Below are 115,343 nucleotides of genomic sequence, written 5' to 3' on the forward strand. Positions count from 1 at the left end.
ATGGCTGCCGCACTTGGTCCGTTAACTGGGCGGCAGTTTCTGCTTGGGGCAGGATATTACTTTGCTGTTACAGTGCGGGCGCTGCTTTTGGCCGCCGCTGCCGGATATGCGCTTAGCGGTATGCTGCTGCGTGGAGACGCTGCACATGGCGCGGTGCGCCGTGAAGTTGAAACACTGAAAGTACAGTTTGGGAAACGCACGGCGCGTATTAGCGTATTGCGCGACAATGGAAACGATTTGGTAGAACCGCTTTCAGGAAGAGCGGCGGTCGTTCTTGGGCGTACTGCTGCCGCGCGGTTGCTTGACAGCCGGGTGCTCGAAGGGCTGACCGGCGAGAGCGCCGCCTCCTGTCTAGCACAACTGCCGCCCGAACAAGCGGCGAGATTTGGGCTTTTGCCATACCGCGCTGTCGGTACAGATGGTGGAATGCTGCTGTATTTCCGCCCTGACGAAGTGCGCAGGGAAGATGGAACGGCGGTCGACTGCGTGCTTGCGGTCAGTCCGGAAGAAGTAGGGCAGGGTGATTATGAGGGGCTTATTGGCGTGTGAAAAGGAGACATATTCATGCTGAAAGAATGGTTGAAACGTCTGCTATTATGGATTAAAAGGCGCAGAACGGTGTATTATATCGGCGGCAGCGAAGTGCTGCCGCCGCCGCTTTCGACGGAAGAGGAAGCCAAACAGGTGGCGGCCTGTCAGTCAGGAAATGAACATGCGAGAAACACGCTGATCGAGCATAACCTGCGTCTGGTCGTCTTTTTAGCAAGAAAATTTGAATCCAGCGGTGTTGGAACCGAGGACTTGATTTCCATTGGCACTATAGGGCTGATTAAAGCGGTAGGAACTTATAAAAGCGATAAAAACGTCAAGCTTGCGACATATGCCTCTCGTTGCATTGAAAATGAAATATTGATGTATCTTCGTAAGATTGGAAATCAACGGACAGAGATTTCTTTTGATGAACCGCTTTCGTCCGACTGGGATGGGAATGAACTTTTGCTTTCCGATATACTTGGAACGGAACCAGACAGCGTATTGCGGCCGCTTGAGGATGATGTGGATCGTGCATTGCTTTTGCGTGCGCTCGAACGCTTGCCTGAACGGGAAAAGCAAATTATCTCGCTGCGGTTTGGAATTGGGCGTGCTGAACCGCTGACGCAAAAAGAGGTTGCCGACTTGCTTGGGATCTCACAAAGCTATATTTCCAGATTGGAAAAACGGATCATCGCACGAATGCGAAAGGATATTTTAAAATGGGTTTGAAATGAAAGCGGCTGCCGAAAGTCAGCCGCTTTCGTTTTGCTTGCGCCTAGGCATAAAATGGAGTAAAATAAAGTTATCCGATCTGAAATTGCTTTTTTATACCGCCGCTCCCAGCTAAGCATATGAAACAGAAAAAGCCTGTCGGAATCGGGCGGCTGGCAAAATATTTTGGCAGTATATTCGATTGCCACGCGGGGGAAAATCCTCATAGTGAAGCACTTGCTTACAGAGAGACAGGAGGGTTTTTCCATGCAAACCAAGGTCGAGATTTGCGGCGTCAACACATCGGGCCTGACCGTGTTGACTGCCAAACAGACTGACGCATTGCTGCGCCGGGTCAAAGCTGGGGACAAGGCCGCGCGGGATGAACTGATACAAGGGAACCTACGGCTGGTGCTTTCGGTCATCCAGCGTTTTCACGGTCGCGGCGAATCTCCGGACGATCTGTTTCAGGTCGGTTGCATCGGATTGATGAAATCGATTGACAATTTTAATGTTGATTTAGGCGTGCGTTTTTCCACCTATGCCGTGCCGACGAACGGTCGTTGGGGAAATCCTCCGTCACATTGAAAGAAATCGCAGACCCAAATCTACATAAGGCCGTAAAAGAGGAGAAACGTATGCTTTTTTGCAATATTGACCTGCTGGATGAGCATTTGAACTGGAAACGCGGACAATATGTTGGCGTGCGGAATGACACCATTGAATATATCGGCAGCACAGAACCGTCAGCCGATTACGGTGAACGCTATGACGGCAGGCATCGTCTGTTGCTTCCCGGATTTTATAACGTCCATAGCCATGCACCGATGACGATGCTGCGCGGCTATGCAGAAAACCTGCCCCTTGACCGGTGGCTGAACGAGAAAGTGTTTCCCTTTGAAGATCAGCTGACTGCAAAGTACGTGTATTACGGCACGCAGCTGGCAATTGCCGAAATGCTGCAGTGCGGCACGGTTTCATTTACCGATATGTATTTTGAGTGCCAAGCGATGGCAAAGGCGGTTTTGGAAAGCGGCATCAAATGCAACTTAAGCCGCGGCTTGACGGTTTTTGACGATAGTGCCTATGATGAGCAGCTTCCGGCATACCGGGACAATATGGATTTGATCGGTAACTACCATAATGCTGGCGAGGGGAAATTGCAAGTCGATTTGTGCATTCATGGAGAATACACCTCAACCCCCAAGATTGTCGACGCGGTGGCTGCGCAGGCAAAGGAATACGGCCTGCGTATGCATATCCACCTGTCAGAAACACAGGCTGAGCACGAGGCATGCAAACAGCGCTACGGATTAACGCCGGCTGCGTATATGGAATCACATGGCGTGTTTGACGTGCCGACAACAGCGGCGCATTGCGTTTGGCTTGAGGATGGAGATTTCGATATTTTAAAGCGGCATGGTGTTACAGTTGCCTGCTGTCCTGCCAGCAATCTAAAACTGGCCTCAGGCTATGCAAATGTACCGGAGATGATGCGGCAGGGGATTGCTGTCGCACTGGGTACTGACGGCGCGGCCTCCAATAACAATTTGAATATTTTAAAAGACCTATATCTGTTTGCGATTGCTTATAAAGGGTATTATCATGATAGTACATTGATTACGCCGCAGGAGGCTTTGTACGCGGCGACGCGGGCTGGTGCGTGCAGTCAGGGACGTAAAGACAGTGGATTGCTTAAGGTGGGATGCCGCGCTGATCTTTGTGTGCTTGATGTGGATACGCCGCAGTTCACACCGATGACAGATGCGGCCTGCAATGTGGTATATGCCGCGCAGGGAACCGATATACGGCTGACAATGGTGGACGGCAAAGTGCTGTACCGTGACGGCGAATATTTAACATTGGATATTGAGCGCGTGAAATATGAAGCCCAGCAGGGGACACAAGAGATTCTGACATCGCTTTAAAGGAGCGTGAGAAAATGCGTCAACAGATCTTAGAATCCGCAACGTTTTTGCGTAAGCAGTTTTTGCGTCAGCCTGAAATTGGCTTGGTGCTTGGTTCAGGCCTCGGCCCACTGGCAGAGGAACTTCAAGATGCGGTATACATTCCTTATGGAATGATTCCGCATTTCAAACAATCGACTGCGCCCGATCATGCGGGCCAATTGGTTTGCGGGCAGCTTGCAGGTAAAACGGTATTGTGTATGCAGGGACGCCTGCATGGATATGAAGGGCATACGCCTGCAGAAATCGCTTATCCTGTGTATGTGCTGAAAGAACTGGGCGTCCGCGCACTGCTGCTGACTAATGCATCCGGCGGAATCAATACAGATTTTGCTGTCGGGGATTTGATGCTTATTGAGGATCATATTAACATGACGGGGCAAAGCCCACTGACCGGAATAAACGACGATGCTCTGGGTACACGTTTTCCGGATATGACGTTCGCGTATTGCCCCGAACTGCGCAAGACGGCACTTCAGGTGGCAGAGCAGAGCGGCGTGAAACTGCAGCGCGGCGTTTATTGTGGCGTCAATGGCCCACAGTTTGAAACACCAGCGGAAATTCGCGCGTTTCGTACCCTAGGAGCGGATGCAGTCGGCATGTCTACGGTCTTTGAAGTAATTGCAGCGGCGCACTGTGGACTCCCGCTCGCCGCGGTCGCAATGATTACAAATATGGCAGCGGGCGTGCTTATGAAACCGCTGTCCGGTGCAGAAGTCAATGAGATTGCTGAGCAGAAAGGAAAAGCGTTTCGCCAATTCATGACTGCTTGGATCAGTTCGATCGCGTTTTAAATTTTCATTGGAAAAAATAGTTGACAACACCTCAGATATTCGATATAATAATAAAGCTGTCACGGGTTATCGAGGTGTGGCTCAGCTTGGTAGAGCGCTTCGTTCGGGACGAAGAGGCCGCAGGTTCAAATCCTGTCACCTCGACCACTTAAAAGACCGTCAACCTTGTTGACGGTCTTTTGCTTTTTTGATTTATGAATGGGATAAGAGAAGGAGCAGTGTAGGCGTTATTTTTACCATAATGATGACTGCTTCTATGGTATGGGATTTAACGGCTGCTCCGGTGCGGCATTTATGCATTCAGACAGCCGTTCTATTTCTTATGGCTGCAGGCGTGCTTTGTGTATAACGCCCCACCATTATTGGCAGTTCCAGTAAACTTTGCGCTCCTTTATGCGATTACTAATGAATATGTCAGCCACTTATATTTTCCTTATATTCTGTCTTATCTATTTTTGATGCTCATTTCACCCGTCGCACTCACGTAATTGTCCAAACGCTTGTTGAGTGTGTTTGCCGGCGCGGTCAGCATCATTCTCTCACAATTGGTAAATGGCAGGTGCCGGGTGACAGAAACGGCACAGGATGTGCTTGTTGCTATGCTCGACCGTGCGGATGAATGTATCAGCTGCATGATTACGGCCAAAGGCGTGCCAGAAGACCCGGAACAACTTCGCGCAGATCTATGCAGGATTAGCAAATACCTGTCCCACAGTCGGCACACTTGCCGGCGCTGGCATCTTGAGCGCGTTTGGATGGGGCCGGTTGTATCTCAGTTGTAAGGTTGGGATATAGTAAAGAAAGCACGAATAGCTGATACTGAAAGGCTTTGCTATTAGCGTAAGGCCGCGCTGACTGCGGTGCAGAAATTGCGTGTGATCACTTGGGGTCGTGTGATCGCACTGCCAACGACAACGGCATGTGCACCGAGGTGTATTGCTTTGGCCGCTTGCTCCGGCGTGCTAAAGTTGCCTTCCGCTATAACCGGATGCTTACATTGATTGATCAACATCTGCAAGACCTGGAATTTATCTACTGTTTTAGATTGTTTTGTATAGCCGATTAAAGTAGTTCCGATATAATCAAAGCCCATCCGGTCTGCGCGAAGCCCTTCGTCCTTTGTGGAAATGTCCGCCATGAAAGCAGTATCAGGATACCTCGTTTTCAATGATGCCAGAAACTCCTCATCTTGGTCAATCGTTGCGTCAAGCGCAATAATGTCTGTTCCTGCATCAATCAGCGCCTGGATCTCCGTATGGGTCGGCGTGATATACGGGATCATGCCGGGATATTCTTTTTTTATGATGCCTATGATTGGTAGCGGCACAATACGACGGATCTCCGCAATATCCTCTGTGCTGTTGGCGCGGATACCTACTGCGCCGCCCTGCTGGGCAGCAAGCGCCATACGCCCCATGATAAAAGAGCTGTGCAAAGGCTCATTATCCAGAGCCTGGCAGGAAACGATCAAGCCACGAGGCAGAGAGCATGCCATATTATCCGACCTCCCCGAGAATTTCATGGATTTTTTGACGAATCAGATCTGCTTTGGCGCCCCATACAGCTTGTATACCACCCTTGACCTCAAGTACGGCCGCTGCCCCTAGGCCTTTGAGCGCATCCTTGTCAACTTGTCCGACATCCTTTACAGCAACACGAAGACGCGTGATACAAGCATCGACATCTTCAATGTTTTCGCGTCCGCCAAGCGCGTCCAGCACAGCGGCGGCAGTGTCGGCAAGAGAATCCTTGGCTGATATTTCAGGAACATCTTCTTCATTCTCTTCGCGGCCGGGCGTGGGAACATGAAATTTTGTAATCAACAGGCGGAACAGCAGATAATAAACAACTGCCCAAATAATGCCGATAGGAATGACAAGCAGCCAATTTGTCCGCGCATTGCCTTGAAGAATACCAAAAAGCGTAAAATCGATCAGGCCGCCAGAGAACGTGTTGCCAATGCGGATTGCGAGCAGATCTGCCACGAGGAAAGACAAGCCGTCAAGCAGGGCATGAACCACATAAAGCCACGGAGCAATAAACAAAAACATGAACTCGATCGGTTCGGTGATGCCTGTCAGGAAAGAGGTCAGCGCAGCACTGAGAAACAAGCCATAAACGAGTCTGCGTCGTTCTTTGGGCACACAGTGATACATGGCGAGGCAGGCAGCGGGTAGGCCGAACATCATCGTGGCAAACCGTCCGGCAAAAAAACGCGTGCCGTGTGTGAATAGTCCCACGTGTGCCGGATCGGCGAGTTCGGCAAAAAAGATATTTTGCGCGCCGACAATTGTCTGTCCCGCAACGGTTTCAACGCCGCCCAGTTCAGTATACCAAAACAGGGGATAGACCATATGGTGCAGCCCGACTGCGCCGGTTAAGCGAAGCAGGAACCCATAAAGAAACGTACCAACAACGCCAAGCTTGGAAATAACGCCGCCAAGCGCAATTAAGGCTGATTGGAACGGCGGCCAGATAAGGAAAAACAGCATTCCAACAAAGATAGCGGCGAACGAGGAAATGATGGGAATAAACCGTGAGCCGCCAAAGAAACCAAGAAACGCAGGCAGCTGGATATTATGGTAGCGCTTATGAAAAAATGTTACAATTAGTGCAATCACAATGGAACCAACAACACCAGTGTCGATTGCGTCCGCGCCGGGATGGAAAATATCCAGCATCATGGCGATGGTCGCATTCATGACCAGAAAAGAGACGGCTGCTGCAAGGCCAACCGTACCCTTATCGCGTGTCGCAAGGCCAACGCCAAGACCGATACAGATGATCAGCGCCAGATTACTGAAAACAGCGTTACCCGCAGCAGACATGATACGAAAAATTGCTTGCAGGGCAAAGTGATTAAGAAAGGGAAACGCGCCAATCGTATTTGGATTAGACAGCGCGCCGCCGATGCCAAGCAAGAGACCTGCTGCCGGCAATATGGCGATTGGCAGCATAAAGGCCTTTCCAAGCTTTTGTAGTTGCTTAAACATAGGGTTTCCTCCGTTTAACTTGATATTTGCAAGTTTGTCCAACGGAGCCAAAATTATTACATCAATTAGCGGCACGCATGTTTACGCAACATAGACCGATCGGTTTAAATGTGATATAATATAAAAAATATTAAATATAGCGGTTTTGGAAAGGGGAAACGTATGACGAATTACTGTATTACCTGTTGCACAACTGCCGATTTGCCCGAAGAAATTTTCCGTGCCAAAAATGTGCAGTTTGCGTGTTTTCATGTTCAGTTAGACGGCCGGGATTATCTTGATGATTTGGGCCAGTCCATTTCATTTCCAGAGTTTTATGCGAAGATAGCGGCAGGCGCTTCCCCAACGACTTCTCAGGTAAATGTTGAGGAATACGTCGCGCTGTTTGAACCGATTTTGCAGCAGGGAAAGGATATTCTGCACCTGACGCTATCGAGCGGTATTTCGGGCACTTATACGTCGGCTTGTATTGCACGGGACGATTTGTTGGAGCGTTATCCCGAACGCAAGCTGTATGTTGTGGATTCACTTGGTGCTTCCTCAGGATACGGGCTTTTGGTGGATGCCGCCTGCGACAAACGGGATAGTGGTATGCCGCTGGACGAGCTTTACCAGTGGCTTCAGCAAAACAAGCTTCGTCTGCACCATTGGTTTTTCTCAACCGATCTGACAAGCTATATTCGCGGAGGTCGTATATCAAAAACATCCGGCATGGTAGGGACGCTGCTGGGTATTTGTCCGTTGCTCAATATGAACAAAGAAGGCCGCCTGATTCCGCGGAAAAAGATTCGTGGAAAAAAACAGGTCATGCAGGAAATGGTCAAGATGATGGAACAGCACGCGGCGAACGGCTTGCAATACAGCGAAAAATGTTTTCTCTCAGAATCTGCCTGCATGGAGGATGCACGTGCGGTCGCGGATATGATTGAGGCGCATTTTCCAAAACTCAATGGCAAAGTGCAGATCAACAGCATCGGCACTGTAATTGGTGCACACACAGGCCCAGGCACGGTTGCCTTGTTCTTCTGGGGCGATCCAAGGACTGATTAAAAGAATAGAAAACGCCGTCTTTGAGAGACGGCGTTTTGTCATCGGTTTATCACATTCATTTGCAAACTTTGCAGGATGTCGAGCGCTTTTTCATGCAGCACAGGGTCAAAGGCGCGGCAGAGCGCTGCGTCAACGGTGATTTCCGCCTCGGGCCATTGTGCCTGCATCAGCACCGCGTTGGAAAGCACACACATATTCGTAACCACGCCAACAACCAGGATTTCTTTCAAATCCGGTAGAATTTGGCCCAAACGGTCGAGCTCGAAGGGAGGCATACCGAACGTATGCTTGGATACCGTATGGATTTGGTGGGTCGCGCAGGTTTCACAGCATAGCTCCTGCGTTTTTCCGTACAGCCGCCAGCCGTCGTTATTGGGATTGCAGTGGGGAATAGGCAGCGCGCGGCCCTCGCGCGTTTCCAGATAGGTATCATCATGCGTGTCATAAGTGAACAGTACATGATCTCCCTGCGCCAGATATCCTTGGGCGAGCCGCGCAATGCCGCCGTCAATTTCAGCGGCGCCTTTAAAGCCGAGCGAGCCGGTAACAAAGTCATTTTGATAGTCGATAACCGCAAGCAGTTTGGGCATGGTGATATGCTCCTTCCGTTTTTTTCAGTGTATCATGATTTTGCGCTGTAAACAATGAATTTATTGCATGGTACGGTAAACAAGGATATAATAAAGGCATGGCGCGCGCGCTCCAAGCATACGCTGAAAACGCAGGAGGTGCGCGCGATGGATAAGGAACTGGGCAAACGGCTGCTCTGCGGCCTGCTTTTAATAGCGGTGATATCACTGCTGGTGTGCCGCGGGGGACGCGCGGTGCGGACGCTTGCGTCTGCCGGTGCTGAACGCACGCTGGTCATCGATGCTGGACACGGCGGCTTTGACGGCGGCGCGATTGGCGCGACCGGGACGACCGAACAGGACATCAATTTATCCATTGCACAGCGCGTGCAGTCGTTGGCCGGATTTTTTGGTGTGCGCACGGTAATGACGCGCGAAAGCGGCGACGCGCTGGGCTATAACGAGGGAAAGTCGGTGCGGGATAATAAAATTACGGATATTAAAGCGCGCGAACAGATCGTACGGGATACGCCAAACCCGGTTTTTATCAGCATCCATTTGAACAAGTTTGGAGATCCGCAGTATCATGGAGCTCAGGTGTTTTATTCGCCCAACCACGCGGGCAGCCGGGCGCTTGCCGAGCTGCTGCAAAACGATTTGATTGCAGGGGCCGATCCGGATAATCACCGGCAGGCTAAACAGGCAGAATCCACAATATATCTAATGAAAAAGCTCGATTGCCCTGCAGTGATCGTGGAATGCGGCTTTTTGTCAAATCCGGCGGAAGAAGCGCGATTGGCAGATGCGGAGTATCATAAAAAACTCGCCGTGTGCATTACCAGCGGATATCTGCAATATGAAAGCGGCGTCTGACGGAGGAAGTATGAAACAAAAGACGGTCTATTTGTGCAGCGAGTGCGGCTATGAAAGCCCCAAATGGTATGGTAAGTGCCCAAGCTGCGGCGCATGGAATACCATGAGCGAATTTAAAGTGCAGCCAGAAACGACGACGCGGGGCGTGGCCAGCTTTTCTCGCGGGGATTCGCGGCCGACATTGCTGAGCGAGATACAGTCGAGCGACGAAAGCCGATTCTATTCAGGCATTGGCGAGTTAGATCGTGTGCTTGGCGGCGGCGCGGTGCATGGTTCGTTCGTGCTGGTGGGAGGCGAACCGGGTATTGGCAAAAGTACACTGCTGCTGCAAATGTGCCAGGAAATGTGTAAAGGCGCAAAGGTGCTTTATGTTTCTGGAGAGGAATCGCTGCGGCAGATCAAACTGCGCGCGGCGCGGCTTGAGATTTCCTCTCCCAGTCTGTTTGTTCTCGCGGAAACGGATATGGAGCAGATCATTGCGGAAACCGAGTTGCTGTCGCCTGACGTTTTGATCGTCGATTCTATTCAAACCGTTTATAAGCGCGACTTGACGACTGCACCCGGTGGGTCGACGCAGATCAAGGAATGTGCTATGAGCCTGATGCAGTATGCCAAAAATAAGAATGTGACGATTTTTATTGTGGGTCATGTCAACAAAGAAGGGACGTTGGCCGGCCCCAAGATTTTGGAGCATATGGTGGACTGTGTCTTGTATTTTGAGGGGGAGAAAACAGGCCCGTTCCGCTGCCTCCGCGCAGCTAAAAACCGGTATGGCTCGACTAACGAGATCGGCGTATTTGAAATGAGTGACCACGGCCTGCTGGAAGTGCAGAATCCGTCGGCGGCAATGCTCGCCGGCCATCCGACCGGCGCTTCTGGGAACTGCATCGCCTGTGTAATGGAGGGCAGCCGTCCCATATTAGCAGAGGTGCAGGCGCTGGTTGCAAAAACGCAGTTTGGCGTACCGCGCCGCACAGCCGCGGGTGTCGATTATAACCGAATGGTGCTGTTGCTTGCTATTCTGGAAAAACGTGCGGGGCTGTTTTTATCCTCTTCAGACGCATATGTGAATGTAGTCGGCGGCATGCGGTTGGACGAACCAGCGGTCGACCTGCCTATGGTGCTAGCGATCGCTTCCAGTTTTCGAGACAAGCCGCTTCCGGAAGGCGTGATGAGCTTTGGGGAAATCGGGCTGACAGGCGAGCTGCGCGCGGTTTCGAACGCGGCACAGCGCATCAATGAGGCATATCGGCTGGGATTCCATACATGCATCATGCCAAAGCAAGATGTGGGCGACGGTATTCCCAAACAAATGAATATCGTTCGTGTAAATTCTGTGGGGGAAGCGATCCAAGCGGTGCTATGACCCGAAATTTCCATGAGTATTTCCAACCTCTTGCTGCAAACTAATTTCAGTTTGCGGCAGGAGGTCGGTTTTTTATGGAAAAACAAGCGCGTATCGTATTGGCAGGAACGGCATTGGTATTATCTTGTATGCTGGCTTGGGCGTGGTCAGCACGTGCGCCAGAGCCGTTGACGGTAGAGACCGCACAGGCGGTTTCACAGGATATTTATAACAGCATCTCGGTGCCGGGCACGGTTGAAGCGGCGGAAAGCGTGGCCGTCAGCTCTGCACGGACGGCCGAGGTGACCGAGGTGTTTGCGCAGATCGGTGATGTCGTGCAGAGCGGTGAGCCGCTCTTCTCCTTGGCAGGCAGCGCCGAGACAGCGTCCAGCGTTGACCTGACCGGGCTGCAGCAGGCTTTCAGCGCCGTTACATCGGGAGATACCGAAAAACAAGCAGATGAAGACGAGCAGGGCGTTGTATACGCTGTGTCGGATGGGACAGCGCTCACTTTGCCGCAGGCAGGGCAGACTGTCTATGCCAATGTGCCGTGCGCCCGGATAGCGGATCTCAGCCACCTGCAGATCCGTGTCCGGGTGCCGGAGATGTATGCAGATACGATCAAGCAGGGCCAGCGCGCCAATGTGACAGCGTCCGCAGTGGGCGAACAGACCTATTCGGCTGCGGTACGTTCGGTTGCGCCGGTAGCGGTGCGATCGGTCAGCCTGACCGGGCAAAGCGGCTCCGCAGAGGTGGAGGCCGTGCTGCGGCTGCGCGGCACAACTGCGGGGCTGAAGCCAGGGTATTCAGTATCGGCCAAAATATTCACCGATTATCACCCGGATTCCGTTATCGTCCCATATACGGCCGTCTGCCAGCAGGGTGAGCAGGAATACGTTTACACGGTTGAAAATGGCGCGGCATGCAAACGAGCTGTGACGACTGGTTACCTGCTTGAAAAAGCTACCGAGATCGTGGATGGGTTGACACCGGGCAGTTTAGTAATATTGTCTCCACCGGCGGAATTGGACAATGGAGACCGGGTGGCGGCGGCATGAAAACATCGGATTGTTTTCGTCTCGCGTTGTCAAATTTGCGGGAAAACCCGCTTCGTACCGTGCTGTGCGCCTTGTCGGTCGCGGTGGGAGCCGGGGCGCTGATGCTTATCGCAGCATTGGGGCTATTTGGACAGACGCAGGTCGAGGTCAGCTTGCAAACGCTTGGAGTCAGCGGTCTGACCGTTTATTTGGACGGCTATAATGGCGGGAATCCGCTCTCTGTCCAGACGGTGAATGCACTGGAGAAAGACTTGCCTCAGGTATCACATGCCATGGCAATAAAGGCTAAGACGGGGAGCGTGCACGCGGGAAGCGGCAGCGTCAATGCCGTATTTCTCGGCGTAGATGAAAAGCTGGGCGAGGTGATGCATCTGAAACAGCTGGCCGGAACATTGCTGAGTGTCCAGCAAGCTGACTTCGGAACGCCGGTTGCGGTTGTGGATGATGTGTTGGCCAAAGAATTGTATGGACGAGAGAATATCGTCGGCCGTACTTTGCGCCTGCGTATGGATGGACAGGATCAATATTTTACGGTCGCTGGCGTCGTCCATGCGCAAACAGACGCGCTTGGCGGGACGCTCAGTGCGTTTGCCCCGCATTTGGTCTATATCCCATATGCATGTCTGGCAACACCTGAGGAGAATGCCGATCAAGTGTTTGTACAGTGTGCGCCGGATACGGCGTCAAGTGCTGTGGGTCAGCAGGTAGAACGGTATTTGACCGACCGCAAACAACTTGGCGGCACGGTGCGCGTCCAGAATATGAGTGGCATGATCGAGACCGTACGGGAGATGGCGCAGCTCTGCACATGGCTGTTTTTGGCAGTCGGCGCAGTAACGCTGTGCGTCGCGCTGATCGGCGTGCTTTGCAGTATGCTCGCCGCTACACATGAGAAAACGGGGGAGATCGGTGTGTTTTTGGCGCTTGGCGCAAAGCGTGGGGATATTCTGCGGCTGTTTTTAACGCAGTCAGTCCTTTTGTGCGGTTTAGGGGGGATTGCTGGTCTGATTCTTTCGGGAGCGATTTTGTGGTTTGGCGCGTCCGTCCTGCCGCCGGACGGACTGCTTACCGCAGCGCTGCTTACCATGTCCGTCGCATGCGGGGCGGTGGCTGGATTGTTGCCAGCGATACGCGCCGCCCGTTTGTCTCCGGTCGATGCCATGCGCAAATAAGACTTTTCATTCGCAGTGCTCTGTGCTAGAATATAAAGAAAAAGACAGAAAAAGGACGGATTTTGTCATGCGCCATATCATTGATCTCGCCGACCTGACCGACACAGAGTTTTCTGATTTATATAAGCTAACCACCAACATCATTGACCGACCGGAGGGATATACGGACGCCTGCCGCGGCAAGGTATTGGGCAGCTTGTTTTACGAGCCGTCTACCCGGACAAATCTATCCTTTTCTACCGCGATGATGCGGTTAGGCGGCAGTGTAGTCGGCTTTTCAGACCCGAATTCGTCTTCCACGGCCAAGGGGGAGACGTTAAAGGATACCATCAGCATGGTATCAAGCTATGCTGACCTAATTGTCATGCGTAATCCGCGCGAGGGGGCGGCCAAGGCGGCTTCGCTGTATTCTTCGGTTCCGGTCATCAATGCCGGCGACGGCGGCCATTTGCACCCGACGCAGACGCTGACCGATATGGTCACGATTCTGCGGCTGCGGGGAAGTGCAGACCATATGAAGATCGGCCTGTGCGGCGACCTAAAATATGGCCGCACGGTACATTCCTTGCTGCATTTTCTGGAGCGCTACCGGGACGTGCAGATTTACCTAATTGCACCGGATGCGCTCAAGCTTCCCTCGTATATGACCTCTTTTTTAAAGACGCATAATATGCCATACTGCGAGGTAAACAGCATTGATGAGGCGCTGCCTGAACTTGATGTTCTGTATATGACGCGGATCCAGCGGGAACGTTTTTCAACAGTCAAGGAGTATGAAAATCTAGAGGGAAACTACCAACTCACTGCTGAAAAAATGAAACGCGCCAAAAAGGATATGCTCGTGCTGCATCCGTTGCCGCGTGTGGACGAAATCTCGCAGGATGTGGACGACGACCCACGCGCCGTATATTTCCGGCAGGCGCGGTTTGGCATGTTTGGCCGGATGGCGTTGTTGCTCACGCTGTCCAAACTGCCGTTTGAACGAGCAGGCCATCAGCCGATTGGCTCGGCGGGCATTCAATGCTCGAATCATAAATGCATAACGAAAACCGAGCCATATTTGCCGTTGAGCGGCTCGGTAGGCAACTTGTGCCCGTATTGCGATGCACTGCTGGAATTGAAGTTATGATGCAGCTTTATTTTGCGCCTATGGAGGGTGTAACCGGATACATCTATCGGAACGCGCACTACCAGTTTTTTGGCGGGATCGATAAATATTATATGCCGTTCGTATCGCCCAGCCCGCATCGGCATTTCACGCCGCGCCAACTGCGGGATATCGCTCCGGCACAGAATGTGGCTGTGCCTGCGTTGCCGCAGCTAATGACCAAAAATGCAGAGGATTTTATCTGGGCGGCAAACGAACTGGAACAGATGGGATACCGGGAAGTCAATTTAAATTTGGGCTGTCCGTCCGGAACAGTGGTATCTAAAGGGAAAGGTGCCGGTTTTCTGGCTGATCCGGAAGGGCTGGATCGCTTCTTTGAGAAGGTGTTTTCTTCGGTCAGGGTTCCGATTTCGGTCAAAACGCGGGTGGGTATCCATAAGGTATCGGAGTTCTCACGGCTAATGCTGGTTTACAATCGGTATCCAATTGCAGAACTGACGATTCATCCCCGATTACAAAAGGACTTTTATAAAGGCGCTGTGCGAAAGCATGTGTTTGTGGATGCTTTTGCACAAAGTAAAAATCCTATATGTTACAATGGAGACTTGGTAACGGAAGCCGATATCACGCAATTAGCGAATGAGTTTCCCACTGTCGGATCGGTCATGCTTGGCCGCGGACTGATTGCCGACCCATCTCTGGCGGCACGGGCACAGGGAAAGCCGGCTGCGGACCGGAATACCCTATATGCATTTCACAAGAGCATATATGAGCAGTATACAGAAGCGTTTGGAAACAAACGAAATGCGATGCTGCGCATGAAAGAAATTTGGTTTTATCATATCAATTTGTTTGATAACAACGAAAAATACGGTAAAAATCTCAGGAAAACGTCCGATCCACGCGATTTTGAAGCTGCAATGGCAGCGATTTATCAGGATTTACCGCTGCGGGAAAACGCGGTTCCCGGTTGGTTCCGTCCCGCGGAGGATATATAAACAAGCCTTTCACATTTCGTGAAAGGCTTGTTCTTCAATCGGGATTTGATGACACAGCGGTCCGTTTCCATGACCAAGATTTAGCCCGGCGCGAAGCGCTGCAGTTAAATAAGATTTGGCGAGCGAGACAGCCTGCGGCAGTTCATACCCCTGTGCAAGACGGCAGGCGATCGCTGAAGATAAAGTACAGCCCGTACCGTGGGTATTAGGATTATCAATTCGTTCAGCGTGATACCAATATGCTTTTCCATGATACAGCAGCAGATCATCAGCGCAGTCGAACAGGTGCCCGCCTTTTAACAGAATACCGCTGCGAAACGTCTGGGCTAACTGATGGGCAGCACGTTCCATATCGCTTTTTGAGGAAATGGATTCTCTGCTCAGCGCAGAGGCTTCTGCAAGATTGGGAGTGATGACTGATGCGAGAGGGAAAAGCTGCTCTGTCAAAGCCTGCATGGCATCAGATGCAAGCAAGGGATGGCCACTAGTAGAAAGCATGACCGGGTCAAGCACGATATTTTTAGCGTGATAAAAACGCAGCCGTTCAGTTACTGCTTTAATCGTTTCACAGGAGACCAGCATCCCCAGCTTGACAGCATCGGGAACGATGTCCTCGAAAACGCAGTCAATCTGTCGGGCAACGAAAGCGGCAGGCGTCGGCTCAACGCCGAAAACACCGGTCGTATTCTGTGCGGTCAGCGCGGTGATAACACTCATGCCATATAGTTTGTGCGCTGCAATGGTTTTCAGGTCTGCTTGAATTCCTGCGCCGCCCGAGCAGTCAGAACCTGCAATGCTGAGTACGGTTTTCAAAAGACTCCCTCCAATCCAGTGCCGTCAAAAGCGGGAATAAAACTTTCGCTGATGGCTCCTCCATCCTGAAAAAAACCAGCCAAGCCGAACTGGGAAAATAAAGAACAGGCCTCTTGGTATTCTTCGGCGGTGATCGTCCGGTCCAATTCGGGAAATCGCTGCATGTCAAACGGCGTGTACTGCTGCATCAGGCTGACCAGTACGTTCTGACCAAAACGCAATGCGATATCACGGAGCACCTGAGCAGTATCGCCCGCGAGGCCGGGGAGCATCAGATGCCGCACGATCGTACCGCGCGTCAGCATACCGTCCGCACCGTATTGCGGAGCACCGCTCTGCCGAACCATTTCGGTGATCGCATTGACGGCGATCTCACGGTAATCCGGAGCATTGGAATAGCGCGCAGCGTAATAGCTACTATAATATTTGTAATCCGGCAGATAAATGTCCACATATGGTTCGAGCAACCGCAGGGTCTCCACACATTCGTAACCGCTCGAATTATACACAATGGGGATGGTCAGACCGAGCTGTTTGGCAAGATCGAGGGCTTCAATGATCTGCGGCACATAATGCGCTCCGGTCACAAGGTTGATGTTGTGCGCGCCTTGTTTTTGCAGCGATAAAAAGGTATCCGCCAGCGCATGACGTGAAAGCGGTTTTCCAGCGGCCTTCCGACGGCTGACCGCCCGGTTCTGGCAATAGACGCAGCCAAGAGAGCAATGAGAAAAAAAGACGGTGCCAGAACCCTTTTCTCCGGATAGCGGCGGTTCCTCCCACATGTGAAGCGCTGCACGCGCCGCATAAACATGATCGTCTGCACCGCAAAAGCCAAGAACGCCGTTTGTACGGTCCACTTCGCAGGCACGCGGACACAGGCGGCAGGCGCTTAGTAGATTTATCAAAAATCATCCCTCCGATATAAGTTAATTATATAGCTTCTTTGTCGGAAAAGGAAGTGATTTTCCTGCGCTGATATGCTATACTGATACCATTACGAATTTTCACCAAGGGGAGACCAATATGAAGATCATTGATATTTTGCGACAGGATAAAGTGACCCTGTCTTTTGAAGTGTTTCCGCCGAAGACAAGTGATAGTTATCAAGCGGTCGCCGCAGCGACACGTGAAATTGCGGCGCTTCGCCCGGATTTTATGAGCGTGACTTATGGCGCGGGCGGCGGAACCAGTGAGCACACAGTTGGTATTGCTGCTGGGCTGCATGAACAATATGGCGTGGAAACACTTGCACATTTGACCTGCGTATCCTCTACAAAAGAACACGTCCGCAATATGCTGGACAAGCTGCGCGCACACGGCGTGGAAAATGTGTTGGCGCTTCGCGGGGATATCCCTGCGGATGGCGAGGTGGCGCACGATTACCATTATGCCGCAGAGCTGGTACGCGACATCAAGGCGCAGGGGGACTTTTGCGTCGGCGGTGCGTGCTATCCCGAGGGACATGTGGAAGCGGCAAATAAAAGCGAGGATATCCGGCATTTAAAAACAAAGATCGATGCGGGCTGTGAATTTTTGACCACACAGATGTTTTTTGATAACAATATCCTCTATAATTTTTTATACCGTATTCGGGAACAAGGAATTACGGTGCCGGTCGTGGCCGGCATCATGCCGGTGACAAATGTTAAGCAAATTAAACGTATTCTGTCCATGTCGGGCACTTATCTGCCTGAGCGTTTTAAGGCAATCGTTGACCGTTTCGGCCAAAATCCTTCTGCTATGAAACAGGCGGGCGTTATTTATGCGACCGAACAAATCATTGACCTGATTGCAAATGGAGTTAACCATATCCATGTGTACTCCATGAATAAGCCTGAGATCGCGGCGGGAATTCAAGCCAGTTTATCGGAGATCTTGAGATAATGCAGGTCGATAAAAGCGAAATACTCCGTTATTTGGGATACCGGACGCAGACACCGGATGAAGTGGTAGAGCAGAAGATTGATGAGTGTATCCATACATTGGAGCAGCAAACAGAGCCAAAGTCTATTTATCGCGCGTTTGATTTGGAGTGCTTGGAGCCTGATAAATTATGGATTGCGGATGCGTCGATTGATAGCAGAGACCTATCGAAAAATCTTATAGGCTGTGAAAAGGTATATTTAATGGCAGCAACGCTGGGGCTTGGCGTAGATCGGCTGATCGCACGTGCTTCTGCCGTTCGGATAAGCGACGCGGTCATCTATCAAGCTGCTGCTGCGGCAATGATTGAGGCTTACTGCAATGAAGTGAATGAAGCGGTACGTAAAGAAGCAGAGCTGTTGGGACTATACTGCCGACCGCGGTTCAGCCCGGGATATGGGGATTTTTCCATTATGCATCAGCGGGATTTCAGCCGGCTGCTCGATACGCCGAGAAAAATTGGACTTACCGTGACGGAAAGTATGCTGCTTGTACCGATTAAATCTGTTACTGCGGTGATTGGTTTGTCTCAGAAACTAACGCACTGCCAGCAGAAAGACTGCGAAGCCTGTGGGAAAATGGACTGTATATATAGGAGATAAAATATGGAATTCCTAAAAAGACTGGGCAATGAATGGCTGTTCTGTGACGGTGGTATAGGTACGCTTCTTCAGGAGCAAGGGCTTCAGGCGGGCGAGCTGCCGGAAACTTGGAATTTGACACATCCGGCTCAAATCGTTGCGCTTCACCGAGCCTATCTGGAATCGGGCAGTGATATCATAGCGACCAATACGTTTGGAGCAAATGCGCTCAAATATCCTGATAATTTATATGAAATCGTCGGGCAGGCGGTAATGCATGGAAAAAAAGCGCGTGAGCTGGCTAATAGGCCGGATGCCTATATCGCGCTCGATATTGGCCCGACCGGCCGGCTCCTCCAGCCCATGGGGGATCTGGAGTTTGAACGCGCAGTCGAGATATTTGGGGAGGTAGTCCGCATTGGTGCTGCGGCAGGGGCCGATCTCGTGCTGATTGAAACTATGAGCGATAGCTACGAGGCCAAGGCAGCAGTGCTTGCCGCGAAAGAAAATTGTGACCTGCCAATATGCGTTACCGTGATTTTTGACGAAAAGGGGAAGCTGCTTACAGGCGGCACGATCTCCTCAACGGTCGCATTGCTGGAGGGGTTGCGGGTTGACGCTTTGGGTGTCAACTGTGGATTGGGACCTCGACAGATGTTGCCAATTGTCCGGGAACTTACCGAGGTTTGTTCTTTGCCGATCATTGTCAATCCCAATGCCGGTCTGCCGCGCAGCGAAAATGGAAAAACAGTTTTTGATGTGGATGCGGACATGTTTGCGGAACTGATGGGGGAAATAGCCGATATGGGCGTACATGTGCTGGGCGGATGCTGCGGCACAACGCCCACCCATATCAGCAAGATGATTGAAACATGCAAAGAGAAACCGTTTTCTGCCGTAAAACCTAAACACCGTACGGTTGTGTCATCATTTTCTCAAGCAGTTGAAATTGGAAAGGCTCCGATTATCATTGGAGAACGCATCAATCCGACTGGAAAAAGCAAATTTAAGCAAGCACTGCGTGAGGGAAATATTGAGTATATTCTGTCCGAAGGTCTGATGCAAGAAGATAAGGGCGCGCATATTCTGGATGTAAACGTCGGCTTGCCGGAGATCGATGAAGCAGCGATGATGGAGCGCGTAATAACACAACTGCAAAGTATTCTGCCTTTGCCGCTCCAGATTGATACTTCTGATACCGGGGCAATGGAACGTGGCATGCGCATTTATAACGGCAAACCGATGATTAACTCCGTCAGCGGTAAAAAAGAAAGTATGGAAGCCGTCTTTCCACTCGTTCAAAAATACGGCGGCGTTGTGGTCGGCCTGGCGCTGGACGAGAATGGCATTCCGGGCACTGCCGAAGGGCGAGTGCGAATTGCGAAAAAGATTTACGATACGGCGGCATCTTATGGGATATCGAGGAATGATATTGTCATTGATGCGTTGGCTATGACAATTTCCTCTGACCATGCCTCAGCGCAGGTGACGCTTGAAACCCTTCGCCGTATCCGCAACGAATTGCATGGACACACGATTTTGGGCGTATCCAATATATCCTTTGGCTTGCCGCAGCGTGAGATTATTAATGCAAACTTTTATACGCTTGCTTTGCAATGCGGGCTATCCTGCGGTATCATTAATCCGAATGCTGAGACAATGATGCGGTCGTATCATACGTTTTTGGCGTTATCAGGACAGGACGCGCAATGTGCGGGTTATATCGCGGCATATGGAGGGCAACAGGCGGCGGCTTCGGCAGGGGCTGACCAGCCAGCGTTGTCTTTGTCAGAAAGCGTTGAACGCGGCTTGAGAGAACGAGCCGCTGAGGCAGCATATAACGCGTTAAAAACAATTGCACCGCTTGAGCTTGTGAATTCTGAACTGATCCCAGCTCTCGACCGGGTCGGAAAAGGCTTTGAAGCAGGCACAGTTTTTCTTCCGCAGCTGCTGATGAGTGCCGAGGCAGCCAAAGCAGCCTTTGACGTGGTTAAGGATGCGATGAAAGGACAGCCGCAGGAGAAACGAGGAAAAGTCATTTTGGCAACCGTCAAAGGTGATATTCACGATATTGGGAAAAACATTGTAAAAGTGCTGCTCGAAAATTATGGCTATGAAGTCATCGATCTGGGCAAGGATGTTGCCCCCGAAGTGATTGTAGACGCGGCGCTTGTGCACGATGTCCGACTAATTGGTCTCAGTGCGTTGATGACCACCACGGTCGTCAGTATGGAAGCGACGATCCGGTTGCTGCACGAACGAAAGCCTGACGCAATAATCGTGGTTGGCGGCGCAGTTTTGACACAGGAATACGCCGATACCATCGGCGCGGACTACTATGCACGTGATGCAATGGCAACTGTGCATTGTGCGCAACAGGTTTTAGGATAAAGGCAAAGCCTCCTGCTCGGAGTCCCGATAGGAGGCTTTGCACTTATATGTTTGCTTCGCATGAAGATTATGCTGCGTTTTGCAGTTCATCCAGCGCCTCTTGCTTGTTGTCGGCGGAGAACAAAAAACGACCTTGCTCATCATAAACCTCGATATGACCATTTACGTACTCAATAGAATAGCTCATTTTTGAAGCTCCTTTCTTGATCTGTGCCCAGTATACCAAGAAAAGAGTCCGATAAACCGGACTTATTCTGTCATGTGCTGTAATTGTTTTTGGAAAGAAGAGCGAACGTCGTCAGGCTCCAGAATACGAACAGCGCCACCTAGTCCAAAAATCCACGAGAAGAATTGAGGGCTGACCGCAACGGTAACATTGACCGCAAAATGCTCTTCATCCAGTTTTTGCAGCATCAGATCGCTGCCGAAGCGGTCGCGAATCACGCCGATAAATCGATTTTCACAGCGCAGCCGTACAGTTCGTTCCTCGCCGGAAAACATGCCGAACATCTTTCGCGTGTAAGCCGCAACGTTAAACTGCTCCCGAAAATGTTTTTGCCCCTCGCGTTGTTGGGCGCTTAGCGCAATATGCTCCATTTTGTCCACCCGGTAGTGGCGGATCTGATCGGATTCCCCATTGTACGCAACCAGATAATAGTTTTCATCATCCCATGTTAAAGCCCATGGGCTAACGGTATATTTGCCGCCATCCCGGCGAAAGCGTTTGCAGATCCGCTCTGTTCCGGAAAAATCAACCGCCCATTCAAAGTAGCGAAAAGTGATCTTTTTGCCTGAGGAAATGGCGGTGTGCAGTTTGTCAATGTTATAATAAATACTTTCGTTCATGGTTTTGACACGCCCGGAAATATAAACCTGCCTTTGCAGCGCGCGTGCTTGCGGCTCGCTTGCAAGTGCTTCTACTTTTTTGATCAGTTCATTTGATTTTTTCTCCGTTATAAACCGTGAACACTGAACGGCATCTACCAAGAGCTTTAGCTCGGGCAGTTCAAAATCCCGTGAGGCGATGTAATAGCCGCCGTTCCGGCCGCGCTGCAGCGCGATATCGAGTCCGTAATCTTGTAATGCGGCAATGTCGTCATAAATGCTTTTCCGTTCTGCCTCAATGCCATAGTGCGATAAGGAGCTTAGTATTTGTGACATGGTGAGCTTATGCTCCTCATCGGTCTTTTCCAGAAAGATACGGTACAAATACAATAACTTCAGTTTTTGATTTGAATTCTTAGCCATTTATCTTTATCCTTTCTGCAAGAGCTTGTTCATATGCTGCTTTGGTCGCAGCATCAAAGCAAACCATTATCACTTGTAGCTGCGGCTGCTCTTGTAGGACATCCAAGATTACTTTCAACGCGATACGTGCTGCACGATCAACGGGGAACCGATAGACACCGGTGCTGATTGAGGGGAATGCGATAGTCTGGCAACCATTTTCTACTGCAAGTGCAAAACAGGAACGATAGCAGGAAGCAAGCAGTTCCTCCTCATTTGCGCTGCCGCCTTGCCAGATAGGGCCGGGCGTATGAATAACATAATTACAAGGAAGATGGTAAGCCTTGGTGATTTTAGCTTTTCCAGTTTCACAGCCTCCAAGCGTTCGGCATTCGACGAGAAGTTCGGGACCGGCCGAGCGGTGAATCGCACCATCGACACCACCGCCGCCAAGCAGACGGGTATTTGCTGCATTGACGATCGCATCTACATGGATTTTAGTAATATCACCGTGTATAATTTTTAGGCGTTCCATCCTTGTCGCCTCCTTAAAGAGATATTTATGGGATCAGTATAATCGTTATTGGTTAAAAAGGCAAGTTTGACGACAGCACTAACCCGCGTTATAATGGTAGAAACAGTAGGGACGAAAGGGAGCGACGAAATGGACAAGCCGATGTCTGTCTATGCGGCAGACGCGCCGAGACTGCTACGTGATTTTCTAACTTATATTTCAACAATCCGCGGCAAATCGGCAAAAACCGCACATGAATACTATCTAGATTTACGCTTGTTTTTTCGCGTACTAAAACATAATAAAGGAATGGTTCCTGCAGAGCTGCCGATTGAGCAAATCCCAATTGATGATATCGATTTGCCGTTTATCAGGGAGATTACGCTGTCCGATGCCTATGACTATCTGGAATATATGTCCGGAGAACGGCCGACACAGCAAAACAGCTTAACAACAGGCCATGGGCTGAGCAGCAACTCCCGTGCGCGCAAGGTATCGTCAATCCGAGCTTTCTTTCGCTATTTGACGGATAAGCAGCATTTGCTGGAGGTTAATCCAGTCAGTAATTTGGAGTCTCCAAAAGTAAGGCACGGCCTGCCGACTTATCTGACGACAGACGACAGCATCAGACTGCTCGAGGCCGTAGAAGGGGAAAATGCCGAGCGCGATTACTGCATCCTGACTTTCTTTCTTAACTGTGGTATGCGCGTTTCTGAATTGGTCGGCCTCAACTTGCCGGATTTTCAGGGAGATACTGTGCGCGTACTGGGAAAGGGCGGAAAGGAACGCACGATTTACTTAAACCAAGCTTGTATGGCAGCGCTAGAGGCATATCTTCCCAAGCGCATCATGCCCCATGAAAAGGATAAGCATGCGTTGTTTATCAGCCGTAATCGCAACCGAATCAATGTGCAGACAGTTAAGTGGTTGGTCAAAAAATATTTGGGACAGGCCGGATTGGACACGCAAAAGTATTCTGCGCATAAATTGCGTCATACAGCGGCGACGCTGATGTATCAAAACGGCGTCGATATCCGTACGCTGCAGAGCATCCTCGGGCATACCAGTGTGGATACGACGATGATCTACACGCATATCGAGGATCGAAGCATTCGCGAGGCCGCGGCAAAAAACCCACTAGCTATGGTGAAGCCGCACAAAAGCGGGGAAGAACAATAAAAAGGCCCTGTGCGTGATGTGCACAGGGCCTTTCCTATGTGAAATAGGCTTATTTACGCTTGAGGATATCCTTGGCAGCAGCCACAATGTGATCAACGTTCATGCCGAATGTATCCTTGAGGTAGTCGATGGAACCGACTTCACCGAAGACATCCGGTACGCCGATACGCTTAACCGGAACCGGGCAAGTCTCGCCGATAACTTCAGAGACAGCGGAACCCAAGCCATTGATGATATTGTGATTTTCAACGGTAACGATTGCGCCGGTCTGCTGTGCAGCCTTGGTAATGGCATCCGCGTCGATCGGTTTCCAAGTAAACATATTGAGTACCTTAGCTGAAATACCTTCCTTGGCAAGAATGTCGGCGGCTTTCAGCGTATCAGAGGTAGAGAAGCCGGAGGTGATCAAGGTCAGATCGCTGCCGTCGCGCAGCTCAACGGCCTTGCCGATTTCAAAGGTGGAGCCCTCTTCAAAGATCTGGTCGGTCACCTTACGGGTAATGCGGATATAGAAAACACCGTGCATATCCGCGGTCTGCCGCATCAGGTCGGCCAGCATGACAGAATCGGTAGGCTCGAGCAGCGTGACTTCCGGGATCGTGCGCAAAAGGCCCATATCCTCAATCGGCATGTGCGTGCCGCCGTTATAGGAGGCGGTTACGCCAGCGTCTGAACCGACCATGCGGATGTTGAGCTTGGCATAAGCGGCAGAAATGTACACCTGGTCAATGACACGGCGTGCCGCGAACGGACCGAACGTATGTGTGAACGGCTTGAGTCCGAGCGCTGACGCGCCAGAAGCCACGCCGATCATATTAGCTTCCTGAATGCCGCAGTCGATGCAGCGATCCGGATATTTTTTGCCGAAGTCGGTCATTCCAATGGAATTGATGACATCGCAGTCAAAGTATACGACGGCATCATCTTTCGCGGCAAGCTCATCCATAGTATCCGCAAAAGTCTTTCTCATTTCGACCGCTTCGGGACGAATCTCTTTTACAACTTTGTACATGCGATTAACCCTCACTTTCCAGCTTTGCGATCTTGGCATCCAACTCCTTGACAGCGGCGTCGTAATCCTCCTGGCTGAAGCGGATGAAGTGGTTGTAGTACATGTCGGCAAAGCAGCAATCCTTGCCCTTAATCGTGTTTAGCACGATCATCGAGGGCTTATCAGTAACCTTTTTGGCCACTGCCACAGCGTTGACGATAGCTTCGATATCATGGCCGTCGACCTCCTGCGCATGCCAGCCGAAGTCCTCAAACTTCTGGCGCATGTCGCCCAGGTCGCAGATATCCTTGGTGAAGCCGTCGAGCTGCTTCTTATTATAATCGACAAAGCCGATTAGATGTCCGAGTTTTTTGGTCGCGGCAAACAGCGCGGCTTCCCAGACCTGGCCCTCATCGCATTCGCCGTCACCTAGGATGGTGTAAACATAATTGGGCATTTTCTTATACTGCATCGCCCAAGCGGCGCCAACCGCGCACGAAACGCCCTGACCGAGCGAACCGGTCGTCATATCGATGCCGGGTGTGCGGTTGCGGTCACAGTGAGAGGGGAGGCGGGTGCCTTCCTTGTTGAGCGTTTCAAGCTCATCCTCAGGAAAATAGCCCATCAGGGCAAGTGTGCCGTAAACAGCGGGGCCGCAGTGGCCCTTGGATACGACCAGCCAATCGCGCTCCTCCCACTGTGGGTTCTTCGGGTCAATCTTCATGATTTCGCCATACAGCGCAGCCATCAGGTCGGACATCGACATTGAGCCGCCAACATGCCCGCCGTGGAACGAATTCATCGAACGCAGCGCTGCCTTACGGATCTTTGCGGCGAAGAGGTTCAGTTCCTTGACACTTTTATTCATTTTGGTTTCACTTCGCTTTCTTTAACGTAATTAATAAACCGACTTGTAGATTTCAACCATGTCCTCGACGGTAAGCGGCACATAATTGTTGTTCAGCAAACGGGTCTGGCCAGCCATAACACCCTCTGCAAAGCCTTGAAATTCGCTGTCAGAAATGCCAAATTCCTTTAACGGCTTGCGGGGCTGCACCTCGTCAAACAGCTTAAACGCAGCCTCAAGCGCTTGATCGGCCGATACGCCAAGCAGATCGCCCCAAAGCTTTTCCAAATCGTTGATTTTTCCAACCGGCTGTTTCTCCTTATATTTACGGAATGTCGCAGCAAAAACAAGCTGGTTTGCCTCGCCATGCGGGATATGATATCCACCGCCAAGCGGATAACTAAGAGCGTGTACTGCGGCACAGCCGGCAGAGCAGAACGCAAGACCGGCAAAGTTGGAAGCGTTGATAAATTCCTGCGCAAGGTCAGTCCACTTATCCAGACCGTTTTTGACAATGTACTGATACCCCTCCAGAATCAGACGAATTGCTTCTTTGGAAAACAACTCGGAAACTGGGCTGGCCTTGGGGGAGAGATAGGACTCTGTCGCATGGATCAGCGCATCAATCGAAGAAGTAGCAAAGAATTTATAGGGAAGGCCGGAAATGAGCTCGGGAATCAAAACCGACTTCGCGGGAAACATCAGCGGGCTATTCAGGCCGCGTTTGGTATGTAGGCTGGATAATTCAACCGCACAAGCGTTGGTAACTTCAGAGCCGGTACCGCAAGTAGTTGGCACAGCGTAGACATCATAAATGCGCGTGGGCTTTTCCGCCTCGGGGCTTAGGTCGAACAGATCCTCGGTTTTGTTCGAGGAAACGTGCAACGAGCACATTTTTGCAATATCGATGACCGAACCACCGCCAATAGCGATTAAGCGCTTCACGCCGGTAGGAATTTGAGCCTTGATTTCGTCAACCATCTCGGTAGTCGGCTCACCTTTGCCGTAAGCTTCGATGAAAAGCGAGCCGCAGGTCGGGTTCAATAGCTTAACATATTGGTTGTAGAGAAATTCATTGGTTAAAATGAAATCACTTGCACCAAGGTTTTCGCTTTCCATGAATGCCTTGAAAGAGTCTTCGTAGACAATGTCGGCATACATTTTGAATTCTTTCATGTTTGTGCTTCCCTCCTAAATTAAATTGCGATAACACGCAAAATTACATAAAAACGGTTGCGGGAACGGTACCGCGAGCGGCTAAAATAAAAGCTGCCATTCTGCAGTTGCAGCGACAGTCGCTCGTATTATGTTCCTACACTGAAACTATAACACACTTGTCAAAGTTGTCAATCCCTTGATTGAATCTGAAAATGAAATTTGGAATATTGGACAAGGAAGAGATTCAGAAACTGAGCATCATGCACAAATTAAAGCGTTTTTGATAAAATGAGAAGTATCACTTAGTAGTAAGCGCGGGAACGGTTTTATGCGTATTTCACGAAAGTAAAAATTTAAAATATACAGTTGTTACAAAAAAACTTAAATTCAGGATAATTGTCTTGACAATTGTCCGAAGAGCGCCTATAGTGTGACACGGAACGACAATTCCAAATGCCTCGGAATTGTAAGTGCTGGACGCGCCTCGTTCCGATTCACGCAACCTACCTCTTAATTCTCTCTCTTAATTAGCAGAAAGGGCCGGATACATGTGTATCCGGCCCTTTCTGCTAATGCATAGAGGCTTATCTCTGCGAATTGTTCCGGTTCGTAGGGTATTTATCATACTGGCGAACCAAGTTGCGAACGTACCCGTTGCGCTCCATGCTGCCTTCGCTCATTTTGCACAGAAGAGACATAAAGCTATTCATGATCATACACTCCTTTTCACGTTTGATTTATGCTCTTATTATACAGTGTGCTGCTAGGAAATGCAAGAAGAAAACTGTATGAATTGCATAATATATAACATTGAAAATTGTGCAATATAACAATGCTAAATGTCAGATTTTGACGCAATGACATCGCTCATATCATACATGCCTGGCTGGTTACAACCAGCCATATAAGCAGCCGCATCGACAGCACCAACAGCAAAAACCTCTCGAGACAGCGCGGTGTGCTTAATTTCAATAATTTCATCCCGCCCGCAGAACAGTACGCTGTGCTCGCCAACAATTGTCCCCCCGCGTACTGTATGGATACCGATTTCGTGAGCCGGCCGTTTTTCACGGCGCTCGTGGCGGTCATAAACGTAGTCTGGCTGGTAGGGAAGCGCCTCTGAAACGGCTTCGGCAAGCATTAGTGCAGTGCCGGAGGGGGCGTCGAGCTTTTGATTATGATGTTGTTCAATAATTTCAATATCAAATTTATCGCCCAAAATAGAAGCGCTTTTCTTCAGCAATTCCACCATAAGATTGATGCCAAGCGACATATTGCCGGATCGAAATACCGCTATATCCTGCGAAGCCGCACGAATATTTTGCAATTGTTCAGACGAATGTCCGGTTGTGCAGATCACGATTGGGATTTTATGCTGGCAGCAGTAGGCGAGCAAGTGCTCGGTTGAAGTCGCATTGGAAAAATCAATGATGACGTCACATGCGCCGATAAACTCAAAAGGATCGGAAAAGACCGGGAAATCGCTGTTTTTAGCAGTATTTACGTCGAATCCAGCTACGATCTGCATATTTTTATGCTTCGATACAATATCGGTGATAACATGACCCATGCGGCCGTTGCAACCAGAAAGCGCAATTTTCAACATCTTTTCAAAACTCCTTTAATAATTCGGAGGGTTAAATTTTGCAGCCTGATGCAACCAACTCCTGCTGAATGTAGGCAACATGCTCTGCGCTCGGCTGTACGAGCGGCATGCGCAGGTCGCCTACTGACCAACCCAAAAGCTCCATGGCCTTTTTGACGGGGATGGGGTTGACTTCGCAGAAAAGAGCATCGATCAGCTTGTGCAGGCCAAGCTGCATTTTAGCAGCCTCCGGATAGCGGCTTTCCAAACAAAGCGCTGTAAGGGCATGTGTTTCTCGCGGTGCGACGTTGGACAGCACCGAAATTACGCCCTTACCGCCCATAGCCATCAGCGGAACAATCTGGTCGTCATTGCCGGACCAGACATTCAACTCCTCGCCGCAGCGGCTCATGGTTTCAGCAATCAAGGAAAAGTTTCCGCTTGCTTCTTTCACGCCGTTAATATTCGGGTGCTTAGAAAGCTGCTCGTATGTGTCCGCCGTAAAGCAGACGCCTGTCCGGCTGGGTACATTGTACAGAATGATCGGCAGGTCAGAGCATTCGGCAATATCAGTAAAATGCTTGATAAGACCGCGCTGGGAGGTCTTGTTATAGTATGGCGTAACAGACAACCCGCCATCCGCGCCGCATTCGGCAGCAAATTTTGTCAGTTCGATGGCATAGTCAGTGTGGTTGGAGCCTACGCCTGCGACAACCGGAACACGGTGGTTTACGTATTCGCAGCACCAGGAAACGACCTCGCGGTGTTCCTTGTCGCGAAGCGCAGAGGCTTCACCAGTTGTACCGCAGACAATGATGGCATCTGTGCCGTTTTCAATTTGATGGTCAATGATCTTGCCAAACTCCTCATAGTTAACTTTGTCGTCCGAGGTGAATGGCGTAATGATGGCCACACCGGCACCTGTAAAAATAGGCTTTTTCATCAGTGTAATGACCTCCTTAACGGTCCATATAGCCCTCGGCGCACAGTAGCTCCGCCATCAGGACAGCGCCGCCGGCTGCGCCGCGCAGGGTATTGTGAGAAAGGCTTACAAATTTGTAATCATAAATACTATCTTCGCGCAGACGACCGATCGATACGCCCATGCCGCCTTCTAAATCGCGGTCCAGACGAGTCTGCGGACGGTTATCATCTTCAAAATAGGTCAGAAAATGCTTTGGTGCGGACGGAAGATCGAGTTCCTGCGCACGACCGGAAAACTTCGTCCAGCGATCAATCATGGTTTCTTTAGTTGGCTTCTTTTTAAACTTGACGAACGCGGCAGCCATATGTCCGTCTGACGCGGCAACGCGCAGGCACTGGGCTGTTATAACGGGGGAGGAGGCATGCTCAATATGGTCGCCCTCGACATGGCCCCAGACTTTCATTGGCTCCTGCTCGCTCTTCTCTTCCTCACCGCCGATAAAGGGGATGACGTTGTCAACCATTTCGGGCCAAGTGTCAAAGGTCTTGCCTGCGCCGGAAATTGCCTGATAAGTACAAACCGCGACTTCGGTCGGCTCAAAATCCATCAAAGCGGAAAGCGCGGGGACATAGCTTTGGATCGAACAATTGGACTTAACCGCGATAAAACCGCGTTTCGTGCCGAGGCGCTTGCGCTGCGCCGGAATGATCTTTGCATGCTCAGCATTGATTTCAGGAATGATCATGGGTACGTCGGGCGTCATTCTGTGTGCCGAATTGTTCGAGCATACCGGGCATTCGAGCTTGGCATAACGCTCCTCGAGCGCACGGATCTCGTCTTTCTTCATATCGACTGCGCAGAAGATGAAATCGACCCTGAAGGCGATTTCCTCCGCATCGGCCGTCGCGTCGTACATGACCATATCTTTATATTTTCCGGGGAGCGGCGTTTTCATTTTCCAGCGCCCCTCACAAGCCTCGGCGTAGGTTTTGCCACGGTTGCGGCCGGAGGCAGCGAGTGCGACGACCTCAAACCAAGGGTGGTTTTCCAGCAGCAGCGCAAAACGCTGTCCCACCATGCCGGTTGCACCGACGATACCGACTTTGTAGTGCTTCATTTGTTTCTATTCCTCCCAAAAGATTTGTTGACCGTAAAAATAAGAACAATTTGACGGCAAAGAAAAATACCGGTTGAAAAACCGGTATGATCTATACTATAATAGAAGAGGCGGACAAACCGAAATCTTCTAAAAAAGGATAGCTCTCCACCGGCAATGCTGCTGATGACAGACACGGAGATATTTTCCCGGGTGTCCAGCACAGGCCTGCCGTAACGAGACTGCACTTCGGCGGAAGTCCCTTTTTCGGCCTTTCACAGGGGTTTACGGACCCTCCCGGCCGATACTAATGAAAACCGCGCCTCTATCTTTGCAATTCACTTGTTTTTATATTGTAAAATAATGCTGGATATTTGTCAATAGAGCGCATGAAAAATCAACGGAGGAACAAAACATGAAACGCTTTTTCTCTCTGCTGCTGACAGCCGCGATGCTGGTCGGCGGCCTGAGTATCGTTCCCGCGTCGGCGGTGGATGTGAACAAGACGCTGCGTGTGCGGCTGACGATCGATTCGGCAAGTACATTTGCTGACCCGAAACTGGAAAACGTTAGCGGATATGATGGCGGCTATACATTTGGTGCGATGGACGGCACAACGTTCCAGGCCGACAAATCGGTATCAAACACTCAGCTTACTATTAAACTTGTTGGGAATGCGTTTCAGGTGAGTGATACCAGCTCTGGCTCGGTCTTATATACGACCAAAGCCGGTGCAGATCATTTGGCGATCCGTCCGAACAGCAAACTGACTTGGTTCAAAGGTTATAAATGGTATGGCGATTTTGTGTACAAGGCGTCCGGCAGCAATCTGACAGTTACAAATTATGTTGGACTGGAGGACTATGTGAAAGGCGTGCTGCCGTATGAGGTCAACGCAAGCTGGCCGATCGAGGCACTTAAGGCGCAGGCGGTTTGCGCGCGGTCGTTCGCGCTTGGCACAAACAAGCATGCAAACGAGGGATACGACCTTTGCAACACGACGAACTGCCAGGTCTATAAAGGTGCGAATAATGCTACAGATAACTCGGACAAGGCAGTGGACGAGACCAAGGGCGAATACTTAATGTATGACGGAAAACTCGCGATCGGATATTTCTTCTCTTCGGATGGCGGCGCGACGGAGGACGCTGCCAATGTCTGGGGCGGTGACTACGGATATCTCAAGGGAAAAGAAGACCCCTATGAGGATGTGGAGAACGCCTATAACGGGGTATGGTCGGTAACGTTGACGGCGGCTGAGGTTCGAAATAAATTGACGGCGGCAGGGTATTCCATCGGTGAGGTCGCAAGTGTTGAAGTGACCAAGCGTACGAAAACAGACAATGTCAATGAAGTGACGGTCACCGATACCGCAGGCAAAAAGGTCGCGATAACAAAAGATGCAGTGCGCACAGTGTTTGGGCTGAACAGTATCCGCTATAAAATTACGCCCAGCACCACCGGTAAGGCAGCTGATGAGAAAGCCGTCGTACCCAAGGCGGGCGGCGAAGCCAAGAAAATCAGCGTGTCTCCTCATAAAGTGACCGTGGACGGCAAGGCGGTCGCACCGCAGGGCTATAATATCAATGACAATAACTATTTTAAGCTCCGCGATATCGCGTACATATTGAATGGAACGGACGCACAGTTTAATGTCGCGTGGGATGGGAAAAACAATCAGATCCGGTTGACAGGCAGCACGGCTTATGAAGAAGTCGGCGGTGAAATGACTGCTGCTGCGTCCGCCAAGATTGAAAACTGTACGCCATCCGATTCGGAGATCCTGCTGGACGGCAAAAAGATTTCGCTGGTCGGCTATCGCGTAAATGGCAATAACTATTATATGGTGCGCGATGTTGGCACGGCGTTGGGCTTTGGCGTCGACTGGGAATCCGCCAGCCAAACGGTCAAAATCAGTAGCAAGGCGGAGACAACGCCGCCGGTGTCCAATGCCGCCAGCTATACCTTCAGCGGGACGGGCTGGGGTCACAGCGTCGGTATGAGTCAATACGGCGCGCTCGGCATGGCAAAAAAAGGCTTTGGGTATGATGAGATTTTAAAATTCTATTATACCGGTATCCAGATTCAAAAGTAAAGAGGGAGGAATAGCATGGGCGCTCCGCGCGGGCGCCCATGCGTTTTTATGAAGAAAAGTGATTTTTATTTCGACTTGCCCGAACGCCTGATCGCACAGCATCCTTTAGAGCAGCGCGACGCTTCGCGCTTGCTGGTGCTTGACCGAAAAGACGGCTCAGTCACACACCGCCATTTCCATGACGTGCTGGAATATGTCCAACCGGGGGACTGCATGGTGTTCAACAACTCGCGCGTAATCCCGGCTCGACTGATGGGTCATGCGGTTGGACGGACTACGCCCATTGAAGTCCTGCTGCTGCACGATCGGGGGAACGGCCTGTGGGAGTGTCTGACCCGTCCGGGAAAAAAAACGCGGGAAGGTGTTGAACTTACATTTGGAGACGGCCTGCTTACCGCAACGGTCGAGTCTGTTGACCCGGCTGATGGGAACCGGCTGATTCGGTTTCATTATGATGGGATTTTTCTGGAGATCCTCGATAACTTGGGTACAATGCCGCTGCCGCCCTATATTAAAGAGAAGCTAGAGGATCCAGAACGCTATCAGACAGTGTATTCCAAAACGCCCGGCTCGGCGGCCGCGCCGACGGCAGGTCTGCATTTTACGCAGGAACTCTTGGATAAAATTCGGCAGAAAGGCGTGCAGTTGGCGTTTGTCACGCTGCATGTGGGATTGGGGACGTTTCGCCCGGTCAAAGAGGACGAAATAACCGACCATATCATGCATTCCGAGTTTTATGTGATGGATGCGGAAACCGCACAGACAATCAACCAAGTCCGTGATGGCGGAGGCAAGATATGGGCGGTCGGTACGACGGCTTGCCGTACTATGGAAACAATTGCTGACGAAGCTGGACACGTCAGGGAACAATCTGGCTGGACGGATATTTTCATTTATCCGGGCTACCATTTCAAATCGATTGACCATTTAATTACAAATTTTCATTTACCAGAAAGCACACTCATGATGCTAATTTCTGCGTTTTCCGATCGTGAAACCATTTTGCATGCGTATCAACAGGCTGTCAATGAGGAATATCGTTTTTTCTCATTTGGGGATGCAATGCTCTTGATATGAGTGAAATTTAATGCTGAAGAGGATCCGCAAAGCTGTAATAGCAAACAAAATACGACAAATTGTTTCTTTAGGAGTCGTTTCATGAAATTCGCATTTTATACGCTCGGCTGTAAGGTCAACCTGTTTGAAACTCAGGCGCTGACGCAGCTAGCCGCCGAACGGGGGCATGAGATAGTGGAGCAGGGGGCCGATGCCGTTATCGTTAATACCTGCACGGTCACTTCGGCGTCCGACCATAAAAATATCCGCGCGTTCCACAAGCTTCGGCGCGATCATCCGGACGCCGTTATCGCCGCATGCGGATGCTTCGCGCAGACTGAACCAGAAAAGGTGCGTGCGACGGGCGAAATCGATCTGGTTTGCGGTACGCAAAACAGGGGGCAGGTTCTGAATCTATGCGAACAGGCTGTGGAAGGTAAAACCGCATCCGTTTCAAAGTGTCAGAATGGATTTGAATACCTGCCGGCCGGAGTGCCGCGCGGCCGGACGAGAGCTTTGCTGAAGATCGAAGACGGCTGTGACAACTATTGTGCGTACTGCATTATTCCATATGCGCGCGGACATGTGCGCTCAATGCCTGCCGCTGTGGTAAATAGGGAAGTGGCACGTTTGACAGAAAGCGGCGTGCGGGAGATCGTGCTGACCGGCATTGAGCTTTCATCTTATGGGAGAGATCTGATGTCTAACGTGACGCTCTCTACTCTGATGCAGGACTTACTCAGACGGTATCCTGATGTGCGGTTCCGCCTCGGATCACTGGACCCGCGTACAGCGGATGAAACCTTCTGTGAAATGCTGGAGCCCTATGGAAATCTGGCAAAGCACTTTCATCTTTCACTACAGAGTGGCTGCGACAGCGTTCTTGAGAGGATGGGACGGCGCTATTCCACAGAGGAGTTTTTTAATAATGTAAGCCGTCTGCGAAAAGCGTTTCCAGAATGCTCAATAACAACCGATTTGATTGTAGGTTTCCCGCAGGAGAGCGAGCAGGAGTTTCAGGAGACGCTGACTTTTTTGAAGCGTTGTTTCTTTGCTTCCGTGCATGTATTTCCTTATTCTAAGCGGGAGGGAACGCGGGCTGCTTCTATGGACGGGCAGATTGCACATACATTAAAGGCAGAACGTGCGGCGCAAGCAAAAGAAATAGCGAATAAGCTTAGCGTCTCCTACCGGCAATCATTTGTCGGCCGTACGCTCAACGCACTTCCTGAACACCGTACTGCAGGGGGCCTCTGGGCGGCGCATGGAGATTATGGATTTCCCATTTATGTGAAAGGGCAGGCGATCCAAAAGAACCACCCGGTCGTGATCCGCGTAGCTGGCCTACATCGGGACGGACTCCTTGCAGAAAAAATATAGCGCCCGTTGTAACCAATACCGTGCAGCCTCCATAGTATGAAGTGAAATCACTCATAGGAGGAAATGACTTATGTGTTCTAACAATGTATGGGGCGAAAACAGCTGGTGGTGGATCATTATCGTAATTATCCTGATTTGGGTCTGCTGCGGTAATAATGGTGTCGGCGGCGCAAATAATGGCTGTGGCTGCGATAACAACGGTTGCGGCTGTGGCTGCGGCTGCTGCTGATTTACCCCACATAGCGGACGGTTTTCCGTCCTAAAATGCGGCGCGGCGTTTGCCGCGCCGCCATGTTTTTACCGCCAAAAACTTTTTTCAAAGAAATTCAATTTTCCTCTTGCAAAAAAGAAAGATATGGAGTATTATAAATAAGCGCTGTTCGCTCGAACAGCTGAATGAGGCTTTTTCTTTGGAGGAATTTTGATATGATTTCCGCAGGTGAGTTTCGCAACGGCGTAACCTTTGAGATGGACGGTCAGGTGCAGCAGGTCGTTGAGTTCCAGCACGTCAAGCCAGGCAAGGGTGCAGCTTTTGTTCGCGTTAAGATGAAGAATGTCATCACCGGGGCAGTCACGGAACGTTCTTTCAACCCAACTGATAAATATGAGCCTGCTTATGTTGAGCGTCGCGATATGCAGTATCTCTACAATGAAGGAGATCTGTATTATTTCATGGACAACGAAAGCTATGAGCAGATTCCGATTAGCAAGGATACTCTTGGCAATGATTTTCGTTTTGTTAAGGAAAACGAAAATGTCAAGGTATGCTCTTACAAGGGTAGTGTTTTTGCCGTAGAAGCTCCGCTTTTTGTTGAACTGGAGATCACTGAGACCGATCCTGGCTTCAAGGGTAATACCGCCACCAACACGCTGAAACCCGCTGTTGTCGAGACAGGTGCTACTGTTCAGGTCCCGCTATTCATCGAGCAGGGCGAGCGTATCAAGATTGATACCCGCACAGGTGAGTATTTAGAGCGCTGCAAGGGTTAATCAAGTGAATACGGACGGCAATTTGCCGTCCCTCATATGGACATTTAGCTCAGCTGGAAGAGCATCCGCTTGACGTGCGGAAGGTCGGCGGTTCGAACCCGTCAATGTCCACCAAATAAAACCGCCTTTTGCAAGGCGGTTTTTCTTTTTGAAAACCATCCAGTACTGATCACTTCAAAATCTGTCAAATTCAGACGCTTCTTTTTGTGGATATTTTTTTGTCTCGGCTCCCTTTTCACACAACATATAGTGTGCTATAATAAAAGCCTACCACAAAATGAAAGAATTGAGGATGCTGTTATGGTTCGCGTGATTAAGAAAGATCATACAAAAGAAGCCTTTAACATTCAAAAGGTGATCGTTGCGGTGAACAAATCGGCAAATCGTGTGCTGTATACGTTCACGCAGGATGAATTACAGTCTATCTGCGAACATGTGGAAGGCTACATCGCCGAACATCAGATGCAGGAAGTGCAGATTTGGCAGATGCATAATATCGTGGAGTCTGCGCTGGAAACCGTGCGCCCCGAGGTTGCCAAGAGCTATCGGGATTATCGAAATTACAAGCAGGATTTTGTCGGCATGCTGGACAGCGTCTACCAGAAGAGCCAATCCATCATGTATATTGGTGATAAGGAAAACTCGAACACTGATTCGGCGCTGGTATCGACTAAGCGCAGCCTGATCTTCAACCAGCTCAACAAGGAGCTTTACCAAAAGTTTTTTATGAATACTGAAGAGCTTCAGGCCTGCCGGGACGGATATATTTACGTCCACGACATGTCTGCCCGCCGTGACACCATGAATTGCTGCCTGTTCAATGTCGGAAATGTTCTGAAAGACGGCTTTGAGATGGGTAACCTCTGGTATAACGAACCTAAAACGCTGAATGTGGCATTTGATGTGATCGGCGATATTGTGTTGTCGGCGGCCAGCCAGCAGTACGGCGGATTTACTGTGCCGTCTGTCGACACGTTGCTGGAACCGTACGCCGAGCGCAGCTACCGGATGCTGACGGAAAAATATCAGCGTCTTGGCTTGGATGCGGATACGGTCGAAAACGAGGTTATGGCCGACATCCTGAACGACTTTGAGCAGGGCTTCCAGGGCTGGGAATACAAGTTCAACACCGTCGCTTCCAGCCGCGGCGATTATCCATTCATCACCATGACAATGGGTACGGGCACAGGCCGCTTTGCCAAGCTGGCGTCAATCACGATGCTGAACGTGCGGCGTAAAGGGCAGGGGAAGAAGGGGCAGAAAAAGCCGGTACTCTTCCCGAAGATCGTCTTTCTGTATGATGAAAACCTGCATGGACCCGGAAGGCCCCTCGAGGATGTGTTTGAGGCGGGCATCCTGTGTTCCTCCAAGGCAATGTATCCGGACTGGCTCAGCCTGACAGGGGAGGGCTATGTGCCGTCCATGTACAAAAAATATAAGGAGATCATTAGCCCTATGGGATGTCGCGCCTTCCTGTCACCGTGGTATGAGCGCGGCGGCATGGCACCGGCCGATGACGCGGACAAGCCTGTCTTTGTTGGCCGCTGGAACATTGGCGCGGTGTCGCTTCATCTGCCGATGATCTATGCTAAAGCCCAGCAGGAAAGCTGCCCGTTTTACGAGGTACTTGATTATTATTTGGAATTGATCCGCAAGCTGCATATCCGTACCTATGCTTATCTTGGCGAGATGCGCGCCTCGACCAACCCGCTGGCCTATTGCGAAGGCGGCTTCTATGGCGGTCATTTGAAGCCGACGGATAAGATTAAGCCGATCCTCAAAACCGCGACCGCTTCTTTCGGTATCACGGCGCTCAACGAGTTGCAGGAGCTGTATAACGGCAAGTCGATTGCGGAGGACGGTGCATTCGCTCTAGAAACACTCGAATATATCAATCAAAAGGTGCATCAGTTCAAGCAGGAGGATGGCAACTTATATGCGATCTACGGAACGCCTGCCGAGAGTTTGTGCGGTTTACAAGTCGAGCAGTTCCGCAAGAAATACGGGATTATCGAGGGCGTTTCCGATCGCCCATATGTATCGAACAGCTTCCACTGCCACGTGACCGAGGACATCTCTCCAATTGAAAAACAGGATTTGGAGGGGCGGTTCTGGGATCTTTGCAACGGCGGTAAGATCCAATATGTCAAATACCCGATTGACTATAATCTGGATGCGATCCGCGTGTTGGTGCGCCGCGCGATGGCGAAGGGCTTCTATGAGGGCGTCAACCTGTCGCTCGCGTATTGCGACGACTGTGGGCACGAGGAGCTTTCCATGGAGGTCTGCCCCAAGTGTGGCAGCCACAACCTGACAAAAATCGAACGGATGAACGGCTACCTGTCGTATTCCCGGGTCAAGGGCGACACGCGCCTCAACGACGCAAAAATGGCTGAAATTGCAGAAAGAAAGAGTATGTGACATGCGGTACCATAACATAACCAAAAACGATATGCTCAATGGCGAGGGGCTACGCGCCGTGCTTTGGGTGTCGGGCTGCAGTCACGCCTGCCCGGGATGCCATAATCCGATCACTTGGGACGAGCAGGGCGGTATCCCATTTGATCAAGCCGCAAAGGACGAGTTGTTTGCCGAACTGAACAAGGATTATTTATCCGGTGTGACCTTTTCGGGCGGTGACCCGCTTTATCCAGCCAACCGGGACGAAATCACCGCACTATGCCGGGAAATAAAAAACAGCTATCCCGATAAAACAATTTGGCTGTATACCGGCTACACATGGAACGAGGTGTGCGGTCTGCCTGTTGTCGAGTGGCTTGACGTACTGGTGGATGGGCGCTTCGTCCAGGCGATCGCCGACCCACAGCTCCATTGGCGCGGCAGCGAAAACCAGCGCGTGATTGATGTGCGACGGACCAGAGAGTTAGGGCAAATCGTGCTGCTTGATGGCGTACAATAAAAAGGAGAAAGAAAATCCATGCAGAAGATCGCTAAATTTGATAAGATCAGCGAACATCAGTTTATTGCAGACTGGTGTGGCGCAACAGGGCGCGAAACCAGTGAAGCGCAAATGGTTTATGAGTCCATCCGATTACCGCGCCGCGCAACGATCGGCTCAGCCGGATACGATTTTTATGCTCCCGAAGCTTTTTCATTAAAGCCCAACGAGACGATCCGTATCCCGACCGGCATCCGCGCTGAAATTGCGGAGGGCTGGGTATTGCAGCTTTATCCGCGTTCGGGGCTCGGATTTAAATACCGCTTACAGATGAACAACACGGTTGGCATTATTGACAGCGATTATTTCCATGCGGATAACGAAGGGCATATCTTTATCAAGCTGACTAACGCGAGCAACGAAAACAAAACCGTGCATGTGGAAGCGGGCGAAGGGTTTGCGCAAGGCATCTTCCTGCCGTTCGGCATCACCGAGGACGACGACGCGGACGGACAGCGGCACGGCGGCTTTGGCAGCACGACTAACAAGTAAACAAAAAGCGGAGCTTTGAAAAGAAGCTCCGCTTTTTTATCACCAAAAGCTGTGACGCTGTCTATACTGTGATAGGAGCGTGATGCGCAATGTTTTGCCGGGGTCAGGCGTTCGGCCTAGCACTTATCTGCCTGGGCGTCGGCGTACTGGTCGGCAGTATCCTGCCGTCCATATGGTTTAAATGGCTGCTCTCGTTCGCGCTGATCGCAGCCGGCGTGTTTTTAGCAAGCGTACGTTGGTAGGGAGGTGGCAGAATGAAAGTTGTCATTTGGAAAAGCCCAAAGTATCTGCGCGGCATCCTGTGCAGGCTGTTCCATATTACCTAAGAAAAAAGCAGAGGCAAGTTTGCCTCTGCTTTTTTCATATTCTGCAAAAGGTGGACATATCGTGTAACAGGAGCAGCAGTGAAAAGGAGGAGCAGCACAATGGAACTGAATCAAACAAGCATCGGCTATTACGACAGGCGCCTGCAGCGCACCGCGACCTGCACCGAATCGACCGACGCAATCGTCCCCGACACCTTCCCCGACATTGGGCGCATCGCCTGCGCATACGGTACGGCGGCCATCAAGGACCAGACGCCGCAAAACGACCGTTTACTGGTATCGGGCATGGTGCGCACAACAGTCGTTTACCAGCCTGAAAACGGCGATGGGTTACGTCAGTTGTCCATTCCGATCAGTTTTGCCCATATCGAGGAGTGCGAGGGGCTGGATAATGAAGCGGCATGTTTGGTAGCCTGCCATGTCGCGAGTGTGGAGGCCGTACCGGTCAATTCCCGCAAGCTGACAGTCAGCGCGCAGCTTTGCTTTGAGGCAGAGGGTTTTCAAAAAACAGAATGCGCGGTTACGGAAAGTGTGGAATTAGAAAGCGTGGAGCTGCTGCGCACGCCGCGGACAGTCACTCTGGTTGAACAGGCGCAGGTCTGTCCGATCACTATTTTGGAGGACGCGACACTGCCGGACGCGGCTGATTTAACGCTGCTGCACGCCGCCTGCACGCTGCGCGTCACCGAATGCCGAGCAATGCACGGCAAAGTCGTGCTCAAAGGCGAAGCAGCGGTAAATTGTCTGGCTATGCAGCCGGACGACAGCGTTCGGACGCTGTCGAACAGCACGCCGTTTACACAGATTCTGGAAATGCCGGAAGTCGGCGAGGGTGACCCGGTCAGCGCGCGGCTTGCCGCACGTGAAGTGGATTGCCGCCTGGAACCAGATGGTCTGCTGTCCTATACCGTGAATGCCTCAGCGCTGATTACCATGCGGCAGGTACAGACATTAAGCGAGATCAATGATCTGTATTTGCCCGGCAAAGAGCTGCATTTGCAGCAGGAAAAGGTCATGCTGCATAATATGCCGCCTGCGTCTCCATTTGTCGGGGAAGCGTCTGAAACATTGCAGACCGCACATCGCGTTTCGCATATCATATCGGCAAACGCCCGATGCTGCGGCGCCAAAAGGATAGACGGTGATACGCTACAGTTGACAGCCGCAGCACAGGTACTGTATTTGGATGAGGACCAACGGCTTTGCTCGCTGCAGCGCACGCTGCCGCTCAGCGTTCCCTGCGCCATGCAGGGCGAGTTGTCACAAATTGAGTTGACTGCCCGCGGCACCTCAACTGGGGAACAGGGTATTTTACTCGCAGTCGGCGTATCCGGTATGCTGGCGGCGGAAGAACACTGCGCGTTCCGCAGCATCACCGACATCGAAGTGGGTGAGGCGCAGCAGGACTTGGGCGGAGTGACGCTTGTTATGCGCTACATCGACAGCGAGCAGCCGTTGTGGGACATTGCGAAATCGTGCGGCACGACTATGGATGCGATCCGCAGTGCAAATGATTTGCCGGCAGATGCGGCGGCAGTGGCCGAAACCATGCTGCTTATTCCGATTCAGGGCTGAAAGGCGGGGGACTAGATGGAAAACAATGCGATCTATGAACAGATCAGCGCGCGGACGGGCGGCGATATTTATATCGGCGTAGTCGGTCCTGTGCGCACGGGCAAATCAACCTTTATCAAACGCTTTATGGAAACCATGGTGCTGCCCGACATGGAAAACATGTATAAGCGGGAACGCGCACGCGACGAGCTTCCGCAGTCGGGCACCGGACGTACCATTATGACAGCCGAGCCTAAATTCGTGCCGGAAGACGCGGCCGAGATCGCGCTGCCGGATGGCGGCTCGTGCCGTGTACGCCTGGTCGACTGCGTCGGTTATCTGGTGGATGGCGCACTGGGAAGCATGGAGGACGATGCGCCACGTATGGTGTCGACGCCGTGGCGCGAAGCCCCGATGACGCTGGCCGAAGCTGCGGAGCTGGGCACACATAAGGTCATCGGGGAGCATTCGACGATCGGCTTGGTCGTCACAACGGACGGTACATTCAGCGAGCTGCCGCGCGAGAGCTACGAGCCTGTGGAACGGCGGGTCATCGAAGAATTGACAGGCATCGGCAAGCCGTTTGTTGTGCTGGTGAACTCTGCTGAACCGCAGGGAGAGGCGGCGCAGAAGGTCTGTGCCGCGCTGCATGAACAGCACGGGATCGACCCGGTAGCAGTTAACTGTCTGGAACTCGACCAGGGCGGGATCGCGGAGGTGCTGCAGCGCGTTCTATACGAATTCCCGGTTCGTGAGGTCGGCTTTGTGCTGCCGCGCTATGTTGGCTCGCTGCCGTCCAGCCATCCGGTTCAAAACAGCATTTATAAGACGATTCGTGCTGCGGCGCAGCCGGGCCAGCGTATGCGTGATGTTAGAGCAATGTGCGCGGCACTCGCAGAAAACGATTATATCGGCCGCGCCGATATCGACAGCTTGGCATTGGGCAGCGGCGAAGCACGTCTGCGTGTCGAGATCCCGGAAAGCGTATTTTACGGGATTGTCGGCGAGCAGACCGGCGTTCAAGTGCGAGATGCCGCTGACCTGATCCGTGTGCTGGACGATTTCGCTAAGACAAAGCAGCAGTATGAACGAATTCGCGGCGCGCTAGATCAGGTCTATCAGACTGGCTACGGTATCGTGATGCCTTCGATAGAAGACCTGTCTCTGGAGCCGCCCGAGATCGTGCGGCAGGGAGGACGTTACGGCGTACGTCTGCGCGCGTCCGCGACTTCGGTGCACATGATGCGCGCCAATATCAAGGCGGAGGTCAATCCGATCGTCGGCACAGAGAAGCAATCGGAAGAACTGGTGCACTATTTGCTCAGCGAATTTGAAGAGCAGCCGGAAAAAATCTGGGACACCAATATTTTTGGCAAGTCGCTTAACGATCTGGTGCGCGAGGAATTGTCACATAAGCTCAGCCGTATGCCCGAGGATGCGCGGAGCAAGATCCGTGAAACGTTGGAAAAAATCATCAACGAGAGCGCGGGCGGCCTGATCTGCATTATCTTATAGGATTTTAAGTCTGGCGCTGCAAAATTTGCGGCGCCGGGCTTTTTTATGGTTACAACTTGGAAGTAAACGGGATATTGCTTGCCAAACCCCATATATTGTGCTAAAATAAACGGGTATTCAGGTATATGTGGGGTGAATCTGTGACGAAACGCGTGTTTGTCATCAACGGCAGCGGAGGAGTCGGTAAGGACACGGTCTGCAGTTTGGCTGCCCGGCACTGGCGGGTATGCAATGTATCCTCCATCACGCCGATCCTGTCAGTCGCTCGTGCGGCTGGATGGGACGGGCAGAAATCCCCAGCAGCCCGGCGACTATTGTCTCGTCTGAAAGAGGTATGCACAGAGTATAACGACCTGCCGTTTCAATACTGCTGGGAACGATATCAGCAGTTTTTGAGTAGCGGGGATGAACTGCTGTTCGTTCATATCCGCGAACCTGAAGAAATTTCGCGTTTTTGCAAGGCGGTTGGTCCTGCATGTGCCGCTTTGCTCGTGCGCCGTCCCGCTATGGAGCAGGCGCGCGGACCGCTTGGAAACCGTTCGGACGATGGCGTTAGCCAGTATGCCTATGATTACATCTTTGAAAACGACGGACCGATGGAAGAATTGCCGCAAAAAGTGGAACGTTTTTTCAGCAGCTTGATGCGGGAATAGGAGTCTAAGCGCGGACAAGCTGTTCGCGCTCTATTTCGGTTTTGCAGGAACTGTTTTCGCCGTAATCCGTCAAAAAAATAGGGATATGTCAATCAAAGCTTGACAGAAATATGCTGGCAGAGTATGATGATGAGTGTATGAACCAAGTTAGTACACTCCGAGAGCACATAAAAGGAAGGAAATCGAGCATGAGCGAAGAGAACAAGCAGAATACCCCGGAAGAAGCCAAAGGCGGTGCGCATGTAGCCCAGCCAGGCACAAACGTCGCGCAGGCTGCCCAGACACCGGACGTTCCCGATGCGCCGAAACGCAACAAATATGCCGATAAAATGAATAAGAATAAAAAGCGGCTGAGCAAGGGGGTTCGGATCGGGATTGCCGTTGCTGTCGTGGCGGCCTTGGTGGCGCTTGGCATCTTTTTGGTGATGCGCACCAAGGACTCGGGTACGGATGATGCACAGCAGACGACTGCCGTTGCATCCCGCGGCATGCTCGAAACCTATATCGAGGGCGATGGCACGACCGCAGCAAAAAAGCGCGTGGAATTGGGCAAAGACCTCAAAGGCAAAGTCAGTCAGGTGCTGGTCGCCGTAGGCGACGAGGTTAAGAAAAACGATAAGTTGCTTGTTGTGGATCCGACCGAGACCCGCAAAGAGCTAGATACTGCGCAGGAAGAGTTGTCGGACGCGCAGCGCAGCGTTTCCGAGGCGCAGTCCAATGTGACCAAAATGCAAAATCAGGTATCCTCTGTGCAAAAAAAGCTGGGTAAGCTTGCGGTGACCGCGCCGTTTACCGGCAAGATCGTCCCGGCGGACGACGACCCGGAAAGCAAGGCCAAGACCTATAAAGTCGGCGAGCAGATCGGCGAGGGTACGGTTATCGGCAATATGGTGGACGACAGCTCGATGAAACTTTCGCTCTATTTCAGCTATGCTTATATCAACGATATTAAGCCTGGGCAGGCAGCGACGGTTTCTATTCCGTCCGCTATGAGTTCGGTGACTGGCAAGGTTTCTTCGGTGGAACAAGCGCAGAAGATTTCGGATGAGGGCGTGAAAATGTTCCGCGTGGTGATTTCGATGTCCAATCCCGGAACGCTCACCAAAGGTATGACGGCGACCGCCATGATCAGCACCAATGCGGGTGATGTCGCACCTGCGGACGCGGGTTCGCTGGAATATAACCGTGAAGAGGCGATCACCGCGCAGGTGTCTGGTGAGATCACCTCTGTCGGCGGCCTCGATTATTATAAATATAACAGCGGCGCAACCATCATGCGCCTGAAAAGCGATTCCCTGCAGGACGAGCTGAAAAATGCGCAGAGCGATGTCGTTTCTGCACGAAATGCTGTAACGACGGCGCAGAAGCTGGTCAAGACTAAGCAGGAGCGTATCGCGGAGCTGAAAAAGCTGATTGAAAGCGCAACGATCAAGTCTCCGATGGACGGCGTGGTCGTCAGCCTGCCAGTCAATGTTGAGGAAGAGGTTGGCGGGACCAATGCCCTATGTGTCGTTGCTAATCTTGAGGATATCATTGTCAACGCCAATATCCCGGCAACCGATGTATCGGCCGTACAGCCGGGACAGATGGCTATGATGACCATGTATACGGCGGAAGGCGAAATCACGTTGACCGGTACGGTTGATTCGGTCTCAATGGAGGCTTCCAAGGATTCGAGCGGCGGGCAGGGCAGCATGCCGACTTTCCCAGCTGTTATCACGATCGATCCAGTCGAAGGGCAGACGCTGCGTCCGGACTATTCGGTCAATTACAAGATTACCACCGCGCAGTCGATGGATTGCATCATGGTGCCTTCTTCGGCGGTCGTCAACACGGAGGAGGGAACCGCGGTATTTGCCAAGCAAGTTGAGGGCCAAGAGTTTGAAAACGCCATGCCTTTGCCTGAGGGTACTGAGGGCGTGCCGGATGATTTTGTGCTTGTTCCGGTCGAGGTAGGTATTGCTGATGCCGCGAACACCGAAATTCTGTGGGGTATCGACGAGGGCACCGAAGTCTATCTTGCCGGCCCTGAGGATCTGTATGCAGATATGGGCGACATGGGCGGAATGACCGTTGCAGTTGGCTAAGGAGGCTCGCATGACTGAAAACCAAGCGCCTGAGCTGCAGGAGGATGAGCGCACCGGCCTGCTGATCGACGTGCAGCACCTGAGCAAGATATATAACGAGGGAAAAGAAAATGAGGTCCGTGCACTCGATGATATTTCGTTGCAAGTGCCGTGGGGCGAGTTTCTTTGTATCTTGGGGCAATCGGGTTCAGGCAAATCAACACTGATGAATATTCTCGGCTGTCTGGATATCCCGACTTATGGCACCTACCATTTGAATGGCCAAGCGGTGAGTGATATGAAGCCCTCGGTGCTATCGGGAATCCGTAACCGGGAAATTGGCTTTATCTTTCAGGGATTCAACCTGATTCCGGCTCTAACGGCGGAAGAAAATGTAGAATTGCCGCTGATCTACCGCGGAATGGGACGCGCAGAACGGCATGAGCTTGCAGTGGAAGCGTTGGAACGGGTTGGCCTTGGCAAACGCATGGACCACCGTCCGGGCGAAATGTCTGGCGGCCAGCAGCAGCGTGTTGCAATTGCCCGCGCAGTCGCGGCCAAGCCGCCGATCATTATGGCGGACGAGCCGACCGGTAATTTGGATTCTGCTTCCGGCCGGGAAATCATGGACTATCTGGTTGAACTGAACCGGCTGGGGACTTCGGTCATCCTGATCACGCATGATAACCATCTTGCAGAATCGGCCAGCCGCATCGTCACCATTCAGGACGGCCATATCATATCCGACCGTCAAGGGAGAGGGGGCATGCACACATGAACTGGATACAGACCATCCGTATGGCGGTCAAATCCATCGGCAACAACAAAGTGCGCTCGATCCTGACGATGCTCGGCATCATCATCGGCGTGGCCTCGGTCATTGCGATCGTCGCCTCGATCCAGGGCACTAGTAAGCTGCAGCGCCTCCAATTTGAGGCGATGGGAACGAACCAGATCCAGATTTCCGGATACGGGCCTAAAAGCGCGGACTGGAAAGCGCTTGAAGAATATATGGATACTGAGCTTAAGGACCAGATTAAAGCATGGTCGCCGCAAAGCTACTATTGGGATTGGCAGAACAAGGGCATTAAATACCGCACTAAAAGCCTGAAAACCGATAACACACAAATTTATTTTGGCAACCAGAATTACGGCATATGCACGAACAACGTGATTTCGACGGGACGTGACTTGTCCGAGGCCGACTGCCGCAACGCAGCCAAAGTCTGTGTGATCGGCGAAACGGTGCGCAAGGCTTTTTTCGGCGCCATGAGCCCGCTGGATCAGACAATCCGCATTGGTGGCACCAGCTTCAAGGTCGTCGGCGTGTACAAAGGGAAATACGGTGGAAAGCTCAACTCGCAGGATCAGATGATCTTACTGCCCTATACGCTGGAACAGCGCATGATGAGTTCGTCCGGCGGCAGCAAGCAATATTATGCGCAGGCCGTGGACAAGGAAGCCATTCAGCCCGCTATCGATAAGCTGAAAGCGTTTATGGCAACCCGCTTTGACTCCACCAGCGGCTATGGATATTTCGACGCATACTCCAACAGCCAGTGGCAGGAGCAGTCCGAAGCCTCCAACAACCTGCTCGCCCTTTTGGGTGGCGGCATTGCCAGCATTTCGCTGCTGGTAGGTGGTATTGGCATTATGAATATTATGCTGGTGTCCGTCACCGAACGCACGCGCGAGATCGGCATCCGCATGGCGATCGGCGCGCGGAAACGCGATATTATCGGCCAGTTTTTGATCGAAGCCGCGGTCGTTTCGTGCTGCGGCGGCATTATCGGAATTATCGTTGGTTGTTTCGCCTCGGCGATTCTCGGCAATCTATTGCTGGCGCAGCAGTTACAAGGCGGTTGGATGCCGCAAGTGGAGCAGTTTACGGTTTTGCCGTCGCTCGGGCTGATGCTCGGCGCGTTCCTGTTTTCCGCGTTGCTCGGCATCATCTTTGGACTATACCCGGCGAACAAGGCGTCAAACCTGCAGCCGGTCGACGCGCTGCGCACGCAGTAAGGAGGAACTGGATAGATGAAGAAAAAAATTATCAGTGTGGGGCTGGCGCTGCTGCTGGCGCTTTCATCTGCCTCGGCTTTTTCGGATATTTCCGACGCAAAGCTCGCGCAGACGGCCAACGTTCTAGATGCGCTCGGCATCATGCAGGGTGTAGGCGGCGATCGCTTTGACCCGTCCAGTTCGTTGACGCGCGCGCAGTTTTGCAAGCTTGCGGTCACGGCGATGGGCTGTTCAGACGTCAGCCCATACGGTAGCTATACGATTTTCCCGGATGTGCGGCAGTCGCATTGGGCGGCTCCGTATATCAACGCTGCGGTGCGAGACAGTGAACTAAAAAAATACAATATCATCCGCGGCTATGCGGATGGTACGTTTGGCCCCGACAAGACAGTCAACTTTGGGGAAGCCTGCACGATGCTACTGCGTATGTTGGGCTATAAAGAAGAAGACGTCGGGCCGTTTTGGCCGGCGGATTATATCGCGCGCGCCAAGTCGCTCGGCTTGACGACCGGCGTTTCCACGACCGACGCGCAAAGCACCGTCAAGCGTTCGGATGCAGCGATTATGCTGCTGAACACGCTGGGGGCAAAGACGAAAGACAGTGAAACACTGCTTCTCAGCAAGGTAGCCTCGGGAACGGTTGAGGACTGTATTTTGCTTGCAACCAGTGCGACCGATCCAAACCTTGCGCCGAACGAAGCGGTGTTTTATGAGGCCGGCGTAGTCGATCACGCAAAGCCGCGCAAAACATTGGGGACATTGGATAAGAGCATGCTTGGCGCGTACGGCACGCTTGTGATCGGTAAGGACGACAACAAGGTGGCGCTGGGTATCGTGCCAAATAACAACAAGGTGGAAACTCTGTCTGTTACCAGCGTCAGTGCTGAAGCGATTCATACGGATGCGCAGACCATCAAGCCCGACCGATCGGCTGATCTATACTTAGCGAATGAAAAGAAGATGAGCACGTTTGGGGAGCTCTGGTCCAGTATTCTGCCGGGCGATACACTGACGATGTACTACGACGAATATGGTACACTGAAGCTGATGGCTGTGCTGCCCAAGGCAGCGGGAACTGGAAACAGCACGTCGTTTGTTTATGGCTTAGCCACCTCCGCTAATATTCCGAGCAATTATACGGTTGTGAAGAACGGTGTGGTTGTTGAGCGCTCCAAAATCCAGAAATACGATGTTGTGACGTTGGATGCCGCCAATAAGCAGGCTGTGGTTTCGGATACTCGTATAAGTGGAGTTTATGCGGAAGGTTCACCGACGGTAAGCTATCCGCAGACTGTAAAAATGTATGATACGCCGTACACGATTTCTGATTCCGCTGCAAAAACCTTTGAAAACTTGAAGATAAAAGATCATATCACGCTATTGTTTGACGCGGCCGGCAATGTTGTGGCGGCGTATCCGAAATCAACAGTCAGCGCCGATATGCAGGGCATTGTAATCAATATTAAAGATTCGGTGGCCACGGTTGCGCTGACCAACGGTTTGACGCTTCAGCCCAAATGCAAAGGAGAATCGATTGATGATTTGCTGGGGCGGCTGGTCACGGTAGGGCAGTCCTCAAATGGAAATTGCTATTTGACCAAGCGTTCTTTAAGCGGCAAGGCTTCGGGCAACTGGACTATCAAGGATAACACCTTGGGAACGAATAAGGTTTCCCCGAAAGTGCGCGTATATGAAGAAGTGTTGAGCGGTGCGCCCTTGAACCAGATCGCGTTAGGCGATATTAAAGAAGCGACGGTTACTTCTAGCCAGATCCGCTACACCGTATCGGACAATGCCGGCACAATTACTAATATTGTGCTGGGTGATGTGACGGGGAATAGCTGGATTTATGGCATCGGCTATGGCAGCAAAGGTGACCCGGATAAAGACAAGAGAAGTGAAGTAACGGTCACATATTGGAACGGTAGTGATTCAACAAAAGAAACCTTCCCTGTGATTTCGCTTCCAAACGGCTTAGGAGGGAACCCTGTGGGCATTCCCAAGGGCTACAGCAAGGTAACTCCTAGCAGTTCTTTCGATATTCTCCCACTGTCTTTGGTGGATACCGTTGAACTTTCCGCCTTTGACGGTGTATCCGGTGTCCGTACTAAAAACGGCTACTATAACTTGGCCGACGATATTGGCGTTTATGTTTCCGCGCAGCAGAAAATGATTTCCCTGCAAACGGCAAAGAACAATTATACCAAGTTCCGTGTCTACGCCAATAAAACCGCAGAGAACGGCGGTAAGATTCGTGTGATTATCGCTTCGTAAATACACATAAAAAAGAGCCTCCGACTTTTGTCGGAGGCTCTTTTAGAGAGAGCATTACTGATAATCTGCTACATTGTCCTTGGTTACCCAGATGCACTCGGTGTAGTTGAGCGGCTCGATAGACTCGCCGTTCAGCAGTTTGACCATGGTTTCAACACCCAGCGCGCCCTGCCCGGAAGCGTCCTGAGAGACTGTGCCATCCATTTTGCCTTCAGCGATCGAAGCGATGCCTTCGGGCACAGCGTCTACGCCGAATACGAGAATGCTGTCCTGCTTGCCAGCATCTTCAATGGCTTTTTGAGCACCCAATGCCATGGAATCGTTCTGTGCCACAACCGCGTTAATCTCGGTGCCGGTCTGCAGCCAAGTTTCCATCTTCGCCAGCGCTTCATCGGTTTTCCAGTTGGCCGTATCTTCGAATACGATCTTAACGTCCGGATTGTCAGCCAGGATCTTGTCATAGCCTTCCTTGCGGATTAGCTGGCCATCGGAGCCCATAGGTCCGTACAGTACGACAATGTTGCCCTTGCCGCCGAGCGCCTCTACTGCTTTCTGCATCTGCAGTTCGCCCGCAGCAGCGTCGTTGCCGCCGCAGTAAGATTTCGCCAGATCCTGCTGGGTCATTTTCTGGGTCTGAGTGATGACAGGGATGCCCGCCTCGTTCGCGGCCTTAACGGAAGGCGCGATGCCGTCAACAGAGATTGGTTCGACCAGTATACCGTCGTATCCCTGGGTGATGCACTGCTCCATCTGCGAAGCCTGCTTGGCCTGATCCTGACCACCGTCGAACACCTCGACTGTAACGCCCAGCTCCGCGCCCTTGTCCTTTGCGCCCTGCGAAACAGCCGTGGTAAACGCGTTGGTCTGGTGACTCATTAAAAGCGCGATCTTATACTCTTTACTTCCGGAATCGTTGTTGCCACTGTCTTCGTTTGGGGTAGCCGCATTGTTGTCGTTGCCGCAAGCCGCCAGCGACAGGCACATTGCACCCGTCAACAGCATTGCTAAAACTCTTTTCTTCATTGTTTTTTCTCTCCTCTCAGTTCTGAAAAACTATATATCAATAAGCGTCAGGCCTTTTTGCCCTTGCTTCTGATATCCATCAATACCGCAAAGATAATAATGAATCCTTTAATTACTGGCTGGAAATTGGAATCCACGCGCATGATATCCAGACCATTGGCAATGACGGCAATCATCAGCGCGCCGATGACGACACCATGCCATTTACCAGCGCCGCCAGACATTGAGACACCACCAATAACGACAGCGGCGATTGCGTCCATTTCATAGCTTTGCCCGGCAGTGGGCGCACCGGTGATGGTGCGCGAGGCAGTCAACAGGCCGCAAAGGCCCGCCAACAGTCCTGCGATCGTATATACGGCAACACGAATGCGCTTAACATTGATGCCGGAAACCGCAGCAGCCGTTTCATTGCCGCCAATAGCATACACCCGGCGTCCAAATACTGTTTTCTGCAGGATAAACGCACAAATTGCTACGATTAAAATTAAGTAGATGGCGAGGACCGGGATACCGGCTGGCTTTAGTGAAGCAATATCCTCGAAGCCCTTGGTGACATCAAAAACCGGGGATCCGCCCGAAATAATGAGCGCCAAACCGCGGACAATGGTCATCGAACCCAGCGTGACGATAAAGGGCGGAATATTGCCATAGGCAATCCCGATGCCGTTCAGTGAGCCGATCAAGGCACCAACAGCCAGTGCCGCCAAAATTGGGATAATGAGCGGGAACTGCCCAGGGCCGCTGGTTGCACCTGCCGTGACCGGATGCGCCAGCATACATGCGACTACGCCAGTCAGCCCGACGGTCGAACCGACAGAAAGATCGATGCCATCGGAAATGATAACAAAGGTCATACCCATGGCCAGAATACCGTTGACAGCGGTCTGCTTCAATACACTAATCAGATTTCCCGGCTTTACGAATGCGCCGCCTGAAATCACTGCCAGCACGGCTACCAAAAGTAAAAAGATTAAAATAAGTCCAAAATCCTTTAAAAAAGTTTTCAACTTATTATTGGATGCAGTTGTATTCATATCTCAATCACTCCCCAAACTGTGCAGCAAATGTCATAATGCGTTCCTGTGAAAAATTCTTGCGGTCTATTTCGCCAGTCAGGCGGCCTTCCGCCATGACAATAATACGGTCGGACAGCCCCATAACCTCTGGAATTTCGGATGAAATAACGATAACAGCCTTCCCGTTTTTGACGAGCTCGCCGATCAGCAGATATATATCTCGCTTGGCGCCGACATCAATACCGCGGGTAGGTTCATCCAAAATTATGATATCGGGATCGCTTAGAAGCCATTTAGCAATAACTACTTTTTGCTGGTTTCCACCAGAGAGGTTGCCTACCAGCTGCTGTGCAGATGGAGTTTTGATGGATAGCTCCTGAATATAGTGATCCGAAACTTTGTTTTCTTTTTTGCGGTCAATCAATCCGGCAGGGAAGAGATGGGCAAGATCAACTAGTGTAATATTCTCTGCTACTGTGCCGACCAGATTCAGCCCAGTAAATTTTCTATCCTCGGTGATCAACGCAATCTTGTGCGCGATCGCATGCCGGGGATGCGTGATATTGACCGGCTGGCCGTTGACAAAGATTTCACCTTCGGTCTTATGCCGCATACCGAAAATGGTTTCCACTAATTCCGAGCGCCCCGCGCCGACCAACCCGGCGATGCCAAGCACTTCGCCGCGCCGCAAGGAAAAATTGACATGTCTGACATGCCGCCCTAATGATAAATCCTTAACTTCCAACACAATCTCTCCGATTTGCGCTTCGGTCTTAGGGAAGACATCGGTAATATCGCGGCCAACCATCATGCGGATAAGCTGGTCGTTCGTCATGTTGGCGGCAGCGTCCGTGCCGATGAATTTCCCGTCCCGCAGTACGGTGATCGTGTCGCAGATCTGGAAAATTTCATCCATTTTATGTGAGATATAGATCACAGCCACATTTTCACTTTTCAGCCGGCGGATCTGCTGAAACAGCGTTTCGACCTCACGGTCGGTAATGGCAGAGGTCGGTTCATCCATGACAACGACCTTGGACGACAGTGAAATTGCTTTGACGATCTCAATCAGCTGGCATTGCGCGACGCTGAGTTCGCGCATATATGCGGTGGCAGAGATATCGATGCCGAGGTCACGTAACAGTTTGGTCGTTTCTTCCACCATGCGCTTTTTGTCGACAAGCAGCCCCTTCTTACATTCACGGCCAATGTAGATATTTTCAAATACCTGCATGTCCAGAATGGGATTGAGTTCCTGATGAATCATGGAAACGCCTTTATCCATCGCGTCGCGCGGATTGCGCGCGACCAGCGGCTGGCCGTCCAGAACGACTTCGCCCGCATCCGCCGTATAGATGCCCATTAGGATCTTCATTAGTGTCGATTTGCCGGCGCCATTTTCGCCCATCAGCGCATGGACTTCACCGGGACGTACCTGAAAGGTGACATCATCCAGCACCTTGACACCAGGGAAGCTTTTCGCAATGTGGTTCATTTCCAAAATGAATTCCGACATCCAGATTTCCCCTCCTTTTATTTCTCCTATGATAAGTAATTAACAAACTTTGTTGTATCTTTATCATAGCTAGAATGGGGAGGGGTTGCAATGGGACGCACTTTATATTGGAGGGGACAAATTTAAGATTTGTTAAACTTTGTTGAAATTGCAGCAAAAAGAATAGCGCCTTTTATGATATTTTGATAATAATAAGCGACACGTAACGCTAAAAACGCGGAAGTAAGCGCAGAAAGTAGCAGAGCAGCGCATACGACAGGGAGGACTTTCCCGCGGCCGCCGGAAAATCCTACGCCGCCCAAAGCAGTAATTGTTAACACGTCTAGCACATCACTGTTGCCCGCAGTAGGTGAAGCTAGGCCGATTCGGCCGATAAAAACGATGGCGGCAACTGCGCAGAACAGACTGCACAGTGCATAAGCCAGCATACGTGTTCGCCGTACCGGCACACCAGCACGATGAGCGGCAGGCTCATTCCAACCAATCGCATACAAGAACTTTCCCCAGTAAGTGTCATATAAAAGGACAGCGGTGGCAATCCCCATCAGGCCAAATAGGATGGCGGAGAATGATAGACCAAAGATACGGAGCGCTGCGATCTTTTCGAGCAGCGCGGGCACAGTAAAGATGGGCATACCCTGACCCAAGGTAAACGTGACGCCGGATAGTGTAACGCCGGTCGCGATTGTTGCGATCATGGGGTTCAGACTGCGTTTGTCAATCAGCCAGCCATTAAAAATCCCAATCAAAACGGCTGCCGCAAATGTGGCGATAATTGCGCCGCTAGTATGTAAGGGCAGAATCTTTGTCAGGTATGCGCACAGCATCCCATAAAACGCCGATTGTGCGCCGATGGATAAGTCGATGTCGCCGCAGATTAAAACATATAGCATACCGAGCGCGGGTATTCCAGTTGTCGCTGCCTGTGTCAGGATGCTGGAATACATGCCTAATTGGTCAAAGCCCGGAATAAACCAGATGCCGATCAGGATGGTTAGAGCGGTTAAAGCTATAGGAAGATAGTCGCTTGGAAACTGGCGTTTCATTTTCATCTGGTATCCTCCTTCAGAGAACTATTTTTCCAGAAAAGCGTCCGGCCAGCATGCTCGGTCGGCTCATCCGCGCCATTTGTGATATAAAAAACCACACAGCCAGAAGAAAGCAGCTTTTCCGCCGCGCGTTCCAGTCCGGCGCGATCAGTTCGTGTAGCGCCCGGACGGTCGATAATATATATTTTTGCACCTAAAAGGGAATAGCGGTATAGTAAGAGGCAAAGCCTTTCGGCGCGTGACAGGCCAAGAGGCGTGCATAGCAGCTGCGCATCACTCAATCCGGTGTGTGTTGCACATTCCTGCCGGATAACGCGCTGCATACGCCTGCTTACGTGTAAATGCTTTCCGGCAACTTTGCGAGAGGCTGTCAATAATATGTTGTCTAATACTGTCATTTGGTTAATGAAACTGGCATCCAATACATCATCGTTCAAAATCCCCACGGGCAGTTTGGCGTGCAAGCAGCTTGCTTTGATAATGGACACCAGTTCATCAGCTGTTCCGTCCCGATCACTAACCGATAGAAATGTACCGGGATAAATTGCAATACCGGACAAGGACAAAAGGGAGGGACGCTGATCCACCATCGGCGGAGACAGCGATGAGACAACAGCGTGTGACTGGTCAAAGCCATATAGATGTGCGCGAAAGGCGGCAGGGGAATATTGCTGGGGTTGGATCAGCTTAACGATTCGCCCAGAAGCCAGAATCGCACAGCGGTGTAAGCCGTTTTGCACAAGATCCATACGCCGGGACGTATAGATAACTGCGATGCCTCTGCGGCATACCGCTTGGATAACATGCAGGAGCAAAAGCTGTTCCTCGGCACTATAGCGTTCAGTTGCATTTTCCACGATTGCAAACCGCTTTCTCTGCATAACGGCCCGCACGAGCAACAGACAGTGGTGCACAGCGGTAGTCAGTTCGCTGGGGGGCGTGTCCACATAAGCGGACAGCTTGAAATCGTCAAGTACTTCCCGGCACAGTGCACGCATCCTGTGTTTACGCCAAAAAATCTGCGAACGCTCCGCCTGCATACCGAAAAGGTTTTCGGAAATTGTCAAATTCTCTAACAGGTGTTCGCTGCGCGCGATATAAACACCAGCCTGGCGCAACATCTGCGCGTTTGCTGGCATCTCGTTCAACAGCACCACTCCACTGTCCGCTTTCTGCATACCGGACAGGACGGCCGCCAACTGCGATTTGCCTGCGCCGTTTGAGCCGACCACTCCCAACGCTTCTCCCTGCGTGACCAATAAGCTTACATGATCCAACCGTAGCCGTCCAGCGCTGTGTGAAACGATCTCGGAAATACGTAAGACTTCACGTTTCATTCTGTTCCTCCGCTGTCTCCATATCCCGCGGAAGCGTTAGCACCACGTCAGTGCCGATTCCCGGAGTGCTCATGACCTGCATCCCATAGGTTTCCCCAAAGAGCAGCCGGATGCGGCGAGCCACATTAGGCAGTGCGAGCCCGCCGCGGCCTTGCCGTCCGGCTTCAACGGTTTCGCCGCGCACACGTGCCTGTACGCGTTGCAGGGTCTCATTATTCATCCCCATGCCGTCATCCGATACGGTGACGGATATAAGCCGGGCGGTCCCCTCAATGCGAATGGTGATTGTTCCTTCTCCCAATTTCCCTTCCATGCCGTGTAGGATCGCATTTTCTACGATCGGCTGCAGCGATAGTTTCGGCAGGCGGCACTGGGTCACGTCTTCACGCGCGGCTGGAAGAATGCGCAAGCGGAATCGGTTATTAAAACGAAATTGCTGAATTTCAAAATAATCGCGTACATTCTCCAGTTCTTCCTCCAACGTCACAATACTGTTGCGGTTGGAGATCGAGTATCGGAAAAACGCCGACAACGCCCCTGTCATATCCGCAATATCGGGCACGCCCTCATAAAGGGCTTGTCCGCGGATGGAATCCAAAGTGTTATACAGAAAATGAGGGTTGATCTGGCTTTGCAGCGCGTCGAGTTCAGCTTGTGTATCAATCAATGCCGCAGTATATTGCGCGTGAATTTCTTTTTCAAAATCCAACAGGGAACGTCCCAGCGTGTGGGAATGCATTTCGGGCAGGTCTGCGATACGCGACAAACGGGTTTCCAAAGTGTCGCCCTCCTGCATTTTCAATGCCTGTTCCATTTGACTGAGCGGGCGTCCGATCAGAACGACCAGTGCTATGGCGCACAAGACAGCATCCGCCATCATCAGCAGCCCGGCAGGCAGGGGAGATATTTTCCCCATCGCTAAACCAGCGCAAAAAGCCGCTGCCGGCAGGCCGAAGCCGGTTAGCAGTAGCAAAAGCAGGCGGGATAGCGCAATGGAGTGAAGTTTCATATGCACGGACCTCCGTCAATTATACAGCTTTTTATATTGTGTGGGATTAACGCCAACGATCCGTGTAAACAGCTTACTGAAATATTTTGCATCCTTGTAGCCGACCTTTTCCGAAACCGTCAGCAGTGATTCGCCATCCCGCAGCAGGCTTTTCGCAATATCCATTCTAACATTGATCACATAATCCTTAAAATTGGTGCCGGTTTCCTTTTTAAACAGCACAGATAAGTAAACAGGATTCAAATCGACCTCGGCAGCCACCTCGTTGAGACTGATCGGTTCCATATAACGCCGAGCAACGATTTCTTTTGTCTGTCGGATCGGGCGGTTTTCAGCCAAGCGAACCGCATCGCGCACAGCGTGGATCCGTTCTGTGAGTACCGAGGTTAATCGGCGTCCCAAACGCCCGGCCGGTGCTATATGGTGCAGCTCATGTTCAAGAGCGGCGCGGTCCAAATAGCGGCTTGCCGCTTCGCTGCCGGTATCAAAAGCGCTCAGTGCATGGTTCATTTCACCAATTACCCAGCTGCAATAGCCATAAACCGCACTGGCTGTCAATGCAGGATGCGCTATTAGCGCGGCGAACGCGGCTGTTAAATCGATTCGCACCGCATCTGCGTCTAAGATCTGCATGGCAGAGACCAGATGGCTGCATGCATCATAGCCGACTGCCTCGTGGAAATCATCCACATTGCGTTCAGCCGGTGATTCAGTGTGCACGGCTTTTTCGCTGTCGAACAAATGAACGTCAGCCGCGTTGGCAGCAGCAGATATGGGCATGGAGAGCGCCTGTCCCGCTTGTAGCTGTGCAGCGCCAAGAACAGCTTCCCAATTGCTGAAAATAGAGATGACTGACTGACATCCATCCCGAATCAGGTCGAATCCCGGCATATCTTCCAAACGCGGCACAGTGCAGACAAAGAATAGCCGCCCCTCATGCCGCAGCAGAACCGACTGTGCAAACCATTCACTGCTTTGATTTTCCAGCCAAGAGGAGACTTTCCCCTCCAAAAGCCTTAGAGTCTCATCCGAATATTCACTGTGACACACGAAATGCCAGCACAAAACAAAGCATACTTCCGATAGGTCGATGCCATATACCTCACGCAGACACTCTGCGGTTGCTTGGGACAAGGGAAGCGCACCGCTCTGGAGATCGGCTGTCAGACGCTCCTTATCATGGCGTGGAGCGGGCGACAGGACTTCTGTCGGCATGGTTCCGGCATTGGCGTTTTGTCCACGGAGCTGTTCTAAATCGGCAACCGCCTTGCGCAGCGAAGCCTCCAGTTCACTCTTTTTAATAGGCTTAACAATATAGTCGGTCACGCCATATTGTATGGCTTTCTGCGCATACTCGAACTGCCGGTAGCCGCTGATCAGGATAAAACGGCAGTCAAGACCAAGCGTCCGAACCTTTTCCAACAGATCAATACCACTAAAACCCGACATCCGAATGTCCGAAATAATAATATCCGGGCGTTTGGCAAATGCCTGCTCAAACGCGTCTACACCGCTGGAAGCAGTTCCAATCAGTTCGAGATCAAGCGCTTCCCAATCGACGAGATATTGGATGAGCTGGCAGATATGGATCTCATCATCGGCCAATAGAACACGGTACATGACGCACCTCCTTTAAATGACAAATAATTAACAAATGTTATTATATCAGATTCGCGTATTTCAGTAAATGGCGAGCTAATTCTCATAAGGGATTTTTGCGAAACGTCGCGGGTGAAACCCCGGCCTTATCAGTGAAAGAAGCAATAAAATTCACCTCGCTGCGATATCCTACCCGATACGCAATCTCTTTGACAGACAAGGCTGTTGAGTGGAGCAGGGCTTTTGCTTCGTCAATTCGGTGCAATACGATATATTCATGGGGAGAAAAACCGGTACTGCTGCGAAAAAGCCGGGAAAAATGCGATGGACTCAAATTAACTGCAGCGGCAACGCGCTCAACCGGCAGTTCTTCAAACAAATGTGCAGCAATGTATTCCCGAGCTTGTGCGACGGGATGTTCGGCTGTCTTATCAAGAGAAGCATACTGCGGGAACAGCAGGCCACAAAGCAAGCGGTAAACGCGCTGCGAGCATTCGATCTCCGTAATTGTCTCATCGCGCAAGCCCGAAATGATCTGCGCAAACTCCTGCTCTGCGTGGCATTCTCCTGACGGTGTCATCACTTGCCTGCCGCCGCGAAACGCAAGAATCTGATCAAAAAAGGCGCGTGCGTTGCTGCCGTCAAAATGGAGCCACATAGCTTCTGCATTCCCGGCAGCGTAAAATCTATGCGGTCTGCGGCAGTCGACCAGACCGATCTGTCCCTGCTCTACGGAATAGGTGCTATCCGTTTCAAAATGTACAGTCCCTGAGCGCACATAGATCAAAAAAAAGTTTTTATGGCTCCCAAGTTTGCTGATCTCACAGTTATCACGGAAATCGTAGTTTTTATCATAATAGTAGTGTCCGCAGCGCGTTACATAAAAGAACAGGCTGCGCGCCATAGCAGACGGCGTGGAAAAAAAGCGTTCGGAACGCCATAGCACACCTGGCTCATTTAACACTTTCATACTGCTCCCACCTCGATATAATGATAGCACAAAATATAAATAGATTGCACTGTTTTCTTATTGTCAGCCCTTGTTTTTTTCGTTATGCTAACAGTAGAGGCGCAAGAATCCGAAAACGCAGCAGATCTACTGCAAATGGAAAAAAGGTTAGGAGGGCAGCCGAATGATCAAGGAAAAATCTTTTTATAAAACGTTTTTTATATTAACGTTTTCTTTGGCGCTGCAAAACCTGCTGACCTACGGCGTCAACTTGGCTGATAATTTGATGCTTGGCGCGTATAGTGAGAACGCTTTAAATGGTGCATCCCTTTGTAATCAAGTGCAGTTCTTGCTTCAAATGCTGGTCGTTGGAGCGGGCGAGGGGGCAGTTGTGCTGGGATCTCAGTATTGGGGGAAAGACCAATTGGAGCCGATCCCGCATATCATTGGCTGCGCGTTGCGGTTCGGCGTCGGCATGGCTGCGGCTTTGTTTGCAGCCGTCTTGTTTTTCCCGGCACAGATTTTGGGGCTGCTAACCAATGATGCTGCAGTCATCGCAGAGGGTGTCAAATATTTTCGAATCATCTGCTTTACCTATATCATTTTTACAGCCACCAATATACTGGTCGCTTCGCTGCGTTCTATTGGTATCGTGAAAATTGGCTATATCATTTCGGCATCCACACTCATTATTAATATTTGTCTCAATTCACTGCTAATTTATGGAAAATTAGGTTTCCCAGAATTGGGGATTCAAGGTGCTGCTTTAGCAACGCTGGTTTCGCGATGCGTAGAACTGTTAATCGTGATCCTATACTTGAAATTCCGTGAACAGAGGCTAAAGCTTACGCTGCGCAAACTGGTACACATTGATACCAGCTTTCTCAAAGATTATCAAAAGGTGTCTTTGCCGGTTCTTCTCAACCAGGCGCAGTGGGGCATAGCGCAGATGGTTCAGACTGGCATTTTAGGACACCTCGGCGCGGCGGCTATTGCAGCGAACTCCATTGCAACAATCATTTATCAGGTCTTATCTGTGGTAGCCTATGGCGCAGCTTCGGCCTCCAGTATATGGGTTGGACGAACGATCGGAGAGGGGCGGGAAAGCTTTCTGCGTCCGTTGGTTAAAACACTTCAAATTTTATTTATCGCGATTGGCGTTCTGTCCGGGCTTGCAATCTATTTTGCCCGCAACCCGATTTTAACGTTTTACAATATTTCTCCGGAAGCGCACCGCTTAGCACTGCAATTTATTGTTGTAATGGCAGTCACAACGGTAGGCACCTCGTATCAAATGGCCTGTGACAACGGGATTATCCGCGGCGGCGGCGATACTTCGTTCAGCATGAAAATGAATCTGTTCAGCATGTGGCTGATTATTGTGCCGCTTTCGTGGCTTGCCGCCTTTGTATGGAAATTCCCGCCGGTCGTGGTGTTCTTTTTGCTCAAATGGGATCAGCTTTATAAGGCTGTACCAGTTGCTATCCGTCTGCATAGCTGGAAATGGGTCAAACGAGTCACACGGCCCGACCCTACATAAGTCCACAAAACGCTCTCTCCTTTTTGAAAACCAGCCGATAGGCTGGTTTTCTTGTTGACAAACGGGTAAAAAAGTGGGATAATAATTAAGCTATCATGTGAATGTGATGAAGAAACGAGTTTTTTGATACCGGAACACAGCGAGAGGGGATAGTGCAAGCCCTCATCACGGACAAAAAGCAGCCATTTCTGAGCAGCCTGTGAAAACAGGCCGGCGGGACCTCCGATACCGGGTCGCTAAGATGCTTCTATTTAAAATGAGGGGCAGATTAGGGTGGTACCGTGGAAGCTTGGCTTTCGCCCCTAACGTTGGGCGGAGGCTTTTTTTATTTTGCAGATTTAAAAGCATGGAGGATAAATATGAAGTACAGAAGTCTGAATGAACTGCGCGAGATGTATCTTAGTTTTTTTGAATCAAAGGGGCATCTCCGCCTGCCGAGCTTTTCACTTATTCCGCAGAACGATCCGTCGCTGTTGCTGATTAACTCCGGCATGGCGCCTATGAAACCGTTTTTTACTGGCGAACAGGAGCCGCCGCGCAACCGTGTGACGACTTGCCAGAAATGTATCCGCACAGGCGATATCGAGAATGTCGGTAAAACGGCGCGGCACGGCACGTTTTTTGAAATGCTGGGCAACTTTTCTTTTGGAGATTATTTTAAGAAAGAAGCCATTGCCTGGAGCTGGGAATTCCTGACCAGCCCGGAGTGGGTTGGCATTGATCCCGATCTGCTTTACCCCTCCATTTATGTGGATGACGACGAGGCGTTTGAGATTTGGAACAAGGATATCGGCATTCCAGCAGAGCGTATTTTTCGCTTTGGCAAAGAGGATAACTTTTGGGAGCACGGCTCTGGCCCGTGCGGTCCTTGCTCAGAAATTTATTACGACCGTGGCCCTGCGTTTGGCTGCGGCAAGCCGGACTGTACGGTTGGCTGTGACTGTGACCGCTATATGGAGGTCTGGAACAACGTTTTTTCCCAGTTTGATAACGATGGTGCGGGACATTACACCGAACTTCAGCAGAAGAACATTGACACCGGCATGGGGCTGGAGCGTCTGGCCTGTGTGGTGCAGGGTGTAGGCTCGCTGTTTGATGTGGATACTGTGCGAAACATTACTGACCATGTATCTAAAATCGCCGGCAAGCATTATGGCGAGAGCGACAAGACGGACGTTTCGCTCCGCGTCATCACCGACCATATTCGTTCTACGGTCATGATGGTCTGCGACGGTGTTATCCCGTCCAACGAAGGCCGCGGTTACGTGCTGCGCCGCCTGCTGCGCCGTGCGGCGCGCCATGGCAAGCTGCTCGGCATCAACCGCCCATTCCTTTCAGAGATCGCAGAAACCGTAATCAAGGAATCTGGCGGCGCTTATCCGGAGCTTTGTGAAAAAAGCGTTTATATCCACAAGGTTATTGAGAATGAAGAGGCCAGCTTCAATAAGACGATTGACAGCGGACTTTCCATTCTGAATGATAAGATCGCGGCCTGCGGCGGCAAGGAACTGCCTGCGGCAGATGCGTTCCAGCTTTACGACACTTATGGCTTCCCGATCGATCTGACGCTCGAAATCTTGGAAGAGCAGGGCATGACGACCGATCGCGCGGCATTCGACCAGCTGATGAATGAACAGCGTGAGCGTGCGCGCGAGGATCGTAAGAAAATGGGCGATCTTGGCTGGCAGAGCGAGGAGCTTGGGCTGGACAAGTCTATCAAGACCCGATTTGACGGCTATCAGACGCTGGAGGAGCCGGCGAAGGTGCTGGCTATCGTTTGCGAGGGGGAGCCCTCCGGCAATGCGGCGGCCGGTGAAAAAGTGACTATCGTACTTGACCATACCCCATTTTACGCGGAAATGGGCGGACAAATTGGAGACCATGGCGTGTTATCCGCTAAGAGCGGAAAGGTAACTGTGACCGACGTGCAAAAAACCAAGGATGGCAAATTCATGCACATCGGCACCGTGGCCGAGGGAGAAATTTGTGTGGATGACGAGGTGACCGCCACGGTCGATCCGGCCTATCGTCAAGCGATCTGCCGTGCGCATACGGCCACGCATCTGCTGCAGCGCGCGCTTCGCATTGTGTTGGGTGAACATGTAGAGCAGGCGGGTTCCTATACTGCTGCAGACCATATCCGCTTTGACTTTACCCATTTTGCCGCGCTGACTGACGAGGAAATCGCCCAAGTGGAAGCGTTGGTCAACGATGCGATACTTGAAGGGCATCCGGTCATCACCGAGGAAATGGCAATTGACGAGGCGAAAAAACGCGGTGCCATGGCGCTTTTCGGTGAAAAATATGGCGAAACTGTTCGTGTTGTTCAGGCCGGCGATTCTGTTGAGCTGTGCGGCGGCACGCATCTGGATAATACCGCCAAGGCTGGCGTTTTCAAGATCACGGGCGAAGCATCTGTCGCGGCCGGGGTGCGGCGTATCGAGGCGGTCACAGGCAAGGGCGTGCTATCGCTGATGAGTGAGCATCAGACGTTGCTGACCGAAACCGCCAAGACGCTTAAAACCTCGCCGAGTGAATTGATACAGAAACTAGGACAGACTCTGAACGATTTGCGTGATCTTTCCAAGAATGTAGAAAAGCTAAACGCTAAGATTGCCAATATGCAGATGGTCGATTTGTTCAATGTATCGCGCGATGTCAAGGGCGTTAATGTGGTAGCAGCAAAGTTTGACGACGCAACCCCCGATATGCTACGATCCATGGGTGATAGTATCAAGGAGAAAGCGCCCAATATGGTAGCAGTTCTGTCGTGTGTCATGGGCGAAAAGGTCAATCTGCTCTGCGTATGCGGAGCGGAAGCTGTTAAAAAGGGCGCCCATGCAGGGAAAATTATTAAGGAGGTCGCTAAGATCGTGGGCGGCGGCGGCGGCGGCAAGCCGGACAGTGCGACCGCGGGCGGCAAGGATGCCTCGAAATTGGAAGAGGCCTTAGAAGCTGTCAATAATCTAGTAGACTCCATATTGTAAATCACTGTGAAGGGAGCGGATACCATGGATTGTCTGTTCTGCAAAATCGCTGCAGGTGAGATTCCCTCAAAAAAGGTGTATGAGGACGAGCAATGCTATGCTTTTTATGACATTGACCCACAGGCGCCGACGCATTTTCTAGTCATTCCCAAACAGCACATTGATTCGGCTGCGGCGGTGGACGCGTCTAACAGCGCGGTTGTCGCACGCTGCTTCGAGGTAATCGCCAAGGTTGCTAAGGATTTGGGGTTAGACAGTTTCCGTATCGTATCCAATATTGGCGAGCAGGCGGGGCAAAGCGTGTTTCACCTGCATTTTCACGTGCTTGCTGGACGTGATATGATCTGGCCTCCGGGCTGATAAAAGAAAAAAGAAGTGGCGTAAAAACGCCACTTCTTTTGCTGTGCACTGAAAGGAGGGGAGCGATTGTCCAGACGACCATTGGTGTTCTGTGTGCCCATGTTTGCCGCGGCGTTATATGTAGCGGTCATGCTGCAAAAAAGTATTGCGCTTTCCGCTTCGCTTCTGTTCTGTGCACTATGTTTAATTTCTCTTGCCGTTTTCTTTGAGAAGAGATATCTCCGGACTATTCTGCTGCTTACGCTGTCGGCCAGTATGGCTCTGACCTTTTTGTCGGCCTATGATGCAGTTTTCGTTTCTCCAATTCGGGCGCTTCATAGTCAGACTCTGAACATAACCGGAACGCTGTGCCAAGACCCGACTATCTATGATGACTGCCAACGCGCAGAATTGCAAATAGAACCCAGCGATAATGTGCCGCGCGCGTTTCGCACGCTTTGTTATCTGCCATTAACGGAAGAGTCGCTTTTGATAGGCGATCAAGTAGAACTCCAAGCGAAATTTTATCTGTCAGGTGATGCCGAGGGTTTTGACCGTGCAACTTTTCAGGCATCCAGTGGTTGCTTTATTTCTTCAGAGTTTGTAAAGGACGACAATGGCCGCGCTGTCCGGTTTTCGGTTATAAAAAGTAGCGGCAAAGCAGTTTGGCAGTATCCCCAACGCATAGCTCGCTATTGCAAGCAGATTATTTCTGAGAGCCTTCCTGAGCGGGAAGGCAGTTTGCTGAACGCCTTGCTTTTAGGCGATAAATCCGGTCTTAGCCGCACAGATTCCAGCGCCCTTCGAAAATCTGGACTGAGCCATTTGGTAGCGGTCTCTGGGTTGCATGTGGGATTTTTGGTCGCGTTTTGTTATCTGCTGTTTGGGCGAAGGTGGGGGACGGTTCTTTCTGTCTTGGTCATCTTGCTTTTCATTCCAATGGCGGGTGCAACCCCCTCGGTCATCCGCGCTGGCATCATGTATCTGGTCGCAGCAGGGGGATTCCTGCTGCGTAAAGAGGCTGATAGCCTCAACTCCTTGTTTCTCGCGCTGTTGATCTTACTTTTGTCCAACCCCTACGCAATCGCAAGCCTCAGCCTGCAGTTATCTTTTGCCGCTACGTTAGGACTCATTTTGTTTTCGGGAAAACTGCAATGCAGTATAATGCGGTTGTTTTCCGGCGCTTCCAGGCCGATGCGGAGCACAATGCGTTTTCTGGCAGGTGCTGTTTCGTGTACGATCTGCGCGTCGCTATTCACTATGCCTATTTTATTTTCAACCTTCGGTTACGTGTCTGTTTTATCTTTGCTCAGTAATCTACTGGTGGTCGGCGTGACAGCGGTGTGCTTTATCGGCGGTCTGCTGCTGTGCGTCTTTGGATCGCTCCATGCGAGCTTTGCCATAGGGATTGCATTCGTGCTACGGCCTTTTTTATCTTATATTCTCCGCGTGGCGGAACTAGTATCTTCCATCCCGTTCGGACTCATTTATTGGGAAGATGCTTTTGGCATTGCGGCCTTGTTTCTCTTTTTTGCTACGGTGTGGATTTGGATGTATGCCGCCACAAAAGTCAGGTGGCGCGTTGTCTTGCCGTGTGTTATTCTAATGTTGATTTCGCTGACTGCTGTGGGTACGTTTGTACAGTACTCACAATACCAAGTAACCTATCTCCCATGTGGTTCTGGCCAATCAATCCTCATTTCAAGAGCACCGGAAAAACTGACCGTCATTGACTGCAGCAGCACGCGGCAGGATGCTGCAGAGTTGTTGGAGGAATGGATGCTTTGGCATAATTTTGATCATATCGATACACTGATATTAACTGCTGTTGACAAAGGGCATGCCCGTAGCCTGCCAGATGTGATTGACCGGATACCTATAGAGAAAATCATCATCCCTGAAGGTTGTAAGCGTACCAAGCACAATGGCGCATATCTGGATAAGCTGGATCAAACGGCGGTTCCCGTGAACAAAGTGTCTGACACTCTGCAAATCAGCGATGCACCGAAGATCTCGCTTTTTTCGGTGACGGACGGCAAACTAGGCGTACAAATCGGTTCTCACACATTGGTGCTGCACAGTCCTACACAAAAGCAGCTGGCGGCCTACTTGGCCGATCATTCCCTCACGGCGCCCAATATCGTTTTAAACCAGGGGCAAACCTCGGAGATTGATCTGCTGCGTCAGGCATGTACTGATTTGCAGGCGGAGACGATTATTCTGCAAGCTGGATCACATACAATGCGGCAATTTAACGGGATTCCTATTTTAAGTCCTTATCAAACGGGAGAACTTATGTTAAACTACAAAAAAGATTAACTATTAGAAGTCAACCCCAAAAATGAAGGATGGTGGTAAAAAGTCAGATGGCTCGAAAAAGGTATAGCAAAGCAGAGGTCCGGCAGGACCTCAGATGGCTATTAAGGGGGATCAGGCTGCGGGGCAGTATGGCTGCCTGGATTTCTCCAGAGCGAAGATGAGCCGTACCAGTTTCTTGGCAGCATGGGATAAGGCGACGTTGTAATGCTTGCCCTCAGTACGCTTCTTGGCAAGGTAAGCAGCGAATGCGGGGTCCCAATGGCAGACGTACTTGGCAGCATTGTAGAGGGCATAGCGCAGATACCGTGAACCTCGTTTCTCCATGTGGGGATAGCAGTTTTTAAGCTGTCCGGATTGGTAGGTAGAGGGGGACATCCCAGCAAAGGCCAGCAGCTTGTCCGGGGAATCAAAGCGAGAGAAGTCACCAACCTCGGCCAGGATCATGGCACCCATGCGGTATCCAATCCCTGGAATGGTGGTGATGGGAGAATGCAGCTCATCCATGATGGACTGGATCGCGGTTTCAATTTCCTCAATCTCAGCGTCCAGTTCCCGGATGAGCCGGATGGTGTGCTGCAATTCCAGGGACTTGGCTGGCATCCTGGAGCCAACGGAGCATCTGGCGGCATCCCGGACCTCTACTGCCATATCCCTCCCATAGTGGCCTTTGGAGGCATCTGCCAACAGGGCCTTCAGTCTGGTCAAATGCACTTCAGCAACTTGTTTGGCCCCCGGAAATTCAGACAGCAGCGCATAAACCGACACCATGTGAAGTGTTGGCACCAGTTTTTCCAACTCAGGAAACAGGATGCACACCAGTCTGGAGATGGAAGTTTTCAATTTGGCCCGTTCTTTTACCTTGTCAAAACGGTATCTGGTGAGTGACTTTAATTCCTCGTTGTGGTATGCTGTATCCGTGTAGGGCTTGAGGCCCACATCGGACAAAAGCATAGCCGCAATCGTTCGTGCGTCAACCCGGTCTGTCTTCGTCTTCCTGAGACTGAGACTTTTCCGGTATAGATTGGTGCGCAGAGGGTTCAAGACATAGGTGGCCAGACCGTTGTCAAGAAGAAACCCAAGAATGTTGTAGCTGTAATGCCCGGTCGCCTCAAGCCCTACTTTTATGCTGCCTTGGGAGGTGGAACAGGCCCGGAGCTTGTCCAGCAGGGTGTTGAAGCCCTCCAGGTTATTAGGGATGGTGAATACATCCGCCAAGGTGACGCCCTCGGAGCTGAGAATGAAGCAGTCGTGCTTATCCTTGGCCACATCAATTCCAACGCAAATCATAGTAAAACCTCCAACGGCAAATTTGTGATGCTGTTTCCACAGAACACTTTGCTTTTGTAGCCTTGTTCCATATAAACCGTCTGGCGGTATTTAACTGATCAACAAAACTGCAAAGGGCTGTGGTTGGAACCTTTCTTGAACCATCTTGTGGTAGGAGGGTGCAACCAATCCACAGCATCCCTTACAGTGTAGCACAGCCCTTGGAGAGGGGCTTTAATAACTACTACTCTATAATACAAGGACGGTGCAAATGGAAAATGACCATAGTTCCGATTACATTTTCAAAGCGTATGTGGTGAACACCGCCGCCTATGACGCCGGAGACCGTGAGGCCTCCGGCGCATGGCTGTACTTTCCCACCTATGGCGAGGCAATCAATGAAGTCATGGAGCAGATCGGCCTTCCGGCGGGCGCGCCGCCGGGCAAGTATTTCATTGACGATTATGTTTGCAGGATCGACGGCATGAAGCCGGTCCTCCCCATGTACTGTGATTTTGGCGAGCTGGCTATGCTGGCACAAGGGCTTTCCGATCTCTCTTTGGAGGACCGGGATTTGCTGGCGGCAGTCCAGGAGTCGCCCTACCGCCTTACCACGCTGGAACAGTTCCGGGAGTTTCCACATAATACGGAGTTCTTCACCCTGGAGCCGAGCATCAAGCGGCTGGACGATCTGGGCTGGAGCTATGTAGCACAGCACATGGACATTCTTCTGACCCCGCCGCTTTTGGACGCCATCGACCCTGTGCCGTTTGGAAAGCACGCTATGGAGGAAGATAAGGGCTGCCTTACCAACTACGGCTATCTCGCCCCTCCCGGCGACGAATGGCAGCATGAGCAGGATGCCCGCCCTGCGAAAAAGCAGGCGGAAAAGAAGCCCTCCATCATGGAACGGCTTGAACAGAGCAAAAAGGAATGTGCAGGCCAGAACAAGGCGCAGCCCCACCGGGGAAAATCTGCGCCGGAACTTTAAGGAGGTGCGAGTATGCCGGATTACAGTTATGATAAAGATTATCCTTTCGCCGCCTTTATTACCAACCTTGGGAAGTACAACGAGGGTGAGCTTGTGGGCGAATGGGTGAAGTTTCCCACCACCTATGACGAACTGCAAAAAGTGTTTGAGCGCATAGGTATCGGCAAGACGGACGATTTCGGGCAGCCCTATGAGGAATGGTTCATCACCGATTACGATTGCTATGTGGGTAGCCTGTATGACAAGCTGGGCGAATACGAAAGCCTGGACGAGCTCAATTATCTGGCGTCGAAGATCGGCGAGATGGACCGCGGCGAATACAACCAGTTCCTTGCGGCTATGGAGATAGGCGAACATTCGGGCAGCTTGCGGGAGATCATTAACCTTACGGATAATCTGGATTGCTACGATATTGACCCGGATATTGAGGACCATGACGACCTGGGGCGGTATTACATCAACGAGCTGGACGCCATGCAGGTGCCGGAGCATTTGAAGAATTATATCGACTACGAGGCCTACGGCCGGGATGTTGCTCTGGAGGAAGGGGGCAGCTTCACCGAGTTTGGATATGTGCGGGATACGGGTTCTTCCTTCCATGAGTATTACAACGGCGACCGTGACAATATCCCGGAGGAATACCGCGTTATGAGCAAGCCGGAGGCGGAAGATGAATTGACCCAGGATGAAAAGCTGGATATGGCGACCGATCTTGCCTTTGACCTGGACGAGTTTTTCCGTGCCCATGACAAGGATTATGCCGGGGCGTATCCCGATCCCCATGAGGCAAAGGAGCGTCTTGCGGATTTGCTGGTAGCGGACAGGCTGCAAGAGATCGATGCCCGGCTTTCCGATTTGGGACAGACAGAACAGGACACCCTTCCGATTGAGGTTGCCGGGTACAAGGAGGCAACCGGCTATGAGGAATACCTTGACATTGACACGGCGGCGATCCGTGAGGCGCTTCAAGACCCGGATAAATCCCATGTGGATAAAATGCTGGCCTTTGCGGAAAAGGTGGAACGGGAGTACGCCGCCGAAGCCGCCGCTTTCGTGCAGACCCCGGAAAGTATCTTGGAGCAGGCGCGGGCGGTCTACGGCGACCAGACGCCAGAGGATACCTTTTCTATCTATCAGATCAAAGATGGCGCGGAGCTGCGGGATTATCGTTTTGAGTCGCTGGACAGCTTGCAGCGAGCCGGTCTTTCTGTAAGACCGGAGAATTACGAGCGGGTTTATACTGCGCCGCTGACCGGGAAAGATGATTTGGAAAGCATCTTCACGAAGTTCAACATCGACCGCCCCGATGATTTTCACGGTCATTCTCTGTCGGTGTCCGATGTGGTGGTATTCCATCAGGACGGCAAGGATACTGCCCACTTCTGCGATAGCGCAGGCTTTACGGAGGTGCCACAGTTTTTGGAACCGGCACCTGTGCCAGATAACTGCCTCACTGGAGAAACAATCCGCACGCCCAGGGGCAGCTTCCATTTGACCGATATGACGAAAGAGCAGATGGAGGCGGCCGGATACGGTTTTCATCACGCTTCGGACGATGGGCGCTATCAGATCATGGCAAACGGGACGCGGGCCTTCGCCATCCGAAGCGAAACCGCCCTCACGCGCTCCGAGCCGGACAATCCCCTTCGCACCGCTGAAATGACCCTGGAAGATGATTACGGCATGATCGACGGCATTGTAAACAACGGCAGACGCGACGAGGAATTGGAAAAGGCAAAGGAGGCAGCGGCAAAAACTGTCCCGGATAAAAAGCCCTCCATCATGGAGCGGCTGGAGGACGCCAAACGGGAGTGCGCCGGGCGCAAGTCACTCGATAAGGCAGCGCCGCAGAAAAAACCGCCGGAGCTGGGCGACCTATGAGCAAAAGCAAGAAATGGCGGCTGGAATGGTCCTTCTTCCTGGGCGAGAACGGCAGGCGGCAGTATAACAAGGTCTGTAAGGGCTGCGTTCACGGCTGCAAACAGAGTTTCCGGGCAACGCTGGTACAATGTCCGCATTACCTTTCCCTCCGTTCCAAAAAGTGCGGCGATAAAGGTTGAAAAGCGGCAAATAAATCCTCCGTGTCGGCTTTTCGGGAGGCGGGCAGTATGATTTCCCATGCAAGGCGCATGGGGCGAAAATGAAGGAAAAGGGCGTGAAAACACACCTTTTCAAAGCATGGCAAAGGAGCGTCATCATCGGCTTGTCCGATGGTGACACTCCTTATATTTATATGGCAGTAGTGATAAAAGTCTCTATTTTGGAAATAGTAGCGTCTACTTCGGAAATGTTTTTTCTCAAAAGTCGGTGCATATCTTGATTGATTTCAACATCATGCCCTTTAATATGTATTACCTTTTCGCCTAAAGCAATATGCCCCAATCGATTACGATACATATTGACTTTGTCTATATAATATTGTTTAAAATCACTTGGGCAGGTATCGCCTGGCATATGATATTCTGTCGATAAAATTGGCAAAATGACTTGAACAATATCTAGTCTATCAGCTATGCCCAATGTATAATCATCGTTATTCGCATGACTAAAACAACACTCGGCGGCCTTTGCAGTTTCAACCGTTTTCTTGACGTGAGATTTTTTGTTATCCAATAAAGCGGTGAGTTTTTGCGATAAACGTTCTTTCTGCGTTTGGTCAAAGTTTCGCCAACAGATGTTGAGAATTTCCCTGATTCGAACTTCAAAACCACTGGTGTTGTCCAAAACGAACCCGCGCAAATTAACAATGTCCTCAGAACGTCTAACTATCTTTTGTATAATTTTTTCGACCTTATCGGTGAAAATCGTGTAATCGCGCTTGGTTAAATACACGCCATCAATAGGAGGCATTTGTTTCCTGATAGCGGATAGCATATTCTGTTCTTCTGACGAGTAAAACAAAATGTCCGTCAATATATTACTGTTTCGTAACGCTACAACAATTGTGTCTCCAGTCGCACCTTCCGCTAATTTATAATCCATTAAAATCAAGTCATAATCATTGCCTATCAATTCACTTAATGAGAAGTCATCACCATCTCTTCTTGTAATATCCGGCGTAAGATAGTGTGTCTCAAGAATGGATTTAACAAGCAAACATTCCATATTAAACCAAGCAGGTTCATCTTCAAACCACAAAATTCTAAAAGAAGTGTTCATTTTTTTAGCCTCACAATCAATCTAAATCCTGCGCGATATGCGGTATCTATATCAACAGTACCCTTCATTTCATCGACAAGCTGTTTAATATGATATAATCCAATTCCAAATCCCTTTTTCTTTGTATTAGAAGAAAATCCCCATTCAAACAAAGATGTTGGGTCAATATCCTCAGCTAGACCAATACCATTGTCAGAAAAAATAATTTCAACATAGTTGCTTGCTTCAGACATTTCAATGTTGAGTGCTGTTGCGCCCGCCTTTATCGAATTACTTGCAATATTGTCAATAATGACACCAATTGATGATGCATCAAATTTGCATTCAAATGCCTGATCGTAGAAAGTCAAATTATATTTTAAGCCTTGAATTACAAGACCAGCATCAATATACTGACGAATAAAATCATAGATACTGTTCTTTCCATTTTGTTTCAGTGCCTGATTTCCATGTATAGCTAAATCAGATAATTTATGCGCTTTCTCGTTAGCTTGATAGATTTGACCGATAATTGACAATACAAAGTCTTTGTTCTCCATCTCTGCGGGCGCAAGCAATTCGCGCAAATAATTTATGTACCCCTTGGCGGCATCGGTAAGGGTGTATACTGAATGGAACCCGTTAATAAGGTTTGTTACATCCTGATTAGCACTTCCTTTGAGGAAATATATTTGTCGTTCTCTAGCTTGTCCCTCTTGCTGAGCTTTAATTAGTTCCTTCTCCTGAGCCGCTTTTTCTTCTTCCAATTCAATATTATGAGATGCAATTGCTTCTGTTCGCTTTTTCAGCGATTGCGCCAAACTAATTAGCCCACTGTCCTGAGTTTGTTCAGCAACGCTCTCAAGCTTTTTCAGGGAAGTTGTAAGGCTCTCTTGCTTTTTGTCATTTTTTAATAAAATATTGGGATTATAATCAACGCTGACTATATCGTTCGCATCCACATTGGTGATGAACTGCGAAATAATCTGATTGCCAATCTCATTTGGCTGTATAGTATGTGTGGGGTCACTCTTTAGGGGCTCACCCCAGCCAATAAGATTGACGACATATTTTTCAAGAACCTTCAAGCCTTTTTCAAAAAAGAGATTTGTAAGCTCATCTACAGCGTTTGTATGAATAAAGCCATGTGCGCGACTCGTTGTCTCAACAAAACCGTCATTTTTACCCTTGATGGAAATACGTCCCATTATTTCGCGGGTGCCTAAAAACCGCTTCCATCCCTGTGCCTTGCGCTGGTCAATCCCAAAGAAATCTTGACCAGGTTCACCATAAGGATTAATTCGGAAGCCGTTTTTATATATAAAGACCGAGCCATATTTTATCGGTTGAACTCCACCCATTTGACGAGTAAAGCTAACCTTAGCACTCTGATTTAGGAAAAAAACTACAATACTGATGTCGTGTAGCTCAGGATAATTCCGGTTTTTTTCTACAATGGAGAAGATGTATTCACCGCGATCAGACAGCCTGCTTGTAATGTGCTTACCATCTTGAGATACGCTTACTTCAACGCTAGTTGTTTTTATATTTAGCTTTTCAAAAATGTCATTGTGAATTAGGCCATTGACAATATCACGATCGGTATTAATCCCAGCTTTTTGCAGCGTCATATTATCATTTTCCTTCTCGGAGGCTACAATAAGCTCAATATCAAATGGAATCTCTCCCTTGTTTGCATCAGGGCTAATCAACTTCATTAACGAGCGCTTGAGCCGCAAAAGTGCATCGCGATCCCAATCTTCACGCAGCTGCTCGACAATAAGAGTTGTACCCTTCTCAAAACCACCGGGAAGCTGCTTCACAATTGAGTATTGAACAGGGATACTCATAAATTCTTGCGTATCATCAAGCTCAAATTTGTTCCAATTCACCTCTACCATATTTGCAGCATTATCGTTTTCAGTCTTAGTAACCAGAGTTAATAGTGCACCTAACCGATCACATGAAAAGCGACCCACACCTTTAGCACCAGCTACTTCACGCTTAATTTCATCTCGATATGAGGATTTTTCACGGTTCTGTGGTTTCTTTTCCGAATATGCGACAAACAGCCACTTGCTAATAATATCATCGTAGGTCATGCCGTTCCCGTTATCCGAAATAATAATTTTTTCAGCACCATCGTCTGTTTGAACAAATGATATTGTAACTTTACTTGCACCTGCATCATATGAATTTTTGACCAACTCGAACATGGCTATGTATTTATCACTGATTAAATCTCGGCCAATAATATTCTTGAGCCCGGAGCTTACGCGGAAGGCTAACTCACTATTCTGTTTGTTCATGCGATAGCACCTCCAATATAGCAAGTCCTACTTGCTCTGCAAACAGCGGTGGAACTGCGTTACCTACCTGAGTATAGCGAGGGACTTCCTGTTTGCGTCTTTTTCCTCCAGATGTATATTTCCCCTTGAATTGAAACCAATCAGGAAAACTTTGAATTCGTGCATGCTCACGTACAGTTAGAATTCGAGGTTCCTCGTAGTGAACCAATTCATCAGGAATAGATGTAATCGTTGGGGCCTGCGCATTTGCATCCAAAACAGTAACTCCACGGCGGTTTAGATTTTCGACTATATTATCATCAGGCGTAATTCGCCTACCTATTGGAGCGTTCAGTAGTAGCTCCTCTTGTAGCTTGATAATTTCCTTGCGGTGATTAACAAAACGATGACTATCCACAGCACATCCATCGACTACTATACCTTTTCGCATTAGACGCTGATAACCAGATTGCGCGAAACCATAAACACCGGCTTGAAATCCTTTGGTATCAGGTGATGGCGTTGTTCCACAAGATTTTTTCAAATCGTCAATAGCATCCCGAATATTTGTTGAGCAGGAAATGCCCTTTGAATTACAGAATGCATTTCTATTCTTTTCAAGTGTTGAGAAAACATCTTTAGGTGAATGATCTCTCATCGCCACCAAAATAAATCTCTTCCTGTTTTGCGGGACACCATATTCAGACATATCCACGATTTGATGTGCAGTTTTATACCCTAATCGCTTTAATGCACGTTCAACATAAGAGGAGTATTGTTTGGTTCCTTTTTTTCCTTTGAAGTTCACAGTAAACCCATGAACATTTTCAAAAATAATGACCTTTGGCATAACTAATTTAATAAATTTTATATAGGATTTTACCAATTTGTTCCGCTGGTCATTCTTATCTCTTTTGCCCGCCATAGAGAAACCTTGGCAAGGTGGTCCACCAGCTACCAATGTTACCTTGCCTTGCAGGTCAAGTAGCTCTTGCGTATGCTTTTTTAGTAATATATTGATATCACATTCTTCAATTGGTAGCCAAGCCGGCCATTCAAAGTGTTTCTTACTCTGAATAAGATTATAGTTCAAGGTAGAAAAAGCATCAGCATTTTTTTCAATTGCAAATAAGCCTGCCCACCCAGCTTCTAACAAGCCAGTAGACAAGCCACCACATCCTGCAAAAATATCAATATAAAAATGCTTGTTTCCCATCATAATTCCTCTAACAATTGGATATAACTATTCATAATAATAATACCATGGCTTTAAGCAAACTTCAAGAACAGGTGGTGATTTTGTGCTTTACTGTCGATTTTTTAAAGTTGATCGTAATACAAATTGGGATGCCTTAAAAGAGCAGACTCATTTGCATGAGTTGAACAGCAAAAAAGTGTTGCCTTATAAAATCCTAACGTCAATTGTCCTATCTCATGACGAGTTTGATGATCTATGCAAAAACATACATCTACCGCACTTCTCATATAAGGAATTTGCAAAAAGGTCAGTTGCAAATTCAGACGGAATATGGAATTGCATTGTACTTCGTGGGAAAAGTGAAAATCGAGAATTGATAATATACACAGCAGGGCAACTGTATCCCTTGTATGCGGGCATAAAAGAATAATGAAGGCAGTTTTATCATCAGTTCGGATAAAACTGCCTTCATTTTACATTTTTCTCTTTGCAGGAACCACACAAAGCACAAGCCTATAACCTGTCAACGGCACATACCATGCGGCGACGAGCAGCCGCCACACCAGGACAAAGCCGCCGATAATCCCACCGATCACGAAGTTCAGCAGGAACAGCGGGAGCGCCGTTCCCAGGGAACCGCCCGGCACGATCCACGCAAACATACGGGGGATGCCGAAGGGCAATCCGCAAAGTATGAACAGCCACATATAGTCTATCTCTCCGTTTTTGATGCAGGCGGATTTGAAAATGCAATAGAGCAGCGCGGCAACCGCCACGGGCAGCACGCTCTTTTTCAGAAAATCCTTGATGATCTCGCCCTTTGTCATAGGCTATGCGCCTCCCTTCGTACTTCGATTATAACCGACAAATCAACCAGCGCCCAGCCCTTTATCCCTGAAGTGTCCGTAAACACAAGAAAAGGCGTAACCGTCAGTTACGCCCCTTGTGAGATCGCAATATAAAAAGCGAGTGGTCTCACAGCATTTCAAATGCTATAAGACCACTCGCCATGGTGCGGGTAACAGGACTTGAACCTGCACGTCAAGGACACCAGAACCTAAATCTGGCGCGTCTGCCAATTCCGCCATACCCGCATTTATATTTAGTATACCGGGTTTGGGGCGGCTTGTCAATTGCGTACTTGGGGGAAATTCACCGCAAAAAACTGTAAACAGCTATACCAAACCGGCAAGTTGTGTGCTATACTAAATCTGTATAAGTGTTTTGTAACGGATGGGAGAGACCATGAAGCGATTCCGCGTGATTCCCGTGCTGCTCGTTTTGCTTTTGGGGCTGTCGGGCTGCACGATCCCCTCGGGCGACGAACTGCTCGCCGCGCCCAAACCCTCCAAAAACTATCAGACGCTGCAAACCGAGCTGGAAAAAATTCAGACCACGCAGATTTATGCCGCGCCGGTGTCGGGCGAAAACCGTTCGACCGTGCAGCTTGTCGATCTGGACGGTGACGGCGTTGAGGAATCCATATCCTTTTTCCAGCAAACCGGAAACAGCAATGCATTTACTGTGTATGTCCACAAGAAGCAGGGCGACACCTATGTAAACACAGGCTCGGTGCAGGGCTCGGGCACGGCTATCCAGTCGGTCGACTACCCGGTCATCACGCCGGACGGCAGGCGCGGGATGGTCATTTCATGGAAGCTCGCGGGCGACGGCCTGGGCGCGGCCACGGTGTGTGATTTCGACGGCTCCTGCGCGCCGCGCGTGCTGCTGGAGACCGAGTATTCCGCCATGCAGCTCGCGGATCTGTCCGGAAACGGCGCAAAGGATCTGCTGCTGCTCGGCACAGATGAAAAAGGCCGTCGCGTCGCGCGCCTATACCAGTACGCGGCGGGCGAGCTGACGCTCGGCGGCGAGGTCGCGACCAGCCCCGAGGCGGTCACGGTCGTGCGGATGACGAGCGGGCGCGTAAAGGATAGTGTGCCTGCAGTGTTCGCAGAGCAGCGCACCGAGTCCGGCGCGGGGTTAACCACCGACATTTTCGTCTTTACCGACGGCACGCTCCGAAACCTCGCGCTGGACGGCGAGGATACCTCAGCTCGCGGTACCTACCGGCCGATCTTGGTCTACGCGGCCGACGTCAACGCCGACGGCGTGACCGAGCTGCCGCGCGCGGTGCTCATGGCGGGCTATACCGACGCCGCCTCGGCCGACGCGGTGTTTATGATCGATTGGTACGCCTACGGGGTGGACGGGCAGCCGCAAAAGGTGAAGACCACCTATCAGAATGTGTCCGAGGAGTGGTCGCTGTCCATCGACGACGGCTGGCACGACCGTATCACCGCCGCGAAGACCAGCGAAAACGGCCTCAACGCCACGCATTTTTATCAATACCTGGGCGGTGACCAGCGATTGCCGCTGTTTACCATATACTGCGCGACCGGCACGCTGAGCGACTATTACGCGGCGCGCACCGATCTCATCCAGCTTGCTACAACGAGCAAAGCCGTCTTTTTTGCCCGCATTGAGGACACCGCGGGCAGGAGCGACATCTCGGTCTCCGAGGACGGCATCCGGGAACGGTTCTCGGTCGTCACGCAGGATTGGCATTATTAGAAGCTTGAATTTCTTTAAGGAGGATTCTCCATGAAACGCAAAATACTGGTGCTGGAAGACGAAGAAAACATTCGCTCCTTCTTAGTTTTGAACCTGAAGCGCTCGGGATATGAAGTCATCGAAGCCGAGACCGGCGAGCAGGCGCTCGAAAAATACCATGAAAACCAGGATATCGCGGTCGCGGTGCTCGACGTGATGCTGCCCGGTATCGACGGCTACGAGGTCTGCCGCTCGATGCGCGCGGCGGGCTATGCCGCCGGCATCATCATGCTGACCGCCCGCGTGCAGGAGACCGATAAGGTGACCGGCCTGATGAACGGCGCGGACGATTATGTGACCAAGCCGTTTTCCGTCATCGAGCTTGCCGCGCGCGTGGACGCGCTGTACCGCCGCGTGTCCGGCTCGCCTTTCTCCGAGGAGGACGTGATCAAATCCGGCCCGTTCAAGCTCAACCTGCGCGCGCGCGAGGTGCTCAAAAACGGCATCAAGATCGAGCTGACGCAGATCGAATACGGGCTTTTAAAAGCGTTTATGGAGAATATCGGCAAGGCGCTATCGCGCGATGATCTGCTTGAAATGGTCTGGGGGCACCACTATGTGGGCGAGCTCAAGATCGTGGACGTGAATATCCGCCGCTTGCGCATCAAGATCGAGGACGACCCCGCCAACCCGTCCCATATCGTCACCGTGCGCGGGTATGGGTATATGTGGGAAGGGTAAACGGGTTTCGCCAACACCAAAACGAAAGGCCTTTTTCTATGAACTACCACAAGCAAAAGAAAATACAGCCCGAAGCAGTGCCGTCCGCGCCCAAGGTGCAGCACTCGCCGGGCGGCCTGCGCGGCCGCTGGATGATGAACTATCTCAGCTTTGTGCTGGTCATCCTGGCGGCCGTCGTTATTTTGGTTTCGGTCGGCGTTTCGGGGTATTATTACTCGAATGTGCGCGAAAGCCTGGTCGGCCGGAGCGAAAATGCAGCGAGCTTTTTCCACAAATACCTGACCGGCACCTACAACCAGTTTTATTCGGCGGCCGAACAGTATATCGCGGATTTTGAGATCCCCGATAAGCTGGAATTGCAGTTTCTCGACCGCACCGGCCGCGTCATGATGTCCACCTCGGGGCTGACCGGCGGCGGTACGCCCTCCACCGAGGACGCGGGGCAGGCGATCAGCGAGCAGAAGACGGCCGTCTTTTCGGGGCGCGACCCTCTTTCGGACGAGCGCGTGATGAGCGTCACCACGCCGCTGTTTTCAGGGCGCGGCGAACTGATCGGCGGCGTGCGCGTCATTTCCTCGCTTTCCATTGCGGAAAAGCAGATCTGGATCATCATCGGCATCGCGATTTTGGTCAGCCTGGTGTTTTTGTTCATGGTCGTCGCATCAAGCTCGTATTTCATCAAATCCATCGTCGACCCGGTGCTCAAAATTAACACCATCGCCAAGGAGATCGCGGACGGGCGCTACGGCGTGCGCCTGCAAAAGACCTATGACGACGAGATCGGCGAACTGTGCGACACGATCAACTATATGTCGGACGAGATCAGCCGCGCCGAGCGCATGAAGAACGACTTCATCTCCTCGGTCTCGCATGAGCTGCGGACACCGCTCACCGCCATCGGCGGCTGGAGCGAAACGCTGCTTGCGGGCGGCGGCGAGGACCCTGAGGAGGTCATGCAGGGCCTCAACATCATCCAGAAAGAGGCCGGCCGGCTGACGCGCATGGTCGAGGAGCTTTTGGATTTTGCGCGCATCGAATCCGGGCGCATGAAGCTCGAGGTCGAGCTGTTCGACGTATCCATCGAGTTGTATGAAGCCGTGTATATGTATGAAAACCTGCTGAAGAAGACCGGTATGCAGCTTTCCTATGACGAGGACGACGAACAGACCTATTATATTAACGGCGACCGGCACCGCATGAAGCAGGTGTTCCTGAACATCTTAGACAACGCCGCCAAATACGGCGCGGACGGCAAAAAGATCGATATCACGCTGCGGCGCGAGGGCGGCAAAATCGCTGTCACCGTGCGGGACTACGGCGCGGGCATCCCCGAGGCCGAGCTGCCGTTCGTCAAGGAGAAGTTTTACAAAGGCTCGTCGAAGCAGCGCGGCAGCGGCATCGGCCTTGCTGTGACCGACGAGATCGTCCGCCTGCACGGCGGCACGCTCGAGATTGACTCGGCGCTGGGCGCGGGCACAACGGTCACCATCTTGCTGCCGTCCGCCGAGGCGGAAAACGAACTGGGCATCACGGGCACGATCCCGCCAATCCCGGACACCCCCTATTCACCCGAAGGAGAACCCTAATGGAACAAAAGAAAACAACGATCGGCGGACAGGCCATCATCGAGGGCATTGTCATGAAAGGGCCGAAAAAGTCCTGCACGGTCGTGCGTAAGTCGGACGGCGAGCTGGTCGTCAAAGAGGACCAGACCAAAGCCCCTGCCGCCATCTGGAAAACGCCCATCCTGCGCGGCGCGTATACGCTGTTTGCCGCGATGAAGGACGGCATCGAGGCCATCAACTATTCGGCCTCGTTCTTCGAGGACGACGAGCCGGACGTGCCGCCCTCCAAGTTTGAGATCTGGCTCGAAAACAAATTCAGCTCGGCGGGCATCGATAAGTTTATCATGGGCCTGTCGACCGTGATCGGCATCGCGCTTCCGGTCGCGCTGTTCATGCTGCTGCCCAGCTTTCTGGGCGGGTTCGTGCCCGAATCGTGGGGCGTTCTGGCGCGCAACGTGTTTGAGGGCGCCGTGCGCGTTCTCATTTTCCTGCTGTTTATGTGGTCGGTCTCCCATATGAAGGACATCCGGCGCACGTTCGAGTATCACGGCGCCGAGCACAAGACCATTTTCTGCTATGAATCGGGCGCCGAGCTGACCGTCGAAAACGTCCGCAAGCAGGGGCGGTTCCATCCGCGCTGCGGCACAAGCTTTATGTTCGTGCTCATCATCATCGCGACGATTGTGTCGTCCATCGTGTTTTCGCTCATCGAGATCACCAACCCGTGGCTGCGCATGCTGGCGCACCTGATCTTGCTGCCGCTCGTGGTCGGCATCAGCTATGAATTCAACCGCTGGGCGGGGCGGTCGGACGGGGCGCTGTCGCGCGCGCTGCGCTGGCCCGGCCTGATGATCCAGCGCCTGACCGTGTTCGAGCCGGACGATTCGATGATCGAGGTCGCGATCGAGGGCATGACGCGCGTCATCCCGGAGGATAACTCCGACCAATGGTGAAAAAAGGTAAGGGGGCAGCCCGCATTGACGAAAACGATCAACGATGTGTATATGCAGCTTTTCAAGCGCTTTAAGGAGGCGGGCTCGCCACAGCCGTCGCTCGAGGCGCGCGAGCTGACCGCCTATGCCTGCAAGGTGGACAAGGGGCGTACAGCCGAATGGGGCCACATCTATCTGGACGACGCGACGGTCGATTTCGCGAACCTGCTTTGCGACCGCTGTCTGGACGGCGAGCCGCTCGCGTACATCTTAAACGAGTGGGATTTCTACGGGCTGACGTTCAAGATCGACAAAAATGTGCTCATTCCGCGTTCGGACACCGAGCGGCTGGCCGAGCTTGCCATCGAGCGGGCGCAGAAAGCCGTCAACCCGCGCGTGCTGGACCTTTGCTGCGGCTCGGGCTGCATCGGCATCGCGGTTGCGCACGAGGTGGAGGACGCGCGGGTGACCGCGGTAGACATTTCGGATAACGCGGTGCGCCTGTCGCGCGAGAACGCGCGGGCGAACGGCGTGTTTTCGCGCTATGTCGCCCTCAAGGCCGACGTGCGCTTCCGACCGCAGAACAATCTGGGCAAGTTCGATGTGATCGTATCCAACCCGCCCTATGTGACCGCTGAGGAAATGCGCGGGCTGGACCGCAGCGTGCGGGAGTTCGAGCCCGAACAGGCGCTTTACGGCGGGCCGGACGGCCTCGATTTTTATCGATCCATCTGCGGCAAGTGGGGCGACCTGCTCGTGCCGGGCGGCCTGATTTTGTTTGAGTGCGGCTACCGGCAGGCGACGCAGGTGTGTGCCATTCTGGAGGACAACCGCTTTTCCGGCATTGGCATCACGGAGGATCTCGCGGGCGTGCCGCGGATCGTTTACGGGGAAAACCCGGCGCAGGAAGAGATTTGATAGAGGTACACCCGGCAGTTGCTGCCGGGTGCTTTTTATAAAAACGAAAATTTGTTCGATTTATTCTTGCTTTTTATTTTGCACCCTGTTATAATGGGTTCATTGAAAGCAAGGCGGAGGAAACAACATATGGCAACGAAAAAACAGCTCGAAAAGGTCGCCCCGGCGGCGGATAAGCAGAAAGCGCTTGAAAAAGCGCTCGGACAGATCGAGACCCAGTTCGGCAAGGGCTCGGTCATGCGCCTGGGGCAGAACACGGGCATGAGCGTCGAGCATATCCCGACCGGGTCGATCGGGCTCGACCTCGCGCTGGGCATCGGCGGTCTGCCGCGCGGCCGCATCGTGGAGATCTACGGGCCTGAATCCTCCGGCAAGACGACGGTCGCGCTGCACGCGGTCGCAGAGGCGCAGAAGCAGGGCGGCACCGCCGCGTTTATCGACGCGGAGCACGCGCTCGACCCCATTTACGCTAAGGCGCTCGGCGTCGATATCGACAGTTTGTTGGTCTCCCAGCCCGATACCGGCGAGCAGGGGCTGGACATCGCCGAGGCGCTCGTGCGCTCGGGCGCGATCGATATTGTGGTCATCGACTCGGTGGCCGCGCTCACGCCCCGCGCTGAGATCGAGGGCGAAATGGGCGATTCGTTCGTCGGCCTGCACGCCCGCATGATGAGCCAGGCTATGCGCAAGCTTGCCGGCTCGATCGCAAAAAGCCAGTGTGTGGCCATTTTCATCAACCAGCTGCGTGAAAAGGTCGGCGTGATCTACGGCAGCCCCGAGGTGACGACGGGCGGCCGCGCACTCAAGTTCTACGCCTCCGTGCGTATCGATGTGCGCCGCACCGAGCATCTCAAGACCGGCACCGAGGCCATCGGCAGCCACACGCGCTGCAAGGTGGTCAAGAACAAGGTCGCGCCGCCGTTCAAGGAGGCTGAGTTCGACATTATGTATGGCGAGGGCATCTCGCGCACGGGCGAGCTGGTCGACCTCGGCGTGAAGTACGGCATGGTGCAGAAGGCGGGCGCGTGGTTCGCCATGGGCGAGACCCGCCTCGGCCAGGGGCGCGACAACGCCAAGCTGTATTTTAAGGAGCATCCCGAAGAGGCGGACGAGCTGCAAAAGAAGATTATGGAGGCCGTTGAGGCCGAGCGCACAAAAACCGCGCAGGCGTCGGCCGTCAAGGCCGCCCCGGCCGCCGGCACGCCGGCGGCGAAGCCCGCCGCGCCCAAGGCGGCCTCGTCCAAGGCCGTGTCCATCGATGCGGACGATTTTGACGATCTCGAAGAATGAGCGACGATAAATACCGCGCCGCGCTCGACGCGGCGGCAAAGCAGCTCTCCTACCGCGCGCTGTCCTGCGACGGCCTGCGTCAGAAGCTGATCGACAAAGGCCATGAGGAACAGGCCGCGGAATACGCGGTCGCGTGGCTGCTCGAGCGGCACCTGCTGGACGACGCGGCGTATGCCGAAAGCGTCGTGCGTTCCTGCGCGCGCAAGGGCTATGGCGAAATGCGCATTCGGCAGGAGCTTAAAAAGCGCATGGTGAGCCGCGAGGCGGCGGAAGGGGCGCTCGCGGGCTTCGCGCCCGAACAGGAAACGCTGCTTGCCCTGCTGGATAAACGCCTGAAAGGCGATTTGTCGGACAAAAAGGAGATCGACAAGGCGGTCGCCTTTTTGCAGCGGCGGGGCTACGGCTGGCATGACATCCGCGACGCGCTCGCGGCCTACGAGCAAAGCCTTTCGGAAGCAGACGAGCTGTAACAAACGCGCCCTTTGGGGCGCGTTTTTCTGTTGCTGACAAACACGGGATTGCGTGTTATAATAATTGCAAGCGAAAAACGGAATAGGAGAACAATACTGTGAGCAAAATTGCACTGATATCGCTCGGCTGCGCCAAAAACCTGGTCGACAGCGAGCATATGCTCGCCCTGCTGCGGGCGGCGGGGCACGAGATCGTGGACGATATGGCCGAGGCCGAGTGCGGCGTCGTCAACACCTGCGGGTTCATCGAGGCGGCCAAGGAAGAGGCGATTGAAACCATTCTGGAGGCCGCGCAGCATAAAAAGACCGGGAAAATGCGCGCGCTCGTCGTCACGGGCTGCCTGGTGCAGCGCTATGCGGACGAAATGCGCGCGGAGCTGCCCGAGGTCGACGCGCTTTGCGGTACGGGAAGCTATGAAAACATCGTCGACGCGGTAAACGCCGCCTTGCAGGGGCAAAAGGCCGCTTATCTGAGCGATATGGCCGCGGCCGCGCTGGATGGCGCGCGCGACCGGCTCACGCCGTCCTACACCGCGTATTTCAAGATCGCGGAGGGCTGCTCGAATAAGTGCGCGTACTGCATCATCCCCAAGCTTCGCGGGCCGTACCGTTCCCGGGAAATGGACGCGCTGCTGGACGAAGCCCGGGCGCTCTCGGACGCAGGCGTGAAAGAGCTGATCGTCATTGCGCAGGACATCACAAAATACGGCATGGATCTGCCCGGCCACGAACGGTTGCTGGCCGCGCTGCTCCGAAAGCTGTGCGAAATGGATTTCACATGGATCCGCCTGCACTACCTCTATCCCGACCAGATCACGGACGAGCTCATCGACGTGATCGCCTCGGAGGGAAAAATTGTAAAATATCTCGATATCCCGCTGCAGCACGTCGTCCCGCGCATCCTGCGGGCGATGCACCGCCCGGGGGACGGGGACGAGTTTCTGCGGCTGATCGAAACGCTTCGCGCATGCATCCCCGGCCTCGTGCTGCGCACCAGCCTGATCGTCGGCCTGCCCGGCGAAACGGAAGACGAGTTCGCCGCGCTGTGCGGCTTTTTGCAGGAGGCGCACATTGAGCGCGTCGGCGTGTTCGAGTTTTCGTCCGAGGAGGGCACCGAGGCCGCCGGACTGCCCGGCCAGATCGACGCGGAAACTAAAGCGCGCCGCCGCCTGATCGTGGAGGAATTGCAGTCGAACGTGCTGGACGATTATAACATTTCGCGCCATGGCACGGTTATGACCGTGCTGTGCGAGGGCTTTGACGAGGACGAAAATCTCTATTTCGGACGCACCTACGCCGATTCGGTCGAGGTGGACGGCAAGGTCTGGTTTTCGAGCGAAGAAGAGGTGCCCGCGGGCGCGTTCGTGCCCGTGCGCATCACCGACAGCCTGGGAGCAGACCTGCTGGGCGTGAAGCAAGAGGAGGGGACCGTATGACGACCGCCAATAAAATTACCATCGTGCGCATTCTGATGATTCCGTTTTTCATCTGGTGCGCGATGCAGGATACCGTGGCGTTTCAAATTGCCGCACTCGCGCTGTTCTGCGTGGCGAGCTTTACCGATTTTCTGGACGGCTATGTGGCCCGCAAATACAACCAAGTGACCGATTTCGGCAAGTTTGTCGACCCGCTGGCCGATAAGCTGCTGGTAACGGCGGCGCTGCTCATTTTCATCGAAAAGGGCTATTTTGCCGCGTGGATGGTGTTTATCATCCTCGCGCGCGAGTTTATCATCACCTCGCTTCGCATCGTGGCCGCGAACAAGGGCCGCGTGCTCGCCGCGACGTGGACGGGCAAGGTCAAGACCTGCGTGCAGATCGGCGGCGTTATTCTGCTTTTTCTCTCGCAGATCGTGTTCGAGCTGACGCCGCAGGGCGCGTATTCCGCGCCTCAGCCGATCTGGACCGGTTTGATTTGGTGGCTCGCCCCGTGGGTGGTGACCCTTGTCACGCTCTATTCAGGCTTTGATTACCTCCGGAAGAACTGGGATCTCATCAAGGACGGCGCTGTAAAAGAAAAATAAGCGGAAAAGGGACGGCGAAAGCCGTCCCTTTTTATGACCGCTTCTTGCGTAAACGGGTAAAAAGGGGTATACTGATTCCATCTGGAATTTAAAGGAGTAAAGCCGATGAAAGACGGATTTATCAAGGTCGCCGCGGCAACGCCCGCGCTGCGCGTGGCCGATACGGCCCATAACGCGGCCGAGATCATAAAGCTTGCCAAGGAAGCCGCCGGGAGAGGCGCGTCGCTCGTCGTGTTCCCCGAGCTTTCGCTGACCGGCTACACCTGCGGCGATTTGTTTTTGCAGGAAACGCTGCTGCATGGCGCGCTCCACGCGCTCGAGACCGTGCTGCGCGAGACCGCGCAGCTCGACCTGCTGCTCATCGTCGGCCTGCCGTTTTCGTGGGAGGGCAAGCTCTATAATGTGGCGGCGGTTTTGGAGCGGGGCGACGTGCTCGGCCTTGTGCCCAAGCAGCACCTGCCGAACTATGCGGAATTTTACGAGCAGCGGCATTTTACGTCCGGAAAAGGGATCGATACCGATATCTGCCTTCGGCTGCCGGGCGGGCACGTGGTCGAGGGCGTGCCGTTTGGCGGCGTGCAGGTGTGGCGGCACGCGGACATGCCCGAGTTTGCCGTGGGCGTTGAGATCTGCGAGGATCTCTGGGTGCCCGAGCCGCCCTCGGCCGCGCTTGCGCGCGCGGGGGCGACGGTCATCGTCAACCTTTCGGCTTCCGATGAGGTGGTCGGCAAGGCGGCTTACCGCCGCGAGCTGGTGAAAAGCCAGTCCGCCCGTCTGATGTGCGCCTATGTGTATGCCGACGCGGGGTGCGGCGAATCGGTGCAGGACATGGTGTTCGCCGGGCACGACCTGATTGCGGAAAACGGCGCGCTGCTGGCCGAAAGCGACCGGTTTTCGGGCGGCGTGATCTACGCTGACCTCGATCTCGGCCGCCTGCTGCACGACCGCCGCCGCATGAACACGTACGCTTCGTCCCCCTGCCGGCAGATGGAGTTTTACCTGCCCGAACGGGACTGCGACCTTGCAGACCGCACGTTCCCGCGCACGCCGTTCGTGCCCGGAGACCGGGACAGGCTGCAGGAACGCTGCGAGGAGATCCTCGCCATCCAGTCGACCGGGCTGGCCTCGCGCCTCCGGCACACGAACGCGAAGACCGCGGTCATCGGTCTGTCGGGCGGGCTGGATTCGACGCTCGCGCTCATTGTCATGGTGCACGCGTTCGACCGGCTGGGGCTCGACCGGAAAGGAATCCTCGCGGTGACCATGCCGTGCTTCGGCACGACGGCGCGCACCAAGGGAAACGCCGAAAAGCTGGCCGAGGCCTATGGCGCGACGCTCAAGACGGTCGACATCAAGGCGGCGGTCGACCAGCATTTCGCAGATATCGGCCAATCCAAGGACGATTTGACCGTGACCTTTGAAAACGGGCAGGCGCGTATGCGCACCATGGTGCTCATGGATCTTGCCAACATGCACGGCGGGCTGGTGGTCGGCACGGGCGACCTGTCCGAGCTTGCGCTCGGCTGGGCGACCTACAACGGCGACCATATGTCGATGTACGGGGTCAACGCCTCCATCCCCAAGACGCTGGTGCGCGATCTGGTCGCGTTTGAGGCCGGGCGGTCGGAGGCCGCGCTTTCAGCGGTTCTGCGCGACGTGCTCGACACGCCGGTATCCCCCGAGCTTCTGCCGCCGCGGGACGGCGAGATCAGCCAGAAGACCGAGGATCTTGTCGGCCCCTATGAGCTGCACGACTTTTTCCTTTATTATATGGTGCGCTTCGGCTATCCGCCGCGCAAGATTTTCCGCGCGGCGCAAAAGACATTTGCCGGCGTGTACGACGGACAGACCATCAAAAAATGGCTGGGCGTGTTTATCCGCCGCTTTTTCTCCCAGCAGTTCAAGCGCTCCTGCCTGCCGGACGGCCCCAAGGTCGGCTCGGTGTCTCTGTCGCCGCGCGGCGATTGGCGCATGCCGTCGGACGCTGCCGCCGCCCTGTGGCTCTCGCAGCTGGAAACGCTCTAAGGTGGCGCCATGAAAACGTTTGTCCGCAGCGCGGCGGCCGTGCTTTCGGCGGCGCTGCTCTGTCTCAACCTGTATATTGAGCTGTCGCCGCAGTATACGGTCGGCCCGGTGTGGAAGCTGGCGTTTGCCGCCGTTTTCGCGCTCGTGCTCGCTGCCGCGTTCTTTTTCGGCGTGCCGCGTTCTTCGCGGCAAAAACGGCGGCACGACTATGTGCTCATCCTGTTCTGGTACTACGTGTGGGTGCTTTTGAACGTCTTATTTTTCGACAACGCGATGGGGCGCGGCTTTTCGCCTGACTGGACGTTCAGTGCGGTCAACCTAACGCCTTTCCGCACCATCCACGATTACCTTTCGGCTTACCACTACGGCAACATCTCGTTTGAGCTGACCGTTTTGAACCTCGCGGGCAACCTTGCGGCGTTCGCGCCCATGGGTTTTTTCCTGCCCGCGCTGTTCCGCTGGCAGCGGAGTATCTTTTTTTTCACCGCTTCGCTCACGCTTGCGGTCACGGCGGTCGAGGTGACGCAGGTGTACACCGGCGCCGGCTCGTGCGACGTGGACGACCTGATCTTGAACCTCGCGGGCGCGCTCATCGTCTATCTGCTCTGCCGTATCCCGCCCCTGTGGCGCAGGGTGTGCGCCGTGACCCCCAAAAAAGGAGACTGACACCATGTTTGAAACGGTTTTGATCGTCGGCCTTGGGCTGATGGGCGGCTCGATGGCGCAGGCCGTCAAGCGGCATACGGACTGCCGCGTGCTCGGCTGGAACCGCACGCGGGAGACTGCTGAGCGCGCCCGCGCGGATGGGACGATCGACGCGGTCGCGTCCGACGCGCTGTATGGCGAGGCCGACCTTGTGATCATCGGCTTGTATCCGCAGGCCAGCGTGGATTGGCTGCTCGCAAATCTGCAAAAGCTCAAAAAGGGCTGCGTGGTGGTCGATATGGTCGGCGTCAAGCAGTTTATGGTAGAGCATTTGGAGCAGCCCGCGCTCGACGCGGGCGTGCATTTTGTCGGCGGGCATCCGATGGCCGGGCGCGAGTTTTCCGGCCTCGACTACGCGCTGCCCACGCTGTACGACGGCGCAAGCATGATCCTCGTGCCCAACCGGTCGAGCGACGAGAACAGCCTTCGGGCGCTGGAAGCGTTTTTCATGCGGCTGGGCTTCGGGCAGACCGTCCGCTGCACGCCGGACCAGCACGACCGCATGATCGCGTTCACCTCGCAGCTCGCGCATGTGGTTTCGTCCGCGTACATCAAAAGCCCCGAGGCCGACCAGCACGACGGGTATTCCGCCGGCTCATACCGCGATCTGACGCGCGTGGCCAAGCTCAACGAGACGATGTGGAGCGAACTGTTCCTATGCAACGCCGAGCCGCTCGCGCGCGAGATCGATGAGATCATCCTGCATCTGGATGAATACCGCCGCGCCATCCGCGCGCACGACCGCGAAACGCTCACCGCGCTCCTGCGGGACGGCCGCGAGCGCAAGGAACGGCTGGGATAAGGGAAAAAGCCGCCCCCGGGGCGGCTTTTTTATGCTTGCATGCGGCGCGGCAGAGGTGTAAACTGGATTCGGCGGTACCGATACCGCGGAATGGGGGAAACAATATGCGCAGCTTTCAGCAAAAGCGGTTCCTGCGCTGCGCGAACCGCACGATGCTGCTGGGCGGCCTGCTCGCGTCGAGCGGGGGCGTGATCATGTCGCTCCTGCAGGATCAATATGCGCTCGGCTATGAATGGGGCGGCGTGCTGCTCGCGGCGCTCAGCGTGGGCAACCTGCTGTCCGGCTTTTCGACCGGTATGCTGACCGTGCAGCGCGGTATGCGGAACACCGCGCTGCTTCTCACGCCCTGCGCCGCCTTGGGCTATCTGCTCATGGCATTCACCGGAAACCCGTGGCTGCTGGTGCTGGCGTTTGGTCTGGTCGGCGTGGCCAAGGGCTGCGTTTTGAATACGGACAGCGTGCTCGTCGCCCTGTCGGCGGAGGAGCGCACGCGCGATATGAACCTGGCGCACGCCCGGTTTGCGCTGGGATCGCTTTTGTGCCCGCTGCTGATCGCCGCCCTCGCGCTTCCGCATTGGCGCGGGCCAATGCTCGGCTTGACGGCCTGCGGCGCGCTGCTGACCGTCAGCTACTTTGCGGCGCGTCTGCCGCGCAGGGCCAGCCGCGCGGCTGGCGGCGGCCAGTGGGATTTTTTCCGCTCGCGCCGCTTCTGGCTGTTGACTGCGGTGCTGTTCTGCCAAAACTGCGTCGAGATCAGCGTGACCGGGTGGATGGTCACTTATTTTAAGGACACCGGCATCCTGACCGGCACGGCCGGACAGTTCACGGTGACCGTGATCTGGGGCGCGATGCTGGCCGCGCGGCTGTTTATCGCACTGGCGCTGCACATCAAAAACAGCTTCCGCGCGCTTGCTGCGATGTCCGCGGGGTGCTTGGGCACCTATCTGCTGCTCATGCAGGCCAAGGGGCCGACCTCCGCGCTGCTGGCGCTCACGCTGTTCGGCTTCGCAATCGCGGGCGTTAACCCGACCACGGTCGCCAGCGCGGGACGGTCGCTGTCGAGCGCGGGCGTGGGAGTCATGCTGCCAGTGGCGGGCGTGGGAGCGATTTTGATGCCGTATGTGACCGGACTGGTCGCGTCCGGCTTCGGCATCTGGGCGGGCATGATGAGCGTGACCGCCGCGCTCGCGGGCATGCTGGTTTGCAGCCTGCTGCTCGCGCTGGATAAAAAAGAGCAAGGGGGAGAACCGGTATGCGGATCCTGATGCGGGAATACCAAAAAGCGGACTGCGCGCAGGCCGCCGCGATCTGGAACCAGGTGGTGGAGGAGGGCGTGGCCTTTCCGCAAATGGACTGTCTGGACGCGGATACGGGACATACGTTTTTTACGGAGCAGTCATTCACCGGCCTCGCGTGCGACGCGGACACGGGCGAGATCATCGGCCTATACATCCTCCACCCGAACAACGTGGGGCGCTGCGGGCACCTGTGCAACGCGAGCTACGCGGTGAAGCAGGGGGCGCGGGGGCGGCACGTCGGTGAAACGCTGGTGCGGCACTGCATGGAGCAGGCAAAAAGGCTGGGGTTTGGCATTTTGCAGTTCAACGCGGTGGTGCGTACCAACACGGCGGCGCTGCGGCTGTATCAAAAGCTGGGCTTTACACAGCTTGGCGTCATCCCGGGCGGCTTTTTGCTGAAAAACGGGACGTATGAGGACATCATCCCGCATTATATTGCGTTATAATTGGTAAAATAAAAACGCCTTTCCGACAGGGAAAGGCGTTTTTTGTTTAATCCGCCGCCTGCTGGCGGCCGAACGCGGTGTGCGAAATCGCCTTTTGCAGCGCGGGCAGCAATGCCAGCGAAACGACGACCGCAATAACAATATTGGGCGGCGAGGTCAGCAGCTTGGGGATATTCGCGGTGAACGCCGGGACAAACGCGCTGCCGGCGAGCATCAGCACGAGCACATTCTTCAGCATGTAAAACACGCTGGAAAAAACGGCGGCGGCCAAGCAGGCGATCAGGTTGCGGCTGAATTTTTTGGCGCGCGCCCCTGCCCAGTGGGCGATCAGGCCGCACAGATAAGCCATCAGGAAAAAGCGGACGAACGTGATCCACGCCTCGGGCACGTATTCGGGCGTCATCAGGTCGAAAATCATCGAGCCGAGGCCGGCCGCCAGCCCGCCGCGCACCGGGCCGAGCAGCAGCCCGCACAGCAGGACGAACGCGTTCGCGAGCTTGATCATGACCGTGCCGGTCGGCGTGGGGATGCGGATGGATAAAAACATGGTGACGACCAGCACGACCGCGGCCATCAACCCGGTCATGACGATGTCGTACAGCGTAAATTTCTGGTGCTTCATACGGAAACGCCCCCTCAGGAATTTTGTATCTGGGCTTATGATAGCGCGCAATTGGCATTTTTAAAATAGCCAATTTATGATTTTTTTACAATGCCAGATGGATAGACGGCAAAAGTCTGCGCATGCTATGCCAAAAGAAAAGGGGAGAAATGCGCATGAAGCTGGACAAACAGCAATATCAGGAAATGCTCCAAAAGAAAAGCCCAAACTCACCGCTTTGGCTCGACTGCCTCAAGGCGTTCGTCATCGGCGGGCTGATCTGCTGCGCCGGACAGGGCGTGCTCGATTTTTACAAATCCCGCGGGCTGTCCACCGAGGACTGCGCGGCGGCGACCTCGATTACCATGGTGTTTATCGGCGCGCTGCTGACCTGCCTACACCTTTATGAAAAGATCGCCAAGCACGGGGGCGCGGGTACGATTGTGCCGATCACGGGCTTTGCAAACGCGATCGTGTCGCCCGCGATGGAGTTTAAGAGCGAGGGGCTTGTGCTCGGCTTGGGCGCCAAGCTGTTCGCGATCGCGGGCCCGGTGCTGGTTTACGGCATTTCGGCCAGTGTGATTTACGGGCTCATCCTGTTTTTGATGGGAGGGAAGCCGCTATGAGCAAACGCATGGGAAAACGCACGATCGTGCTCGAAAAAAAGCCCGCGCTCACAGGCTTTGCGTCCGTGGTCGGACAAAAAGAGGGCGAGGGGCCGCTCGCAGGACGCTTTGACTTCGTCGCCGATGACGACCGTCTGGGCGAAAGCTCATGGGAGCTTGCCGAGAGCCATTTGCAGCGCTCGGCCATCGAGCGCGCGGTGGAAAAAAGCGGGCTGCACCTGCCCGATCTGGATATGATCCTTGCGGGAGATTTGCTCAACCAATGCATCGGCTCGTCGATCGCGTCGGTCGAGTCGAACGTGCCCTATGTGGGGCTTTACGGCGCATGCTCGACCATGGCGGAGGGTCTTGCGCTCGGCTCGTGCCTGGTGGACGGCGGCGCGGCGCGGCGGGTGGCCGCGGCGGCCTCGTCGCACTTCTGCTCAGCCGAGCGGCAGTACCGCTTTCCGCTGGCCTACGGCGGCCAGCGCACGCCGACCGCCCAGTGGACCGCGACGGCCGCGGGCGCGGCTATACTGGGCGGCAAGGGCAATATCTGCGTGACGCACGCGATCTTCGGCCAGCAGGTCGATATGGGCGTGACCGACGCGAACAACATGGGGGCGGCGATGGCGCCGTCCGCCTACGACACGATTTCAACGCTGCTTTCCGATCTCGGCGCGGAGCCGCGCGACTTTGACTGCATCGTCACCGGAGACCTCGGCTATGTTGGCTCCGACCTGCTGCTGACGCTGCTGCGCGAGGACAACATCGACCTGTCGCCCGTGTATTCGGACTGCGGCAACCTGCTGTTCGGCCCCGATCAGGACGCGCACGCGGGCGGTTCGGGCTGCGGCTGCTCGGCGTGCGTGCTGTGCGGGCCGCTGCTGCGCGACATGCAGGACGGCAAGATCCACCGCCTGATCTTCGCTGGCACGGGCGCGCTGATGAGCCCGGTTTCCGTGCAGCAGGGACAGGCAATCGCAGGCGTGTGCCACGCGGTCGTGCTGGAAAGGAGCGGGAACTGATGGACTTCATGCAATATTTGAATGCCTTCTGGGTCGGCGGGCTGATCTGCGCGATCTGCCAGGTCGTCATCGATAAGACCAAGCTGACCCCGGCGCGCATTCTGGTCACGCTCGTGGTGCTGGGCGTTGTTTTGCAGGGCTTCGGCGTGTACCAGTCCGTGGTCGATTACGCGGGCGCGGGCGCGACCATTCCCCTCTTAGGCTTTGGCTACTCGCTCGCCAAGGGCGTTGCCAAGGCGGTCGCGGAAAGCGGGCTGCTCGGCGTGTTCACAGGCGGTGTGACCGGTGCGGCGGGCGGTATTGCGGCGGCGATCGTGTTCGGCTGTCTGTTCGCGCTGCTCTCGAAACCCAAGAGCAAGAGCTGATCTGCGGCGCTTGCCGCGCGTGCCGAGCGCCAGCAGTGCGAGTGCGAGCAGCAGGCGTGCCGCGATCTGTGCAAGGGTGACCGCGCCAAGGTCGGACGCGCCTGCTGTCAGCAGAATCAGCAGCGCGCCTGCCGCCTGCAAGCCTATATAAACTGTTCTTCGCATAGAAAAAACCTCCGCTTCCTTTTTTGATAGTCTCAGTTTACCGGATTGCTTGTCCGATAAACTGTACTTTCAAAAGGAAGCGGAGATTTTTTTGCTTAATAGCCTTTTTCGACCGCCGCGGTCAGTACCTGCGAGGCGATCGTGCCCGCGACTGACGAACCGCCGCCGCCCTGCTCGACGAGCACGATAAAGGCATAGGGGGTCGCGTCGCCGCGCAGAAAGCCGGTGAACCACGCGTTCGGGGTCTTGTCCGGGCCGATCTCAGCCGTGCCGGACTTCGCACAGATGTCCATGCCGGGGAAACGATCCTGTCCGTAGGTCTCGATGACGTTGTTGTGCATCATATCGGCGATGGTGTCCGCCGTGTCGGACTCAATGAGTTTGCCGGACTTCTTTGGGAAATAAATGCCGGTCGGCAGGCCGTAATCGGTCGAGGATTTCTCGATCAGGCGCGGCATCGCGGCTTTGCCGCCGTTGCCGATCGCGCCCATATACAGCATCATATTGATCGGGCACATCGCGTCCTGTCCCTGGCCGACGCCCGCCCAGGCGAGCTGGTTTTCACTGCCCTCAAAATTGAAGCTGCCCTTGGAGGTGTTCACGCCGTCCACCTTGATGGCGGTGGTCAGCCCGGCGGCGTCCGTGTATTTCTGCATGGTTTTGCCGCCCAGCTCGACCGCGAGCTGGCCGAACACGCCGTTGCACGATTTTGCGAGCGCGTCCTCAATGTCCATCTCGCCGTGCGCATAGGGACAGGTGACCGCGTCGCCGCCGATTTCGGTCGAGCCGGTGCACGTCCAGCGGCGCGAGAACAGGTCGGGCAGGTTCTCGATGGCGGCGTTCAGTGTCACGACCTTGAAGATCGAGCCGGGGATCGAGTTGGCCGACAGCAGGCGGTTGACATACACGCCCTCCCACTGGGGATCATCCGGGTCGATGTCCGGGGGATTCGCGGGGTCGAACGTCGGCGTGGACACCATGCACAGGATCTCGCCCGTTTTATAATTGTACACGCCGACCGTGCCGCGGTTGCCGCCGAGCGCCTGATAAGCGATGTTGTTGAGATACGCGTCGATGGTCAGGTACACATAGTTGCCGCTGCCGAGCGGCGAATAAGCCCCTGTGATGAGGTTGTACCCCGAGAGCTTGTCCGCGAACGCGGTCTGCGCGCCCGCGCCGATGTTGCCCGCCTGGTCGCCCACCGCGTGCAGCGTGGCTTTACGCACGTCGGCGTCCGGGTAGTAGGCGCGACCCGAACCGTCCTCGGCGGGTTTGGAAAGCACGTCGCCGTCCCGGTCGAGGATGACGCCGCCCTTTAAGCGTCCCTGGTTGTCATATAGGTGGCGGTTGTAGGGATAGGACGCCCAATCGCCGCCGTCCACCACAAAGCGGAAGCAGAACAGCAAAAGGCCGAGGCCGAGTAGCGCCGCCAGAATGAGGCAGAAAACGCCGCGTTTTTCGATCTTGCGCATCAGCGTCCCTCCCCTCTCAGCTCGCGGCGGCTGGGGAGCTTGACCGCGAACGAAGCGTTTTGGCGCGTGTCGGTCGCCTTGAGGAAAGCGAGCATGCCCCAGGCCGACAGCATAGACGAGCCGCCGTTTGAAACGAACGGCAGCGTCACGCCGGTGAACGGCAGGATATCGACCGCGCCGAATACGTTGAGGCAGGTCTGGAACACCAAAAGCGAGGTCGCCGCGCACGCCGCGATGGTGTAAAAGCTCGAGCGCCCAGCGCGGCAGGCGCGCACGGCGAACACGGCCAGCGCGATGATGCACAGGATGGTGAGCACCGCGATTAAAAGCCCCCATTCTTCGCACAGCATGCCGAACACGATATCGGTATCGGCGGCGGGCAGGCCGGCGAGCCAGCCCTTGCCCGCGCCCACGCCGGTCATGCCGCCCGAGGCGGCAGCGGTCAGCGTGTGCGTCTGCTGGAAGCCCTTGTCATACACATCCTCCCAGATATGTCCCCAAGCCGAAAACCGGCTGGCGACGTGCGGCTTGAGCTTTAACAGCATCAGCCCGCCGATGCCGCAGCCCGAGCAGATGAGCGCGAGCGTGGCAAAGTCGCCCGAGCGCAGGTAGGCGATGACGAGGAACGTGACAAAAAACACGAGTGCGGTGCCGAAGTCGTTCATCAGCGCGAGGCAGCCGCCGCACACGGCGGTCAGCGCGATAAACAGCCAGAGGTTGCGCTTGTTGAACAGGCGGTCGAGCGTGGCCGCGCCCGCGAAAATATAGCAGATCTTGGCGAGCTCGGAGGTCTGGAAAGACATTGGCCCGAGAATGATCCAGGCCTTTGCGCCGCCGACCTCCTTGCCGATGAGCAGCGTGACGGCGAGCAGGCCGATGGCCGCGGCCGCCATGACCCAGCGCACCTTCATGGCGCGCGTCAGGTCGCGCAGGAAAAAGCCGAGCACCAGAAACAGCACCATACCGAGCAGGATGGCCACAAGCTGCTTGGGCAGCTCCTCCGGCACCTTGGAGCCCGTGACCGCGAGCGAGAGTGTGCATAAAAAGAACGCGATGGTCTCCATTTCAAAGCCGATGCGCCGGAACGACCGCAGAATGAGGAAATAGCCCCAGCAGACGGCGGTGAACGCCAAAAAGGTGAGCGGAATGACGACGCTCGCCTTGTCCCCCGCCGCGACGAGCAGCTGCAGCGCGGTAAGCACCTGGAACAGCGTCAGCAGCACGAGCTGGCCCCACATGGCGGCAGGGCGTCCCTCAAGCCTGCGCTCGTACATCTGCTCGCGCTTCTCCTCGGCGGAGATCGGCGTCATAACGGCCGGGATGCCGCCGAATTTAAGCGTATCTCCGTCGTTTACGACAGCGTATTCGTCCACGTCCAGGCCGTTGACTTGGACGCCGCCCTTGGAATCCAGGTCGTAGACCGTCCACGAGCCGTCGTCCTGCCGGATGAGCGCGGCATGCTGGCGCGACACCGAGGGATATTCCAGCTGGAGATCGCACGCGGGGGCGCGGCCGATGATGTTTTCCCAGTGGGTGACGGGCAGGCGCACGCCGTTTTGCAGCGACAGATAGCCCCAGACCTCGTCCGGGTGCTTGACCTGCCACAGCGACCGGATGGCGCCAACTAATATCATCAAAGCGAGGACGGGGAAGACAAAGCGGACGACCGTCGTATACCACGCGCCCACTAGGGGGTTGTCCGCAAGCAGCGCGGCCAAATTGTCAAGCAGGCTTTGCAGCCCGCCTACGATGGCTTCCATAAGGTCCCTCCTTTCGGGGATTGGCATTTATACATTATACCACAAGTTGTCAACCGGGAAAACGGCGCACGGCCTGACAAAAACTTGACAAATAACCATCCCGATGCTATATTGATAAAGCAACTGCATATGCGACAAACGAAGTTCGTAGGAAAAGCGGAAAGCCGCTGCCGAAGGAGCAAAACTCTCAGGCGTCCCCTTGGGGATGAGGACTATGGATGGATGTGGCTCTGGAGAAATCCCGCAAAGGGGTGCCGAAGGTGCAAGGCGCGAAAACGCGCTAATCTCTCAGGCAAAAGGACAGAGTGTGGAAACGGTGGAGCTCCGGGAAACGGGGGACCGCCGCTTTTTCAGGGCCGAATTCCGGGGGGATTTGGTCTTTTTGTTTGCCGTAAAAACAGAAAAAGGGGAATGGAAAAAGTGGCAATTATCGAGGGATTCCAGGCGGTCGGGCAGGCCGCGATGACCGGGGGCGCGGGCGATGTGGTGGAAGCGATCGTCGCGCTGATGAATACGATTTTGTGGGATTACGCCCTGCTCTTCCTGCTGATCGCAACCGGCATTTATTTCACCATCCGGCTGGGCTTTATCCAGGTGCGCAAGTTCGGCGAGGGGATGCGCCGCCTGTTCGGCAACTTTACGCTGAAAGGCGATAAGGCCGGCAAAGAGGGCATGTCGTCTTTCCAGGCGCTGACCACGGCAATCGCGGCGCAGGTCGGCACGGGCAACATCGCGGGCGCGGCAACGGCGATCGCGGCGGGCGGCCCGGGCGCGATCTTCTGGATGTGGGTCTCGGCGTTTTTCGGCATGAGTACGATCTATTCCGAGGCCGTGCTCGCGCAGAAATTCAAGACCACCGGCGAGGACGGCCAGGTGACCGGCGGCCCGATCTATTACATAAAGGCAGCGTTTAAGGGCAAATTCGGCAAGTTCCTCGCGGGCTTCTTCTCGGTCGCCATCATTCTGGCGCTCGGCTTTATGGGCAACATGGTGCAGTCGAACTCGATTGGCTCGGCGTTTGAAAATGCGTTCGGCGTCAAGCCCATCTATGTGGGCGTCGTCTGCGCGGTCGTCGCGGCGTTTATCTTCCTCGGCGGCGTCAAGCGCATTGCGGCGTTCACCGAAAAGGTCGTGCCCATTATGGCCGCGCTCTATATCGTCGGCTGTGCCGCCATCTTGTGCATTAACCACGCAACAGTCGGCTATGCTTTCCAGCAGATCTTCACCATGGCCTTCAACCCGCAGGCGATGGCGGGCGGCGTGATCGGCCTTTCCGTGCAGAAAGCCATGCGCTACGGCGTGGCGCGCGGCCTGTTTTCCAACGAGGCCGGCATGGGCTCGACCCCGCACGCGCATGCGCTTGCCAAGGTCGAAAAGCCGCAGGACCAGGGCGTGGTCGCTATGATGGGCGTGTTTATCGACACCTTTATTATCCTGACGCTGACCGCGCTCGTCATCATCTCGTCCGGCCTGTGGTCGAGCGGGCTGGACGGCGCGCCGCTTGCACAGGCGGCGTTCAACGCGGCGTTCGGTTCGTTCGGCAACGTGTTCATCGCCATCTGCATGCTGTTCTTCGCGTTTTCGACCATCATCGGCTGGTATTTCTTCGGAGAGACCAACGTGAAAGCGCTGTTCGGCCAGAAAGCGGTCAAAATCTATGCGGCCATCGTGGTCGTGTTCATCGTGGTCGGTTCGGGGCTTCGCGTCGATCTGGTCTGGAACATGTCCGACATGTTCAACGGCCTGATGGTGCTGCCCAACCTGATCGGCCTGCTGGCACTTTCCGGGCTTGTGGTCAAGATCACAAAGGGCAAGGACAAAGAGCTTTAAATAGGAAAAACGCGCGCCAAACGGCGCGCGTTTTTTTAATACCCTTTTGCCTTGAGGCCTTTCACAAGGCCTATGTAATACTCGCGGATATCGAACCCGGGGATATCCTCGCGCAGCAGGTCGATGATATCGCCGTGCGACACGCCGCGCCTGCCGGGAACGGTGACCTCGCCCAAAAACTCGCCCCATGGGGCGCTCGAGCGCGCCACAAGGCCGTCGTTCGCTTGCTTATCGTATTTGTTGACCAGCCGCCAGGTGAAATTCAGCGGGAAGCCCGCGCTTTTAGGGCTTTTCATCGTACTCATCAGGCTTTGGTAATAGACGTCGGGGGCGTCGGGCACGGAAGCGTTAAATTCCTTGCAGAATGTGTCGGTCAGGTTTTCCACACCGCCGCGGAAATCGGGTTTTTCGTCGCCCAGCTTGTGAAACAGGCCGTTATATTTGCGCTCCATCTGCCGCAGCACACCTTCCGGCAGCGTGTCGAGCAAATGATGGGCGAACACGCAGCCGCGGTGCGGCGTGTTGACCGTGGTGAGCGAGGCCACGCAGTCCGCGAGGCCGAGCTTCGAGATGGCGTAGCGGCTGTCCAGCCCGCCCTTGGAATGTGCGATGAGGTTGACCTTCTGGCAGCCCGTCTTTTCGACGATCTCGCGCACATGCGCGGCAAGCTCGGCGGCGCTCACCGCCACCGGCGCGGCCGACTGCTGCCGGCCGTAGAAGATCGTCGCGCCGCAGCGGGACAGCGCGCGCGGGATGCGCCCCCAATAGTTGACGAGCTGCCAGTCCCGGAAAAAGATGCCGTGCACCAGCACGAGCGGGTAGCGGGTCTTGCAGTCCTCATTTTCGGCGTGCGCCTCCTCCAGCTCCTGCCGAGACAGGGCAAAGAAGTATTCGGCGCGCGCCCCCTTTAGCACGCGGTAAAACAGGTATAGGTTGAAAACCGGCACCCACCAGCATAAAAGCAGCAGCACCCGCCAGACGACGCGCAGCCGCGCCGAGGTGATAAGCACGCGGAAAAAGCCGTTTACGAGCAGCAGCCCGATCATGGGCACGAACACCAGCGCGTTTACGAGCAGCGGCACCCAGGCGGGCGCGCTCCATTCGGTGCGCGTGAGCGCGTCCGAGCCGTGCAGCGCGAAATAAAGGATGGTTTCCGCCACGACACAGCAAAACGAACACAGCAGGATCTCATAGCCGCCGATCAGCGCGCGCAGCCGGCCTTTCGGCGCGTCCCCACGCGGGCGGATGTGGAACCACAGGTAAAACGCAAGCAGCGCGATCGTCAGCGCGGGATAGCCCAAACCCAGGTCGGGCCCCAAGAGCGCGAGCAGCGGCAGATTGCCGAGCAGCAGCAGCGCGGATACGCGCAGGCACCGTTTGAAAAGCTCCATCTGGTTTCCCCCTTTTGTTATAAAAAAAGCCGGTTTGACAGGCAAACCGGCTTTTTATACGCGTTACATCAGGTCGAGCAGTTTATAGCAGCGCGTTTTGGTGTAGCTTTGCTTAAAGCTTGCGCTCGCGAGCTTGGCGGCCACTTCGTCCTCGCTGTCCTTGGCGGCGTTTGCCGCGCCCTCGTCGCGCTCCTTCACCCATTCATTGTAGGCGGATTCCTCGCGCGCATAGTCCTCGGCGCTCAAAACGCCCTCCAGATAGCTGTACATATCGGCAAGCAGCGTGTCCCACGCCTCAAAGGAGGTGGCTGTCGCGTCGAGCTCCTCTTCGATGGTGGCGGCGGAGGCGATCTTCTTGTCGCTCTCCTCGAGCGTATCCATCTGGCTGACGAACGACTGCTTTTGCTGCTGCTGCTCCTGCTGGTTCTGCTCCTGCCGCTCGGCGGCTTCGCGCGCCTGCGTCAGCTCGTCGCGCAGCTTCTGCACCTGCTTTTTCTGCTCCGAAGTGAGCGAACCGTCGGCCTCGAGGGTGTCGAGGGTCGCGGCGGCGGCGTCATACTTTTTGTCCGCGATATAGCCGTTCGCGCGTTCGATCTCGGCGGCAAACTCGCTGTCCGCCTGCATGGTCTGTGCGGTTTCGATCAGATCGTCGACCGCGTCGGCCAGCGGGGAAGCCGGGTCGGTCAGGCGGCTTTTGAGGCTGTCCAGCCGGGCGAGCGCCTGCGCATACTGCTGGCTGTCGACCTCCTGCTTCGCCTTTTGATAATCCTCGAGCAGGCCGATCTGGAACTGGATGTCGGTCGGGTCCTTGGCCTCGGCGAGCGCGGCGCGATAGGCCTCGAGCGCGTCTTCAAACTTGCCGCGCTGCATGTATTTCTCGGCGGCGGTCAGGTTTTCGTCAGGCCGGCGGGACAGCGCGAACCACACGCCGCCGCCGATGAGCGCGATCACCAGCACGACGACCAGCGCGATCACGCCGGCTTTTTTGCCCTTGCCCGGCTTTTTGAAAGGCTCGTCGTCCAGCTCAGGCTCGCTGAAATAGGTCGTGCGCGGCGCGCTCGGCTGCGCGCGGCGCACGGGCGGGGTCTGGATGGGCGGCATTTCGGGCGGGGCGGGCGGCACATCGGCCGTGTCGCCTAGGGGGTCGCTGCCGTAGGATGACGCGCGGTAGGCGGACTGCTGTTCGTCATTTCGCGCAGCGTCGAACGCGGAAAGGTCGATAGGCGTATCGCCCGCGGCCGGTTCGTCCTCGGGGAGCGGGGTAAAGACGGCGGTCTCGTCGTTCGCGCCGGTGTTTTCGATTGGCGCGCCGCAGAACGGGCAGAACCTGCCGGCGATCGGCAGCTCCTTGCCGCAGTTTTTGCAAAGCATGGGGGATTCCTCCTTTGAAACAAGCGTTCAAAATCTTATCTATTATAGCATGTGGGGTCAAACTTGTAAACCTCCGCGCAAACCCGTGGAAAAAGGCGGGAAATCCGGGTTTCGCGGGGGTCAAATGGCTTGACAAGCCCGGCCTGTCCCTCGTACAATAGAAGATACTATGAGCATAGGGGGAACACCGGATTTGAACAAACGGATGATAAGCGGCCTGCTGGCCGCGCTGATGGTGCTGACGGGCGCGTCCGCCGCCGGAGAGGGCGGGGAAGCCGCGCCGCAGGAGCCGGCGGAAAAGACGCTCACGCTTGAAGCGCAGCTTTACGAGGAATACGACAGCGGGGAGCTTTTGGACGATATGGCCGCCGCGAAAGCCACCCTGGAAAAGCGGCTGGAGCGCTTGGGCTATGGGCAGACGTCCGCCGTGGCGGTAGATGAGATCAGCCTGACGGTCACGCTTCCGGATGAAGCTGACGAGGCCGCAGCGGCCGAAGTCCTGACAGCGGTCGGTCAGGTCTCTATTCAGGACGCGGACGGCAAGGAATGGCTGGACGGCGCGGACATCGATCAGGCTAAGCCGTCTTTTGGAAAGCCGGTCGGCGCCGAGTTGACGGACGAATTTTACTTAATTATCGCGTTTACCCCGGAGGGCGCGAAAAAGTTCACGCAGGCGACCGAGGCGGTCGCCGGACGCACCGACGGCCAGAACGTCCTGCACCTGATGGTGGACGGCGAAGTGATTGCGTCGCCCAAGGTCAGCGCGAAAGTCGAATCCGCGTCCTGCGTGGTAAGGGGCGATTTTACCGAAGCATCCGCCCGCAAGCAGGCGGCGCTGCTGGGCAGCGGCACGCTGCCGTTCCCGCTGACGGCGGTGGACGCGGAAACGCCGGACGGCGGCGATAAGCCGGAGGACTCCGGTTTCCCGGATGCTGCCGGACACTGGGCGGAGGACGCGCTGAACCGCGCGGTCGAGCTTGGTCTGCTCAAGGGCTCAAACGGCCTGTTAAAGCCGGACGATATGGTCAAGCGCGCCGAAGCGCTGACCATTTTAAACCGCGCGCTGGGCGCGAGTTTAGAAGACGACATTTCAGGGCTTTCGGGCGTGCCGGAAAAGGCATGGTACCGCGCGGAGCTGGCGAAAGCCTTACATATCGGCCTGATCGACGCTGACGACAGCCGCAACTTTGATACGGGCGCGACCCGCGCGGAGGCATTCGTGCTGCTCGCGCGTGCGTTTGGCTTCGCCGGCGTGCCGGGCGATTCGGACGCGCTCGCCCCGTTCGATGATACCGGCGCTATGACTGCGCAGCAGCAGGCCGCGGCGGCGGCGCTGGTCTCGGCGGGCATCGTCAAGGGCGACAAGCCCGATAAGCTCGCGCCGGACGCGGCGCTCACCCGCGCGCAGTTTGTCACGATGATCACGCGCATCGCGCCGAATTTTATTGACACAGAGGGCTATCTGGAAGCGATTCAGGGCGGCTCTCTCCTGCTTACGCCCGAAAACAAGATCGAGGATATGACGGTCTCTGGCGATTTGGTCTTCCCGGTAGCTGCCGAGACCATTGCGCTTAAAGACCTGACGGTGCCGGGGCGCGTCGTGCTCAAGGGCGCGGAGCAGGCAACGCTTGCCGTTTCCGGCAAGAGCGCGCTCGGACTTTTGGCGCTTGACCCGGCGGGTACCGCCAAGGCCACGCTGTCGGCAGAGTCCACGCTCGGCACGCTGCTCGTTTCGGGCAGGGGCGGCGCGGTCTCCTATAAGGGCGCGGCAGAGAATATCGAAATCACCGCGTCGGGACGCGAGATCGAGCTGTCCGGCGTTGAGGCGGCGCGGCTCGTCGTCACGGGCGCGGGCAACACCATCACCGTGAAAGGCGCGGCCGCCGAGGTCGTGCTGTCCGGCGAAAACAATGTGTTCACTATGACGGGTGATGCGGATTCGCTGCTGATCACGGGCGCGGGCTGTACAGCCAAAATGGGCGGCGCGGTCGGCGCGGCAGACGTGCGCGGCCATAAGACCGCGCTGACGCTGAACGGCAAGACCGGAACAGTCGTCATGGCCGGGCGGAACAGCACGGTCGACGGCAAGGGCAAGGCGGAATCGGTCGATGTGCGCGCGGTGGGCTGTGAGATCACGCTCTCGGCAGACTCCAAGACCGAATCGCTCGACCCCGGCTTGGACGGCGTGGGCATCAAATTCGGCGTGCCGACCAAGGTCGTGCCGGGCGGCTCGCTTTTGACGCAGGTGACGTTTTCGGGCGTTTCCGAGGAAAAAATCGTAAAAGCGCAGTGGTATCAGGATGGCAAGGCGCTCCCGAACTACGGAAACGATCATTTCCGGCTCACTGCCTCGGCGGTGTCCAAGCACACCTCGTATTTCACCTTCACCAAGGACATGCAGAAAAGCGTCAAGATGGGCTTCAAGCTGACCTATGAAAACCCCTCGACCGGTGAAGTGGAGGAGGTTTTTGAGGAGGTCACCGTGCCGATCGAAAACTATTCGGAAGAATGGTATTACCAGCGCGATGTAAACCGCGTGCTGAACCTCGTCTCCTCCGAATACCGCGGCAACTATACCACGGCTTACGCGGTCAACAACGACTACAAGGAATATGAAAAAGAGGTCTGGATCAACGCTAAGGGCTATTCGAGCAAGACGCAGTACCTGCTTTGGATCAACCGCGCCTACCAGCACGTTAATGTGTTCTCAGGCTCCAAGGGCAATTGGGACCTGATCAAGTCATTCGTCGTCGGCACGGGCGCGTCGAGCACGCCGACGCCGACCGGCGTGACCACGGTCAGCTATAAATCGGCGGGCGGCTGGACGACCAGCACCTATACGGTCCGCCCGGTCGTCGGCTTCTACCCGGGAACGGGTTATGCGTTCCATTCCCGCCTGTGCTACCCCGGCACCGAGAAAGAATACGATTTCAGCTCTGGCTATCCGGTGTCGCACGGCTGCGTGCGTATGCAGCGAAACGACATCAACTGGATCTATAACAATATTCCGGTGGGCACCGCGGTAGTCATTTTCTAAAAGCGATTGACAAAGCCGTCCGCAGAAAGGTGCGGACGGCTTTGCTTTTGTGAAGTGAAAAAGCGTTTGCATTTTTAGAATTTTAATCTTGCGGTTTTCATCCTCACAAGTGGACAAACCGAAATAAACACGCTTTTGTCACTTCTTCCAAGCGGTGATATTTGACAATCTTGCAGGATTGCGGTAAAATATATTCATTCTGAAAGAGAGATAGGAAAGGAGAAAGCCCGATGAACCAAGAGCCGAATTTCGTAAAGGAAGAATTGCTCAGCGAGCTCAGCGAGAGCTTCCGCCTGAACACCCGCATCCCGCCCGAGCTTTTCTCCCGCTATGGCATCAAGCGCGGCCTGCGCAACGCGGACGGAACGGGCGTGCTGGTCGGCGCGAGCCGGCTGGGCAACGTGCACGGCTACATACTCAACGAGGGCGAGCGCGAGCCGATTGAGGGCCGCCTGACCTACCGCGGCTATAATGTATACGATCTGATCGGCGGTCTGGAACGCGAAAACCGCTTCGGATTTGAAGAGGTTGGCTACCTGCTGATGTGCGGCTCGCTGCCTACCGCCTCGCAGCTCGCAAATTTCCAGCATACGATCGGCCTTGAGCGCGCGCTGCCGGAAAACTTCACCGAGGATATGATCATGCGCGCGCCCAGCCGCGATATTATGAACAAGCTCGCGGCGGCCACGCTCGCGCTGTATTCCTATGACGCCAACCCGGACGAAACCACGGTTGAAAACGTCATGCGGCAGGGCATAAGCCTGACCGCCAAGTTTCCGGTCATTATTTCGCACGCGTATCAGGCCAAGCGCCGCTATTTCGACGGCGACTCCATGTTCCTGCACGTGCCCGACCCCGACCGTTCGACTGCGGAAAACATCCTGCATCTGATCCGCCCGGACGGAGTCTTTACCGATGAGGAAGCCAAACTGCTCGACCGTTGCCTGATCCTGCACGCCGAGCACGGCGGCGGCAACAATTCGACGTTCACCGTGCGCGTCACCTCGTCGTCGGGCACGGACACCTATTCCGCGATCTCGGCGGCGGTATCCTCGCTCAAGGGGCCGCGGCACGGCGGCGCGAACCTGCGCGTCGTCCGGCAGTTTGACGAGATCAAGGAAAACATAAAGAACTGGAAGGACGAGGACGAGGTCGCGGCGTATCTGCGAAAGATTCTGGACGGCGAGGCCGGGGACGGCTCGGGCCTGATTTACGGCATGGGCCACGCGATCTATACCAAGAGCGACCCGCGCGCGGTCGCGCTCAAGGACGCGGCGCGCCCGCTGGCGGAGAAAAAGGGCATGACCGACGAGATGGACCTCCTCGAGCTGGTAGAACGCCTGACGCCGCAGATCTTCGCGGAGAAAAAAGGCGATATCAAGCCGATGTGCGCCAACGTGGATATGTATTCGGGCTTTGTGTATAAAATGCTCGGCCTGCCCAAGTCGCTGTATACGCCGCTGTTCGCGACCGCGCGTATCGTCGGCTGGATGGCGCACCGCCTCGAAGAGGTGACGACGGGCGGCAAGATCATCCGACCGGCATATAAGCCGCTGGCAAAATCGATCGAGTATCAATACCTCGCGGAACGCGGATAAGAAAAACCCCTGCGGCTTTTGCCGCAGGGGTTTTGGGTTTTATGGCTTGACAGGCGTTGGCGCATGTGATATATTTATCTCATAAGAGACAAATATATCACATATTGAAAGGATGATAACCATGGCGATTCCAAAGCTGACATTAACGCAGGCCAAACTGACCAGTGTGATTTGCTGGGCGGTCGTAGTGCTTTTTGGGGTGGTCGCGGAATTTTTCCCGGTAAAGGGGCTGCCCCTGCCTCTGAAAATTGCGGTTACAGTGCTGCTGCTGGCGACAGCGGCGACTATTATCTTCACCACGCTGGACTGGCATGTCGAAAAGCCGGACGAACGGGCGGTATCCAACAATTACAAATCCAATTCCATGCTTTACGATATCATTTTCCTGCTGTTCGGGCTGTATGTTGTATTTGGCGAAAAGCTTGGGATGGAAACGGTCGTATTGACACGGGGGCGAATCGTTCTGCTGTTCGCCGTGCTGAATCTTGTGCACGACGGCCTGTTTTTGCTCTACGAGCGATTTGGGAAGTGACGCCATGCTGCAAACGAAAATCCGGGAACTTCGCGCGGCGCGCGGCATGGATCAGACCGAGCTCGCAGAGCGCGTCGGCGTGCGGCGGGAAACGATCGGCCGGCTGGAAAAGGGGCAGTATAACCCGTCGCTCAAGCTGGCCATGGACATTGCCGGCGTGTTCGGCCTACCGGTCGAGGAGGTTTTCCGGTTTACTGAGGAATAAAACCCCGCCCGGCCAAATGGCCGGGCGGGGTTTTTCACCAAAGCTTACGCGGTTGCCGCCGCCGGGTTTTCGACCGGCTGGTAGCAGATGTTGATGACCGCCTGCACGACCATCGCGGTGACGCGGCAGACATGCATGATGTCGTCGTCGATACAATGGCGGCGTTCGGGCGCGCGGTACTGCTCGTGCATCGATTCGATGCGGGAAAGCAGCGCGTCGAGCGTGAGCGGCGGGATGACCGGGCTGACCCAGCGCTCAAAGCGGGCCTCGGTCAGCCTGCGGCGGATGACGAGCGCGATGCGCTTTTCATATACATAATGCGCCAGCAGGTTTTTATCATAAATATCGTCGTTGTGCGGATAAGTAAAAAAGTCGGTCATGAAGTGGCAGATCTCACCGAGGTCGACCGAAAGGTCGTGGCCGTTTTCCGGGCCGATCGCATATTTTTCGGTGAACACGCGGATCTTTTCGAGCACCTCGTCCATCATCAGCGAGGGATAATGGCGCTTGGTCAGGTAGGTGCCGGTCAGGTCGGGCTTCAGGTTGCCGTATACAAAACCGCTTGATTCAAAGGTTACGCCGCAAGTCTGCTCGATATAGCGCATGAGCAGGTTTGCAACCCGTACGTGGGATACGGAATCCATAATTCTCCTCCAGCCGGAAATCTCATCTCATTCTCAAAACTTCTCGAAACACGAAAACAGTATAGCACAAAAAAATCCGGCTGTCGCCTACTTTTTGAAAGTTTCACGAAATTGACACTTAAACCAGATAATCATAGTGATTATTGGACAAAATAAACATTTTAAATTTGTTTATCTTGCCCGGTACCGCTCGTCCTTAAACTGCACCTTGCCCGCAAGCGCTTGCCGCAGCTTCTGGCACATGGCCTCGCGGTCGCGGTTGAGCGTGCCCGCCAGATTGACATAGTTGGACGCGTGGTTGGCGCGGAACACCGAGCCTTCGGCGTCGATATGCTCGAGCAGCGTGAGCGTTTCCTGCGCGATCTCGACCGGGTTCATCAGATAGAAGCGCCCCTCCCGCCAGTCGCGCATGAGCGGGGTCTCAAGCTCGAACAACAGCGTCAGCAGGCCGATATAATCCGGCTTCATGCGCGAAAGCGCGGCGGCGGTCTTGACGGCGTGCTCCTCGGACAGCTCGGTAGAGCCCAGCCCCGCGATGCAGGTGACGGACAGCTTCATGCCCGCTTTCTTGACCATCATGCCGGCGTGGATGATCTCCTCGGCGGTCTCGCCCTTGTTAACGCGGCGAAGCACCTCGTCCGAGCCGGATTCCACGCCCAGATAGATCATTTGAAGCCCAAGCTCATGAAGCAGATCCAGTTCTTCCTGCTTTTTGACGAGAATGGACGCGGGCGAACCGTAGCTGGTCACGCGCTCGCATTCGGGGAACAGTTCTTTGATATAGCGCAGGATCTCGGCCATGTGCGCACTCTGGCACATGAGCGCGTCGCCGTCCGCGAGGAAGATGCGCTCGACACGGCGATACATGCGCCGTGCGTCGTCAAAATCGCGCTTGACCTCGGAAAGAGGGCGCACGCGGAACTTCTTTTCCTTATACATATCGCAAAATGTGCATTTGTTGTGGCTGCACCCGATGGTGACCTGCACGATCAGGCTGTAAGCCTCGGAGGGGGGCCGGAATACGCGGCCTTCATAGTCGAGCATGGGAAAACTCCTTTTTCAAAAATAGCGGGCGGAAACATGGTTGTCTCCGCCCGCCTGGTGTCGTTTTTATTCGGCTTCGGACGTTTCGTCCTCGTCCGAGGGCTGTTCTTCGGCTTCTTCCGCGGCCTCCTCAGGCACTTCCTCATCGAACGTGTCCTGATACGAAGCGTCCGCAGCGGCGCATTCCTCGGCGCACGCGCACGAACCACAATCGGACTCGGCGCGCATCATCTGCTCGAGTTCGTCCATCGCCTTGAGTTCGGCCTCGTGGTAAACCTCTTCCTCGCGCTTTTTCTGCAACAGGATGGCGGCCGTGGTGGCGCCGGCTGCGACGGCAAGGCTCATCAGCAGCATCCCTGTTTTAAATTTCGTAGATTTTTTCACAGCATCCACTTCCTCTCAGTGATTCTGGATACACTTACTTTACCATATACGTGTTTTAAAGTCAATGGCGCGAAGCGGTTATTTGCCCAGTTCATAGGCGCGCGCAATGGCCTTATCGCTCGCTTCTGCGACGATCTCGTCGAGCCCGCGCGAATCGAACACACGCACGCCCTCGATGGTCGTGCCGCCGGGCGAGCACACGGCGCCGATGAGCTCGGCCGGGGTCTTATCGCCCTGCAGCACCATTTTTGCCGAGCCGATGACCGTTTTGCAGATGAGCGGCAGCGCGTCCTCCCGCGAAATGCCGTGCTGCGCCGCGCTTTTGGCAAACGCTTCGATAAACTGGTAAACAAAAGCGGGCAGCGAGCCGTTGTAGGGGATGATCTCGTTGAGCATGTCTTCCTTTTCAAAAACAGCCGCCGCGCCCATCGAGGAAAACAGGCGGACAGCCGCGTCGAGCTGCCCAGCGCTTGCCGCCGCGTTTTTGACGAGCGCGGACGCGCCCTCGCCGAGCAGCAGCGGCGTATTGGGCATGACGCGGATAATGGGGGTGTCCGCGCCGAGCGCCTGCTCTATTTTGGAAAAGGTCACTCCCGCCGCGATCGAAATGAGCAGCGGCTTGTCCGAAAGCGCGCACGCGGCAAGCCGCGGCAGCACCTCGCCGAAATTCTGCGGCTTTACGCCGAGCACGACGGTGTCGCACCCGGTATAGACTTTCGTATAGTCCTCGGTGACGGCATAGCCCATTTTCTGGTTTTCCGCGCGCTTATCCGCACTGCGGTTGAAAAGCAGCGCGCTTTTTGCGGGAAACATGCCGGCACGCACCGCGCCGTCCACAATGGCGCGCCCCATGTTGCCCGCGCCGAGCACGCCGAACTGATAAGCTTTCATAAAAAATGCTCCTTCTCTGCCGGTATTTATTCGTTTATTATAGCACAAGACTAAAATATGCGCAAATCTGCTTGTAGAAAGCGCGCTAACATGGTAAAATAGCAACATTATGACGGTGGAGGCGGATTCTCGACATGGCAAAGCTGCTGCCCCATATCGGCCTGCGCACGGTCAAAACCGCGGCGGCGGTCGCGCTTGCCCTGTGGCTGGCCGACCTGCGCGGCAGCCCCGCGCCGATCTTCGCCGCCATCGGCGCAATCGTCGCCATGAACCGCACGCTGGGCGACGCCAAGCAGTCCTGCCTGACCCAGCTTGCCGGCATTGCGCTGGGCGCGGGGTTCGGCTGGCTGTTCGTCACGCTTTTTGAGGAGTTCCGCTATATCGGCATCGGGCTGGGCATTATCGCGCTTATATTGATGTGCGTTAAGCTGCGGCTGCAATTCGCGGTGCCGCTTGCGTGCATCGTGTTCGTGTCCATCTGCCTGTCGCCCGCGGACGGCGCGTTCCTATACAGCGTCAACCGGCTGGCGGATACCACGATCGGTCTCGGCGTCGCGCTCGCGCTCAACATTGCCGTGCGGCCGTATAACAACCGCGGGCAGATCGCGAAGCTCCTCACGCACTTTTTGCAGTCCGTGCCCGGCTATCTGACCGAGCGGGTCGCGCAGCGGCGCTACCCCGACCTGTCCGGGCTGGACGCACAGCTTTCCCGTTTGGCGGACGAGCTGGAGATCTACGAAAAGCAGAATTTCCCCCGCAGCCGGGACCACGGCCAGCAGGCCGTCTACCTGCGCGGCTGCGAGCAGCTTGCACAGGCGCTTTTGCAGGAACTGCACGCGCTCTGCGCGATGGATGAAATGGGCCGCCCAAGCCCGGAGAACGCGAAGCGCCTTGCGGACATCGGCGTAAACGTCCCGGAGGGCTTGCCCGCCGTGCCCGCCCGAGAGGCCGACGTGGTGATGGGTTATCACCTGGGCAATCTGTTGGACGCTTATGGGTATTTAAGCGATTTCAGCCTGATGGAATAGGGTAAAAAAAGAAAAACAGTGAGGTAAGTAGGTAACATGGAGAAAAAGAGAAGTAGTTTTTCCAGCCGCATCGGCTTTGTGCTGGCGGCGGCGGGCTCGGCGGTCGGGCTGGGCAATATCTGGCGGTTCCCGTATCTGGCCGCGAAATACGGCGGCGGCATTTTCCTGCTGGTGTATTTGATTCTGGCGGTCACGTTCGGCTTTGCGCTCATGATCACCGAAATCACCATCGGCCGGAAGACCGGGCTTTCCTGCATCGGCGCGTACCGGACGCTGGACAAGCGTTTTTCGTTTTTAGGCTGGCTTGCATCGCTCGTGCCGGTCATCATCACGCCGTATTACTGCGTCATCGGCGGCTGGGTGATGAAATACCTGTTTGAGTATGTGTCGGGCGGCGGTGCGGCGCTCGCCGGTGGGGAGTATTTCACCGATTTCATCGGCTTTGCCGGGAACGGGATGCTGTCCACGCCGCTGTTCTGGTTTGTGCTGTATGTGCTCATCACCGCGCTCGTGGTGCTGCTGGGCGTGGAAAAGGGCATTGAAAAGGTGTCCAAGGTCATGATGCCCGTGTTGGTCGTGCTGTCCATCATCGTGGCCGTGTTCTCGCTGACCATGCCGGGTGCGATCGAGGGCCTTAAGTTCTATATCGTCCCCGATTTCAGCAACTTCTCGGGAACGACCGTGCTCGCGGCCATGGGGCAGATGTTCTATTCGATGTCGCTCGCTATGGGTATCATGATCACCTACGGGTCGTATATGCCCAAAGAAAGCAATCTGGAACGCTCGGTCGGCCAAATCGAGATTTTCGACACCGCGATCGCGTTTATCGCCGGCCTGATGATCGTGCCCGCCGTGGTGGCCTTTAACGGCGGCACGGCCGAGGGCATCAACGCCGGCCCCGGCCTGATGTTCGGCACGCTGCCCAAGGTGTTCGAGCAGATGTGGATGGGCCACATCGTCGGTCTGGTGTTCTTCCTGCTGGTGCTGTTCGCCGCGCTCACCTCGTCCATTTCACTGATGGAAACGGTTGTTTCCATCGTGCATGATAAGGCGCATCTGCCGCGCCGCGTGTGCACCGTGCTGGTCGCGATCGTCGTGCTGCTGCTCGGCGTGCCCTCGTGTCTGGGCTACGGCCCGTGGGCGTCGGTGCAGATCATGGGTATGGCGTTCCTCGATTTCTTCGATTTCATCTCGAACTCGGTGCTTATGCCGATCGTCGCGTTCCTGACCTGCATCCTGATCGGCCACGTGGTGGGAACCAAGGTCGTGTCCGACGAGGTCGAGCGGAACTTCCCATTCCGCAGAAAGCGGCTGTTTGAAGTCATGGTGCGCTGGGTCGCGCCCGTGCTGGTCGTCTGCATTCTGGCGGGCGAGCTGCTCCGCGCCGCACAGATCATCAAGATTTAACGCAGATTTTTAAACGGCATAGCTTCGGCTATGCCGTTTCTCTATAAGGCGGTGAAATGATATGAAACGGATATTTTTGGTTGAGGATGACAGGGAGATCGCAAAAAATCTTTCGCGCCTGCTTGCCGCGGAGGGATTTTCTGTTTTCCACGCGCCGACGCAGCGGCAGGCCGTGGACATGCTTGGCGGGAACGCGTTTGATCTGGCGCTGGTCGATATCTCCCTGCCGGACGGGAATGGGTTTTCTGTCTGCACGGAGATACGGCAGACGCAGGACATCCCGGTGATCTTTTTAACGGCTTCGGGCGATGAGGCAAGCGTGGTGACCGGGCTGAACATGGGCGCGGACGACTACATCACCAAGCCGTTTCGCCCCCGGGAGCTGATTGCGCGGATCGAAACGGCGTTGCGCAAAGCCGGACGCGCCGCCCCGGCATTCCAGACCGGCGGGCTGTCTGTGAATACGGCCAGCGGCATTGTGGAAAAAGACGGGAAAGAGATTTACCTGTCCGCGCTGGAATACCGTCTGCTGCTGGTTTTCGTCAACAACCCGAACAGCATTCTCACGCGCGACCATCTGCTGGATGAATTATGGGACGCGGCGGGCGAGTTTGTCACGAACAACACCCTGACGGTCTACATCAAGCGGCTGCGGGAAAAGATCGAGGACGACCCTGCCGCTCCGCGCATCATTCTGACCGTGCGCGGCTTGGGGTACCGGCTGGGAGGCGGCCATGCTGCGGAATAGGGAGATCCGGCAGATCGCCGTGCTGTTCGCTGTCATAACCGCCGCCACGGCTGCGGCAGGCTTTGCCATCCAGCCGGCCGCCGGGGTGCTGGCGCTCCTTTCCGCTGCTGTTTATGGCGCGGCCTTTTTTGCGTTCACCAAAGCGCGCTATCGGAAAATCGCACAGCTTACCGAGCAGATCGACCGCGTGCTGCATAATGCCGAGCATGTGTTCATCAGCGATTCGGACGAGGGAGAGCTGGCTGTCCTGCAAAGCGAGATCACCAAAATGACGCTCCGCATCCGGGAGCAGAACGACGCGCTCAGAAAAGAGAAGACCCACCTGGCTGATTCACTCGCCGATATCGCCCATCAACTCCGCACCCCGCTCACCTCCGCGAACCTGATGCTGTCCCTGCTCAAAAACGAGCCGGAGGAAACCGGGCGCAAGGCCTTGGCGCGGGAAACCGAGGAGCTGTTTCTCCAGATGGAATGGCTGATTAACTCCCTGCTTAAGCTGTCCCGGCTGGACGCGGGCATCGTGGTGTTCCAAAAAGAACGCATCGGCATAAGCGGCTTGCTGCACACGGCGCTCCGCCCATTTCAAATATCCATGGAGCTGCATCATATTGAAGCTTCCATCGTCGCACCCGAGGGGGCGGCGGTCTGGGGAGATGCCGGCTGGCTGCTCGAGGCGGTTCGGAACATTTTAAAAAACTGCTTGGAAAACACCGGGGACAACGGCAGGCTGGAACTTTCCTGTGAGGATACCGCGCTGTTCACACAGATCACAATGCGCGACAGCGGCGCGGGCTTTTCAGAAAAAGACCTGCCCCGGCTGTTTGACCGGTTTTACCGCGGGAAAAGCGCGGGCGCTTCAGGCTACGGCATCGGCCTAGCGCTCTGTAAAACCATCATCACCCGGCAGGGTGGGACGGTGACCGCCAAAAACCATCCGCAGGGAGGCGCGGTCTTTGTCATCCGGTTTCCAAAGTGACAGATCTCTCACCAGAAAGTCACGGAAATGTAAGTGTGAAGTTCTATGATATGGGCAGACCAACAGAAAGGGGCTCCCGGAATGGAATTTTTACAAATTGAAGAGCTGTGCAAGGTCTACGGCAAAGGGGAAAACCAGGTCGCCGCGCTGGATCATGTATCGCTCACCATTGAAAAAGGGGAATTCGCCGCGATCATCGGATCGTCGGGTTCGGGAAAATCCACCCTGCTGCACGCCATTGCGGGCGTGGATATGCCGACAAGCGGAAAGGTATATCTGGACGGTCAGGACGTTTACGCACAAAGCAAGGAAAAGCTTGCGGTGTTCCGCAGGCGGCAGGTCGGGCTGATCTACCAGTTCCACAACCTGATCCCCACGCTGAACGTGGTGGAAAATATCACGCTGCCGATCCTGATGGACAATCGCAAGGTGAACCGCGAGCGGCTGGAGGATCTGCTGGAGCTGCTTGGCCTGCAGGACAGGACCACGCATCTGCCCAACCAGCTTTCCGGCGGACAGCAGCAGCGCGTCGCCATTGGCCGCGCATTGATGAACGCGCCGGCCGTCATGCTGGCCGACGAGCCGACCGGCAGCCTGGACAGCCGCAACGGGCAGGAGATCATCCGCCTGCTGAAAGAGAGCCACTGCAAATACCGGCAAACGCTGCTGATTGTCACCCATGATGAGAACATCGCGCTGCAGGCCGACCGGATCATCACCATTGCAGACGGCAAAGTGACGCGGGATGAGAGGCCGGTGGCGCGGCTATGAACATTTTTCATAAAGTAGCGCTGCAAGGATTGAAGAAAAATCGGACGCGGACGCTGGTGACCATCATCGGCGTGGCGCTGTCCGCAGCCCTGATCACGGCGGTCGCGGCTTTCGGCACCTCCCTGCTTCAGTTTATGATGAACACCTCGATCGCAAAAAGCGGCGATTGGCACGTAGAATTTCTGGACGCGGACGCCGCGTTCGCGCAGCAGCGGGCACAGGACGGCGGGGTTTTAAACGCCGCACAGTTTGACAATATCGGCTACGCGGCGCTGGAGGGCCTGAAAAGCCCCGAAAAGCCTTATCTATTTATCGCCGGTTTTGAAACGGAGACCTTTGATACCCTGCCGGTGAGCCTGATCTCCGGCAGGCTG

General features: G+C 54.0%; 99 protein-coding genes, 3 tRNA genes, 2 pseudogenes and 2 riboswitches (1 of these 106 running past the window's edge). Of the genes and pseudogenes, 68 read left to right on the forward strand and 36 right to left on the reverse strand.

Going from position 1 to position 115,343, the window contains the following annotated elements; all coding sequences use genetic code 11:
* The 6 genes and pseudogenes from SO058_RS02870 to SO058_RS02895 form a co-directional block, all read left to right on the forward strand.
* Window positions 1-549: sigma-E processing peptidase SpoIIGA (locus SO058_RS02870; protein ID WP_320841492.1), on the forward strand; the 549-nt coding region annotated here is incomplete at its 5' end.
* A gap of 15 nt (window positions 550-564) precedes the next feature.
* Window positions 565-1,263, forward strand: a complete 699-nt coding sequence (sigE, locus tag SO058_RS02875) for an RNA polymerase sporulation sigma factor SigE (RefSeq protein ID WP_320841493.1) — start codon at window positions 565-567, stop codon at window positions 1,261-1,263.
* 249 nt (window positions 1,264-1,512) lie between these two features.
* Window positions 1,513-1,797: pseudogene (locus SO058_RS02880) on the forward strand (sigma-70 family RNA polymerase sigma factor); the annotation flags it as partial.
* An 86-nt stretch (window positions 1,798-1,883) separates the two neighbouring features.
* Window positions 1,884-3,173, forward strand: coding sequence for an amidohydrolase family protein (locus SO058_RS02885; protein WP_320841494.1), 1,290 nt, complete (start codon window positions 1,884-1,886; stop codon window positions 3,171-3,173).
* 14 nt (window positions 3,174-3,187) lie between these two features.
* A complete protein-coding gene (locus tag SO058_RS02890; protein ID WP_320841495.1) occupies window positions 3,188-4,006 on the forward strand; it encodes a purine-nucleoside phosphorylase in 819 nt (272 codons plus the stop codon).
* 70 nt (window positions 4,007-4,076) lie between these two features.
* A tRNA-Pro gene (locus SO058_RS02895) sits at window positions 4,077-4,153 on the forward strand.
* Window positions 4,154-4,841: 688 nt separating this feature from the next.
* On the opposite strand, the gene SO058_RS02900 is transcribed toward SO058_RS02895, so the two are convergent.
* Both SO058_RS02900 and SO058_RS02905 read right to left on the reverse strand, forming a co-directional pair.
* A complete protein-coding gene (locus SO058_RS02900; RefSeq protein WP_320841496.1) occupies window positions 4,842-5,501 on the reverse strand; it encodes an N-acetylmannosamine-6-phosphate 2-epimerase in 660 nt (219 codons plus the stop codon).
* Window position 5,502: 1 nt separating this feature from the next.
* Entirely contained in the window at window positions 5,503-6,999 is a 1,497-nt protein-coding gene (locus tag SO058_RS02905) for a PTS transporter subunit EIIC (protein ID WP_320841497.1), read from the reverse strand.
* 162 nt (window positions 7,000-7,161) lie between these two features.
* On the opposite strand from SO058_RS02905, the gene SO058_RS02910 reads away from it, so the two are divergent.
* The gene (locus tag SO058_RS02910) at window positions 7,162-8,049 is read left to right on the forward strand and encodes a DegV family protein (protein ID WP_320841498.1); all 888 of its coding nucleotides are present in this window, start codon (window positions 7,162-7,164) and stop codon (window positions 8,047-8,049) included.
* 38 nt (window positions 8,050-8,087) lie between these two features.
* Here the strand turns inward: SO058_RS02910 and SO058_RS02915 are convergent, their stop codons facing one another.
* Window positions 8,088-8,639 (reverse strand): cysteine hydrolase family protein, encoded by a 552-nt coding sequence (locus SO058_RS02915; RefSeq protein ID WP_320841499.1) that lies wholly within the window; start codon window positions 8,637-8,639, stop codon window positions 8,088-8,090.
* Between the two features lie 147 nt (window positions 8,640-8,786).
* Between SO058_RS02915 and SO058_RS02920 the strand changes: the two genes are divergently transcribed.
* The 6 genes from SO058_RS02920 (at window position 8,787) to SO058_RS02945 (ending at window position 15,172) form a co-directional block, all read left to right on the forward strand.
* The gene (locus tag SO058_RS02920; protein WP_320841500.1) at window positions 8,787-9,491 is read left to right on the forward strand and encodes an N-acetylmuramoyl-L-alanine amidase; all 705 of its coding nucleotides are present in this window, start codon (window positions 8,787-8,789) and stop codon (window positions 9,489-9,491) included.
* Between the two features lie 10 nt (window positions 9,492-9,501).
* Window positions 9,502-10,857 (forward strand): DNA repair protein RadA, encoded by a 1,356-nt coding sequence (gene radA, locus SO058_RS02925; RefSeq protein WP_320841501.1) that lies wholly within the window; start codon window positions 9,502-9,504, stop codon window positions 10,855-10,857.
* Between the two features lie 74 nt (window positions 10,858-10,931).
* On the forward strand, window positions 10,932-11,894 hold the full coding sequence (locus SO058_RS02930) for an efflux RND transporter periplasmic adaptor subunit (RefSeq protein WP_320841502.1): 963 nt from the start codon (window positions 10,932-10,934) through the stop codon (window positions 11,892-11,894).
* The gene (locus tag SO058_RS02935; RefSeq protein WP_320841503.1) at window positions 11,891-13,066 is read left to right on the forward strand and encodes an ABC transporter permease; all 1,176 of its coding nucleotides are present in this window, start codon (window positions 11,891-11,893) and stop codon (window positions 13,064-13,066) included. The genes SO058_RS02930 and SO058_RS02935 overlap by 4 nt, the downstream gene beginning before the upstream one ends.
* A gap of 67 nt (window positions 13,067-13,133) precedes the next feature.
* Window positions 13,134-14,195 carry an aspartate carbamoyltransferase gene (pyrB, locus tag SO058_RS02940; RefSeq protein ID WP_320841504.1) on the forward strand — a complete coding sequence of 354 codons (1,062 nt, stop codon included), beginning with the start codon at window positions 13,134-13,136 and terminating at the stop codon, window positions 14,193-14,195.
* Window positions 14,192-15,172, forward strand: coding sequence for a tRNA dihydrouridine synthase (locus SO058_RS02945; RefSeq protein ID WP_320841505.1), 981 nt, complete (start codon window positions 14,192-14,194; stop codon window positions 15,170-15,172). Before pyrB ends, SO058_RS02945 begins: the two co-directional genes overlap by 4 nt.
* A gap of 9 nt (window positions 15,173-15,181) precedes the next feature.
* Here SO058_RS02945 and thiD read toward each other — a convergent pair whose 3' ends face one another.
* Both thiD and SO058_RS02955 read right to left on the reverse strand, forming a co-directional pair.
* The gene (thiD, locus tag SO058_RS02950; protein WP_320841506.1) at window positions 15,182-15,985 is read right to left on the reverse strand and encodes a bifunctional hydroxymethylpyrimidine kinase/phosphomethylpyrimidine kinase; all 804 of its coding nucleotides are present in this window, start codon (window positions 15,983-15,985) and stop codon (window positions 15,182-15,184) included.
* Window positions 15,982-16,890, reverse strand: coding sequence for a radical SAM protein (locus SO058_RS02955; protein ID WP_320841507.1), 909 nt, complete (start codon window positions 16,888-16,890; stop codon window positions 15,982-15,984). The genes thiD and SO058_RS02955 overlap by 4 nt, the downstream gene beginning before the upstream one ends.
* Window positions 16,891-17,008: 118 nt before the next feature.
* On the opposite strand from SO058_RS02955, the gene metF reads away from it, so the two are divergent.
* The 3 genes from metF to SO058_RS02970 are packed head-to-tail and all read left to right on the forward strand — an operon-like array spanning window position 17,009 to window position 20,880.
* Window positions 17,009-17,869 carry a methylenetetrahydrofolate reductase [NAD(P)H] gene (gene metF, locus SO058_RS02960; RefSeq protein WP_320841508.1) on the forward strand — a complete coding sequence of 287 codons (861 nt, stop codon included), beginning with the start codon at window positions 17,009-17,011 and terminating at the stop codon, window positions 17,867-17,869.
* The gene (locus SO058_RS02965) at window positions 17,869-18,510 is read left to right on the forward strand and encodes a vitamin B12 dependent-methionine synthase activation domain-containing protein (RefSeq protein WP_320841509.1); all 642 of its coding nucleotides are present in this window, start codon (window positions 17,869-17,871) and stop codon (window positions 18,508-18,510) included. Before metF ends, SO058_RS02965 begins: the two co-directional genes overlap by 1 nt.
* A 3-nt stretch (window positions 18,511-18,513) precedes the next feature.
* Window positions 18,514-20,880, forward strand: coding sequence for a homocysteine S-methyltransferase family protein (locus tag SO058_RS02970; protein WP_320841510.1), 2,367 nt, complete (start codon window positions 18,514-18,516; stop codon window positions 20,878-20,880).
* Between the two features lie 249 nt (window positions 20,881-21,129).
* On the opposite strand, the gene SO058_RS02975 is transcribed toward SO058_RS02970, so the two are convergent.
* Together SO058_RS02975 and SO058_RS02980 are read right to left on the reverse strand one after the other, a co-directional pair.
* Window positions 21,130-22,128, reverse strand: a complete 999-nt coding sequence (locus SO058_RS02975) for a helix-turn-helix transcriptional regulator (protein WP_320841511.1) — start codon at window positions 22,126-22,128, stop codon at window positions 21,130-21,132.
* Window positions 22,121-22,642: an O-acetyl-ADP-ribose deacetylase gene (locus SO058_RS02980; protein ID WP_320841512.1), complete on the reverse strand. Its 522-nt coding sequence runs from the start codon at window positions 22,640-22,642 to the stop codon at window positions 22,121-22,123. The genes SO058_RS02975 and SO058_RS02980 overlap by 8 nt, the downstream gene beginning before the upstream one ends.
* Window positions 22,643-22,771: 129 nt before the next feature.
* On the opposite strand from SO058_RS02980, the gene SO058_RS02985 reads away from it, so the two are divergent.
* Entirely contained in the window at window positions 22,772-23,800 is a 1,029-nt protein-coding gene (locus tag SO058_RS02985) for a tyrosine recombinase XerC (protein WP_320841513.1), read from the forward strand.
* 49 nt (window positions 23,801-23,849) lie between these two features.
* Here the strand turns inward: SO058_RS02985 and SO058_RS02990 are convergent, their stop codons facing one another.
* The 6 genes from SO058_RS02990 to asd form a co-directional block, all read right to left on the reverse strand.
* The gene (locus SO058_RS02990) at window positions 23,850-24,812 is read right to left on the reverse strand and encodes a transketolase family protein (RefSeq protein WP_320841514.1); all 963 of its coding nucleotides are present in this window, start codon (window positions 24,810-24,812) and stop codon (window positions 23,850-23,852) included.
* Window positions 24,813-24,816: 4 nt separating this feature from the next.
* Window positions 24,817-25,659: a transketolase gene (locus tag SO058_RS02995; protein WP_320841515.1), complete on the reverse strand. Its 843-nt coding sequence runs from the start codon at window positions 25,657-25,659 to the stop codon at window positions 24,817-24,819.
* Between the two features lie 30 nt (window positions 25,660-25,689).
* Window positions 25,690-26,814, reverse strand: coding sequence for an iron-containing alcohol dehydrogenase (locus SO058_RS03000; RefSeq protein ID WP_320841516.1), 1,125 nt, complete (start codon window positions 26,812-26,814; stop codon window positions 25,690-25,692).
* An 817-nt stretch (window positions 26,815-27,631) separates the two neighbouring features.
* A complete protein-coding gene (dapB, locus tag SO058_RS03005; protein ID WP_320841517.1) occupies window positions 27,632-28,402 on the reverse strand; it encodes a 4-hydroxy-tetrahydrodipicolinate reductase in 771 nt (256 codons plus the stop codon).
* A gap of 31 nt (window positions 28,403-28,433) precedes the next feature.
* Window positions 28,434-29,324, reverse strand: a complete 891-nt coding sequence (gene dapA, locus SO058_RS03010) for a 4-hydroxy-tetrahydrodipicolinate synthase (RefSeq protein WP_320841518.1) — start codon at window positions 29,322-29,324, stop codon at window positions 28,434-28,436.
* Between the two features lie 16 nt (window positions 29,325-29,340).
* Window positions 29,341-30,423, reverse strand: a complete 1,083-nt coding sequence (asd, locus tag SO058_RS03015; protein WP_320841519.1) for an aspartate-semialdehyde dehydrogenase — start codon at window positions 30,421-30,423, stop codon at window positions 29,341-29,343.
* A gap of 132 nt (window positions 30,424-30,555) precedes the next feature.
* A riboswitch (Lysine riboswitch) is annotated at window positions 30,556-30,738 on the reverse strand.
* 79 nt (window positions 30,739-30,817) lie between these two features.
* On the opposite strand from asd, the gene SO058_RS03020 reads away from it, so the two are divergent.
* The 17 genes from SO058_RS03020 (at window position 30,818) to SO058_RS03100 (ending at window position 49,781) form a co-directional block, all read left to right on the forward strand.
* A complete protein-coding gene (locus tag SO058_RS03020) occupies window positions 30,818-32,497 on the forward strand; it encodes a SpoIID/LytB domain-containing protein (protein ID WP_320841520.1) in 1,680 nt (559 codons plus the stop codon).
* Window positions 32,498-32,545: 48 nt separating this feature from the next.
* Window positions 32,546-33,574 (forward strand): tRNA preQ1(34) S-adenosylmethionine ribosyltransferase-isomerase QueA, encoded by a 1,029-nt coding sequence (gene queA, locus SO058_RS03025; RefSeq protein WP_320841521.1) that lies wholly within the window; start codon window positions 32,546-32,548, stop codon window positions 33,572-33,574.
* Window positions 33,575-33,655: 81 nt separating this feature from the next.
* Complete coding sequence (gene mtaB / locus SO058_RS03030) at window positions 33,656-34,933, forward strand: tRNA (N(6)-L-threonylcarbamoyladenosine(37)-C(2))-methylthiotransferase MtaB (protein ID WP_320841522.1); 1,278 nt, start codon at window positions 33,656-33,658, stop codon at window positions 34,931-34,933.
* Window positions 34,934-35,003: 70 nt separating this feature from the next.
* Window positions 35,004-35,162 carry a hypothetical protein gene (locus tag SO058_RS03035; RefSeq protein ID WP_320841523.1) on the forward strand — a complete coding sequence of 53 codons (159 nt, stop codon included), beginning with the start codon at window positions 35,004-35,006 and terminating at the stop codon, window positions 35,160-35,162.
* Window positions 35,163-35,359: 197 nt separating this feature from the next.
* Window positions 35,360-35,923, forward strand: coding sequence for an elongation factor P (gene efp / locus SO058_RS03040; protein ID WP_320841524.1), 564 nt, complete (start codon window positions 35,360-35,362; stop codon window positions 35,921-35,923).
* A gap of 38 nt (window positions 35,924-35,961) precedes the next feature.
* Window positions 35,962-36,037, forward strand: a tRNA-Val gene (locus tag SO058_RS03045).
* Window positions 36,038-36,223: 186 nt separating this feature from the next.
* Complete coding sequence (gene nrdD, locus SO058_RS03050; protein WP_320841525.1) at window positions 36,224-38,344, forward strand: anaerobic ribonucleoside-triphosphate reductase; 2,121 nt, start codon at window positions 36,224-36,226, stop codon at window positions 38,342-38,344.
* A 1-nt stretch (window position 38,345) separates the two neighbouring features.
* A complete protein-coding gene (gene nrdG, locus SO058_RS03055; RefSeq protein WP_320841526.1) occupies window positions 38,346-38,843 on the forward strand; it encodes an anaerobic ribonucleoside-triphosphate reductase activating protein in 498 nt (165 codons plus the stop codon).
* An 18-nt stretch (window positions 38,844-38,861) separates the two neighbouring features.
* Window positions 38,862-39,374 carry a deoxyuridine 5'-triphosphate nucleotidohydrolase gene (locus tag SO058_RS03060; protein ID WP_320841527.1) on the forward strand — a complete coding sequence of 171 codons (513 nt, stop codon included), beginning with the start codon at window positions 38,862-38,864 and terminating at the stop codon, window positions 39,372-39,374.
* An 89-nt stretch (window positions 39,375-39,463) separates the two neighbouring features.
* Window positions 39,464-39,616, forward strand: a complete 153-nt coding sequence (locus tag SO058_RS03065) for a hypothetical protein (protein ID WP_320841528.1) — start codon at window positions 39,464-39,466, stop codon at window positions 39,614-39,616.
* Between the two features lie 183 nt (window positions 39,617-39,799).
* Window positions 39,800-41,275: a DUF3794 and LysM peptidoglycan-binding domain-containing protein gene (locus tag SO058_RS03070; RefSeq protein WP_320841529.1), complete on the forward strand. Its 1,476-nt coding sequence runs from the start codon at window positions 39,800-39,802 to the stop codon at window positions 41,273-41,275.
* 15 nt (window positions 41,276-41,290) lie between these two features.
* Window positions 41,291-42,769, forward strand: a complete 1,479-nt coding sequence (spoIVA, locus tag SO058_RS03075) for a stage IV sporulation protein A (protein ID WP_320841530.1) — start codon at window positions 41,291-41,293, stop codon at window positions 42,767-42,769.
* A 140-nt stretch (window positions 42,770-42,909) separates the two neighbouring features.
* Window positions 42,910-43,422 (forward strand): hypothetical protein, encoded by a 513-nt coding sequence (locus SO058_RS03080; RefSeq protein WP_320841531.1) that lies wholly within the window; start codon window positions 42,910-42,912, stop codon window positions 43,420-43,422.
* A 188-nt stretch (window positions 43,423-43,610) separates the two neighbouring features.
* The gene (locus SO058_RS03085; RefSeq protein WP_320841532.1) at window positions 43,611-45,509 is read left to right on the forward strand and encodes an efflux RND transporter periplasmic adaptor subunit; all 1,899 of its coding nucleotides are present in this window, start codon (window positions 43,611-43,613) and stop codon (window positions 45,507-45,509) included.
* 10 nt (window positions 45,510-45,519) lie between these two features.
* Entirely contained in the window at window positions 45,520-46,266 is a 747-nt protein-coding gene (locus SO058_RS03090; protein WP_320841533.1) for an ABC transporter ATP-binding protein, read from the forward strand.
* Window positions 46,263-47,507: an ABC transporter permease gene (locus SO058_RS03095; protein ID WP_320841534.1), complete on the forward strand. Its 1,245-nt coding sequence runs from the start codon at window positions 46,263-46,265 to the stop codon at window positions 47,505-47,507. The genes SO058_RS03090 and SO058_RS03095 overlap by 4 nt, the downstream gene beginning before the upstream one ends.
* 15 nt (window positions 47,508-47,522) lie before the next feature.
* A complete protein-coding gene (locus SO058_RS03100) occupies window positions 47,523-49,781 on the forward strand; it encodes an S-layer homology domain-containing protein (RefSeq protein ID WP_320841535.1) in 2,259 nt (752 codons plus the stop codon).
* Window positions 49,782-49,835: 54 nt separating this feature from the next.
* Here SO058_RS03100 and SO058_RS03105 read toward each other — a convergent pair whose 3' ends face one another.
* The 8 genes from SO058_RS03105 to SO058_RS03140 all read right to left on the reverse strand — a co-directional run bounded on the left by SO058_RS03105 (window position 49,836) and on the right by SO058_RS03140 (window position 59,303).
* The gene (locus tag SO058_RS03105; protein ID WP_320841536.1) at window positions 49,836-50,804 is read right to left on the reverse strand and encodes a sugar ABC transporter substrate-binding protein; all 969 of its coding nucleotides are present in this window, start codon (window positions 50,802-50,804) and stop codon (window positions 49,836-49,838) included.
* A 47-nt stretch (window positions 50,805-50,851) separates the two neighbouring features.
* On the reverse strand, window positions 50,852-51,841 hold the full coding sequence (locus tag SO058_RS03110; RefSeq protein ID WP_320841537.1) for an ABC transporter permease: 990 nt from the start codon (window positions 51,839-51,841) through the stop codon (window positions 50,852-50,854).
* Window positions 51,842-51,848: 7 nt separating this feature from the next.
* The gene (locus tag SO058_RS03115; protein WP_320841538.1) at window positions 51,849-53,339 is read right to left on the reverse strand and encodes a sugar ABC transporter ATP-binding protein; all 1,491 of its coding nucleotides are present in this window, start codon (window positions 53,337-53,339) and stop codon (window positions 51,849-51,851) included.
* Window positions 53,340-53,461: 122 nt separating this feature from the next.
* Window positions 53,462-54,391 (reverse strand): ABC transporter permease, encoded by a 930-nt coding sequence (locus tag SO058_RS03120; protein ID WP_320841539.1) that lies wholly within the window; start codon window positions 54,389-54,391, stop codon window positions 53,462-53,464.
* Complete coding sequence (locus SO058_RS03125) at window positions 54,388-55,725, reverse strand: ATP-binding cassette domain-containing protein (RefSeq protein ID WP_320841540.1); 1,338 nt, start codon at window positions 55,723-55,725, stop codon at window positions 54,388-54,390. The genes SO058_RS03120 and SO058_RS03125 overlap by 4 nt, the downstream gene beginning before the upstream one ends.
* Window positions 55,715-56,734 carry a sensor histidine kinase gene (locus SO058_RS03130; protein WP_320841589.1) on the reverse strand — a complete coding sequence of 340 codons (1,020 nt, stop codon included), beginning with the start codon at window positions 56,732-56,734 and terminating at the stop codon, window positions 55,715-55,717. Before SO058_RS03130 ends, SO058_RS03125 begins: the two co-directional genes overlap by 11 nt.
* A gap of 15 nt (window positions 56,735-56,749) precedes the next feature.
* On the reverse strand, window positions 56,750-58,354 hold the full coding sequence (locus SO058_RS03135; RefSeq protein ID WP_320841541.1) for a response regulator transcription factor: 1,605 nt from the start codon (window positions 58,352-58,354) through the stop codon (window positions 56,750-56,752).
* Between the two features lie 82 nt (window positions 58,355-58,436).
* Window positions 58,437-59,303, reverse strand: a complete 867-nt coding sequence (locus SO058_RS03140) for an AraC family transcriptional regulator (protein WP_320841542.1) — start codon at window positions 59,301-59,303, stop codon at window positions 58,437-58,439.
* A gap of 163 nt (window positions 59,304-59,466) precedes the next feature.
* On the opposite strand from SO058_RS03140, the gene SO058_RS03145 reads away from it, so the two are divergent.
* The 4 genes from SO058_RS03145 (at window position 59,467) to SO058_RS03160 (ending at window position 66,467) form a co-directional block, all read left to right on the forward strand.
* Window positions 59,467-60,822, forward strand: coding sequence for an MATE family efflux transporter (locus tag SO058_RS03145; RefSeq protein ID WP_320841543.1), 1,356 nt, complete (start codon window positions 59,467-59,469; stop codon window positions 60,820-60,822).
* Between the two features lie 359 nt (window positions 60,823-61,181).
* Window positions 61,182-63,809: an alanine--tRNA ligase gene (gene alaS, locus SO058_RS03150; protein ID WP_320841544.1), complete on the forward strand. Its 2,628-nt coding sequence runs from the start codon at window positions 61,182-61,184 to the stop codon at window positions 63,807-63,809.
* A 24-nt stretch (window positions 63,810-63,833) separates the two neighbouring features.
* Window positions 63,834-64,169, forward strand: a complete 336-nt coding sequence (locus SO058_RS03155; protein ID WP_320841545.1) for a histidine triad nucleotide-binding protein — start codon at window positions 63,834-63,836, stop codon at window positions 64,167-64,169.
* Between the two features lie 66 nt (window positions 64,170-64,235).
* On the forward strand, window positions 64,236-66,467 hold the full coding sequence (locus SO058_RS03160; protein WP_320841546.1) for a ComEC/Rec2 family competence protein: 2,232 nt from the start codon (window positions 64,236-64,238) through the stop codon (window positions 66,465-66,467).
* 111 nt (window positions 66,468-66,578) lie between these two features.
* Here SO058_RS03160 and SO058_RS03165 read toward each other — a convergent pair whose 3' ends face one another.
* On the reverse strand, window positions 66,579-67,754 hold the full coding sequence (locus SO058_RS03165; protein WP_320841547.1) for an IS110 family transposase: 1,176 nt from the start codon (window positions 67,752-67,754) through the stop codon (window positions 66,579-66,581).
* Window positions 67,755-68,004: 250 nt separating this feature from the next.
* On the opposite strand from SO058_RS03165, the gene SO058_RS03170 reads away from it, so the two are divergent.
* Window positions 68,005-68,724 (forward strand): antirestriction protein ArdA, encoded by a 720-nt coding sequence (locus tag SO058_RS03170; RefSeq protein WP_320841548.1) that lies wholly within the window; start codon window positions 68,005-68,007, stop codon window positions 68,722-68,724.
* A 12-nt stretch (window positions 68,725-68,736) separates the two neighbouring features.
* Entirely contained in the window at window positions 68,737-70,605 is a 1,869-nt protein-coding gene (locus tag SO058_RS03175; RefSeq protein WP_320841549.1) for an antirestriction protein ArdA, read from the forward strand.
* A gap of 348 nt (window positions 70,606-70,953) precedes the next feature.
* On the opposite strand, the gene SO058_RS03180 is transcribed toward SO058_RS03175, so the two are convergent.
* The 5 genes from SO058_RS03180 to SO058_RS03200 form a co-directional block, all read right to left on the reverse strand.
* Entirely contained in the window at window positions 70,954-71,883 is a 930-nt protein-coding gene (locus SO058_RS03180; RefSeq protein WP_320841550.1) for a hypothetical protein, read from the reverse strand.
* On the reverse strand, window positions 71,880-74,171 hold the full coding sequence (locus SO058_RS03185; protein ID WP_320841551.1) for an ATP-binding protein: 2,292 nt from the start codon (window positions 74,169-74,171) through the stop codon (window positions 71,880-71,882). The genes SO058_RS03180 and SO058_RS03185 overlap by 4 nt, the downstream gene beginning before the upstream one ends.
* Complete coding sequence (locus SO058_RS03190) at window positions 74,155-75,366, reverse strand: DNA cytosine methyltransferase (protein ID WP_320841552.1); 1,212 nt, start codon at window positions 75,364-75,366, stop codon at window positions 74,155-74,157. Before SO058_RS03190 ends, SO058_RS03185 begins: the two co-directional genes overlap by 17 nt.
* 455 nt (window positions 75,367-75,821) lie before the next feature.
* A complete protein-coding gene (locus SO058_RS03195; RefSeq protein WP_320841553.1) occupies window positions 75,822-76,175 on the reverse strand; it encodes a DUF6050 family protein in 354 nt (117 codons plus the stop codon).
* Between the two features lie 183 nt (window positions 76,176-76,358).
* Window positions 76,359-76,442: transfer RNA gene (locus tag SO058_RS03200), tRNA-Leu, on the reverse strand.
* 151 nt (window positions 76,443-76,593) lie between these two features.
* On the opposite strand from SO058_RS03200, the gene SO058_RS03205 reads away from it, so the two are divergent.
* From SO058_RS03205 to SO058_RS03270, 14 genes and pseudogenes are all read left to right on the forward strand, one after another.
* Window positions 76,594-77,922, forward strand: a complete 1,329-nt coding sequence (locus SO058_RS03205) for a hypothetical protein (protein WP_320841554.1) — start codon at window positions 76,594-76,596, stop codon at window positions 77,920-77,922.
* A gap of 30 nt (window positions 77,923-77,952) precedes the next feature.
* Complete coding sequence (locus SO058_RS03210; RefSeq protein WP_320841555.1) at window positions 77,953-78,642, forward strand: response regulator transcription factor; 690 nt, start codon at window positions 77,953-77,955, stop codon at window positions 78,640-78,642.
* Window positions 78,643-78,680: 38 nt separating this feature from the next.
* A complete protein-coding gene (locus SO058_RS03215; RefSeq protein ID WP_320841556.1) occupies window positions 78,681-80,228 on the forward strand; it encodes a sensor histidine kinase in 1,548 nt (515 codons plus the stop codon).
* Entirely contained in the window at window positions 80,228-81,160 is a 933-nt protein-coding gene (locus SO058_RS03220; protein ID WP_320841557.1) for a DUF1385 domain-containing protein, read from the forward strand. Before SO058_RS03215 ends, SO058_RS03220 begins: the two co-directional genes overlap by 1 nt.
* 24 nt (window positions 81,161-81,184) lie before the next feature.
* Complete coding sequence (gene prmC, locus SO058_RS03225; protein ID WP_320841558.1) at window positions 81,185-82,057, forward strand: peptide chain release factor N(5)-glutamine methyltransferase; 873 nt, start codon at window positions 81,185-81,187, stop codon at window positions 82,055-82,057.
* 129 nt (window positions 82,058-82,186) lie between these two features.
* The gene (gene recA, locus SO058_RS03230) at window positions 82,187-83,347 is read left to right on the forward strand and encodes a recombinase RecA (RefSeq protein ID WP_320841559.1); all 1,161 of its coding nucleotides are present in this window, start codon (window positions 82,187-82,189) and stop codon (window positions 83,345-83,347) included.
* Entirely contained in the window at window positions 83,344-83,817 is a 474-nt protein-coding gene (locus SO058_RS03235; RefSeq protein ID WP_320841560.1) for a regulatory protein RecX, read from the forward strand. The genes recA and SO058_RS03235 overlap by 4 nt, the downstream gene beginning before the upstream one ends.
* Before the next feature lie 98 nt (window positions 83,818-83,915).
* Window positions 83,916-85,169: pseudogene (gene rimO / locus SO058_RS03240) on the forward strand (30S ribosomal protein S12 methylthiotransferase RimO); the annotation flags it as partial.
* 80 nt (window positions 85,170-85,249) lie between these two features.
* Entirely contained in the window at window positions 85,250-85,840 is a 591-nt protein-coding gene (gene pgsA, locus SO058_RS03245) for a CDP-diacylglycerol--glycerol-3-phosphate 3-phosphatidyltransferase (protein WP_320841562.1), read from the forward strand.
* Window positions 85,841-85,945: 105 nt separating this feature from the next.
* Entirely contained in the window at window positions 85,946-87,865 is a 1,920-nt protein-coding gene (locus tag SO058_RS03250) for an NAD(+) synthase (protein ID WP_320841563.1), read from the forward strand.
* 9 nt (window positions 87,866-87,874) lie between these two features.
* Window positions 87,875-88,531, forward strand: coding sequence for a VanZ family protein (locus tag SO058_RS03255; RefSeq protein ID WP_320841564.1), 657 nt, complete (start codon window positions 87,875-87,877; stop codon window positions 88,529-88,531).
* A 4-nt stretch (window positions 88,532-88,535) separates the two neighbouring features.
* A complete protein-coding gene (locus SO058_RS03260; protein ID WP_320841565.1) occupies window positions 88,536-89,372 on the forward strand; it encodes a prephenate dehydrogenase in 837 nt (278 codons plus the stop codon).
* A 104-nt stretch (window positions 89,373-89,476) separates the two neighbouring features.
* Entirely contained in the window at window positions 89,477-90,637 is a 1,161-nt protein-coding gene (locus SO058_RS03265) for an MFS transporter (RefSeq protein WP_320841566.1), read from the forward strand.
* Entirely contained in the window at window positions 90,625-91,116 is a 492-nt protein-coding gene (locus SO058_RS03270; protein WP_320841567.1) for a GNAT family N-acetyltransferase, read from the forward strand. Before SO058_RS03265 ends, SO058_RS03270 begins: the two co-directional genes overlap by 13 nt.
* Before the next feature lie 46 nt (window positions 91,117-91,162).
* Here the strand turns inward: SO058_RS03270 and SO058_RS03275 are convergent, their stop codons facing one another.
* Window positions 91,163-91,738: an ECF transporter S component gene (locus SO058_RS03275; protein WP_320841568.1), complete on the reverse strand. Its 576-nt coding sequence runs from the start codon at window positions 91,736-91,738 to the stop codon at window positions 91,163-91,165.
* Window positions 91,739-91,893: 155 nt separating this feature from the next.
* Here SO058_RS03275 and spoVAC point away from each other — a divergent pair, with 155 nt between their 5' ends.
* From spoVAC to spoVAE, 3 genes are read left to right on the forward strand one after another with little or no spacing between them, the layout of a single operon-like run.
* Window positions 91,894-92,343, forward strand: a complete 450-nt coding sequence (gene spoVAC, locus SO058_RS03280; protein WP_320841569.1) for a stage V sporulation protein AC — start codon at window positions 91,894-91,896, stop codon at window positions 92,341-92,343.
* The gene (locus SO058_RS03285; RefSeq protein WP_320841570.1) at window positions 92,340-93,350 is read left to right on the forward strand and encodes a stage V sporulation protein AD; all 1,011 of its coding nucleotides are present in this window, start codon (window positions 92,340-92,342) and stop codon (window positions 93,348-93,350) included. The genes spoVAC and SO058_RS03285 overlap by 4 nt, the downstream gene beginning before the upstream one ends.
* An 8-nt stretch (window positions 93,351-93,358) precedes the next feature.
* On the forward strand, window positions 93,359-93,715 hold the full coding sequence (gene spoVAE, locus SO058_RS03290; RefSeq protein ID WP_320841590.1) for a stage V sporulation protein AE: 357 nt from the start codon (window positions 93,359-93,361) through the stop codon (window positions 93,713-93,715).
* A 260-nt stretch (window positions 93,716-93,975) separates the two neighbouring features.
* On the opposite strand, the gene SO058_RS03295 is transcribed toward spoVAE, so the two are convergent.
* Together SO058_RS03295 and SO058_RS03300 are read right to left on the reverse strand one after the other, a co-directional pair.
* Window positions 93,976-95,352: a penicillin-binding transpeptidase domain-containing protein gene (locus tag SO058_RS03295; protein ID WP_320841571.1), complete on the reverse strand. Its 1,377-nt coding sequence runs from the start codon at window positions 95,350-95,352 to the stop codon at window positions 93,976-93,978.
* Complete coding sequence (locus tag SO058_RS03300) at window positions 95,352-97,112, reverse strand: FtsW/RodA/SpoVE family cell cycle protein (protein ID WP_320841572.1); 1,761 nt, start codon at window positions 97,110-97,112, stop codon at window positions 95,352-95,354. The genes SO058_RS03295 and SO058_RS03300 overlap by 1 nt, the downstream gene beginning before the upstream one ends.
* A 220-nt stretch (window positions 97,113-97,332) precedes the next feature.
* Window positions 97,333-97,426: riboswitch (glycine riboswitch) on the forward strand.
* A gap of 148 nt (window positions 97,427-97,574) precedes the next feature.
* Here SO058_RS03300 and SO058_RS03305 point away from each other — a divergent pair.
* Entirely contained in the window at window positions 97,575-98,942 is a 1,368-nt protein-coding gene (locus tag SO058_RS03305) for an alanine/glycine:cation symporter family protein (RefSeq protein WP_320841591.1), read from the forward strand.
* 35 nt (window positions 98,943-98,977) lie between these two features.
* Here SO058_RS03305 and SO058_RS03310 read toward each other — a convergent pair whose 3' ends face one another.
* Together SO058_RS03310 and SO058_RS03315 are read right to left on the reverse strand one after the other, a co-directional pair.
* Window positions 98,978-100,333: an esterase/lipase family protein gene (locus SO058_RS03310; protein ID WP_320841573.1), complete on the reverse strand. Its 1,356-nt coding sequence runs from the start codon at window positions 100,331-100,333 to the stop codon at window positions 98,978-98,980.
* Window positions 100,334-100,396: 63 nt separating this feature from the next.
* Complete coding sequence (locus tag SO058_RS03315) at window positions 100,397-101,704, reverse strand: zinc ribbon domain-containing protein (protein ID WP_320841574.1); 1,308 nt, start codon at window positions 101,702-101,704, stop codon at window positions 100,397-100,399.
* A 193-nt stretch (window positions 101,705-101,897) separates the two neighbouring features.
* On the opposite strand from SO058_RS03315, the gene SO058_RS03320 reads away from it, so the two are divergent.
* From SO058_RS03320 to SO058_RS03335, 4 genes are all read left to right on the forward strand, one after another.
* A complete protein-coding gene (locus SO058_RS03320) occupies window positions 101,898-104,741 on the forward strand; it encodes a L,D-transpeptidase family protein (protein WP_320841575.1) in 2,844 nt (947 codons plus the stop codon).
* A 230-nt stretch (window positions 104,742-104,971) separates the two neighbouring features.
* Window positions 104,972-106,339: a citrate/2-methylcitrate synthase gene (locus SO058_RS03325; protein ID WP_320841576.1), complete on the forward strand. Its 1,368-nt coding sequence runs from the start codon at window positions 104,972-104,974 to the stop codon at window positions 106,337-106,339.
* A 121-nt stretch (window positions 106,340-106,460) separates the two neighbouring features.
* Window positions 106,461-106,871: a hypothetical protein gene (locus SO058_RS03330; RefSeq protein ID WP_320841577.1), complete on the forward strand. Its 411-nt coding sequence runs from the start codon at window positions 106,461-106,463 to the stop codon at window positions 106,869-106,871.
* A 4-nt stretch (window positions 106,872-106,875) separates the two neighbouring features.
* Complete coding sequence (locus tag SO058_RS03335; protein WP_320841578.1) at window positions 106,876-107,076, forward strand: helix-turn-helix transcriptional regulator; 201 nt, start codon at window positions 106,876-106,878, stop codon at window positions 107,074-107,076.
* A gap of 44 nt (window positions 107,077-107,120) precedes the next feature.
* Here SO058_RS03335 and SO058_RS03340 read toward each other — a convergent pair whose 3' ends face one another.
* From SO058_RS03340 to proC, 4 genes are all read right to left on the reverse strand, one after another.
* A complete protein-coding gene (locus SO058_RS03340; RefSeq protein ID WP_320841579.1) occupies window positions 107,121-107,720 on the reverse strand; it encodes a zinc dependent phospholipase C family protein in 600 nt (199 codons plus the stop codon).
* A 171-nt stretch (window positions 107,721-107,891) separates the two neighbouring features.
* On the reverse strand, window positions 107,892-108,764 hold the full coding sequence (locus SO058_RS03345; RefSeq protein WP_320841580.1) for a radical SAM protein: 873 nt from the start codon (window positions 108,762-108,764) through the stop codon (window positions 107,892-107,894).
* 66 nt (window positions 108,765-108,830) lie between these two features.
* Window positions 108,831-109,148, reverse strand: a complete 318-nt coding sequence (locus tag SO058_RS03350; RefSeq protein ID WP_320841581.1) for a hypothetical protein — start codon at window positions 109,146-109,148, stop codon at window positions 108,831-108,833.
* Between the two features lie 78 nt (window positions 109,149-109,226).
* The gene (gene proC, locus SO058_RS03355; protein WP_320841582.1) at window positions 109,227-110,039 is read right to left on the reverse strand and encodes a pyrroline-5-carboxylate reductase; all 813 of its coding nucleotides are present in this window, start codon (window positions 110,037-110,039) and stop codon (window positions 109,227-109,229) included.
* 134 nt (window positions 110,040-110,173) lie between these two features.
* On the opposite strand from proC, the gene SO058_RS03360 reads away from it, so the two are divergent.
* From SO058_RS03360 to SO058_RS03385, 6 genes are all read left to right on the forward strand, one after another.
* On the forward strand, window positions 110,174-111,067 hold the full coding sequence (locus SO058_RS03360) for an FUSC family protein (protein ID WP_320841583.1): 894 nt from the start codon (window positions 110,174-110,176) through the stop codon (window positions 111,065-111,067).
* Between the two features lie 36 nt (window positions 111,068-111,103).
* A complete protein-coding gene (locus SO058_RS03365; RefSeq protein WP_320841584.1) occupies window positions 111,104-112,474 on the forward strand; it encodes a sodium-dependent transporter in 1,371 nt (456 codons plus the stop codon).
* A gap of 61 nt (window positions 112,475-112,535) precedes the next feature.
* Window positions 112,536-113,222, forward strand: coding sequence for a response regulator transcription factor (locus SO058_RS03370; RefSeq protein ID WP_320841585.1), 687 nt, complete (start codon window positions 112,536-112,538; stop codon window positions 113,220-113,222).
* Window positions 113,209-114,198 (forward strand): sensor histidine kinase, encoded by a 990-nt coding sequence (locus tag SO058_RS03375; protein ID WP_320841586.1) that lies wholly within the window; start codon window positions 113,209-113,211, stop codon window positions 114,196-114,198. The genes SO058_RS03370 and SO058_RS03375 overlap by 14 nt, the downstream gene beginning before the upstream one ends.
* 81 nt (window positions 114,199-114,279) lie before the next feature.
* Window positions 114,280-114,969, forward strand: a complete 690-nt coding sequence (locus SO058_RS03380) for an ABC transporter ATP-binding protein (RefSeq protein WP_320841587.1) — start codon at window positions 114,280-114,282, stop codon at window positions 114,967-114,969.
* Window positions 114,966-115,343 carry the beginning of an ABC transporter permease gene (locus SO058_RS03385; RefSeq protein WP_320841588.1) on the forward strand. 2,163 nt of this gene lie beyond the right edge of the window, so the window shows 378 of its 2,541 coding nt (coding positions 1-378); its start codon is at window positions 114,966-114,968; its stop codon lies beyond the right edge, outside the window. The genes SO058_RS03380 and SO058_RS03385 overlap by 4 nt, the downstream gene beginning before the upstream one ends.

Origin of the sequence: Agathobaculum sp. (assembly GCF_034098985.1) — a bacterium.
GTDB lineage: Bacteria > Bacillota > Clostridia > Oscillospirales > Butyricicoccaceae > Agathobaculum.

Coding starts and splice junctions, on each gene's coding strand:
- sigE (WP_320841493.1), top strand. CDS start 565: ATGCTGAAAGAATGGTTGAAACGTCTGCTATTATGGATTAAAAGGCGC.
- SO058_RS02885 (WP_320841494.1), top strand. CDS start 1,884: ATGCTTTTTTGCAATATTGACCTGCTGGATGAGCATTTGAACTGGAAA.
- SO058_RS02890 (WP_320841495.1), top strand. CDS start 3,188: ATGCGTCAACAGATCTTAGAATCCGCAACGTTTTTGCGTAAGCAGTTT.
- SO058_RS02900 (WP_320841496.1), bottom strand. CDS start 5,501: ATGGCATGCTCTCTGCCTCGTGGCTTGATCGTTTCCTGCCAGGCTCTG.
- SO058_RS02905 (WP_320841497.1), bottom strand. CDS start 6,999: ATGTTTAAGCAACTACAAAAGCTTGGAAAGGCCTTTATGCTGCCAATC.
- SO058_RS02910 (WP_320841498.1), top strand. CDS start 7,162: ATGACGAATTACTGTATTACCTGTTGCACAACTGCCGATTTGCCCGAA.
- SO058_RS02915 (WP_320841499.1), bottom strand. CDS start 8,639: ATGCCCAAACTGCTTGCGGTTATCGACTATCAAAATGACTTTGTTACC.
- SO058_RS02920 (WP_320841500.1), top strand. CDS start 8,787: ATGGATAAGGAACTGGGCAAACGGCTGCTCTGCGGCCTGCTTTTAATA.
- radA (WP_320841501.1), top strand. CDS start 9,502: ATGAAACAAAAGACGGTCTATTTGTGCAGCGAGTGCGGCTATGAAAGC.
- SO058_RS02930 (WP_320841502.1), top strand. CDS start 10,932: ATGGAAAAACAAGCGCGTATCGTATTGGCAGGAACGGCATTGGTATTA.
- SO058_RS02935 (WP_320841503.1), top strand. CDS start 11,891: ATGAAAACATCGGATTGTTTTCGTCTCGCGTTGTCAAATTTGCGGGAA.
- pyrB (WP_320841504.1), top strand. CDS start 13,134: ATGCGCCATATCATTGATCTCGCCGACCTGACCGACACAGAGTTTTCT.
- SO058_RS02945 (WP_320841505.1), top strand. CDS start 14,192: ATGATGCAGCTTTATTTTGCGCCTATGGAGGGTGTAACCGGATACATC.
- metF (WP_320841508.1), top strand. CDS start 17,009: ATGAAGATCATTGATATTTTGCGACAGGATAAAGTGACCCTGTCTTTT.
- SO058_RS02965 (WP_320841509.1), top strand. CDS start 17,869: ATGCAGGTCGATAAAAGCGAAATACTCCGTTATTTGGGATACCGGACG.
- SO058_RS02970 (WP_320841510.1), top strand. CDS start 18,514: ATGGAATTCCTAAAAAGACTGGGCAATGAATGGCTGTTCTGTGACGGT.
- SO058_RS02975 (WP_320841511.1), bottom strand. CDS start 22,128: ATGGCTAAGAATTCAAATCAAAAACTGAAGTTATTGTATTTGTACCGT.
- SO058_RS02980 (WP_320841512.1), bottom strand. CDS start 22,642: ATGGAACGCCTAAAAATTATACACGGTGATATTACTAAAATCCATGTA.
- SO058_RS02985 (WP_320841513.1), top strand. CDS start 22,772: ATGGACAAGCCGATGTCTGTCTATGCGGCAGACGCGCCGAGACTGCTA.
- SO058_RS02990 (WP_320841514.1), bottom strand. CDS start 24,812: ATGTACAAAGTTGTAAAAGAGATTCGTCCCGAAGCGGTCGAAATGAGA.
- SO058_RS02995 (WP_320841515.1), bottom strand. CDS start 25,659: ATGAATAAAAGTGTCAAGGAACTGAACCTCTTCGCCGCAAAGATCCGT.
- SO058_RS03000 (WP_320841516.1), bottom strand. CDS start 26,814: ATGAAAGAATTCAAAATGTATGCCGACATTGTCTACGAAGACTCTTTC.
- dapB (WP_320841517.1), bottom strand. CDS start 28,402: ATGTTGAAAATTGCGCTTTCTGGTTGCAACGGCCGCATGGGTCATGTT.
- dapA (WP_320841518.1), bottom strand. CDS start 29,324: ATGAAAAAGCCTATTTTTACAGGTGCCGGTGTGGCCATCATTACGCCA.
- asd (WP_320841519.1), bottom strand. CDS start 30,423: ATGAAGCACTACAAAGTCGGTATCGTCGGTGCAACCGGCATGGTGGGA.
- SO058_RS03020 (WP_320841520.1), top strand. CDS start 30,818: ATGAAACGCTTTTTCTCTCTGCTGCTGACAGCCGCGATGCTGGTCGGC.
- queA (WP_320841521.1), top strand. CDS start 32,546: ATGAAGAAAAGTGATTTTTATTTCGACTTGCCCGAACGCCTGATCGCA.
- mtaB (WP_320841522.1), top strand. CDS start 33,656: ATGAAATTCGCATTTTATACGCTCGGCTGTAAGGTCAACCTGTTTGAA.
- SO058_RS03035 (WP_320841523.1), top strand. CDS start 35,004: ATGTGTTCTAACAATGTATGGGGCGAAAACAGCTGGTGGTGGATCATT.
- efp (WP_320841524.1), top strand. CDS start 35,360: ATGATTTCCGCAGGTGAGTTTCGCAACGGCGTAACCTTTGAGATGGAC.
- nrdD (WP_320841525.1), top strand. CDS start 36,224: ATGGTTCGCGTGATTAAGAAAGATCATACAAAAGAAGCCTTTAACATT.
- nrdG (WP_320841526.1), top strand. CDS start 38,346: ATGCGGTACCATAACATAACCAAAAACGATATGCTCAATGGCGAGGGG.
- SO058_RS03060 (WP_320841527.1), top strand. CDS start 38,862: ATGCAGAAGATCGCTAAATTTGATAAGATCAGCGAACATCAGTTTATT.
- SO058_RS03065 (WP_320841528.1), top strand. CDS start 39,464: ATGTTTTGCCGGGGTCAGGCGTTCGGCCTAGCACTTATCTGCCTGGGC.
- SO058_RS03070 (WP_320841529.1), top strand. CDS start 39,800: ATGGAACTGAATCAAACAAGCATCGGCTATTACGACAGGCGCCTGCAG.
- spoIVA (WP_320841530.1), top strand. CDS start 41,291: ATGGAAAACAATGCGATCTATGAACAGATCAGCGCGCGGACGGGCGGC.
- SO058_RS03085 (WP_320841532.1), top strand. CDS start 43,611: ATGAGCGAAGAGAACAAGCAGAATACCCCGGAAGAAGCCAAAGGCGGT.
- SO058_RS03090 (WP_320841533.1), top strand. CDS start 45,520: ATGACTGAAAACCAAGCGCCTGAGCTGCAGGAGGATGAGCGCACCGGC.
- SO058_RS03095 (WP_320841534.1), top strand. CDS start 46,263: ATGAACTGGATACAGACCATCCGTATGGCGGTCAAATCCATCGGCAAC.
- SO058_RS03100 (WP_320841535.1), top strand. CDS start 47,523: ATGAAGAAAAAAATTATCAGTGTGGGGCTGGCGCTGCTGCTGGCGCTT.
- SO058_RS03105 (WP_320841536.1), bottom strand. CDS start 50,804: ATGAAGAAAAGAGTTTTAGCAATGCTGTTGACGGGTGCAATGTGCCTG.
- SO058_RS03110 (WP_320841537.1), bottom strand. CDS start 51,841: ATGAATACAACTGCATCCAATAATAAGTTGAAAACTTTTTTAAAGGAT.
- SO058_RS03115 (WP_320841538.1), bottom strand. CDS start 53,339: ATGTCGGAATTCATTTTGGAAATGAACCACATTGCGAAAAGCTTCCCT.
- SO058_RS03120 (WP_320841539.1), bottom strand. CDS start 54,391: ATGAAAATGAAACGCCAGTTTCCAAGCGACTATCTTCCTATAGCTTTA.
- SO058_RS03125 (WP_320841540.1), bottom strand. CDS start 55,725: ATGAAACGTGAAGTCTTACGTATTTCCGAGATCGTTTCACACAGCGCT.
- SO058_RS03130 (WP_320841589.1), bottom strand. CDS start 56,734: ATGAAACTTCACTCCATTGCGCTATCCCGCCTGCTTTTGCTACTGCTA.
- SO058_RS03135 (WP_320841541.1), bottom strand. CDS start 58,354: ATGTACCGTGTTCTATTGGCCGATGATGAGATCCATATCTGCCAGCTC.
- SO058_RS03140 (WP_320841542.1), bottom strand. CDS start 59,303: ATGAAAGTGTTAAATGAGCCAGGTGTGCTATGGCGTTCCGAACGCTTT.
- SO058_RS03145 (WP_320841543.1), top strand. CDS start 59,467: ATGATCAAGGAAAAATCTTTTTATAAAACGTTTTTTATATTAACGTTT.
- alaS (WP_320841544.1), top strand. CDS start 61,182: ATGAAGTACAGAAGTCTGAATGAACTGCGCGAGATGTATCTTAGTTTT.
- SO058_RS03155 (WP_320841545.1), top strand. CDS start 63,834: ATGGATTGTCTGTTCTGCAAAATCGCTGCAGGTGAGATTCCCTCAAAA.
- SO058_RS03165 (WP_320841547.1), bottom strand. CDS start 67,754: ATGATTTGCGTTGGAATTGATGTGGCCAAGGATAAGCACGACTGCTTC.
- SO058_RS03170 (WP_320841548.1), top strand. CDS start 68,005: ATGGAAAATGACCATAGTTCCGATTACATTTTCAAAGCGTATGTGGTG.
- SO058_RS03175 (WP_320841549.1), top strand. CDS start 68,737: ATGCCGGATTACAGTTATGATAAAGATTATCCTTTCGCCGCCTTTATT.
- SO058_RS03180 (WP_320841550.1), bottom strand. CDS start 71,883: ATGAACACTTCTTTTAGAATTTTGTGGTTTGAAGATGAACCTGCTTGG.
- SO058_RS03185 (WP_320841551.1), bottom strand. CDS start 74,171: ATGAACAAACAGAATAGTGAGTTAGCCTTCCGCGTAAGCTCCGGGCTC.
- SO058_RS03190 (WP_320841552.1), bottom strand. CDS start 75,366: ATGGGAAACAAGCATTTTTATATTGATATTTTTGCAGGATGTGGTGGC.
- SO058_RS03195 (WP_320841553.1), bottom strand. CDS start 76,175: ATGACAAAGGGCGAGATCATCAAGGATTTTCTGAAAAAGAGCGTGCTG.
- SO058_RS03205 (WP_320841554.1), top strand. CDS start 76,594: ATGAAGCGATTCCGCGTGATTCCCGTGCTGCTCGTTTTGCTTTTGGGG.
- SO058_RS03210 (WP_320841555.1), top strand. CDS start 77,953: ATGAAACGCAAAATACTGGTGCTGGAAGACGAAGAAAACATTCGCTCC.
- SO058_RS03215 (WP_320841556.1), top strand. CDS start 78,681: ATGAACTACCACAAGCAAAAGAAAATACAGCCCGAAGCAGTGCCGTCC.
- SO058_RS03220 (WP_320841557.1), top strand. CDS start 80,228: ATGGAACAAAAGAAAACAACGATCGGCGGACAGGCCATCATCGAGGGC.
- recA (WP_320841559.1), top strand. CDS start 82,187: ATGGCAACGAAAAAACAGCTCGAAAAGGTCGCCCCGGCGGCGGATAAG.
- SO058_RS03235 (WP_320841560.1), top strand. CDS start 83,344: ATGAGCGACGATAAATACCGCGCCGCGCTCGACGCGGCGGCAAAGCAG.
- pgsA (WP_320841562.1), top strand. CDS start 85,250: ATGACGACCGCCAATAAAATTACCATCGTGCGCATTCTGATGATTCCG.
- SO058_RS03250 (WP_320841563.1), top strand. CDS start 85,946: ATGAAAGACGGATTTATCAAGGTCGCCGCGGCAACGCCCGCGCTGCGC.
- SO058_RS03255 (WP_320841564.1), top strand. CDS start 87,875: ATGAAAACGTTTGTCCGCAGCGCGGCGGCCGTGCTTTCGGCGGCGCTG.
- SO058_RS03260 (WP_320841565.1), top strand. CDS start 88,536: ATGTTTGAAACGGTTTTGATCGTCGGCCTTGGGCTGATGGGCGGCTCG.
- SO058_RS03265 (WP_320841566.1), top strand. CDS start 89,477: ATGCGCAGCTTTCAGCAAAAGCGGTTCCTGCGCTGCGCGAACCGCACG.
- SO058_RS03270 (WP_320841567.1), top strand. CDS start 90,625: ATGCGGATCCTGATGCGGGAATACCAAAAAGCGGACTGCGCGCAGGCC.
- SO058_RS03275 (WP_320841568.1), bottom strand. CDS start 91,738: ATGAAGCACCAGAAATTTACGCTGTACGACATCGTCATGACCGGGTTG.
- spoVAC (WP_320841569.1), top strand. CDS start 91,894: ATGAAGCTGGACAAACAGCAATATCAGGAAATGCTCCAAAAGAAAAGC.
- SO058_RS03285 (WP_320841570.1), top strand. CDS start 92,340: ATGAGCAAACGCATGGGAAAACGCACGATCGTGCTCGAAAAAAAGCCC.
- spoVAE (WP_320841590.1), top strand. CDS start 93,359: ATGCAATATTTGAATGCCTTCTGGGTCGGCGGGCTGATCTGCGCGATC.
- SO058_RS03295 (WP_320841571.1), bottom strand. CDS start 95,352: ATGCGCAAGATCGAAAAACGCGGCGTTTTCTGCCTCATTCTGGCGGCG.
- SO058_RS03300 (WP_320841572.1), bottom strand. CDS start 97,112: ATGGAAGCCATCGTAGGCGGGCTGCAAAGCCTGCTTGACAATTTGGCC.
- SO058_RS03305 (WP_320841591.1), top strand. CDS start 97,575: ATGACCGGGGGCGCGGGCGATGTGGTGGAAGCGATCGTCGCGCTGATG.
- SO058_RS03310 (WP_320841573.1), bottom strand. CDS start 100,333: ATGGAGCTTTTCAAACGGTGCCTGCGCGTATCCGCGCTGCTGCTGCTC.
- SO058_RS03315 (WP_320841574.1), bottom strand. CDS start 101,704: ATGCTTTGCAAAAACTGCGGCAAGGAGCTGCCGATCGCCGGCAGGTTC.
- SO058_RS03325 (WP_320841576.1), top strand. CDS start 104,972: ATGAACCAAGAGCCGAATTTCGTAAAGGAAGAATTGCTCAGCGAGCTC.
- SO058_RS03330 (WP_320841577.1), top strand. CDS start 106,461: ATGGCGATTCCAAAGCTGACATTAACGCAGGCCAAACTGACCAGTGTG.
- SO058_RS03335 (WP_320841578.1), top strand. CDS start 106,876: ATGCTGCAAACGAAAATCCGGGAACTTCGCGCGGCGCGCGGCATGGAT.
- SO058_RS03340 (WP_320841579.1), bottom strand. CDS start 107,720: ATGGATTCCGTATCCCACGTACGGGTTGCAAACCTGCTCATGCGCTAT.
- SO058_RS03345 (WP_320841580.1), bottom strand. CDS start 108,764: ATGCTCGACTATGAAGGCCGCGTATTCCGGCCCCCCTCCGAGGCTTAC.
- proC (WP_320841582.1), bottom strand. CDS start 110,039: ATGAAAGCTTATCAGTTCGGCGTGCTCGGCGCGGGCAACATGGGGCGC.
- SO058_RS03360 (WP_320841583.1), top strand. CDS start 110,174: ATGGCAAAGCTGCTGCCCCATATCGGCCTGCGCACGGTCAAAACCGCG.
- SO058_RS03365 (WP_320841584.1), top strand. CDS start 111,104: ATGGAGAAAAAGAGAAGTAGTTTTTCCAGCCGCATCGGCTTTGTGCTG.
- SO058_RS03370 (WP_320841585.1), top strand. CDS start 112,536: ATGAAACGGATATTTTTGGTTGAGGATGACAGGGAGATCGCAAAAAAT.
- SO058_RS03375 (WP_320841586.1), top strand. CDS start 113,209: ATGCTGCGGAATAGGGAGATCCGGCAGATCGCCGTGCTGTTCGCTGTC.
- SO058_RS03380 (WP_320841587.1), top strand. CDS start 114,280: ATGGAATTTTTACAAATTGAAGAGCTGTGCAAGGTCTACGGCAAAGGG.